Origin of the sequence: Aliarcobacter cibarius (assembly GCF_013372265.1) — a bacterium.
GTDB classification, from domain to species: Bacteria; Campylobacterota; Campylobacteria; order Campylobacterales; family Arcobacteraceae; genus Aliarcobacter; species Aliarcobacter cibarius.
In genome coordinates this window covers 230,686-346,028 of the sequence record NZ_CP054051.1, presented here as the reverse complement: position 1 = coordinate 346,028, position 115,343 = coordinate 230,686, and the positions used below count along the sequence as shown (strand labels likewise).

At 27.5% G+C, this 115,343-nt stretch carries 97 protein-coding genes and 7 pseudogenes (2 of these 104 only partly in view); 74 read left to right on the top strand and 30 right to left on the bottom strand.

Annotated elements, in window-relative coordinates; translation table 11 throughout:
- On the top strand, positions 1 to 3,945 hold the 3' portion of the coding sequence (locus tag ACBT_RS01555; protein ID WP_024774257.1) for a RecQ family ATP-dependent DNA helicase. The gene continues 855 nt to the left of window position 1, outside the view; only the last 3,945 of its 4,800 coding nucleotides appear in the window; its start codon lies off the left edge, out of view; its stop codon occupies positions 3,943 to 3,945.
- 76 nt (positions 3,946 to 4,021) lie between these two features.
- On the opposite strand, the gene ACBT_RS01550 is transcribed toward ACBT_RS01555, so the two are convergent.
- A complete protein-coding gene (locus tag ACBT_RS01550; protein ID WP_024774256.1) occupies positions 4,022 to 4,660 on the bottom strand; it encodes a hypothetical protein in 639 nt (212 codons plus the stop codon).
- Between the two features lie 183 nt (positions 4,661 to 4,843).
- Here ACBT_RS01550 and ACBT_RS01545 point away from each other — a divergent pair, with 183 nt between their 5' ends.
- The 5 genes from ACBT_RS01545 (at position 4,844) to ACBT_RS01525 (ending at position 8,549) form a co-directional block, all read left to right on the top strand.
- On the top strand, positions 4,844 to 6,460 hold the full coding sequence (locus tag ACBT_RS01545) for a type IV secretion system DNA-binding domain-containing protein (protein ID WP_024774255.1): 1,617 nt from the start codon (positions 4,844 to 4,846) through the stop codon (positions 6,458 to 6,460).
- Between the two features lie 84 nt (positions 6,461 to 6,544).
- Positions 6,545 to 6,952: a gamma-glutamylcyclotransferase family protein gene (locus tag ACBT_RS01540; RefSeq protein ID WP_024774254.1), complete on the top strand. Its 408-nt coding sequence runs from the start codon at positions 6,545 to 6,547 to the stop codon at positions 6,950 to 6,952.
- Positions 6,953 to 6,969: 17 nt separating this feature from the next.
- A complete protein-coding gene (locus ACBT_RS01535; protein ID WP_024774253.1) occupies positions 6,970 to 7,431 on the top strand; it encodes a hypothetical protein in 462 nt (153 codons plus the stop codon).
- A 28-nt stretch (positions 7,432 to 7,459) separates the two neighbouring features.
- Positions 7,460 to 7,816 carry a hypothetical protein gene (locus ACBT_RS01530; protein WP_024774252.1) on the top strand — a complete coding sequence of 119 codons (357 nt, stop codon included), beginning with the start codon at positions 7,460 to 7,462 and terminating at the stop codon, positions 7,814 to 7,816.
- A 181-nt stretch (positions 7,817 to 7,997) separates the two neighbouring features.
- Positions 7,998 to 8,549, top strand: coding sequence for a porin family protein (locus ACBT_RS01525; RefSeq protein ID WP_024774251.1), 552 nt, complete (start codon positions 7,998 to 8,000; stop codon positions 8,547 to 8,549).
- 202 nt (positions 8,550 to 8,751) lie between these two features.
- Here the strand turns inward: ACBT_RS01525 and ACBT_RS01520 are convergent, their stop codons facing one another.
- The 4 genes from ACBT_RS01520 to ACBT_RS01505 all read right to left on the bottom strand — a co-directional run bounded on the left by ACBT_RS01520 (position 8,752) and on the right by ACBT_RS01505 (position 10,275).
- Positions 8,752 to 9,021 (bottom strand): hypothetical protein, encoded by a 270-nt coding sequence (locus ACBT_RS01520; protein ID WP_024774250.1) that lies wholly within the window; start codon positions 9,019 to 9,021, stop codon positions 8,752 to 8,754.
- 164 nt (positions 9,022 to 9,185) lie between these two features.
- The gene (locus tag ACBT_RS01515) at positions 9,186 to 9,368 is read right to left on the bottom strand and encodes a hypothetical protein (RefSeq protein WP_024774249.1); all 183 of its coding nucleotides are present in this window, start codon (positions 9,366 to 9,368) and stop codon (positions 9,186 to 9,188) included.
- Positions 9,359 to 9,616 (bottom strand): hypothetical protein, encoded by a 258-nt coding sequence (locus ACBT_RS01510; protein WP_024774248.1) that lies wholly within the window; start codon positions 9,614 to 9,616, stop codon positions 9,359 to 9,361. Before ACBT_RS01510 ends, ACBT_RS01515 begins: the two co-directional genes overlap by 10 nt.
- Positions 9,592 to 10,275 carry a hypothetical protein gene (locus ACBT_RS01505; RefSeq protein WP_157833394.1) on the bottom strand — a complete coding sequence of 228 codons (684 nt, stop codon included), beginning with the start codon at positions 10,273 to 10,275 and terminating at the stop codon, positions 9,592 to 9,594. The genes ACBT_RS01510 and ACBT_RS01505 overlap by 25 nt, the downstream gene beginning before the upstream one ends.
- Before the next feature lie 168 nt (positions 10,276 to 10,443).
- Between ACBT_RS01505 and ACBT_RS01500 the strand changes: the two genes are divergently transcribed.
- The gene (locus ACBT_RS01500; RefSeq protein ID WP_024774246.1) at positions 10,444 to 11,022 is read left to right on the top strand and encodes a transposase; all 579 of its coding nucleotides are present in this window, start codon (positions 10,444 to 10,446) and stop codon (positions 11,020 to 11,022) included.
- A gap of 121 nt (positions 11,023 to 11,143) precedes the next feature.
- On the opposite strand, the gene ACBT_RS01495 is transcribed toward ACBT_RS01500, so the two are convergent.
- Positions 11,144 to 11,560, bottom strand: a complete 417-nt coding sequence (locus tag ACBT_RS01495; protein ID WP_024774245.1) for an Hsp20/alpha crystallin family protein — start codon at positions 11,558 to 11,560, stop codon at positions 11,144 to 11,146.
- 92 nt (positions 11,561 to 11,652) lie between these two features.
- Positions 11,653 to 11,856 (bottom strand): annotated as a pseudogene (locus ACBT_RS01490) (helix-turn-helix domain-containing protein); the annotation flags it as partial.
- 133 nt (positions 11,857 to 11,989) lie between these two features.
- Here ACBT_RS01490 and ACBT_RS01485 point away from each other — a divergent pair.
- On the top strand, positions 11,990 to 13,372 hold the full coding sequence (locus ACBT_RS01485; protein WP_034218578.1) for an IS5 family transposase: 1,383 nt from the start codon (positions 11,990 to 11,992) through the stop codon (positions 13,370 to 13,372).
- 28 nt (positions 13,373 to 13,400) lie between these two features.
- Here ACBT_RS01485 and ACBT_RS01480 read toward each other — a convergent pair whose 3' ends face one another.
- The 6 genes and pseudogenes from ACBT_RS01480 to ACBT_RS11820 all read right to left on the bottom strand — a co-directional run bounded on the left by ACBT_RS01480 (position 13,401) and on the right by ACBT_RS11820 (position 21,053).
- Positions 13,401 to 13,889 (bottom strand): response regulator transcription factor, encoded by a 489-nt coding sequence (locus ACBT_RS01480; protein ID WP_024774244.1) that lies wholly within the window; start codon positions 13,887 to 13,889, stop codon positions 13,401 to 13,403.
- Positions 13,886 to 15,253 (bottom strand): sensor histidine kinase, encoded by a 1,368-nt coding sequence (locus tag ACBT_RS01475; RefSeq protein WP_024774243.1) that lies wholly within the window; start codon positions 15,251 to 15,253, stop codon positions 13,886 to 13,888. Before ACBT_RS01475 ends, ACBT_RS01480 begins: the two co-directional genes overlap by 4 nt.
- Entirely contained in the window at positions 15,250 to 15,786 is a 537-nt protein-coding gene (locus tag ACBT_RS01470; protein ID WP_024774242.1) for a hypothetical protein, read from the bottom strand. Before ACBT_RS01470 ends, ACBT_RS01475 begins: the two co-directional genes overlap by 4 nt.
- On the bottom strand, positions 15,776 to 17,803 hold the full coding sequence (locus ACBT_RS01465; RefSeq protein ID WP_024774241.1) for a TonB-dependent receptor: 2,028 nt from the start codon (positions 17,801 to 17,803) through the stop codon (positions 15,776 to 15,778). The genes ACBT_RS01470 and ACBT_RS01465 overlap by 11 nt, the downstream gene beginning before the upstream one ends.
- A gap of 86 nt (positions 17,804 to 17,889) precedes the next feature.
- On the bottom strand, positions 17,890 to 20,157 hold the full coding sequence (locus ACBT_RS01460) for a diguanylate cyclase (protein ID WP_024774240.1): 2,268 nt from the start codon (positions 20,155 to 20,157) through the stop codon (positions 17,890 to 17,892).
- Between the two features lie 180 nt (positions 20,158 to 20,337).
- Positions 20,338 to 21,053, bottom strand: a pseudogene (locus ACBT_RS11820) (penicillin-binding transpeptidase domain-containing protein).
- A 155-nt stretch (positions 21,054 to 21,208) separates the two neighbouring features.
- Between ACBT_RS11820 and ACBT_RS01450 the strand changes: the two are divergent.
- Positions 21,209 to 34,084, top strand: coding sequence for a beta strand repeat-containing protein (locus ACBT_RS01450; RefSeq protein ID WP_176325384.1), 12,876 nt, complete (start codon positions 21,209 to 21,211; stop codon positions 34,082 to 34,084).
- Between the two features lie 93 nt (positions 34,085 to 34,177).
- On the opposite strand, the gene leuB is transcribed toward ACBT_RS01450, so the two are convergent.
- The 4 genes from leuB to ACBT_RS01430 form a co-directional block, all read right to left on the bottom strand.
- The gene (gene leuB, locus ACBT_RS01445) at positions 34,178 to 35,254 is read right to left on the bottom strand and encodes a 3-isopropylmalate dehydrogenase (protein WP_024774238.1); all 1,077 of its coding nucleotides are present in this window, start codon (positions 35,252 to 35,254) and stop codon (positions 34,178 to 34,180) included.
- 72 nt (positions 35,255 to 35,326) lie between these two features.
- Positions 35,327 to 36,121 carry an SDR family NAD(P)-dependent oxidoreductase gene (locus tag ACBT_RS01440; RefSeq protein ID WP_024774237.1) on the bottom strand — a complete coding sequence of 265 codons (795 nt, stop codon included), beginning with the start codon at positions 36,119 to 36,121 and terminating at the stop codon, positions 35,327 to 35,329.
- A gap of 70 nt (positions 36,122 to 36,191) precedes the next feature.
- Positions 36,192 to 36,953 (bottom strand): response regulator transcription factor, encoded by a 762-nt coding sequence (locus tag ACBT_RS01435; RefSeq protein ID WP_024774236.1) that lies wholly within the window; start codon positions 36,951 to 36,953, stop codon positions 36,192 to 36,194.
- Positions 36,953 to 38,275, bottom strand: coding sequence for a sensor histidine kinase (locus ACBT_RS01430; protein ID WP_024774235.1), 1,323 nt, complete (start codon positions 38,273 to 38,275; stop codon positions 36,953 to 36,955). Before ACBT_RS01430 ends, ACBT_RS01435 begins: the two co-directional genes overlap by 1 nt.
- A 132-nt stretch (positions 38,276 to 38,407) precedes the next feature.
- Here ACBT_RS01430 and ACBT_RS01425 point away from each other — a divergent pair, with 132 nt between their 5' ends.
- From ACBT_RS01425 to ACBT_RS01395, 7 genes are read left to right on the top strand one after another with little or no spacing between them, the layout of a single operon-like run.
- Positions 38,408 to 38,641 carry a phenol hydroxylase subunit gene (locus tag ACBT_RS01425; RefSeq protein ID WP_024774234.1) on the top strand — a complete coding sequence of 78 codons (234 nt, stop codon included), beginning with the start codon at positions 38,408 to 38,410 and terminating at the stop codon, positions 38,639 to 38,641.
- Between the two features lie 14 nt (positions 38,642 to 38,655).
- Positions 38,656 to 39,648: a ferritin family protein gene (locus tag ACBT_RS01420; protein ID WP_024774233.1), complete on the top strand. Its 993-nt coding sequence runs from the start codon at positions 38,656 to 38,658 to the stop codon at positions 39,646 to 39,648.
- Between the two features lie 9 nt (positions 39,649 to 39,657).
- Positions 39,658 to 39,933, top strand: a complete 276-nt coding sequence (locus tag ACBT_RS01415; RefSeq protein WP_024774232.1) for an MmoB/DmpM family protein — start codon at positions 39,658 to 39,660, stop codon at positions 39,931 to 39,933.
- A 14-nt stretch (positions 39,934 to 39,947) separates the two neighbouring features.
- Positions 39,948 to 41,468: a YHS domain-containing protein gene (locus ACBT_RS01410; RefSeq protein WP_024774231.1), complete on the top strand. Its 1,521-nt coding sequence runs from the start codon at positions 39,948 to 39,950 to the stop codon at positions 41,466 to 41,468.
- Between the two features lie 3 nt (positions 41,469 to 41,471).
- Entirely contained in the window at positions 41,472 to 41,831 is a 360-nt protein-coding gene (locus tag ACBT_RS01405; RefSeq protein ID WP_024774230.1) for a phenol hydroxylase subunit P4, read from the top strand.
- Position 41,832: 1 nt separating this feature from the next.
- Positions 41,833 to 42,891, top strand: coding sequence for an NADH:ubiquinone reductase (Na(+)-transporting) subunit F (locus tag ACBT_RS01400; protein ID WP_024774229.1), 1,059 nt, complete (start codon positions 41,833 to 41,835; stop codon positions 42,889 to 42,891).
- A gap of 47 nt (positions 42,892 to 42,938) precedes the next feature.
- Entirely contained in the window at positions 42,939 to 43,745 is an 807-nt protein-coding gene (locus ACBT_RS01395; RefSeq protein WP_024774228.1) for a sulfite exporter TauE/SafE family protein, read from the top strand.
- 24 nt (positions 43,746 to 43,769) lie between these two features.
- Here the strand turns inward: ACBT_RS01395 and ACBT_RS11865 are convergent.
- A pseudogene (locus ACBT_RS11865) lies at positions 43,770 to 43,877 on the bottom strand (IS3 family transposase); the annotation flags it as partial.
- Positions 43,878 to 43,945: 68 nt separating this feature from the next.
- On the opposite strand from ACBT_RS11865, the gene ACBT_RS01390 reads away from it, so the two are divergent.
- The 22 genes and pseudogenes from ACBT_RS01390 to ACBT_RS01285 all read left to right on the top strand — a co-directional run bounded on the left by ACBT_RS01390 (position 43,946) and on the right by ACBT_RS01285 (position 61,507).
- Entirely contained in the window at positions 43,946 to 45,436 is a 1,491-nt protein-coding gene (locus tag ACBT_RS01390) for a ferritin family protein (protein WP_024774227.1), read from the top strand.
- Positions 45,437 to 45,457: 21 nt separating this feature from the next.
- Positions 45,458 to 45,718 carry a toluene-4-monooxygenase system B family protein gene (locus ACBT_RS01385; RefSeq protein ID WP_024774226.1) on the top strand — a complete coding sequence of 87 codons (261 nt, stop codon included), beginning with the start codon at positions 45,458 to 45,460 and terminating at the stop codon, positions 45,716 to 45,718.
- A 14-nt stretch (positions 45,719 to 45,732) separates the two neighbouring features.
- Positions 45,733 to 46,077, top strand: a complete 345-nt coding sequence (locus ACBT_RS01380) for a Rieske 2Fe-2S domain-containing protein (protein WP_024774225.1) — start codon at positions 45,733 to 45,735, stop codon at positions 46,075 to 46,077.
- A gap of 21 nt (positions 46,078 to 46,098) precedes the next feature.
- Positions 46,099 to 46,407 carry an MmoB/DmpM family protein gene (locus ACBT_RS01375; protein WP_024774224.1) on the top strand — a complete coding sequence of 103 codons (309 nt, stop codon included), beginning with the start codon at positions 46,099 to 46,101 and terminating at the stop codon, positions 46,405 to 46,407.
- A 12-nt stretch (positions 46,408 to 46,419) separates the two neighbouring features.
- Positions 46,420 to 47,421 (top strand): aromatic/alkene monooxygenase hydroxylase subunit beta, encoded by a 1,002-nt coding sequence (locus tag ACBT_RS01370; RefSeq protein ID WP_024774223.1) that lies wholly within the window; start codon positions 46,420 to 46,422, stop codon positions 47,419 to 47,421.
- A 107-nt stretch (positions 47,422 to 47,528) separates the two neighbouring features.
- Positions 47,529 to 48,593, top strand: coding sequence for an alcohol dehydrogenase catalytic domain-containing protein (locus ACBT_RS01365; RefSeq protein ID WP_024774222.1), 1,065 nt, complete (start codon positions 47,529 to 47,531; stop codon positions 48,591 to 48,593).
- A gap of 12 nt (positions 48,594 to 48,605) precedes the next feature.
- Positions 48,606 to 49,559, top strand: a complete 954-nt coding sequence (locus tag ACBT_RS01360; protein ID WP_034218380.1) for an NAD(P)-binding domain-containing protein — start codon at positions 48,606 to 48,608, stop codon at positions 49,557 to 49,559.
- 314 nt (positions 49,560 to 49,873) lie between these two features.
- A complete protein-coding gene (locus tag ACBT_RS01355; RefSeq protein ID WP_024774220.1) occupies positions 49,874 to 50,146 on the top strand; it encodes a hypothetical protein in 273 nt (90 codons plus the stop codon).
- 17 nt (positions 50,147 to 50,163) lie between these two features.
- Positions 50,164 to 51,255: pseudogene (locus tag ACBT_RS01350) on the top strand (transposase); the annotation flags it as partial.
- 125 nt (positions 51,256 to 51,380) lie between these two features.
- Positions 51,381 to 51,698 (top strand): 2Fe-2S iron-sulfur cluster binding domain-containing protein, encoded by a 318-nt coding sequence (locus tag ACBT_RS01345; RefSeq protein WP_024774218.1) that lies wholly within the window; start codon positions 51,381 to 51,383, stop codon positions 51,696 to 51,698.
- A gap of 18 nt (positions 51,699 to 51,716) precedes the next feature.
- Complete coding sequence (locus ACBT_RS01340) at positions 51,717 to 52,664, top strand: catechol 2,3-dioxygenase (protein WP_024774217.1); 948 nt, start codon at positions 51,717 to 51,719, stop codon at positions 52,662 to 52,664.
- Positions 52,665 to 52,673: 9 nt separating this feature from the next.
- Positions 52,674 to 53,099, top strand: coding sequence for a GlcG/HbpS family heme-binding protein (locus ACBT_RS01335; protein WP_024774216.1), 426 nt, complete (start codon positions 52,674 to 52,676; stop codon positions 53,097 to 53,099).
- Complete coding sequence (locus tag ACBT_RS01330; protein ID WP_024774215.1) at positions 53,099 to 54,556, top strand: 2-hydroxymuconic semialdehyde dehydrogenase; 1,458 nt, start codon at positions 53,099 to 53,101, stop codon at positions 54,554 to 54,556. The genes ACBT_RS01335 and ACBT_RS01330 overlap by 1 nt, the downstream gene beginning before the upstream one ends.
- A gap of 9 nt (positions 54,557 to 54,565) precedes the next feature.
- Positions 54,566 to 55,354 carry a 2-oxopent-4-enoate hydratase gene (gene dmpE, locus ACBT_RS01325; RefSeq protein WP_024774214.1) on the top strand — a complete coding sequence of 263 codons (789 nt, stop codon included), beginning with the start codon at positions 54,566 to 54,568 and terminating at the stop codon, positions 55,352 to 55,354.
- A 10-nt stretch (positions 55,355 to 55,364) separates the two neighbouring features.
- A complete protein-coding gene (locus ACBT_RS01320) occupies positions 55,365 to 56,249 on the top strand; it encodes an acetaldehyde dehydrogenase (acetylating) (RefSeq protein ID WP_024774213.1) in 885 nt (294 codons plus the stop codon).
- Position 56,250: 1 nt separating this feature from the next.
- Entirely contained in the window at positions 56,251 to 57,279 is a 1,029-nt protein-coding gene (dmpG, locus tag ACBT_RS01315) for a 4-hydroxy-2-oxovalerate aldolase (RefSeq protein ID WP_024774212.1), read from the top strand.
- On the top strand, positions 57,279 to 58,067 hold the full coding sequence (gene dmpH, locus ACBT_RS01310) for a 2-oxo-3-hexenedioate decarboxylase (RefSeq protein WP_176325383.1): 789 nt from the start codon (positions 57,279 to 57,281) through the stop codon (positions 58,065 to 58,067). The genes dmpG and dmpH overlap by 1 nt, the downstream gene beginning before the upstream one ends.
- 136 nt (positions 58,068 to 58,203) lie before the next feature.
- Positions 58,204 to 58,395: a 2-hydroxymuconate tautomerase gene (locus ACBT_RS01305; RefSeq protein ID WP_024774210.1), complete on the top strand. Its 192-nt coding sequence runs from the start codon at positions 58,204 to 58,206 to the stop codon at positions 58,393 to 58,395.
- A gap of 28 nt (positions 58,396 to 58,423) precedes the next feature.
- Positions 58,424 to 59,245, top strand: coding sequence for an alpha/beta fold hydrolase (locus ACBT_RS01300; protein ID WP_024774209.1), 822 nt, complete (start codon positions 58,424 to 58,426; stop codon positions 59,243 to 59,245).
- Positions 59,246 to 59,257: 12 nt separating this feature from the next.
- Positions 59,258 to 59,743, top strand: a complete 486-nt coding sequence (locus ACBT_RS01295) for a ketopantoate reductase family protein (protein ID WP_024774208.1) — start codon at positions 59,258 to 59,260, stop codon at positions 59,741 to 59,743.
- The gene (locus ACBT_RS01290) at positions 59,740 to 60,612 is read left to right on the top strand and encodes an AEC family transporter (protein WP_024774207.1); all 873 of its coding nucleotides are present in this window, start codon (positions 59,740 to 59,742) and stop codon (positions 60,610 to 60,612) included. The genes ACBT_RS01295 and ACBT_RS01290 overlap by 4 nt, the downstream gene beginning before the upstream one ends.
- Before the next feature lie 7 nt (positions 60,613 to 60,619).
- Positions 60,620 to 61,507: a DMT family transporter gene (locus ACBT_RS01285; RefSeq protein WP_024774206.1), complete on the top strand. Its 888-nt coding sequence runs from the start codon at positions 60,620 to 60,622 to the stop codon at positions 61,505 to 61,507.
- 32 nt (positions 61,508 to 61,539) lie between these two features.
- Here ACBT_RS01285 and ACBT_RS01280 read toward each other — a convergent pair whose 3' ends face one another.
- Complete coding sequence (locus ACBT_RS01280) at positions 61,540 to 62,748, bottom strand: hypothetical protein (RefSeq protein ID WP_024774205.1); 1,209 nt, start codon at positions 62,746 to 62,748, stop codon at positions 61,540 to 61,542.
- Between the two features lie 126 nt (positions 62,749 to 62,874).
- Complete coding sequence (locus ACBT_RS01275) at positions 62,875 to 63,858, bottom strand: prephenate dehydratase (RefSeq protein ID WP_024774204.1); 984 nt, start codon at positions 63,856 to 63,858, stop codon at positions 62,875 to 62,877.
- A 663-nt stretch (positions 63,859 to 64,521) separates the two neighbouring features.
- Between ACBT_RS01275 and ACBT_RS01270 the strand changes: the two genes are divergently transcribed.
- The 19 genes and pseudogenes from ACBT_RS01270 to ACBT_RS01180 all read left to right on the top strand — a co-directional run bounded on the left by ACBT_RS01270 (position 64,522) and on the right by ACBT_RS01180 (position 82,307).
- Positions 64,522 to 66,339, top strand: coding sequence for a TolC family outer membrane protein (locus ACBT_RS01270; RefSeq protein WP_024776250.1), 1,818 nt, complete (start codon positions 64,522 to 64,524; stop codon positions 66,337 to 66,339).
- Between the two features lie 236 nt (positions 66,340 to 66,575).
- A pseudogene (locus ACBT_RS01265) lies at positions 66,576 to 67,223 on the top strand (methyl-accepting chemotaxis protein); the annotation flags it as partial.
- A 114-nt stretch (positions 67,224 to 67,337) separates the two neighbouring features.
- Complete coding sequence (locus ACBT_RS01260; protein ID WP_024776249.1) at positions 67,338 to 67,730, top strand: PAS domain-containing protein; 393 nt, start codon at positions 67,338 to 67,340, stop codon at positions 67,728 to 67,730.
- Between the two features lie 96 nt (positions 67,731 to 67,826).
- A complete protein-coding gene (locus ACBT_RS01255; protein WP_024776248.1) occupies positions 67,827 to 68,045 on the top strand; it encodes a hypothetical protein in 219 nt (72 codons plus the stop codon).
- Positions 68,046 to 68,276: 231 nt separating this feature from the next.
- On the top strand, positions 68,277 to 68,741 hold the full coding sequence (locus tag ACBT_RS01250; protein ID WP_024776247.1) for an RrF2 family transcriptional regulator: 465 nt from the start codon (positions 68,277 to 68,279) through the stop codon (positions 68,739 to 68,741).
- Between the two features lie 157 nt (positions 68,742 to 68,898).
- The gene (locus tag ACBT_RS01245; protein ID WP_024776246.1) at positions 68,899 to 69,864 is read left to right on the top strand and encodes a sulfonate ABC transporter substrate-binding protein; all 966 of its coding nucleotides are present in this window, start codon (positions 68,899 to 68,901) and stop codon (positions 69,862 to 69,864) included.
- Positions 69,865 to 69,879: 15 nt separating this feature from the next.
- A complete protein-coding gene (gene ssuD, locus ACBT_RS01240) occupies positions 69,880 to 71,034 on the top strand; it encodes an FMNH2-dependent alkanesulfonate monooxygenase (RefSeq protein WP_024776245.1) in 1,155 nt (384 codons plus the stop codon).
- Positions 71,034 to 71,822, top strand: coding sequence for an ABC transporter permease subunit (locus ACBT_RS01235; protein ID WP_024776244.1), 789 nt, complete (start codon positions 71,034 to 71,036; stop codon positions 71,820 to 71,822). The genes ssuD (ACBT_RS01240) and ACBT_RS01235 overlap by 1 nt, the downstream gene beginning before the upstream one ends.
- Entirely contained in the window at positions 71,819 to 72,574 is a 756-nt protein-coding gene (locus ACBT_RS01230) for an ATP-binding cassette domain-containing protein (protein WP_024776243.1), read from the top strand. The genes ACBT_RS01235 and ACBT_RS01230 overlap by 4 nt, the downstream gene beginning before the upstream one ends.
- 9 nt (positions 72,575 to 72,583) lie before the next feature.
- A complete protein-coding gene (locus tag ACBT_RS01225; protein ID WP_024776242.1) occupies positions 72,584 to 73,441 on the top strand; it encodes an amidohydrolase family protein in 858 nt (285 codons plus the stop codon).
- A gap of 121 nt (positions 73,442 to 73,562) precedes the next feature.
- A complete protein-coding gene (locus ACBT_RS01220; RefSeq protein ID WP_024776241.1) occupies positions 73,563 to 74,534 on the top strand; it encodes a sulfonate ABC transporter substrate-binding protein in 972 nt (323 codons plus the stop codon).
- Positions 74,535 to 74,548: 14 nt separating this feature from the next.
- Positions 74,549 to 75,691 (top strand): FMNH2-dependent alkanesulfonate monooxygenase, encoded by a 1,143-nt coding sequence (ssuD, locus tag ACBT_RS01215; RefSeq protein ID WP_024776240.1) that lies wholly within the window; start codon positions 74,549 to 74,551, stop codon positions 75,689 to 75,691.
- Between the two features lie 130 nt (positions 75,692 to 75,821).
- Positions 75,822 to 76,802, top strand: coding sequence for an ABC transporter substrate-binding protein (locus ACBT_RS01210; RefSeq protein WP_024776239.1), 981 nt, complete (start codon positions 75,822 to 75,824; stop codon positions 76,800 to 76,802).
- Positions 76,786 to 77,547, top strand: a complete 762-nt coding sequence (locus ACBT_RS01205; RefSeq protein ID WP_034218877.1) for an ABC transporter ATP-binding protein — start codon at positions 76,786 to 76,788, stop codon at positions 77,545 to 77,547. Before ACBT_RS01210 ends, ACBT_RS01205 begins: the two co-directional genes overlap by 17 nt.
- Before the next feature lie 8 nt (positions 77,548 to 77,555).
- Positions 77,556 to 78,362: an ABC transporter permease gene (locus ACBT_RS01200; RefSeq protein WP_024776237.1), complete on the top strand. Its 807-nt coding sequence runs from the start codon at positions 77,556 to 77,558 to the stop codon at positions 78,360 to 78,362.
- Positions 78,363 to 78,375: 13 nt separating this feature from the next.
- Positions 78,376 to 79,575 (top strand): threonine synthase, encoded by a 1,200-nt coding sequence (locus ACBT_RS01195; RefSeq protein ID WP_024776236.1) that lies wholly within the window; start codon positions 78,376 to 78,378, stop codon positions 79,573 to 79,575.
- Between the two features lie 105 nt (positions 79,576 to 79,680).
- Positions 79,681 to 80,844 (top strand): ABC transporter substrate-binding protein, encoded by a 1,164-nt coding sequence (locus ACBT_RS01190; RefSeq protein WP_024776235.1) that lies wholly within the window; start codon positions 79,681 to 79,683, stop codon positions 80,842 to 80,844.
- Positions 80,834 to 81,598, top strand: coding sequence for an ABC transporter permease (locus ACBT_RS01185; RefSeq protein WP_024776234.1), 765 nt, complete (start codon positions 80,834 to 80,836; stop codon positions 81,596 to 81,598). Before ACBT_RS01190 ends, ACBT_RS01185 begins: the two co-directional genes overlap by 11 nt.
- A 25-nt stretch (positions 81,599 to 81,623) precedes the next feature.
- Positions 81,624 to 82,307: an ABC transporter ATP-binding protein gene (locus ACBT_RS01180; RefSeq protein ID WP_024776233.1), complete on the top strand. Its 684-nt coding sequence runs from the start codon at positions 81,624 to 81,626 to the stop codon at positions 82,305 to 82,307.
- Positions 82,308 to 82,462: 155 nt separating this feature from the next.
- Here the strand turns inward: ACBT_RS01180 and ACBT_RS01175 are convergent, their stop codons facing one another.
- Entirely contained in the window at positions 82,463 to 83,680 is a 1,218-nt protein-coding gene (locus tag ACBT_RS01175; RefSeq protein WP_024774266.1) for an IS110 family RNA-guided transposase, read from the bottom strand.
- 250 nt (positions 83,681 to 83,930) lie between these two features.
- Here ACBT_RS01175 and ACBT_RS01170 point away from each other — a divergent pair, with 250 nt between their 5' ends.
- The 9 genes and pseudogenes from ACBT_RS01170 (at position 83,931) to ACBT_RS01130 (ending at position 92,024) form a co-directional block, all read left to right on the top strand.
- Positions 83,931 to 84,206, top strand: coding sequence for a MoaD/ThiS family protein (locus ACBT_RS01170; protein ID WP_024776232.1), 276 nt, complete (start codon positions 83,931 to 83,933; stop codon positions 84,204 to 84,206).
- Positions 84,206 to 85,375, top strand: a complete 1,170-nt coding sequence (gene moeB, locus ACBT_RS01165; RefSeq protein WP_024776231.1) for a molybdopterin-synthase adenylyltransferase MoeB — start codon at positions 84,206 to 84,208, stop codon at positions 85,373 to 85,375. Before ACBT_RS01170 ends, moeB begins: the two co-directional genes overlap by 1 nt.
- 21 nt (positions 85,376 to 85,396) lie before the next feature.
- On the top strand, positions 85,397 to 86,341 hold the full coding sequence (locus tag ACBT_RS01160; protein WP_024776230.1) for a family 2A encapsulin nanocompartment shell protein: 945 nt from the start codon (positions 85,397 to 85,399) through the stop codon (positions 86,339 to 86,341).
- Positions 86,325 to 87,833: a family 2A encapsulin nanocompartment cargo protein cysteine desulfurase gene (locus tag ACBT_RS01155; protein WP_024776229.1), complete on the top strand. Its 1,509-nt coding sequence runs from the start codon at positions 86,325 to 86,327 to the stop codon at positions 87,831 to 87,833. Before ACBT_RS01160 ends, ACBT_RS01155 begins: the two co-directional genes overlap by 17 nt.
- Before the next feature lie 158 nt (positions 87,834 to 87,991).
- Entirely contained in the window at positions 87,992 to 88,747 is a 756-nt protein-coding gene (cysE, locus tag ACBT_RS01150; RefSeq protein ID WP_051429974.1) for a serine O-acetyltransferase, read from the top strand.
- 10 nt (positions 88,748 to 88,757) lie between these two features.
- Positions 88,758 to 88,961: a hypothetical protein gene (locus tag ACBT_RS01145; protein WP_024776227.1), complete on the top strand. Its 204-nt coding sequence runs from the start codon at positions 88,758 to 88,760 to the stop codon at positions 88,959 to 88,961.
- Positions 88,962 to 89,005: 44 nt separating this feature from the next.
- Positions 89,006 to 89,935: a cysteine synthase A gene (cysK, locus tag ACBT_RS01140; RefSeq protein ID WP_024776226.1), complete on the top strand. Its 930-nt coding sequence runs from the start codon at positions 89,006 to 89,008 to the stop codon at positions 89,933 to 89,935.
- Between the two features lie 1,083 nt (positions 89,936 to 91,018).
- Positions 91,019 to 91,627 (top strand): annotated as a pseudogene (locus tag ACBT_RS11900) (methyl-accepting chemotaxis protein); the annotation flags it as partial.
- Between the two features lie 13 nt (positions 91,628 to 91,640).
- Positions 91,641 to 92,024 (top strand): PAS domain-containing protein, encoded by a 384-nt coding sequence (locus tag ACBT_RS01130; protein ID WP_024776224.1) that lies wholly within the window; start codon positions 91,641 to 91,643, stop codon positions 92,022 to 92,024.
- Positions 92,025 to 92,157: 133 nt separating this feature from the next.
- On the opposite strand, the pseudogene ACBT_RS01125 reads toward ACBT_RS01130, so the two are convergent.
- A pseudogene (locus tag ACBT_RS01125) lies at positions 92,158 to 92,304 on the bottom strand (methyl-accepting chemotaxis protein); the annotation flags it as partial.
- Positions 92,305 to 92,323: 19 nt separating this feature from the next.
- Positions 92,324 to 93,697, bottom strand: coding sequence for an SEL1-like repeat protein (locus ACBT_RS01120; protein WP_024776223.1), 1,374 nt, complete (start codon positions 93,695 to 93,697; stop codon positions 92,324 to 92,326).
- A 221-nt stretch (positions 93,698 to 93,918) separates the two neighbouring features.
- On the opposite strand from ACBT_RS01120, the gene ACBT_RS01115 reads away from it, so the two are divergent.
- Positions 93,919 to 94,248 (top strand): YnfA family protein, encoded by a 330-nt coding sequence (locus ACBT_RS01115; protein ID WP_024776222.1) that lies wholly within the window; start codon positions 93,919 to 93,921, stop codon positions 94,246 to 94,248.
- Between the two features lie 57 nt (positions 94,249 to 94,305).
- Positions 94,306 to 94,620: a transposase gene (locus ACBT_RS01110; RefSeq protein WP_084031376.1), complete on the top strand. Its 315-nt coding sequence runs from the start codon at positions 94,306 to 94,308 to the stop codon at positions 94,618 to 94,620.
- Between the two features lie 227 nt (positions 94,621 to 94,847).
- Here ACBT_RS01110 and ACBT_RS01105 read toward each other — a convergent pair whose 3' ends face one another.
- The 6 genes from ACBT_RS01105 to ACBT_RS01080 all read right to left on the bottom strand — a co-directional run bounded on the left by ACBT_RS01105 (position 94,848) and on the right by ACBT_RS01080 (position 105,542).
- A complete protein-coding gene (locus ACBT_RS01105) occupies positions 94,848 to 97,910 on the bottom strand; it encodes a Tn3 family transposase (protein WP_024774783.1) in 3,063 nt (1,020 codons plus the stop codon).
- A gap of 154 nt (positions 97,911 to 98,064) precedes the next feature.
- Positions 98,065 to 98,970, bottom strand: coding sequence for a DUF2860 family protein (locus ACBT_RS01100; RefSeq protein WP_024774784.1), 906 nt, complete (start codon positions 98,968 to 98,970; stop codon positions 98,065 to 98,067).
- Positions 98,971 to 99,089: 119 nt separating this feature from the next.
- Positions 99,090 to 102,116 carry an efflux RND transporter permease subunit gene (locus ACBT_RS01095; RefSeq protein WP_024774785.1) on the bottom strand — a complete coding sequence of 1,009 codons (3,027 nt, stop codon included), beginning with the start codon at positions 102,114 to 102,116 and terminating at the stop codon, positions 99,090 to 99,092.
- A gap of 1 nt (position 102,117) precedes the next feature.
- Positions 102,118 to 102,807 carry an efflux RND transporter periplasmic adaptor subunit gene (locus tag ACBT_RS01090; protein WP_024774786.1) on the bottom strand — a complete coding sequence of 230 codons (690 nt, stop codon included), beginning with the start codon at positions 102,805 to 102,807 and terminating at the stop codon, positions 102,118 to 102,120.
- Position 102,808: 1 nt separating this feature from the next.
- A complete protein-coding gene (locus ACBT_RS01085) occupies positions 102,809 to 104,029 on the bottom strand; it encodes a TolC family protein (protein WP_024774787.1) in 1,221 nt (406 codons plus the stop codon).
- A gap of 295 nt (positions 104,030 to 104,324) precedes the next feature.
- A complete protein-coding gene (locus tag ACBT_RS01080; protein WP_024774266.1) occupies positions 104,325 to 105,542 on the bottom strand; it encodes an IS110 family RNA-guided transposase in 1,218 nt (405 codons plus the stop codon).
- A 250-nt stretch (positions 105,543 to 105,792) separates the two neighbouring features.
- Here ACBT_RS01080 and ACBT_RS01075 point away from each other — a divergent pair, with 250 nt between their 5' ends.
- Positions 105,793 to 106,461 carry a response regulator gene (locus ACBT_RS01075; RefSeq protein ID WP_024774788.1) on the top strand — a complete coding sequence of 223 codons (669 nt, stop codon included), beginning with the start codon at positions 105,793 to 105,795 and terminating at the stop codon, positions 106,459 to 106,461.
- Between the two features lie 4 nt (positions 106,462 to 106,465).
- A complete protein-coding gene (locus ACBT_RS01070) occupies positions 106,466 to 108,205 on the top strand; it encodes a sensor histidine kinase (protein ID WP_162147700.1) in 1,740 nt (579 codons plus the stop codon).
- A gap of 87 nt (positions 108,206 to 108,292) precedes the next feature.
- On the opposite strand, the gene ACBT_RS01065 is transcribed toward ACBT_RS01070, so the two are convergent.
- Positions 108,293 to 108,904: a recombinase family protein gene (locus ACBT_RS01065; protein ID WP_024774790.1), complete on the bottom strand. Its 612-nt coding sequence runs from the start codon at positions 108,902 to 108,904 to the stop codon at positions 108,293 to 108,295.
- Between the two features lie 322 nt (positions 108,905 to 109,226).
- Between ACBT_RS01065 and ACBT_RS01060 the strand changes: the two genes are divergently transcribed.
- The 4 genes from ACBT_RS01060 to ACBT_RS01045 all read left to right on the top strand — a co-directional run.
- Positions 109,227 to 109,652, top strand: coding sequence for a leucine-rich repeat domain-containing protein (locus ACBT_RS01060; protein WP_176325382.1), 426 nt, complete (start codon positions 109,227 to 109,229; stop codon positions 109,650 to 109,652).
- 178 nt (positions 109,653 to 109,830) lie between these two features.
- The gene (locus tag ACBT_RS01055) at positions 109,831 to 111,933 is read left to right on the top strand and encodes an ATP-dependent DNA helicase (protein WP_176325381.1); all 2,103 of its coding nucleotides are present in this window, start codon (positions 109,831 to 109,833) and stop codon (positions 111,931 to 111,933) included.
- A 9-nt stretch (positions 111,934 to 111,942) separates the two neighbouring features.
- Complete coding sequence (locus ACBT_RS01050) at positions 111,943 to 114,270, top strand: tetratricopeptide repeat protein (RefSeq protein ID WP_176325380.1); 2,328 nt, start codon at positions 111,943 to 111,945, stop codon at positions 114,268 to 114,270.
- Between the two features lie 769 nt (positions 114,271 to 115,039).
- Positions 115,040 to 115,343: the 5' end (the start) of a tyrosine-type recombinase/integrase gene (locus ACBT_RS01045; RefSeq protein WP_176325379.1), read on the top strand. The gene runs 614 nt beyond the window's last position; the window shows 304 of its 918 coding nt (coding positions 1-304); the start codon lies at positions 115,040 to 115,042; the stop codon falls past the right edge of the window.

The following is a 115,343-nucleotide window of genomic DNA, read 5'->3' as shown; positions in this document are numbered from 1 at the left end:
GAATCTTTTCTAGCAATTTTACCAACAGGTGGTGGAAAAACTTTTACTTTTTGGTTACCTGCAATTTTCAAATCAAATTCTTATAAAGGTTTAACAGTAGTTATTTCTCCACTTCAAGCTTTGATTGAAGATCATATAAAAAGTTTTAATTTGAAAGTTGCAAATTATAAAGCAGTTGCAATTAGTGGATTCATGAGCCCATTAGAAAGAAGTGAAGCAGTTGAACAAGTTGTTAATGGTGAAGCTGATATTTTATATATAGCACCAGAATCTTTACGTTCAAACACAATATTTAATATTTTAAAAAATAGACTTATTGAAAGATTTGTTATTGATGAAGCACATTGTTTATCAACTTGGGGGAATGATTTTAGGCAAGATTACTATTATATATGTGAATTTATAAAAGATTTGTTAGATAAAAAGAATTTTCAAAATCATATTCCAATTTCATGTTTTACTGCAACAGGGAAACCTAGTGTAATAAAAGATATAGAAAATTACTTTTTAGAAGGATTATCGATTAAACTTGATAAATATTTAGCTGTACCTGAAAGAAAAAATTTAAAATATAAATCAATACCATCAAGTGGAAAATATAAGTATTTAGAACTTTTAAAATTAATAAATGAGCATGATGGTGCAACTTTAGTTTATATTCCAACATCTACAAAAAATTGTGATGAAATAGCAAATAAAATAGCAATGGATACAAATAAAATAGTAAAATCTTTTCATTCAAAAATTGAATCTCAAGAAAAGATGCAAATATTAAAAGATTATATTGAAAATAGGGTAGATATAATTGTTGCAACAACTGCTTTTGGAATGGGAGTTGATAAAGCAAATATTACAAATGTTATACATTACGAAATATCTGATTCCTTAGAAAATTATGCACAAGAAGCTGGAAGAGGGGCTAGAGATGAAAATTTTGAAGCATATTGTCCTATTTTATTTGATGAAGATGATTTGGATAAACATTTTGTTTCATTAAATAGATCAAAATTAACTGCAAGTGAAATAAATTCTATATTTTTAGTAATTAAAAGATCAAAAGGTAATGCAATTAATAAAACAGCATTTGAATTAGCAAAAGATGCTGGTTGGGATGTAGAAGATAAATCATCAGACTACAGTACTAAAGTTAAAACAGCATTATTAGAACTAGAAAGAGAAGGTTATATTAGTAGAAAAAGAAATAAAACTAATTTTTTTGCTGATTCTATAGTTTCTAAATCAATGGAAAAATTACATATAAAGCTAAAGGAATCATTTTATTCTGAAGAAGAAAAGCAAAGATTAATACTTGTTTTACAAAATATTATTGGAAGAGGTAAACCTGAAGCAGTGCAGGTTGATGAATTAGCACATATTTTAGGATACACAAAAAATGAAATTTCATTAGCTATTAATCAATTAAAACAATTAGAACTTTTAGGTGACAGTAAAGATTTAAGTTTGGAAATAAGTATTTATAGTTTAAATAAATTTAAAAAAATTAAAGAGATAGAATTAGTACTGTTTAACTATTTAGAGTTATTAAATAGTTCAAGAGTTAGAATTAGAGAATTAAATGAGGAGTTAAATAAAAAAGAGTTAACTACAAAAAATGAATCTGAATTAATTAAATCAATAATTAAAAATTGGAGAAGTAAATCAAATTTTATTTTTAGTAGACAAAATAGAGAACAAGACTTATGGTATTTTAAATTTGAGAACTTACAAAATTTAAAAGATAGAATTCACAAAAACCATATAATTAGTGAAAAAACTTTATCTATTCTAACAAAAGATTTAAATAATAAACAAAAAGAGGAAATTGTTATCTCTTTAAAAATATTACATGACTCAATGAATAAAGAATATGATATTGAAGAAATTGATAAAGCATTATTATATTTACATCATTTAAATATTTTGGAATTATTAAAAGGGCGATTTATAAATTATTCTCCAATGATTATAGAAAAAGAAGAAAAATTTCAAACAAAAAGAAAATATACAAATAATGAGTATAAAAATAGATTAGAACAGCATTATCAAACAAAAATAGAATCTATTCACATAATGGGAGAATATGCGAAAAGGTTGAAGGATGACGATCATAAAGCCATTTTATTTTTAAGAGACTATTTTACTTTATCTTATGAGAATTTTAAAGATAAGTATAAACTTTCAAAAGAGAAAATCTCAAAACCAATTACTCAAAAAAGATATAACAAAATATTTGAAAAAATGTCAGAAGAACAAAAAGAAATTATTAATGATAAAGATACAAAAGCTATGATGATTCTTGCTGGTCCAGGGAGTGGTAAAACTAAAGTTCTTGTCCATAAAATTGCTTCTTTGATTTTAACTGAAGATATAAAGCCAGAGCAATTTATGATGTTAACTTTTTCTAAAAGTGCAAAAATGGAGTTTAAGACAAGACTAAATAGTTTAATTGGTGCTTTGTCTTATGATGTTGAAATTCAAACATTTCACTCATATGCACTAAAATTAATTGCAAGAGTAGCGAATAAAGAAAATAAAATAATTCTTGAAAATGCTATTGAAGAGGCAACAAGACAAATAAATGAAAAAGAGATAACTTTACCACATATTACTATTTTAGTTTTAGATGAATTTCAAGATATTAATGAAAAAAGTTTTGAGTTTGTAAAAGCAATTTATAAAGCAACTAATGAAGATATTAAAATTATTGCTGTTGGAGATGATGATCAATGCATAATGGATTTTAATGGAGCACAAGTTAATTTTATAGATAAATATAAGAAAGAGTTTGGTTATGACGAAGATGGTAATGAAGTATACAAACAATACGAGTTACTTTGTAACTTTAGAAGTAAAAAAGATATTGTAAATTATTCAAATGATTTTATTACAAAAGTAACAAAGCGTTATAAAACTAAGCCTTTATATTCAAATAGTTTAGATTCTGGTTCAATAAATATTTATTCTTTTTTATCAAAAAATATGATAATTCCTCTTATAGAGCTTGTAAAACAAGAGAAAAGTATAAGTAATATTGCAATTTTGGTAAAAACAAATGAAATGGTTTTAGATATTTATTCAATATTACAAGATAATAATATTGATGCTAGATATTTAATTGAACGAGATAAATTTGAATTAAAAAATATAATAGAATTAATTGAATTTGATAAAGTTTTAAATAGCTATTTAGAAGAAGAGATATCTTACAAAGAGATTTATTTTGAAAAAGCATTAAAATTTACAGAGAGTAAATTTAAAAATTCTGTGAATATATCTTTACTTCATAAAATTATTGATAAATTTTTGAATGAAAGTGACAGTTATAAGATTTCAGAGTGGATTAGTTATTTAGAAGAGATAAGATTAGAAGATTTTGAAATTTATAATAAAAATATAATTATTTCAACGATTCATAAATCGAAAGGTTTAGAATTTGATAAAGTCTATCTATTAGTAGATGGAAACCCGATAAATGATGAAGAAAAGAGACTTTTTTATGTTGGAATGACAAGAGCAAAAGATGAATTAAATATATTTAGAAATGGAAGAGATATTAGCAATAAAAAAGATTATATAAAATATTTTTATGACGAACAACAGTATCTCATTGAAAGTAAAACATTTACTCATGTAATGTCTTTAGAAGATCTAAACCTAGGATTTGATTATGAAAAATTTGTTGTGAATAATTCATTGATTTCTGGAGTTAAATTAACTATTGAGAAAAAAGAGAATTTTAAAAATTTATGTTTAATATTTGAAAATAAAATAGTAGCAACATTATCAAGTAGATTTAATTTATTGATACTGGAAAAATTTGAGAAAGGTTATCTATTTAAGGATTGTATTGTAGAATATATTGTTTTATGGGAAGATAAAAATTTAAATAAAGTTTTAAAACATCCTCTTTGTAAAATTATTATGCAAAAGAATATAATCACTTAAATATTATTTTGATAATTTTTCTGATTTTAAATGTATAATTTTATTTACTTTTTTATGAGATAAAATTTAAAATAATTCACTCATCTTTTTCTTTATAGTCTTCCATTTCAAAAGCAAAACGTAATTCAGGGCCATTATCTTCATCTTCATAATTATTTTCTGAATCATCTTGATACATATCATAATCATCATATTCTTGAATTTCAAAAAATTCTCTATGCAGTCTATCAGTGATTTTTTCTATTTCAGTTTTTAAATTATCATAATTTTTACAAATATAATTTAAGATAGATAGATGTTCATTTTTAAATGTATCTACAGTTTTAAAAATCATTTTTGCATTATAATTTTTATCGGCTATTTCAAAAAATATCTTTTTAGAGTAAAGTTTTTCAGCAAATAGTTCTAATGATATAGAATTTGAATTTTCATTGTAATGTTCAATAAATAGCTTAATTATTTTGTTCAAATATTGGTAGTCTGTTTCTTGGGCTAATTTAGTTAAAAAATCTATTGATGAATTCTCTAATATTTCGAAACTTTTTTCCTTATCAACTCTTTTTATTCTATTTGTTGTTAAATATTCCTCTAATTCTTCTAGCGTAAAAGCATAATCAAGTAGATCAAATATCTTTCTTTTTTGATGTTTTGTCCATTTATAATATGTTGGAGATGAGAATTCAAATAAATCAACCATGATTTTTTCACGAGTCATTTTTAGCCTACTTAATATATGAAAGTTTTTCTTATTGTATCTAATAAACACTAAACAATTATCAATCTTGACAAAAGTTTAATATTAATATATAATACTAAATCTGCTTTATATTCGTATATTATATCATATATTAATATATTTAACCATTTTAATTATATAAATCAACACGGAGATTTTGTTATGGAACTAGGTTTTAATAGAAAAGAATCAAGAGTTGTTAATAATTTAGTAATAAATCATGATTTTACTAATGCAATTATCTTTGGAAGAACAGGTAGTGGAAAAACTTCATGTGCAATATTGCCAAATATTGAAGATAGAATAAAAGATGACTTTGGAGTGTTGGTTTATGATTTTAAAGGAAATTTACATACACAAGTTAAATATATTGCAAATAAGTATGATAAGTTAAATAAAGTAATAGAAATAGGTAAACCTTGGGGAGCTAAAATAAATCTTTTTGATTATTTAAATCTTAATTATTTATCACTTATTGCTTCAAACAATAGTGAAAGAGATCCATATTGGGATAATGCTGCTAGAAGTCTATTTGAAACAGTTGCAAAGATTCATAAAGATATTAATTATTTAGTTAAAGAGTTATACCACTCATGGGCAAGAGAGTATTCACATTCTGATATTAGAGAATTAGAATTTTTAAAAGAGTTATCTTTTAAACAAGTTCTTAAATATGTAAATTGTATTGACAGTATGAAAGAGTTTGTTCAAAATGCGTCAAGAGCTATTGATTTTATAGAGAGTCAAATAAATAAAATAAACTTTACAAAAGATTTAAAACAAGAGTATGAACAATATTTAGAATCATATAAATTTAGATGTGTAAAATTAAAAGATTTAGTTGAAACATTAGAATATTATAAAAATATAAAAAAAGATACTGATACTGGTAGAAGTGCAGTTTTAAATCATTTAAACAGTGTTCTTATGGATGTAGCTAGCAAAGATTTTTTAAATAGTTCAAAAATAGATGTGGTTGAAGAACTAAGAGCTGGTAAAATAGTTATTATAGATGTTTCTACACTTAACGAAAATAGTATGAATATATTAAATTTAGCAATATACACTAGACTTCAAAGAGGTTTATTTAGCAGTATGCATCCAGTTACTATATTTATTGATGAAGCACAAAAGATTTTAAATAAGGATTATTTACCTCAAGTTGATGTTTGTAGAGAGAGTAAATTTGAGTACATATTAACTACGCAAGATGAAGTTCTTTTAGAAAATAAATTAGGAGAAAGTAAGTTTGAAGAGCTTTATACAAATATTGTCTCAAAATATAGTTTTGCAACAAATAGTAATGAAATAAAAGGAAAATTTGAATACATAGATTTAAATACAATGAAAAAAGCTACTGCACAACCAATGTTTTTTGAAAGTAAAGATTTAATTAAAGTAGAACATCAATTTCAAAAATCTAATTTGATTTTAGCATTTAGTGATTATGAAGCATATATAGATGAAATATATATTTTAAAGTATGATGAGAAATTAATAGAAGATTATAAAGTATTAGTTCAAACTATTGATAATGATATTTTTGAAACTAAATATATATCTTATCCAGATTTTCAATCATTTAAGAAAAAATATAGTTATAGTGATAATAGCTATAGGCATTACTTTATAGATGATTTTGAATTTAATGAGTATGAAGAGTTAATTGTTGAAAATATAAATGAAGAAGAGATAGAAACAAGTTTAGATGATGATTCTAGTGTTGATGAAATAGTAAAAAGAATTAAGAAGTTAATGTTAGATGATGAAACAGCCTAAGAATATTTTTCTTTTTTAACTATAAATTTTTCTTAAAAAGAGAAAATAAATATTAACAACTAAAAAACATAAAAGGTTAATTAAATGAAAGAGATTTATGTATTTACATATGGAACTTTAAAAAGAGGATTTTCTAATAATCATTTTTTAAATGATGCAATATTTATATCAAATGCTATTACTTGTGATAATTATCAAATGTATCCTTGCAGTAATAAAAATTTCCCTTTTTTAATTAAAAGTGAAAACGTTCAACAAATAAAAGGTGAAGTTTTTAAAACAAATTCTAAAAAAGTACTAGATGATTTAGATTATCTTGAAAATTATCCGAATTTATATCTAAAAGAGTTCATAAAAGTAAAACTTGAAAATAATTCTATAGTTGAAGCTTTAGTATACTTCAAAAATGAAAAGAGTTATTTAAATGCTGTTGATTATTCTATGCCAATTAATGAATGGAATGATAATTATAAAAATAGTTTTTTAATTTAAATTATAAAGGATTTTAAGTGATATTCTCAAAACAAGATTTTTTAAATATATTTAATATTTATGCAATAGATTTAACATGGATTCTTTTAATTGCTTCATTTGTTTCATTTGTTATGTATACATTTTTGAAAAGAAAAATATTGTTTAAAACTTCTATTTTTTCTATTTTGCTATCAGGAGTAATGACAATATCATTTATTTATTTTAATGATATTGATTTATTCTTACCGATGAAAATGGATAAATATAATTATAATAAAATGGCAGAAGATATTAAAAATAGTGAAGATAATCAAAAATATCAAGCTTTTAGGGAATTTATTGATGAATTAATAATAAGTCGAGATTTAACGAAAGCAGATCTTGAAGGATTGACTTTAATGGATAAATCGGAAACTTTTAAAATAAATTTTGAAATAGAGGTTCAATCAGAAAAAGATGTTGGAATGATTTTGAAAGTAATGAATGAAAATCAATAATTATTTATAGAATTTAAAGGATAAATTGATGATTTCGAGTAGACAACAAAAATTTTATTCAAAAATATTAGAAGAAATTTTAAGTGCCAATATTGATTTGAAATATAATGGATATCTTTTAAAATCATTAAAAACAAAAGATTTTTCATTAAAAGAAAAGCTTAAAGCATATAATATTTTTTTTAGATGTTTAATAGGTATCCCAAATAATAAAAATTTATTAGAACTTAACAATTATGAGTTCAATATTTTTTTGGAGAAAATAAGAGTTATATTGGCTGAAAATAATTATATTTTAAAAATAGATGAAGAATCATATCAAAAAGCTATTAATGAAAGCAAAAAAACTATTGATTTTAAATATTTTTTGAAATATAAAAGTTAATTTGTAAATCAATAAATTAATGAGTATTTTGGAAATTAATTAGCTATTCTTCAATAATATTATTATGTAAATTACAATTAATTTACATCAATTTAGTAGAATAATATATAAAAAATAAAGGAAAATAAAAATAAAAAAATCATTAATAATTGCCGGTTCATTAGCTTTAGGAACATCTGTAATGGCAGTTGATGTACAACCCTTTTTAGGAGCTGGAGTTGGAGTTAGCTGGAGTAAAACAGAAGAAAATATTAAAACACCAGGATATGTTTTTATTGATTCTGGAACTACAAAAGATAAAGATAATACTACTGCAACACTTGCAAACTTAAAGGGAGGGGCAGTTTTAGATAAAACACATAGAGTATCTTTATCTTATTCACCGACATTTGATAATGAGGGCAATATTCATAATTTTTTTGTAGGATATGACTATTTAATTCCAGTAAACAATGAAAATAGATTTTATATAGGAGCTCATGCTGGAATTTCTAACTTTGAGGGAAAAAAAGATATGACTGATTATGACATGTCAGGATTTTCGTATGGAGCACAAGCTGGATATATTTATGATATTACAAGAAATATTGAATTTGAATTAGGAGTAATTTATACAAAATATAATTTAGATACTGATGGTAAAAGAAAATCAGTAGATGGTTCGGTTGCAGTAACAAATCTTGAACTAAAATACTCTGTAGGAACATTTGTAGGTATTAACTACAAATTTTAATTTTTAAACTTTTCTAAATAAAAAAGTAGACTTTCTACTTTTTATTTAATAATTTTTTTTAATTAAGCCAAATAATACATAAATTAGTTATGAACACTACCTAGGGGGGGGTGAAAGTAAGGAAAACACTACTTATAAAAATTTGTAGTTTCAAAATTTATATAAGTATCTTATAATTTCAATATTTTAATAAGTCTATAGTTTAGTGTTCATCTTCATGTTCTTCTAACATGTGATTTATTTTATTGTAAATTTCTTCAGCTTCAGCATCTGATAGTAAATTCTTATCAATAGCACTTATTATATCTTGAAGTTCAATTATGAATGATTTCATGTCTACAAGTGCATTTATATCATTTTCAATTTGTTCCTCTTTTTTTAAAACTTCTTTTAGTTCTTTTATAAATTCTTGTGATTCAGGAATCATCACGGTTTGAATAACATCTTTTAATTTTATTTTTATATTTTCCATATTTTCTCTTATTTAATTTTCTGTTTTGAAATACTAGCAAATAAGTTTTAAATGCAACTTAGTTGCATAATATTGTTTAATATATGGAATAGACTTATTTTATTAAAACTCCGACTAAAAAAAGCCGGAGCAAGTTTAATTCCAATAAAGATTGTAAGTTAATATTAAATAGAAGGAAACAATTTTTTCATTTTTGCTTTCATTTTTGGTGTTAGTTTTGGTGTTAGTTTTTTCAAAAGTTTGGCATTATAAGAGGCAATACTTTCATCAATAGGTCTAATAGTTGGGTCAATTCCATCTACATCATATTTTGGATCAGCCAAATTTAATTTTGGATTTAGATCCATTTTTGTAATTGTTGAGCAGCAACTGCATATTTGAATCCTTTATATGCAGGTGTTCCTTCTTTTACAGCTGGTGAGACATTTATTGCATCTATAGAAATTGAATAATCACTATTTAAATTAATATCAAACATACGCATTTGTATAGGAAAATCATGCAATGAGGATGTCTCAACATGCCAAAAACCTCTTTCTGGCTTATCATCAACAAAAGCTTTTACAGTATTTACGTGTCTATGTCCTGCCTCCACATTAAAAAATTTGGATGGCTGTGAAGTTCATCTATTAATCCTTTTAATGTTACTGCATTTTCAATTGTTCCTCCTCGAGTATTCTCATACCAATCCATATATGTATCTTTATCATTGTTATACTCTTTGTATGGCATAACTTCTATTGGAATGTGCCATGCTATAATCATAAGTTGATCATTTTTAGTACCATCTGCAAGCTCTTTTTTTAACCAATTCCATCTATCTTCATCTAAGAATCCTCTTCCGTGAATACTTGGATCATTGTCATCTTCTCTTTGTGTATTATCTAAACAGATAATTTTTATAGGAATATTTGATTTAGGCATGAAACTATAACAACCAAAATCTACTGGTTTATCTTTAGAAACTAAATTAAATCCATGCCCTTTAGGCTCACTTGTTGTATTAAAAAACTCTTTTGTCCACTCTAGTTTAGTTAATGATCTACGTTTTACATCTGGAACTACAGTTGGTGCAGATGTAAAATTTTTAACAGGACCTGCTTTTATAATATCACCATAAGGATCAGAACCATCTATAACACCCATGTAAAAAAGTTCTACATCTCTTTTATAAACATTAGCTGCATAAAGTAAGGAATCAGGCATTGCAACAACTTTATCATCAACATGTCGAGACGCAAAGAATTTAGCCACCGCACGCATTCACACTTGGCCAGCTGACGCATCATGATTTGGCCAGTGTGCGCATCTCAAAGTGAGCCACTAAAACCTTTATGATGCGTCTATAAGTTTGAGTTAAGTTTCGAAGTATTCTTCAATATAATACACCTAAAAAAGGTGTAGATCATCAGGAGAATAGCTATGAGTAAAATCAAAGAACTATTAAGATTAAAATTTCTTAATCAATTGTCAAATAGACAAATACAAACTATTACTGGAGTTTCCAGGAATAGTGTTGCTAATTATGTAAATTCATTTAATGAAATGAATCTCTCTTTGGAAAAAACATTAAATTTAAATGATTTAGAGGTAGAACAACTATTTCATCCTAAAAAACCAGCTGAAAAGAAATCAACAACTGCAGTTATTGAAATAGATTGGAATAATGTACATTATGAACTTTCACAAAAAGGGATGACTAGAAAACTCTTATATGAAGAGATTTCAGTAAATAACCCGAATATCTATAGCTATAGTCAATTTAATCGTTACTACAATAAATTTTTACAAACAGTAAATCCTTCAATGAGACAAATACATTATGGTGGAGATAAACTTTTTATAGACTACAGTGGTCTTACAATGCCAATTGTAAATCAAAGAACAGGTGAAATTACTAATTTTAGAAAATCTCTACGACTTACAATTGTATTATCTTGCAAAATGATTTCTTTATTTTCATGTTTAACTGACAGTATGTTCCCCTTATTGTTTAATTAAATAATAGTAACATAATAATTTTATTATATGTAGTTAGTTGTCAGAAAGAATGAGTGAAATAAATTTTTTTAGTTAGTTAAAACTAGAGATAAATATCTCTAGTTTCTTTTAGAATTTTTTATTATTTAATCTCTATAGATTTTTTAGATACATCATCTTTTAGTTTTGGAATAATAACTTCTAAAACTCCATTATCACTTTTTGCTTCGATATTTTCAATATCTGCATTATCTGGAAGTGTAAAGCTTCTTGAGAATTTTCCAAAGTACGTTTCTATTTTATAGTAGTCTTCTTGTTTTACTTCATCTTTAGTTTTTCTTTCTCCACTAATTGTAAGTACACCTTTGTTTAAATCTACTTTAATATCTTCCTTTTTAACTCCAGGTAAATCAACATCAATATGATATGCAAATTCAGCTTCTCTTGTATTCACTGTTGGTACAAAAGCACTAACCCCCTCATTATTTGTGTTTTGTGAATATAAACTTTTTTCTATTTCTCTTAATTGTTTAAATGGATCGAATTTTGTTATTAACATGATAATCTCCTATTTATTATTTAAACTTGATAGTATATGTATCAAGTTAATGGAATAATATCATATAATTTAGCACTTGTCAAGATTAAGTGCTAATTATTGTTTAAAATATATCCAACTCCATATATATTTGAAATACAATCTTTTGTTAACTTTTTTCTTAATCCACTTACTAATGATTTTACGCTTTCAAAAGATACTTCAGAATTTATATCACTCCAACAATAAGCCATAATATCCTCTATTTTAATAGATTTGTTTATATTCTTACAAAAAAGTTCTAGTAAATCACTCTCTTTTTTACTTAGTCACTCCTGAAGAACACTACAAATACCTTAATTAAGGCATTTGTCACTACTTTTTTGCTATAATTTCGACCAATTATATATGAAATATGACTAAATTATTGGTCGAAATTTGGAGAAATAAGTGCAGAAAAATCTCTTTTATGGTTCATTAATGGATATGTTAGATTCAAAAGATCCTTTAGTTGTTTTAGCAGATACAATTAAGTGGTCGAAATTTGAAGATGAATTTGCACAATATTACTCTAAAGAGGGAAGACCAGCTAAACCAATTCGTTTAATGGTTGGATTACTATTACTAAAACAGTTAGAAAATCTTAGTGATGAAAATGTAGTTATTGCTTGGAAAAGAAATCCATACTTTCAATATTTCTGTGGATTTAGTGATTTCCAAACAGCATTACCATGTCATAGTACTGATTTAGTTTATTTTAGAAATAGAATAGGTAAAAAAGGATTTGAATTTATTTTTAAACATAGTATTGAAATTCATAGTAATGAAAATCTAAATGAATCACAAGTAATAGCTGATACAACTATTCAAGAGAGTAATTTAACCTACCCAACAGATGGTAAACTAGCAATTAAAATAATTAACCATTTGCATAAAATAGTAAAAGTTGAAAATATTAAACTAAGAAGAAGCTATATCAAAGAGATAAAACAACATAGAATAAATTTAAGATTCTTTAGACATCCAAAAAAGATTATAAAAGCAAAAGCTTCTATGAAAAGACTCAGAACAATTGCAAAAACAATTCTTAGAGATATTGATAGAAAATTTGGTGATAATCTTGAACTTCATAATAAATATGCTACTAAATTTTACTTGTACATAAGAGTACTTTTACAAGAGAAAAATACAAAGAATAAAATTTACTCTTTACATGAAATAGATGCATATGCAGTAAATAAAGGTAAAGACCATAAAGGTTATGAATATGGTACAAAAGCTTCTGTTGTAACAACTAAAAATTCAGGAATTATTGTTGGAGTTTCTGCACATAGAGAAAATGAACATGATAGTAAAACTCTAAAGTTAGCATTAGAAAATACAATTTCAAATTTAGGATCTAAAACTATAAATGAAGTTATTTGTGATAGAGGATATAGAGGAAGTAAACAAATAATAATCAATAATGAAACTGTTATTGATATCTCAATACCAAGTAATTTACAAAAGAAAGATACAACTAAACAAATTAATATCAAAAAAGAGAAATTTAGAAGAAGAGCAGCAATAGAACCTATTATTGGACACTTAAAATCTGATCATAGAATGCAAAGAAATTATCTTAAAGGATTTCTTGGCGACCAGATTAATCTTTTACTAGCAGCAACAGCATTTAATCTAAAAAAGTGGATGAATATCTACTTTTATGCATTTTTTACAGGAAATTTATCTTTATTAAAAGAAGCTTATCAACAATTGCAACACCAAAAAGAACTGATTATGTTCTTATTGCAACTAAAAATCACCATGAAATTTTCAAATTTGGATTATTAAAAAAAATTAAACTCCAAAAGTGTGTTTTTCAGGACTGACTACTTAGCTTTATCTCTTCATTATGGTTAAATAATTTTTTACTAGTTATATTAAAAGATAAATTATTTTTAAATTCAACTATTATAGAGGAACTTCTACTTAAATCTAAAGCTATTTTATTTAACATTTCTTTGATATTTTGTAGAGTTACTGGTTTAGTGATATAGTAATTTATATCTAAATTAATGGCTTCTAGTAAGACACTATTTTTTGAAAAGGCTGTTATTAAAACAATTTTTGTTTTATAATCATTTTCTCTTACTATTTTTGTTAATTCTAGGCCACTTATATGAGGCATATAAATATCTAGAATCATAACATCTGGTTTATTTTTTTTGTAAATTTCTAAAGCCTCTCTACCATCATTAGCTACATATACCTCTTTAAAGTAACTAGAAAAATACTCTAGCATTTCAATTTGTATAGATTCATCATCTTCTGCATAAAGTAATGTAAAACTTTTTAGATTTTCTCTCAAAATTCTTTTCCTTTTGGTATTTCTAAGATAAAGATTGCTCTATCATCTTTATTTTGTACTTTTATATCACCTTTAAAACTAGTTTGCATAATAAGTTTTGATATATATAATCCCATTCCAGTACCACCACTTTTATGTTTTGTTGTAAAGTATGGTTCAAAAATTTTATCTATAATCTCATTTTTTATACCACCTGCATTATCTTCAATATTTATTAAATAATTATTATCATTTTCATAAATATTTATATTTATAGATTTTTCTTTTATTTCTCTTTCTTTAAATATTTCTATTGAATTTGATAGAATAGAGATAATAACTTGCATAAACTCACTTTCATAAGCATCTAAATAAATCTCTTTTTCAGTAATATTTATATCTACGTCTTTTAATAAAGTATTTAAAACATTTATACTTTTTTCAATAGTTTGTTTAATTTCAAAAATATGTTTTATTTTTAAAGGATTTAAAAACTCTCTAAATGTATCTATTGTATTTGACATATAAAATACAGCTTGAGATATATCATTTAATCTATCTTGTAAATATTTCTCATCGTATTTTTTTAATTCAATACTTCTGTCTGTATTTAAAACTATCGCATTTATCTTCATTAAAGGTTGTCGCCACTGATGAGCTATATTATCTAGCATTTCACCCATAGAAGCTAAACGATTTTTTTGCATAATCTCTTTTTCATATAAAATTCTTTTTTCTAATTCTTCTTCAATTTTTTTTATCATTTTTATTGCACTGTTATTTATAACTGAAATTTCATTTTTAAAATTATCTTCTTTTAATGTATTATTTTTATGCAAACTATAATTTTTCATACTTTCTTTTAGTTTTATTAGTGGTTTTAAATTTTGTTTGATTAAAAATGATGATATTAATAATGATAGAATAAAAAATATGGCCATAAAAGCTAAAAATTGATAAAACTCACTTAAAAGTTTTGAGTATATAGATGAAAAAGTATAAAATACTTTTAATTCACCTATTTTAGATTTAATGATAGTATCTTCTAAAATAATATTATACATTTTTGCATTTTTTATATCACTATTTATGTTTTTATATATAACTTCATTACCATTATTTATTACTTCTATTCCTATTAATTCTTTATGTAGCTTTATACTTTCATTTACAATTTCTTTTATATTATCTTCTAGTCCCAAAGTTAGATTTATAGATATAATTGGGGTTATAGTTTTTATAATAGAATCTATTTTTTCATTTTGAAGTAAAACTAACTGATTTGAAACAATTGAGTAATTTTTATAGATAAATATTGATATGAATATACTAAAAACTAAAATATTTATAATAGCTATTTGAATTACAATACTTAAATTTCTCATTTTATTTTTATCACACTAAATATGGAATTTTGAAGTTCTATTTTGCTGTTTTTTAGGGCTTCTATATTTAAAAATATATCTATTTTTGATGATATAGTTAATCCAAAAATTAAACCAAATTTCAAATAACTATCATCATAAGCAAAACTAAGCCTATTGTTATTTTCTAAAATCTTTGATATTTCTAAAAGTTTTTCTTTTTTTCCTAACAAGAATAAATAAGCTGTACTTAAATTTTTAACATCGAATTCATTATATTTTAAAATCTCTACTTCAAAGGTATAATCTTTTAAAGAACTATAGTTCTTTTCTATTTTATCTTTTAAAATTTCCGCAATATCATAATCTATATCTTCATATAAGATAGAAAGAATTATCTTATTTTTAACAAGTTTGTTTTCAAAATTGTTATCGGAAATTATAATTTTTGGGAATACTTTTGCTTGGAAATCTAAAAGATTTAAGTTGTAAACACTATTCGCAAAAAGTGAAAATTGTAGAGAGAGTATAAGGAGTATTTTTCTAAAAATCATAGCTAAAACTTGTGAACCAAGTTTTTCCTTCTCTTAGCATATTTTCATCTTTAGTTTGATATCCATAATAATAATAAGTTTGATCAAATAAATTTTTAACTCCAAATGAAAGTTTTGAATGTTTTGAAAATTTATGTATTAAATTTAAATCAGTTAATAAAACATCATTAATTTCTTCTCCATTTAATAGATTTTTACTTCCATAGTATCTCAAAAGAGGGCTAATTGTAAATTTTGAAGTTATAGGATAAATATAACCTAATTTTGTTGTAAATTTTGAAACAATTGGAGTATTTATATCTAAGTTATAAGAACTATTTTTATATTCAAAAACATTATAAGAACTATTCAAAAATATTTTAGATCGATTTTCAAATAGTTTTGAATACTCGGCTTCTAAACCATAGTTATCGAGATTACTACTTTCGTTCATGTAAGTATATTTATTAGTTTCAAATTCTTTTATATCAATACTATTTTCATAAATTGAATAAAATAGATTTAATTTAAGTTTATCTTTATTATCGCTATAAATATATATTAATTCAGCACTTTTTAAATCTTCATTTTTTAAATCTTCATTACCATAAAGGTTTAAATGTCCAACCATTGAATCTTCTGTATTAGAAGGAATTTTACTTGATTTTGAAAGAATAAATTTGTATATATTAGTATTATCGTTTGAATATACAGTTCCTACTTTAAAGCTTTTAGAATTATCAAAATCTTTAAAATCATCAATTTTTGCTAAAAAAGAAAAAGTTAAATTATCAGTATATGAATATGTATCATTTATATAATAAGAGATATTTGTTTTATCATCTATATTTGAAATATTCCCATCATTACCACTAAATTTCGTAAGATTAGGTGAATTTGGATAATACTTCCCAGCTATTAAACTTCCTATTTTATAGTCTTCATCAACATTTGTATAAAAATCATTTTTTACAATAGAGTTTCTTGAAACATTTATTCCAAAATCAATTTCATGATTATTAAATGTTTTGTTTTTGATTAGAAAAGATAAATATTTTTCCCTCTTTGTATAATCAATTCCAAAGTGTGGATTATATAAACCAATATTGTTTGGTTCAAGTTTATAGAAATATGAATTAAAATTATAGTTATTTTCTAAAATACCTATTTTAGATTCAAAAATATTATTTTCTGAAATATCTTTTGTATATTTCAATTCACTTGAAATTGTTTCATATTCTGAATAGCCATCATCATTAAAATCTAATAGATTGAAAAAACCATAATTATTTTGTATATTACTTTTTATATATGTATTAGAGAACTCAAAGTTATCATTTTTAAAAGATAATAAAAATCCAATATCTTCTTTTCCTTCTAATGATTCTTTTTTTCTGTCAAAAGATGTACCAAACTGTTCTGTAGTTAAATTTGCACTAGGAGCATCTACTTTTTTATTATCTTTTAAATAGAAAAATCCTAACCCCATATTATAAGAACCAAGCTTTTCATTTAAAGATAGGGATGAAAATCTTTTATCAAAACTTCCTGTTTGCAAACTAATATTATTTGAATTTTCAATGGAACTTTTAGTAATAATATTAACGTTAGCTATAAAACTGTGAGGATTATTTAAACCTAATGTTGAGCCTTTTGATATCTCTATTCTATCTATTAAGCTAATAGGAAAATTTTGATAATAGTTTGGTCCTATACTAATATTATTTATAAAAAATCCAATTTTTTCATAAATAGTGTTAAAGGGTTGAGTTTGTCCACGAATTGATATATAAGAATTAGATCCTGTTCCTGAATATGTTTGAATTCCAGGAATAAAATCTAAAGCTTCACTTAGTGTATTTATTCCTAAAGATTCTAAATCATTACCATATAAAACAGTCATTGCAGTTGGTTTATAATTAATATTTAAATGAGTTTTATCACTATACTCATTTAAATCATTTAATATATTATCTAGTTCTTGGGAAAACAAAGATAATGGAAAAATTAGAGGGAAAAATAGTTTTTTTATATACATATTTCAACTTTAATAAAATTTTTAAACATTATAATAACCATTTTTCAATAAAGAATTTCTCAGCATTACTTAAAATAAAAAAGAAATTAACTAGTAACTTCTATTTTATTTCTACCTTTTTCTTTTGCAATATATAGGGCCTTGTCAATACTATATAAGGTTTGTTCTATAGTTTTATTTCTTAAAAGTTCTCCTACTCCTAAACTTATAGTTACAGGATCATTTGTTTTTTGAGAAAATATTTTATTTTCAACAGCTACTCTTATATTTTCAGCCACGATTTTAGCTTGTTTTTTTGTTGTAAATGGAAGTATTATCATAAATTCTTCACCTCCCCATCTTCCAATAGCATCTGTTTTTCTAAAATTATTTATAAACAAATTTGATACTTCTTTTAAAATTTCATCTCCTGCTAAATGACCTAATGTATCATTTATTTTTTTAAAATGGTCAACATCAATTAGTATTAAACTACATGAATATTTATTATTTCTATTTACTTTCTCTTTTTCTAAGATTAATTTTTTATCAATTTCGAAACGATTATTAAGCCCTGTTAATTTATCTGTTGAAGATAGTTTCTCCAATTCTTTATTTAATTTTTTTAATTTAATTTGATAAAACATTAGACTAAATAAGAATAGAGTTATTACTATGGAAAAAATAACTATTTCTTTAGAAGTAAATATTCCTACTTGTTCAACAATTTTTGTCCAATTATTTAGAAATAATTGTTTTTTTTCTTCATCCAAATCATTAACTAAATTGTTAAAAATTTCATATAAGATTGGTTCATCGTTTCTTATACCAATACTGATTCGGTCTTCAATATCAAATCTGTATCCAATTTTTAAACTATTTGCGAATTCTTTTTGGATAGTTGATGATAAGACTAATGAATTATCAATAAAACCATAAATTTCATTTCTTTCTACTAATTTAAGTCCAATATTCATTGAAGATACTTCTATCCATTCTATATTTGGAAATTTTTCTTTTAGATAACTTAATGCAAAATGCCCTTTTAAAATACCAACTTTTTCTTTTATTAAGGAGATATCTTGAATAAATGGTTTATCATTTTGAGTTGCCATTAAAATTGGTAGTGAGAGTAAAGGTTGTGTAAAATTTAAGAATTTTTCTCTTTCGAAATCAGCAGATATCCCTGAAATAATATCACATTGTCTATTTTTTGCAGCTTCTAAAGATTCATTCCAATCCTTTGTTAAAACTAAATCTATTTTTGTTTGAATTTGCTCTTGAAATAATTTTACAATATCAGATGTAAACCCATATAATTTCTTATCTTTTACATATTCTATTGGATACCAATCTGGATCTACACAAAGATTAATAATTTTTTTATTTTCTAAATAATTTCTTTGAGATTTTGTTAGAAAAAAATCATTTATATTTCGTTCAAAATCATTATCGAAAAAAATAGGTTCTATTTTTTGATTTTGATCTATTGCACCTGAATAAATAAGTTGTTTTAGCAATCTTTTACCTAAGTCAGAACTTACTTTTCCAATAGGATATAAATCCCTCATCACAAGCTCTTTTATAATTTTTGCTTCATAAAGTAAAGCTTCTTTAGATTTTTCAACTTTATATTTTGAAATTAAAATATCAACTATTTCTTCAGAATTGTTTAAAGCATATTCCCAACCTTTATTAGTTGCTTCTATGAATTTTAATGTTCTATTTTTATTTTCTAATGCTTCTTTTTTTGAAGTATATAAATTTAATGCATTAACAACAAATCCGTAATCAATAGGGTCAATTATATTGTATGAAATTCCTTTTTTATCAAGTTCATATAATTGATTTGATCTAAAAGCTGTTATTGCGTCTACTTTTCCTTCAATAAAATCATTTAAATCATATTTATTACTATTAAAACCACTATTTATATTATTTATTCCAAAATGTGAAAATAAAAGTGCAATAGAACTATATTTTAACTCATCTTTTCCACCCATGATAGTTTTACCTATTAATTGATTAGGATGCTTTATAGATGGTTGCGTCACTAAAACCAGTGGAGATTTTTGTAAATAAGTAGCTAATAAAACTATTGGTGCTATTTTACTTTTGTCTAAAACTACATTTGAATTTGAAATTCCATAAGTAGTTTTTTGATTTAAAACATCATACATAATATCTGTTTGTAAATCATATTCTTTAAATTCAACTTCTAAATTCACATCATTGTAGAAACCTTTTTCTTTTGCAGCTATAAAACCTGCAAACTCGAATTGATATTTCCAGTTAAACTGAATAGAAACCTTGTCTAGAGTTTTTGCATATATAAGATTTGTTAGTAAAATAAATATTAATAAAGTAAATTTCAATTTATATCCTGACTTATAATAATTTTGTAAATATTTTGATTTATAAAGAATTTAGAATTATTATAAACAAAAAGTGTAATGAAGTGTGAAGTTTTTTCAATTAAGTCAAAATTTTAGACTTCATCACACTCTTTTTATATTATTCCTTTAATATAAATTTATTAAAGGAATATGGATTCTTTAATGTATAATTTCTTTTAATTTTAGAGTTTCTAAAGTTATAGCTTTTCTTTTTGGTAAATCATCTTTTGATTTTGTGTCAATATTCATAGCAAAAAACCAAACATCATTTTTAGTTTCTACATAACCAACATACCAACCATATCTTCCTTCCCAAGCAGTTTTTGCTCTTAATGTATAATTCTCATTTTTTTCATCTATCATTATATTTTTTAAAGTATTAATATCTTTTTTCTTAAAAGGTAAATCATTTTTATATAATTTTTTCAAAAATTTTTTATATCATTTCCAATAATTTTATTACCATAATCCATTTGTTTTAAATATTCTTTATATTTTGATAATTCTATTTTTGAAGCAAACTCTCGATAACACCAAATACAAGAATTTTTAAAAGCAGATTTTAGTGTTTGATCATTATTGCAAGACTTAACAGGGCTTATTACTTTATCCCAAGTAATCACAGAATCTTCACTGACAACTCCTTCATTTAAAGCTATTAAAGTATGTGGTATTTTAAAAGACGATGCCGGAGATAAAAAAGTTTCTGCTCTTTGTTTATTATAAATATAACTTTTGTTTTGATTTAAAGATTTGATTACTATTGTTCCTTCAACCTTTTTATTTTTAAAGATTTTTTCAATTTCTAAATCATTTGCAAAAAGATTTATTGAAAAGATTAGTGTTAAAGTTATTTTAATTTTAAATTTAAATATATTTTTATTTTTTATGAAATTTTTTGTAATAATTTTTTTAATGCAAATAGGTAATTTTATATTAATAAAAAATAGATTATTTTGCACTCAAGTACAATAGATTTTACTTTCTAAAAGATATATACTACGTTATATAAAAATTAAAAGGAGAGACTATGGCTAACACAATAGGTACAATAACATCTAAAGATGGATCATTTTTTATTAAACATCCAGATGGAACGGTTGTAATTGCTAAAGTAGGAGATATTCTTAAAGAAGGTGATGTAATAATTGGAAGTTCATCAAATAGTAATTCTAACTCAATCAAAGTAGCTCTTTCTGATAATTCTCAAGAAATACAAATTCTTGGAAATAGTGAGCAATTATTTGATATTACTTTATTAGCAGGAGAACTAATAGAGGATACAGTAGTTGAAGATAAAACAGTTGCTGATTTATTATCTCAAAGTGATAATGGAGTACAAGAAGAAAATCCTGTACAAACAGCAGAAGCAACATTAACACCAGAACAAATCGAAAGTCAAATTAATCAAGAAGCTCCTGCAGCAGGTGGTGATCAAGGAACAGAAGCTATTGGGCTTATTCCTGTAAGACTTGAAGATAGAACAGCAGGTGAAACAAATATTGTTACTGATTTAAGAGATACTGTTATAACAACAACTACTATAGATGAAGTTGTTGATAATAGACCACTTCTAGTTGAAGAGGAAGTATTACCTATAGATGATGTTCCTACAACTGGTATAAATCCGAATGTTTCATTAGATGATGATACTTTAAGTATTGATAGTATTGGAAATCCTCTATCTGTTAATTTTGGTCAAAATGGAGCAGGTAGTGTTATTTTAAGTAGTATTACAGCTGATTCTTCTTTTGGATTTACATCAAGTGTAACTGGTAATATAATGACTGTTATTCAAAATGGTGTACCTGTTATAACTATTACATTAAATAATGTTGGAGGAACATATACTTATGATGTTAACCAAATAGCTGCAATAAATCATCCTGATGGCACAACTGAAGATAATATAAATTTTTCTGTGAATTATGTTGTAACAGATGTTGATGGAGATACAGCTACTGGTACGTTTGATATTGTTGTGAATGATGCTCTGCCAACAGCAGTTGATCATACAAATGCATTAACACCAGCAGAAGATACAGCAGTAACAGTAGATATAAAAGGAGATGTAACAGCTGGTGCAGATGGTGTAGATTGGACAGATACTACAAAAGTTTATGTTTCTACACAACCAACAAACGGAACAGTTGTATACAATAATGATGGAACATTCACATATACTCCAACAGCAGGTCAAGAAGGAACAGATAGCTTTACTTACACAGTTACAGATAAAGATGGAGATATAGATACAGCAACAGTAAATGTTACATTAGCAGCAGATTCAACTCCAACAATTACAACAACTTCTGGAGCAGTTGATGAGGCTGCATTATCAGATGGTTCTACTCCTTTAAGTACAGCTGAGACAACAACAGGAACATTTACAATTACAACAGGAAATGATTCAGTTTCACAAGTATTCGTTGGAACAACAGATGTAACAAATGGTGGAACAGTACAAGGTACATATGGTTTATTAACAGTTACTAATACAAATGGTGCATATAGTTGGTCTTATACTTTAGGTGACAATACACTAAAGCATACAACACAAGGTGCAAACATCGATGGAATCGAAGATACGTTTAGTGTAACTGTAAAAGATTCAGATGGAGATACATCAGCAGCAGATACATTAACTGTTACTATTAAAGATGATGTTGTAACAGCAGTTGATCATACAAATGCATTAACACCAGCAGAAGATACAGCAGTAACAGTAGATATAAAAGGAGATGTAACAGCTGGTGCAGATGGTGTAGATTGGACAGATACTACAAAAGTTTATGTTTCTACACAACCAACAAACGGAACAGTTGTATACAATAATGATGGAACATTCACATATACTCCAACAGCAGGTCAAGAAGGAACAGATAGCTTTACTTACACAGTTACAGATAAAGATGGAGATATAGATACAGCAACAGTAAATGTTACATTAGCAGCAGATTCAACTCCAACAATTACAACAACTTCTGGAGCAGTTGATGAGGCTGCATTATCAGATGGTTCTACTCCTTTAAGTACAGCTGAGACAACAACAGGAACATTTACAATTACAACAGGAAATGATTCAGTTTCACAAGTATTCGTTGGAACAACAGATGTAACAAATGGTGGAACAGTACAAGGTACATATGGTTTATTAACAGTTACTAATACAAATGGTGCATATAGTTGGTCTTATACTTTAGGTGACAATACACTAAAGCATACAACACAAGGTGCAAACATCGATGGAATCGAAGATACGTTTAGTGTAACTGTAAAAGATTCAGATGGAGATACATCAGCAGCAGATACATTAACTGTTACTATTAAAGATGATGTTGTAACAGCAGTTGATCATACAAATGCATTAACACCAGCAGAAGATACAGCAGTAACAGTAGATATAAAAGGAGATGTAACAGCTGGTGCAGATGGTGTAGATTGGACAGATACTACAAAAGTTTATGTTTCTACACAACCAACAAACGGAACAGTTGTATACAATAATGATGGAACATTCACATATACTCCAACAGCAGGTCAAGAAGGAACAGATAGCTTTACTTACACAGTTACAGATAAAGATGGAGATATAGATACAGCAACAGTAAATGTTACATTAGCAGCAGATTCAACTCCAACAATTACAACAACTTCTGGAGCAGTTGATGAGGCTGCATTATCAGATGGTTCTACTCCTTTAAGTACAGCTGAGACAACAACAGGAACATTTACAATTACAACAGGAAATGATTCAGTTTCACAAGTATTCGTTGGAACAACAGATGTAACAAATGGTGGAACAGTACAAGGTACATATGGTTTATTAACAGTTACTAATACAAATGGTGCATATAGTTGGTCTTATACTTTAGGTGACAATACACTAAAGCATACAACACAAGGTGCAAACATCGATGGAATCGAAGATACGTTTAGTGTAACTGTAAAAGATTCAGATGGAGATACATCAGCAGCAGATACATTAACTGTTACTATTAAAGATGATGTTGTAACAGCAGTTGATCATACAAATGCATTAACACCAGCAGAAGATACAGCAGTAACAGTAGATATAAAAGGAGATGTAACAGCTGGTGCAGATGGTGTAGATTGGACAGATACTACAAAAGTTTATGTTTCTACACAACCAACAAACGGAACAGTTGTATACAATAATGATGGAACATTCACATATACTCCAACAGCAGGTCAAGAAGGAACAGATAGCTTTACTTACACAGTTACAGATAAAGATGGAGATATAGATACAGCAACAGTAAATGTTACATTAGCAGCAGATTCAACTCCAACAATTACAACAACTTCTGGAGCAGTTGATGAGGCTGCATTATCAGATGGTTCTACTCCTTTAAGTACAGCTGAGACAACAACAGGAACATTTACAATTACAACAGGAAATGATTCAGTTTCACAAGTATTCGTTGGAACAACAGATGTAACAAATGGTGGAACAGTACAAGGTACATATGGTTTATTAACAGTTACTAATACAAATGGTGCATATAGTTGGTCTTATACTTTAGGTGACAATACACTAAAGCATACAACACAAGGTGCAAACATCGATGGAATCGAAGATACGTTTAGTGTAACTGTAAAAGATTCAGATGGAGATACATCAGCAGCAGATACATTAACTGTTACTATTAAAGATGATGTTGTAACAGCAGTTGATCATACAAATGCATTAACACCAGCAGAAGATACAGCAGTAACAGTAGATATAAAAGGAGATGTAACAGCTGGTGCAGATGGTGTAGATTGGACAGATACTACAAAAGTTTATGTTTCTACACAACCAACAAACGGAACAGTTGTATACAATAATGATGGAACATTCACATATACTCCAACAGCAGGTCAAGAAGGAACAGATAGCTTTACTTACACAGTTACAGATAAAGATGGAGATATAGATACAGCAACAGTAAATGTTACATTAGCAGCAGATTCAACTCCAACAATTACAACAACTTCTGGAGCAGTTGATGAGGCTGCATTATCAGATGGTTCTACTCCTTTAAGTACAGCTGAGACAACAACAGGAACATTTACAATTACAACAGGAAATGATTCAGTTTCACAAGTATTCGTTGGAACAACAGATGTAACAAATGGTGGAACAGTACAAGGTACATATGGTTTATTAACAGTTACTAATACAAATGGTGCATATAGTTGGTCTTATACTTTAGGTGACAATACACTAAAGCATACAACACAAGGTGCAAACATCGATGGAATCGAAGATACGTTTAGTGTAACTGTAAAAGATTCAGATGGAGATACATCAGCAGCAGATACATTAACTGTTACTATTAAAGATGATGTTGTAACAGCAGTTGATCATACAAATGCATTAACACCAGCAGAAGATACAGCAGTAACAGTAGATATAAAAGGAGATGTAACAGCTGGTGCAGATGGTGTAGATTGGACAGATACTACAAAAGTTTATGTTTCTACACAACCAACAAACGGAACAGTTGTATACAATAATGATGGAACATTCACATATACTCCAACAGCAGGTCAAGAAGGAACAGATAGCTTTACTTACACAGTTACAGATAAAGATGGAGATATAGATACAGCAACAGTAAATGTTACATTAGCAGCAGATTCAACTCCAACAATTACAACAACTTCTGGAGCAGTTGATGAGGCTGCATTATCAGATGGTTCTACTCCTTTAAGTACAGCTGAGACAACAACAGGAACATTTACAATTACAACAGGAAATGATTCAGTTTCACAAGTATTCGTTGGAACAACAGATGTAACAAATGGTGGAACAGTACAAGGTACATATGGTTTATTAACAGTTACTAATACAAATGGTGCATATAGTTGGTCTTATACTTTAGGTGACAATACACTAAAGCATACAACACAAGGTGCAAACATCGATGGAATCGAAGATACGTTTAGTGTAACTGTAAAAGATTCAGATGGAGATACATCAGCAGCAGATACATTAACTGTTACTATTAAAGATGATGTTGTAACAGCAGTTGATCATACAAATGCATTAACACCAGCAGAAGATACAGCAGTAACAGTAGATATAAAAGGAGATGTAACAGCTGGTGCAGATGGTGTAGATTGGACAGATACTACAAAAGTTTATGTTTCTACACAACCAACAAACGGAACAGTTGTATACAATAATGATGGAACATTCACATATACTCCAACAGCAGGTCAAGAAGGAACAGATAGCTTTACTTACACAGTTACAGATAAAGATGGAGATATAGATACAGCAACAGTAAATGTTACATTAGCAGCAGATTCAACTCCAACAATTACAACAACTTCTGGAGCAGTTGATGAGGCTGCATTATCAGATGGTTCTACTCCTTTAAGTACAGCTGAGACAACAACAGGAACATTTACAATTACAACAGGAAATGATTCAGTTTCACAAGTATTCGTTGGAACAACAGATGTAACAAATGGTGGAACAGTACAAGGTACATATGGTTTATTAACAGTTACTAATACAAATGGTGCATATAGTTGGTCTTATACTTTAGGTGACAATACACTAAAGCATACAACACAAGGTGCAAACATCGATGGAATCGAAGATACGTTTAGTGTAACTGTAAAAGATTCAGATGGAGATACATCAGCAGCAGATACATTAACTGTTACTATTAAAGATGATGTTGTAACAGCAGTTGATCATACAAATGCATTAACACCAGCAGAAGATACAGCAGTAACAGTAGATATAAAAGGAGATGTAACAGCTGGTGCAGATGGTGTAGATTGGACAGATACTACAAAAGTTTATGTTTCTACACAACCAACAAACGGAACAGTTGTATACAATAATGATGGAACATTCACATATACTCCAACAGCAGGTCAAGAAGGAACAGATAGCTTTACTTACACAGTTACAGATAAAGATGGAGATATAGATACAGCAACAGTAAATGTTACATTAGCAGCAGATTCAACTCCAACAATTACAACAACTTCTGGAGCAGTTGATGAGGCTGCATTATCAGATGGTTCTACTCCTTTAAGTACAGCTGAGACAACAACAGGAACATTTACAATTACAACAGGAAATGATTCAGTTTCACAAGTATTCGTTGGAACAACAGATGTAACAAATGGTGGAACAGTACAAGGTACATATGGTTTATTAACAGTTACTAATACAAATGGTGCATATAGTTGGTCTTATACTTTAGGTGACAATACACTAAAGCATACAACACAAGGTGCAAACATCGATGGAATCGAAGATACGTTTAGTGTAACTGTAAAAGATTCAGATGGAGATACATCAGCAGCAGATACATTAACTGTTACTATTAAAGATGATGTTGTAACAGCAGTTGATCATACAAATGCATTAACACCAGCAGAAGATACAGCAGTAACAGTAGATATAAAAGGAGATGTAACAGCTGGTGCAGATGGTGTAGATTGGACAGATACTACAAAAGTTTATGTTTCTACACAACCAACAAACGGAACAGTTGTATACAATAATGATGGAACATTCACATATACTCCAACAGCAGGTCAAGAAGGAACAGATAGCTTTACTTACACAGTTACAGATAAAGATGGAGATATAGATACAGCAACAGTAAATGTTACATTAGCAGCAGATTCAACTCCAACAATTACAACAACTTCTGGAGCAGTTGATGAGGCTGCATTATCAGATGGTTCTACTCCTTTAAGTACAGCTGAGACAACAACAGGAACATTTACAATTACAACAGGAAATGATTCAGTTTCACAAGTATTCGTTGGAACAACAGATGTAACAAATGGTGGAACAGTACAAGGTACATATGGTTTATTAACAGTTACTAATACAAATGGTGCATATAGTTGGTCTTATACTTTAGGTGACAATACACTAAAGCATACAACACAAGGTGCAAACATCGATGGAATCGAAGATACGTTTAGTGTAACTGTAAAAGATTCAGATGGAGATACATCAGCAGCAGATACATTAACTGTTACTATTAAAGATGATGTTGTAACAGCAGTTGATCATACAAATGCATTAACACCAGCAGAAGATACAGCAGTAACAGTAGATATAAAAGGAGATGTAACAGCTGGTGCAGATGGTGTAGATTGGACAGATACTACAAAAGTTTATGTTTCTACACAACCAACAAACGGAACAGTTGTATACAATAATGATGGAACATTCACATATACTCCAACAGCAGGTCAAGAAGGAACAGATAGCTTTACTTACACAGTTACAGATAAAGATGGAGATATAGATACAGCAACAGTAAATGTTACATTAGCAGCAGATTCAACTCCAACAATTACAACAACTTCTGGAGCAGTTGATGAGGCTGCATTATCAGATGGTTCTACTCCTTTAAGTACAGCTGAGACAACAACAGGAACATTTACAATTACAACAGGAAATGATTCAGTTTCACAAGTATTCGTTGGAACAACAGATGTAACAAATGGTGGAACAGTACAAGGTACATATGGTTTATTAACAGTTACTAATACAAATGGTGCATATAGTTGGTCTTATACTTTAGGTGACAATACACTAAAGCATACAACACAAGGTGCAAACATCGATGGAATCGAAGATACGTTTAGTGTAACTGTAAAAGATTCAGATGGAGATACATCAGCAGCAGATACATTAACTGTTACTATTAAAGATGATGTTGTAACAGCAGTTGATCATACAAATGCATTAACACCAGCAGAAGATACAGCAGTAACAGTAGATATAAAAGGAGATGTAACAGCTGGTGCAGATGGTGTAGATTGGACAGATACTACAAAAGTTTATGTTTCTACACAACCAACAAACGGAACAGTTGTATACAATAATGATGGAACATTCACATATACTCCAACAGCAGGTCAAGAAGGAACAGATAGCTTTACTTACACAGTTACAGATAAAGATGGAGATATAGATACAGCAACAGTAAATGTTACATTAGCAGCAGATTCAACTCCAACAATTACAACAACTTCTGGAGCAGTTGATGAGGCTGCATTATCAGATGGTTCTACTCCTTTAAGTACAGCTGAGACAACAACAGGAACATTTACAATTACAACAGGAAATGATTCAGTTTCACAAGTATTCGTTGGAACAACAGATGTAACAAATGGTGGAACAGTACAAGGTACATATGGTTTATTAACAGTTACTAATACAAATGGTGCATATAGTTGGTCTTATACTTTAGGTGACAATACACTAAAGCATACAACACAAGGTGCAAACATCGATGGAATCGAAGATACGTTTAGTGTAACTGTAAAAGATTCAGATGGAGATACATCAGCAGCAGATACATTAACTGTTACTATTAAAGATGATGTTGTAACAGCAGTTGATCATACAAATGCATTAACACCAGCAGAAGATACAGCAGTAACAGTAGATATAAAAGGAGATGTAACAGCTGGTGCAGATGGTGTAGATTGGACAGATACTACAAAAGTTTATGTTTCTACACAACCAACAAACGGAACAGTTGTATACAATAATGATGGAACATTCACATATACTCCAACAGCAGGTCAAGAAGGAACAGATAGCTTTACTTACACAGTTACAGATAAAGATGGAGATATAGATACAGCAACAGTAAATGTTACATTAGCAGCAGATTCAACTCCAACAATTACAACAACTTCTGGAGCAGTTGATGAGGCTGCATTATCAGATGGTTCTACTCCTTTAAGTACAGCTGAGACAACAACAGGAACATTTACAATTACAACAGGAAATGATTCAGTTTCACAAGTATTCGTTGGAACAACAGATGTAACAAATGGTGGAACAGTACAAGGTACATATGGTTTATTAACAGTTACTAATACAAATGGTGCATATAGTTGGTCTTATACTTTAGGTGACAATACACTAAAGCATACAACACAAGGTGCAAACATCGATGGAATCGAAGATACGTTTAGTGTAACTGTAAAAGATTCAGATGGAGATACATCAGCAGCAGATACATTAACTGTTACTATTAAAGATGATGTTGTAACAGCAGTTGATCATACAAATGCATTAACACCAGCAGAAGATACAGCAGTAACAGTAGATATAAAAGGAGATGTAACAGCTGGTGCAGATGGTGTAGATTGGACAGATACTACAAAAGTTTATGTTTCTACACAACCAACAAACGGAACAGTTGTATACAATAATGATGGAACATTCACATATACTCCAACAGCAGGTCAAGAAGGAACAGATAGCTTTACTTACACAGTTACAGATAAAGATGGAGATATAGATACAGCAACAGTAAATGTTACATTAGCAGCAGATTCAACTCCAACAATTACAACAACTTCTGGAGCAGTTGATGAGGCTGCATTATCAGATGGTTCTACTCCTTTAAGTACAGCTGAGACAACAACAGGAACATTTACAATTACAACAGGAAATGATTCAGTTTCACAAGTATTCGTTGGAACAACAGATGTAACAAATGGTGGAACAGTACAAGGTACATATGGTTTATTAACAGTTACTAATACAAATGGTGCATATAGTTGGTCTTATACTTTAGGTGACAATACACTAAAGCATACAACACAAGGTGCAAACATCGATGGAATCGAAGATACGTTTAGTGTAACTGTAAAAGATTCAGATGGAGATACATCAGCAGCAGATACATTAACTGTTACTATTAAAGATGATGTACCAACAGTAAACTTCACAGATGCAATAAATAATACAACAACTCCAACTATTGCAATAGGAACTTGGTCAGAGACTATAGGTGCAGATAATAATTCAATGACATTAGGTGCAGATGTTGAGTTAAATTGGGTTAAAGTTAATAATGTTTTAATTCCAACAACAACTTTTACTTTTGATAATAGTTCAAATACTGGAAGTGGAACTTTTGTCTACAATGGAACGACATATAATTTTGATTTGACACTTAATGATAATGGTACTTATAAAGTGGTTGCAGCTTCTTTACCTCAAACTGTAGAGATTAGTTATAATGAATTTTCAAGTAGTATCAAAGCATCAGGTCCAACTGATACTTATATTGTTGAATATCAAGATGCAGTTACAAAAGATATATATAGTGCAAAAATTTACGCAGAAGTTGAAGGTAATAGTTTAACATTAGTTAATTATGTTAATTCAACAACAACTAATATTATTTCATCAACAACAGTTGGTAGTACAATAAATGTTTCAGGAACAGGTATTGGATTGAGTAATAATTTGTTAGAGAGTTATTACAAAAATGGAGTATATACAAGTGAGTCTTTATATTTTAATCCTGATAATGAAACAAATTTAATAACATTAAATTTTACAGGAACAGGTGAAAACTCATTTAATACGGGAGATGTTATTTATATAGAGTTAACAGGAGTTGATGGAACAACAAAACAAACTATATTATTAGATAGTGTTCATGGTGATTTTATTGTAAATAGTGACAAGAGCCTTACTCCTATTTCAAACACTTATACAGGTGGAAATTTATCGTCTTATTCTGTTTCTTTATCAAATGGGGAAGCGATTGATTATGTTAGAGTAACAACTGGATTTAATGGTACAAATACAACAAGTGTAAAAGTAGCTTTTAGTTATTCTGTAAGCGAAACTGTAATATTTAATGAAGATTTGTCAATGAATTTTACAGCAACAATAACTGATGCAGATAATGATCAAAATAGTACAGATTTTGATGTGCAATTTAATAAAGTTGATTTAATTCCTGAAAGTACAGATAAAGTATTTGATATGACTTTAGGCGATACTAGAGAGACAGTAAATGTTGTAATAACATTAGATCTTTCAGGTAGTATGGATGATGATATTAATGATACAAAAAGATTAGCTTTAGCAAAAGATGCAATTAAAAATATGTTAAATGCATATGCTGATAATTATATTGTTAATGTAAAACTTGTAACATTTAGTGATAGTGGAACTTCATATGATTGGATTCTAAATGATGTAAATAGTGCAATAGCTACTGTAAATAGTTTAAATACTGGAAATTCTACAAATTATGAGGCAGGTGTTTCTGCAACATATAGTAATTATACAGAGCCTACAGCAGATAAAACTGTTGCATATTTTATTTCTGATGGTGCGCCAACATCTGAAAATAATGAAGGAAGGGATGTATGGTTTAATGTTGGTACAGATTCTGAATCTGGTTGGTTAGATACAAGTTATAAAACAGCATGGAATACTTTTGTTGATACATATGTAGATGAATTAAATGTAATTGCAGTAAATAGTGGAAGATTTAGTACTACTTATTTAGATGCTCTTGCTTCTGCTGAACAAGGAAATACTACAATAGTAATTACAGATGAGTATCAATTAAGTAATATTTTAGTTAACCTTGCAAGTGAACAAATAAGTGGAAATGCATATAGTACTATTAGTGGAGGAAATGGCGTAATTTCTATTGATGCAATAGAAGTAAATGGTACAACATATAATGCAAGTGATTATACTTCATCAAATAATACAGTAACAATAAATAACTGGAATGGAACTTTGACATTTAATTTCTCAAATGGTGCATATACATATGTAACAAGTGCAGATAAATTTATACAAGATTTAGAAAAATCTTTCAAAGTTTTTGCTTCTGATGAAGATGGAGATACAACAAGTTTTGATGTAAAAATAAATGTTGATATTGATGATACAGCATCAACTCCAACGCTTGATATGAATATATCAGATGTTGAAGTAGTTTCTACTTTAAATCCAATTCCAGTTGCAACATATGAAAATACAACTATTGCAGATGGAAATACTTATAGTAAAGTTATTTCTCTTGGTAGTGCATATGCAAATAAAACTGTTACAGTTAGTTTTGATGCACGTTCAAATAGTAGGTGGGAAGGTGATGATACATTTAGAGTTTATAATGGAACAGTAAATAGTAATAATTTAGTTAAAAGTTATAATGATGATTTTAATGTAGATAATTATACTTTTACTGTAGTTCTAAATTCAAATGGTGAAGCTACAATAAATTTTGTTTCAGGTTCAACTGCAGATGCTGAAACAGTATCTCTTAGTGATTTTAAAGTTTTAAGTAGTGTAGAAAGTTATCATTATACAATTGCATTAGATGCAGGATTGACTGATAATGGAGAAACATTATCTGATATAACTCTTGATAATTTACCAGTAGGTGTAACAATTGATGGATTAACTGCAAATGTGGATGGAAGTTATACAATAGATATTAATTCTTCTGGAGATGCAACTGTTACATTGATTAGTTCAACTCAATTAGATTTATCAAGTTTAAATAGCATTACTGCAAGTGTAACTTCTAAAGATGGTACAGATTCATCAACAATTACAGTAAATAAAGATTTTATAGTATCAATTGAAGCTGGGGCTGGAGATGATACTATAGATTATAACGGAACTGAAAAATTAATTGATGGTGGAGCAGGAAATGATGTATTAAAATTAATGAATGGGGATGATATAGATTTCTCTAATTTAGATAATTCAATAATAAAAAATATTGAAAAAATTGATTTATCAAGTGATACAAGTGCAAATTTATTAACTAAATTAACTTTATCAGATGTTATGGATATGACTCCTCAAGAAGCAGGAATTACTCATGTGGACACTGGAATTAAGTCAACAGATCATATCTTAAAAATTACTGCAGGATCTAACGATATGGTTAATTTAATAGATAAAGGTTTAGTAGATAATACAAGTGATAACTGGGTTAAATCAAATAATACATTTACGGATACTGATAATACGGTATATAATGTATTTACAAGTAATGAAGATTCATCGTATAAAGTGCTTATTCAAAATACAATTGAAACTACAATCACAAATTCTTAAATCGAAAGGAAGTAGAAATTTCTACTCCCTTTTTTATTTTCAAAATAATTTTATGATTATTAATAAGTTTTAATTTTAGATTTATTCAAAAATTTAGAATTTATATTTATTGATATACTCAACTATTTTATCACCCATAGCAACACAATTTAATACTTCTTTTGCATCAAATGCTGCTAAATCTTTTGTTCTATATCCATCTTTTAATGCATCTTTTATTGCTTGTTCTATTAAATCTGATGCTTTCTCTTCATTTAGTGTATATTTTAACATCATAGCAGCACTTAAAATAGTTGCAATTGGATTTGTAATTCCTAGTCCTGCAATATCTGGTGCTGATCCATGTATTGGTTCATAAATTGCAGTTTTATCACCTGTTGAAGCTGAAGGAAGTAATCCAATTGAACCAACCACCATTGAAGCTGTATCAGACAAAATATCTCCAAATATATTTCCAGTTACAATTACATCAAATTGTTTTGGATTTCTTACAAGTTGCATTGCTGCGTTATCTACATACATATGAGTTAATTCAACATCTGGATAATCTTTACTTAATTCATTCATAGTATCTCTCCAAAGTTGAGATACTTCAAGAACATTAGCTTTATCAACAGAGCAAACTCTTTTATCTCTTTTTTTTGCAAGTTCAAATGCTGTTTTACCAATTCTAATTATTTCTGGTTTTGTATAAACCATTGTATTAAATGCTTTAAATCCATCATTCTCTCTTGGTTGTCCAAAGTATATACCACCAATAAGTTCTCTTACAACCATAATATCACAACCAGAAATAACTTCAGGTTTTAGTGTAGATGCATTTACAAGTTCATCATAAACAATTGCAGGTCTTAAATTAGCATAAACACCCATTTTTTCTCTAAATTTTAAAAGTCCTGTTTCAGGTCTTAAATCTCTTGGTAAAGAATCCCATTTAGCACCACCAATAGCACCAAACAAACAAGCATCAGAATTTAAAACACCATCAACAGTTTCATCTGGAAGTGGAACACCTGTTGTATCAATAGCAATACCACCCATTAGGTACTCTTTATAACTAAGAGTAAAATCACATTTTTTAGCAACTGCATTTAGAACTTTTATAGTCTCATCAACTATCTCTGGTCCTATCCCATCACCTTTTATTATTGATATTTTATAGTTTTTCATTAGTTTTTACTCCTTTATTTAATAATGTATAAAATTGATATCATGTAAATTATTAGTAAGATGAACAGACATCTAAAATGCAGATTGAACGACTCCACCATCGACCCTTAATATTGCTCCATTTGTTGCGCTTGATAAACTACTTGCTGTATATACAATCATATTAGCATCCTCTTCAACTTCAGCAAATCTTTGAATTAATGAAGTAGGGCGTATATTTTTAAAAAACTCTTTTTCCACCTCTTTAAAACTTTGATTATTTTGTTTTGCAAAATCTTCCATGAACTGTACAACACCTTCAGATTTACTAGGACCTACAACAATTGCATTTGAAGTTACATTTGTTCCACGAGTAAGTTCAGCTATTCCTCTTGAAACAGAGATTTGAGCAGTTTTTGTCATACCATAGTGAATCATCTCTTTTGGTATTTGAATAGCAGATTCGCTAGTTATAAAAATTATTCTTCCCCAATTTTGGTCAATCATTCTGTCTAAATAGTGTTGAGCTAGTCTTACTCCACTCATAACATTTACATTAAACATATGAAGCCACTCATTTTCAGTAATATCTTTAAACTCTTTAGGTTCGAAAATACCTAAATTATTTATCAAAATATCAATATGGCCAACTTTAGAAATTAGCTCATTACAGCCATCGTTGTCTTTTAAATCTGCTGTTATTCCAACTATATTTACATTACTATAAAGTGCTTTTAATTTTTTAACAGCAATATCTACTTTATGTTCATTTCTTCCATTTATTATTACATTAACACCTTCTTCACAAAGTTTTTTTGCTGTTGCAAATCCTATGCCTTGAGTTGAACCTGTTATTAAAGCTATTTTACCTGCAATTTTTAAATCCATAAAATCTTCCTTCTAATTTTTATTATATTAGAAGAAAAGAATCGTAATTTTATCGCGTTAGTTTACATGATTAGAAGAGTTCGATTTTGTAGCCAGTGTTATTTTGATTAGTTATTAAATCTTTATGAATTTTATTTCTAAGTCTAAATAAAACAGATCTAAAGGCTGCATAACCAGCTGGTTCATCTTGCCATATTGCATATTCGAGTTGTTCTTGTGATACGTTATGTCCAGGACTTTCACATAGATATTTTATGATTTTTAACTCTTTTGTTGTAAGTTTAACAGGTTCATCTCCATAATATAAAATCTCTTTTTCTTTGTCATATAAATAACCATATTTTAGTTTTACTGTACGAGATTTTTGTTCACTACTTAGTTCTAATTGGTGAGTAAGGGTTTTATTTACATTTTCTATGGCATCTAATTTTTTTATTCTTTGGTTATCTTCATTTGATTTTTGTAGAGCTATCTCTATTGCAGCGTGTAAATTCTCTTTTTTATATGGCTTTAAGAGATAGCCATAAGCAAAAGTTTCTGAAGCTTTTTTAATTGTAGAAATTTCTGAATTTGCTGTTAGAAATATTACAGGTATTTGGGGTTTAGTTATTTTTAACTCTTTTGCAAATTCAATTCCTGTTGTTGGTCCTTTTAAATAAATATCCATCAAAATTAAATCAGGGACAACACCATTTTCTAATATTTTCATAGCCTTAAATTTATTTGGTGCAATACCACATGGTTCGTATCCCAAATCAATTAAATTCTCTTTTAAATTTAAAGCAATTATAGATTCATCTTCAACTATAAGTATTTTAGTTTTATTTTTCATTAGTAGTTCTCCTCTTTTTTTGAAAATATAATATTACACTCTAAACCATTATTGTTTATGAATTCAATAGTTCCATCTAACTGATCTTCAACTATTGAGTGAATTAGTTGCATTCCAATAGACTCACTTTTATATAAAGAGTTTATATCTTTGATACCATCTCCATTGTCTCTTATTTTTACATGAATATTTTCTTCTAAATCTTTTATATGAATACATAATAAATTTTCTCTATCTTCTTTAAATGCGTATTTAAGGGCATTTACACAAAGTTCATGTAAAATCATACCAATTTGAATACATCTATTTGTTGAAAAAATCAGTTTGTCTATGTGTAAATCTACTGTTAAATCAGTATTTTGAGATATGTAAAGCTCTTTTATATCTTGAACTAATCTTATAATATAATCTCGTAAGTTTATGTAAGCTAAATTTTCTCCTAAATATAAAAATTCATGAACCAAAGCCATTGTATTGATTCTGCTCATACTTTGTTTTAATATATATTTAATTTCATCATCTTTCGCACGTCTTAGTTGCATAGCAAGAAGTGATGATATGATTTCCATATTATTTTTTACTCTATGATGAACCTCTTTTAATAATATTTCTTTTTCATCTAAAGATTTTTGAAGCTCTAAATTCATATTTGTAATTTTTTTGTTTATTTCTTGTCTTTGAGAAATATCTTTACTAAAAGTACAGGTGTATTCTTGCCCTCTATGAATAAAACCATGACCAGAAACTTCTGCAGAAAAGATCTCTCCATTTTTCTTTTTTTGAGTTGTCTCAAGTATGAAATTTGGAGTATTTCTAATCTTGTACATTATATCAATTGCTTTTTGTCTATCAAAATTAGGATCTACTACTTCAAGATATTTTCCTAATAACTCTTCTTTTTTATAACCTAACATATTACAAGCAGCATCATTTAAATAGACTATTTTGGCATCAGTTGTGAACCAAAAAATTTGATCAAAAGAGTTGTTTAATGCAAATTCATAAGGCATTAATCTCTCTTCTTCTTTATTTTTCAAATCTTTATAAGATTTATCAATTTTTGTTATTACATTTTGTAGATAGTTTAAAATTAAGAATAAAACAATTACAGTAAAAAATAGAAACAAAAAGATAAAATTGAAACTTATAACGTTTCCATTGTTAATATCACTTTCAGGATCAAAAAATAGCTTATTTATAAATATTGTTGCAACTAGTGCAATTATTAAATAAAAAAGTGAAAATTTTATTGCTATATATTTATTATTTAAAAAATACTTCTTAATTAATTTTTCTGAGTAATGTCTTTTCATCGAACTCATTCTCTCTCCTTTTGTTTTTTGTATTTTAGCAGAAACCTATTTTTTATAGTTATTCTGCGAATAATTTGCGATTTTATTTACATAGTATTCAATTGATCTAACATCAGATAAGTAATTTAATTAGGAGATTACATGTATGAACTTATGCCAAGCGAAAGAAAATTTGTGCAAATCATAGAAATAAAAAACAATGGATTTGTAGAATTTAATTTTGCAGTAGGTGAAGCAGTAATGAATGTAGAATTACTATTGCCATACAAAGCTTTTATTGAATTTTGTCAAAACAACAGAGTATCTTTTTTTACAAAGGATCAAGATAAAGAGTTATTAATTGACAATGAAAATTGGAAATATGGGTTAAATTAAACTAAGGAGAAATTATGGAATTAAATATAGCAAGTGTTGAAATTGAACCAAAAAGACATACTTTTGGACACATCGCAAGAAGATTTGGAGAAGATAGACCAGCTTCAAGATATGAAGAAGGTATCTATGATGCACAAGAGACAGAAAATTTTCACTATAGACCTATGTACGAACCAGAGTTTGAAATCTATGATAAAAATAGAACAAAAATCAAAATGAATGACTGGTATGATTTATTAGATCCTAGAAAATTTCATTATATGACTTATGTATCAACTAGATCAAAAGAGAATAGTGCAAATCAACAAAGTTTTGACTTTATCGAAAATAATGGTTTGATTTACAGATATACACCAGAGATGAAAGAGGAAATTTATAAATACTTAGCTCCATTAAGACATTATGAATATGCCGCAAATTTAAATAATTTAAATATTGTTGCTAGAGGTTATGGAACAGCTTTAAATGCAGCAGCTCTATTTTATGCAACAGATAGTTTAGGAATGGCTCAACACATTACTAAAGCTATATTAACAATTTCAGATAATGACACTAAAGTATTAGATGAAGCTAAAGATGCTTGGATGAGTTGTGAGAATTGGCAACCATTAAGAAAATTAATAGAAGAGACTTTAGTGATAAGGGATCCTATTCAAATTTTAGTTGCACAAAATCTTGTATTAGATGGTTTAGTAATTCCTTCTTTAGTAAAAGATTTTTCAGCAAATATTTCAAGTAAATATAATGATTTTACACTTCAAATGATGCTAGAGTTTATATATAACTGGCAAGAAGAGACTACAAAATGGCTAGATAGTATTCTAAATATTATGGCTAAGGAGTCTGATGATAATAATACAATATTGTCAAACTGGGCGAATGAATATATTGAAAAAGCAGTTGAGGCATTAACTCCTTTAACAAATTACTCAAATAATAAAGAGATATTAGAAAATAATGTAAACAATCTAAAAAATAGATTGTCAAAAATCGGTTTAAAAATATAAGGAAATAAGATGTCAAAAAGTATAGCATTATTATGTATTCAAGCAACAGATGAAGGTAGAGTAATTGCCGAGGCAATCAAAAAAGATAATGAAGGAATTATTGTATCAAATAAACCAGCGATGATTCAGTTTGAAAGAGAAGGAAGTATCGTTGTAAAAGCTCAAAGTGTATCAGAAGCACTAGGTAGAGATTGGGAAACAGATGAATTGCAGTTGGTTTTAATATCAACTGGTGGTCAAATTGATGAAGATGATGATCAATTTGTAGTTTATTGGAACAACTAATTAAGGAGAATATTATGAGTGCAAATCAAAGAAAAAGAAGATTAGGTAAAAAAGAAAGTTATGAATATATGACAAGACTTGGTTGGGATGTTAGTTACCAAAAAGAAGAAGATGTTTATCCATTTATGAAATATGAAGGAATAAAAATCAACGATTGGAATGCTTGGGATGACCCTTTTAGAATGACTATGGAATCTTATTGGAAGTTACAAGCCGAAAAAGATAAAAAGCTTTACTCTATTATAGATGCTTTTGCACAAAATAATGGGCAAAAAAATATTTCTGATGGAAGATATGTAAATGCACTAAAAATATTTTTACAAGCTGTTACTCCAGTTGAACATAAAGTTGTAAGTGGATTTTCAAACGTTGCTAGAAACTTTAAAGGTGAGGGTGCAACAGTTGCTTGTCAAATGCAAGCTATTGATGAATTAAGACATTATCAAACTCAAGTTCATACAATTAGTCACTATAACAAATATTTTGATGGTTTTAGTGAATATACAACATTAGCAAGTAGAATGTGGTATTTATCAGTTCCAAAATCATTTAGCGATGATGTTGCAACAGCTGGTCCATTTGAGTTTATGGTTGCTGTTGGATTCTCTTTCGAATTTGTTTTAACAAGTTTACTATTTGTTCCATTTATGAGTGGAGCTGCTTATAATGGTGATATGGCAACAGTAACATTTGGATTCTCTGCTCAAAGTGATGAATCAAGACATATGACACTTGGACTTCAGGCTGTTAAATTTATGTTAGAACAAGATCCAGCAAATGTGCCAATTGTTCAAGAGTGGATGGATAAATGGTTATGGAGAGGATATAGATTATTATCAATAGTATCTGCTATGATGGATTATATGTTACCAAATTCTCCAACATCTTGGAGTGAAGCAGTAGGTTTATATATTGAGCAAAATGCTATGGCACTATACTCTGATTTAGAGAGATATGGTATTGAAAAACCAATGAAAATGCTTAACAAAATAATTGCTGAGAAAGAGCACTATTCTCACCAAGTTTGGAAAACACTTTATGTTCATGGTAATGCTGAAGCTTTCCATACTTGGATGCCAGATGAAGAAAAAATGAATTGGTTAAGTGAAAAATATCCAAATACATTTGATAAATATTACAGACCAGTATTTGAAGAGTACAAAAGAAGAGAGCAAAAAGGTGAAAGATATTACTCTGCAACATTGCCAGCTTTATGTCAAACTTGTCAACTACCAATTTTGTTTACAGATGTACAAAATGGAAATGAAACTATTTATTCTCATGCAGTAACTGAATTTGAAGGAGATAAATATCATTTTTGTTCAGATGAATGTAAAGGTATATTTCAAAGAGAACCTCAAAAATATGTTCAATCTTGGCTACCTGTATATCAAATTTTTCAAGGAAATTGTGGTGGGGCAACTATACCAGAAATTCTGAAATGGTATAGAGTAGAAGATGGTGTTGATAATATGGATTATGTAGGTTCACCAGATGAAGCTATGTGGAATAAATTAAAAAATATTAAAGGATAAACAATGGCAATGAGAACAATAGGAGAATATCCAACAATAATAAAAGATGCTGTAGAAAATTTTCATGGTAATCAGTTAGTACTTATTTATTGGCAAGGAAGATTTTTAGAAGGTTCTATAAAATGTTTTCCATTACCTCCTGAAATGCCTTTTGGAGCAATTGCATCTGATATTATTCCTGCAATTTATAAAATTGAACCAGATTTTGAACTACTAGATTTTGATAAAACTGAAGTTATTTGGGAAATAGATGGAAAAGTTGTTACTCCTGATTTTAGTAAATCACTAAAAGAAAATGGAGTAGGACACAAATCGTTTATTAAACTTATAACACCTACATTGACAGGAAAGATAGGAGCATAAAATGGCTTGTAGACTAGAAATTGAACCAACAGGCAATGTTGTAGAAGTTCAAGAAGGGCAAACCCTTCTTGATGCAGCTTTAAGACAAGGTATATATCTTCCTCATGCTTGTAATCATGGACTTTGTGGAACTTGTAAGGTTGAAGTTTTAGAGGGTGAAGTAGATTTGGGAAATGCTTCTTATTTTGCTTTAATGGAAAGTGAAAGAGAAGATGGATATTGTCTAGCTTGTACTGCAACTGCAAAAGAAGACGTAGTAATTGAAGCTGATATTGAAGTTGATGTTGATGCTAGAAATATTCCTGTAAAAGATGTTTGGGGAACAGTTATAAAAAGAGAGATGTTAACTCCAAGAATTTTGGGATTATGGATTGAACTTGATGATGATTTAGATTTTCAAGCTGGACAATATATAAACTATCATATTCCTGTATTTCCTGAACCAAGAGCATTTTCATTAGCAAATCAGCCAAGCACAGGAAGAGTAATAGAACTAAACATAGGAATAATTCCAGATGGTGAAGCAACTCCATGGATACATAAAAACGTAAAAGTTGGAGATAAAAGAAAAATAACTGGTCCTTTTGGAAGATTTTTTGTAAAAAAATCAGCTAATAAACCGATGATTTTCTTTGCTGGTGGTTCAGGTCTTTCTAGTCCAAAATCTATGATATTAGATGAATTGGAAAATGGTTGTACTCTTCCAATAACTCTATTTCACGGAGCAAGAAATCAAGAAGAGCTATATTATGCAGATTTATTTTGGGGTTTAGAGAAAAAATATCCAAATTTCAGATATGTTCCTGTTTTATCAAATAATGAAGATTCTTCATGGAAAGGTGAAGTAGGTTTTACAAATGATGTAGCAAAAAGGATGTATGATGGAAAATTCGAGGGAAATAAAGCTTATTTGTGCGGACCTCCAATGATGACTGAAGCTTGTATTAAAGTTTTAATGCAAGGAAGATTGTTTGAAAAAGATATTCATACTGAAAAATTCTTTTCAAAAGCAGATTTACACTCAAATAATACTAAAAGTCCTCTTTTCAAATCTATTTAAAGATACAACTTTTTTAAGTTGTATCTTCTTTTTTTAAAGGTTTTATAATGTTAGATTTACAAACAATTTTATATTTTTTAGCTTTGGGCTCTTTTGTCGGAGTTGTTTCAGGGCTTTTTGGAATAGGTGGTGGAGGAGTTATAGTTCCTGTTTTAACATCTATGTTTTTACTAAATAATACAATTGATGAAAATAATGTTGTTCATTTGGCTTTAGGAACTTCTATGGCAATTATAATTGTTACTTCAATTTCAAGTATTAAAGCTCAACAAAAGAAAAAAGCTATTGTTTGGGATGTTGTAAAGATGATGGTTCCTGGAATATTTATAGGCACATTTTTAGCAACTTTTATAGCTTCTAAGCTTGATTCATTTTATTTATCTATAATTTTTTCTTTGTTTATGTTTTATTCTGCTGTAATAATGTTTGTAGGTAAAAAACCAAAACCTGAGAATAAGATTTTTACAGCAAAAACTCATATACTTTCAGGTGGTGCTATTGGAGCATTATCATCTTTAGTGTCTATTGGAGGTGGAATTATGAGTGTTCCTTATTTATTGCATCAAAATATAGATATTAAAAAAGCAATTGCAACATCTTCAGCAATTGGTTTACCAATAGCAATTTCAGGAACTTTGGGATACATCATAAATGGTTGGAGTCACACTTCTATTGAAACTTTAACTTTAGGATTTGTATCAATTCCTGCACTTATTTGTGTAGCATTTGCTAGTTTTTTAACAGCTCCAATTGGTGTTATGTTAGTGCATAAAATAAATGTTGATTTGATGAAAAAATTATTTTCATTAATTCCTTTAATTCTTAGTTTAAAGATGATTGGAGTGGTAACTTAAATTAAGACATATTTATTTCATTTTCTATACTGCTGTTACTGAGTGTAACCTTTCTATCTTTTCTTCAAATTCAACAGGAGATAATCCATTTAAATAACTATGAGATCTAATTCTATTATAAAACAGTTCAATAGATAATGCGATTAAATTGCGATAACTATTTATTAGAATGCGTTTACAAATATAATAAGGAGTAGAATATGTCTTTAATGAAAAGAGAAGAATGGTATGATTTAACTCGAACAACAAATTGGACACCCAAATATGTTACAGAGGATGAACTCTTTCCTGAAGAAATGAGTGGAGCTAGAGGAATTTCACTTGAGAAATGGGAAAATTATGATGAACCGTATAAAGTTACATTTCCAGAGTATGTTGAAACACAAAGAGAAAAAGATGCAGGGATTTACTCTATAAAAGCTGCTTTATCTAGATCTAAATTTATGGATAATGTAGATCCAGGTTGGGAAGCTACAATGCAGTTACACTATGGAGCAGTTGCAACCGCTGAATATGCTGCTAGTATTGCTGAAACAAGAATGGCTAGATTTGCAAAAGCTCCAGGTAATAGAAACATGGCAACTTTTGGTATGCTTGATGAAAATAGACACGGTCAACATCAATTATATTTTCCACATACTTACACAGAAAGAAGTAGACAATGGGATTGGGCTTGGAAAGCAAATCATACAAATGAGTGGGCTGCGGTTGCCGGTAGAAACTTCTTTGATGATATTATGTTAACTAGAGATGCAGTTGCAACTTCTATTATGCTTACTTTCTCTTTTGAGACAGGATTTACAAATATGCAATTTTTAGGTCTAGCTGCAGATGCTGCAGAAACAGGAGATCATACTTTTGCGAGTTTAATTTCAAGTATTCAAACAGATGAGTCAAGACATGCACAACAAGGAGGACCATCTTTAAAAATTCTTGTTGAAAATGGTAAAAAAGAAGAAGCACAAAAAATGGTTGATTTGTCAATTTGGAAAGCATGGAGATTATTTTCTGTTTTAACAGGACCAATTATGGATTATTATACTCCTATATCACATAGAAAGCAATCATTTAAAGAATTTATGGAAGAGTGGATTGTTGCACAATTTGAAAGACAATTACTCGATATTGGATTAGACCTACCATGGTACTGGAATGAATTTATTGCTGATATTTCAGATAGACATCATAGTATGCATTTAGGTGTTTGGTATTGGAGAGCAACTGCTTGGTGGAATCCAGCAGCAGGTGTTGGAAAAGATGAAAGGGCATGGCTAGAAGAGAAATATCCAGGATGGACTGATACATATGGAAAAACTTGGGATGTTATAACGAATAATTTACTTGAAGGTAGAGAAAATTTAGTATCACCTGAAACACTTCCTATTATTTGTCATACAGGTTTTATTCCATTAGTTACACCACCTCATACAAAAAGATCAGAAGGACAATTGGTAGATTATCAACTTGAACATGAAGGTAGGTTATATCATTTTAATTCAGTTGTTGATAAATGGGTATTTGAAACTGATCCTGAGAGATATAAAGGTGTTATGACAGCTGTTGATCATTTCTTGGCTGGGCATATTAATCCACCAGATTTAGCTGGAGCTTTAGCTTGGATGGATTTAAGCCCTGGTGAACTTGGTAAAGATGCACATGATTTTGCATGGGTAGAAGATTTTAGAAAATAAATAATATAGAAAGGATAATTAATGGCATTATTTCCACTATCTTCATTATTTGAAGATGATTTTGTAGCACAGTTAGTACCAGTTGATACTGAGGATAATATGGATGAAGTAGCACAAAAATGTGCTTATCATTCTGTAAATAGAAGAGTACTTCCTGTTGAAGGTAAAGTTATGAGAGTAAAAAGACATAGCAATGGTGAAGTGTTTCCAAGAAATATGAAGGTACAAGATGCAAATCTTTTACCAACAGAAACTATAGAAGTTTTCTATAGCAATGACTGAAGGGAGAGTTTAAAATGGCTTTTGAAAAAATATGTACATTAGATGACGTTTGGGAAGGTGAAATGAAGGCATTTACAACTAAAGATGGTACAGAAGTTTTAGTTGTAGCACATGAAGATGACAAGATAGTTATTTTTCAAAATATGTGCCCTCATCAAGAAATAACATTAGGTCAAAAAGGTATATTAAATGAGAATGGGGTACTAGTATGTACAGCTCATTTGTGGGAGTTTGATTCTTGTACAGGAAAAGGTTTGAATCCTACTGATTGTAAACTTGCTGTTTATCCATCTAAAGTAGAGGGTGATGATATTTATGTTGATACAGAGGGAATTACTCCTGAAAAATCACATAGTTAATAAAATTAGGAAGGTAATAATATGTCATATAATAAAGATATAGTTAATAATAATAATGTAGGACCAATCATGAGAGCTGGTGATGTTGCATTAGCTGTAGCTGAAGCAGCTGAAATAGATAATCCAGATAAAGATATTAAAGTTTCTGATCAAACTGCTTATCTTAGAATTTCTTGTGAACAAGAAATGATAATCAGAAGAGATACGATAGAAGAGTGTTTAGGTAAACATTTTGAAATGAGAGAACTTGAAATAAATATGGCATCTTTTGCTGGTCAAATTCAATCAACAACTGATTCGGTAAGATTTTACTTTGATAAACAACAATAAAAAGGAAATATTATGAGTGAAAAAGTTAAAACACAAAATTTTGCGCATCCACTAAAAACGTGGTCGCATCTTTCTGGTGGAAGAAAAAAACCTAGTGAATATGAAATAGTTTCAAAAAATTTACATTTTCATATGAATAATCAAGCACAACCATTCCATTTTCCAGATGTTGAAATGAGCAAATGGTATATAAAAAATAGAAATAATAGTCCATTAAAACATAGTGATTGGGATGCATTTAATGATCCTGATAAATTAGTGTATAGAACCTATAATATTTTACAAGATGGTCAAGAGATATATATTAAAGGTCTTTTTGATCAAATGAATGAAAGAGGTCATGATGAAATGCTTCAAGAAAGTTATGCAAAAGTTTTAGCTAGATTATATACACCTGCGAGATATGTATATCATACTTTACAGTTAGGCTCAGCATATTTACAACAAATGGCACCTTCAAGTACTATTACAAATTGTGCAACATATCAAACGGCAGATGAATTAAGAGCTTTAACGCATACTGCATACAGAACAAAAGAACTTTCTAATACATTTAAAAGTATAGGTTTTGCTGAAAATGAAAGAGAAATTTGGGAAAATGATATTGCATGGCAAGGTATTAGAGAATTAATGGAAAATGCTCTAGTTGCCTGGGATTGGGCAGAAACATTTATTGTTTTAAATTTACTTGCAAAACCAGCGATTGAAGAATCAATTCAAGTTCAATTTGGAAATTATGCGAAAGATAATAATGATACTTTATTAGGACTACTTAGTCAATCCCAATTTAACGATAGTTTGAGACATAGAAAATGGGCAACTGCATTAGTTAAAATGGCTCTAGAAGTTGAGGGAAATAAAGAATATATTCAATCAATTGTAGCAAAATGGCTACCTTTAACGTATAAAGCAATTGAAGCTTATTGCAATGAAATTCCAGATGTGCAAGATGCTGCTCAAGACGCTAAAAATTCTTTAAAAGACTTTTTAAAGACACTTGATCTATCTGTATAATTTCAACAAAATTATTTGAGAAGATGATATTTATGTCGTCTTCTCAATATCTTCTAAATTAGTTTTCATTAGAAGATTTGATAAATTAATCCATATAAAGGTTAACTATGAAAACAGCAATATATTATGGACCAAAAGATATAAGATGTGGAGAAAAAGAAACGCCAATAATTTCTAATAAATTTGATATCAAAGTAAAAGTTTTAGCTACTTCTATTTGTGGTTCAGATCTCCATTTATATAGAGGTTCATTGGACTTAATTATGGAAAGAGGAGTTTCTCAAACTGGTCATGAACTTTGTGGAGAGGTTTTAGAAATTGGTACTAACGTATCAAAATTTAAAGTAGGTGATAGAATCTCGATGGCATATTCATGTTCTTGTGGTCATTGCTATATGTGTGAATGTGGACAGACAGCTCATTGTGAAACAACAAACAAATCTGTTTATGGATTTGGAATTCCTTTTGGTAATTTAAATGGTACACATACTGAAGAAATGATTATTTCTCATGCAGAAGCTCATTCAATAATTATTCCAGAAGAAATATCTGATGTTGCGGCATTAACATTATCATGTAATATGCCAAGCGCAATTATCGCAAATGAATTAGCAAATATTAAAGTTGGGGAAAAAGTTGCAATAATTGGTGCTGGACCTACTGGGTTAATGTCATTAGATATAGCACTTACTAAAACTGCAGCAAAAAATATACTTGTCGTTGAACCAATTAAATATAGGAGAGAATTTGCACTTAAAAAAGGTGTAAATACTATAGATCCAAATTCTGATAATTTTAAAGAGGATGCATTGAAAATTTCAGGAATTAGAGGTTTTGATAAAATAATTGAAATGGTTGGACATAAAGAAACTTTACAAATGGCATTTGATTTAATAAGAGCAGGTGGAACAATATCTGCTCTTGGAGTGTTTACAGATCAAGAATTTAATTTAATTTTGAATGATGTATTTTTAAGAGATATTAGTTTACATATGAATGGTTTTGCAAACGTTCAACCATATATGAAACTTGCACTTAAATATATTCAAGATGGAATTGTTAATCCTGATGAGTATTTTTCTCATGAGTTTAACTTAGATGATATTGATCAAGCATTTAAATTATTTAATAATAAAGAAGATAATGTTATGAAAATATTAATAAAACCCTAAAAAGGACAGAATATGATTGATGAGATATATGATATAGTAATACTAGGTGCTGGTCCTGCAGGAATTGCAACTGCATATGAGGCTGAAATTTTAGGTCTTAAAAAAATACTTATTTTGGAAAAAACAACTTCACATTCTTCAACTATAAAGAACTTTTATGAAGAAGGTAAACCAATTGATCGAGACTGGGGAGGGCATGTTGTTGAACTTCTCGGAAATATTGATTTCCAATATATAAAAGAGAAAAAGATAGATATTTTTGATTCAATTTTGAGTAAATCAGAAATTATTAAAACAGTTTTTAATAGTGAAGCATATTTGGTTGAAAAAAGGGATGAATTATTTACTATTCAAGCAACATCAGGTAAATATTATTCAAAAAATGTGGTAATTGCAATTGGAAGAATGGCAAAACCACAAAAACCAGATTATAAGTTACCTAGAAAGTTGGCAAAAAGGATTAATTTTGATTTATCATCAGCTTCAACTGGAGAAAAAATTTTAGTAGTTGGAGGGGGAGATAGTGCTTCAGAATATGCATGTTCTCTGAGTAAAAATAATGATGTAACAATTACATATAGAAAAGAAAAATTTACAAGACCAAATCCCTTAAATCAAAAAAAACTTCAAGATTATTTTGAAAATGGAACATTAAAATACAAATTAGGTGTAGATATAAAAGAAATTATAGATGAAAATGGTCTTATAAAAATATTGTATTCTGACGATAGTAGCGATATTTATGAAAGAATGATATTTGCATTGGGAGGAACGACTCCAATTGATTTTATTATGAACTGCGGTATAACTATTGATGAATTTTCTCAACCAATCTATAATGAAAATAATGAAACCGTTATAAAAGGATTATTTGTAACAGGTGATATAGTGTTTAAAAATGGCGGAAGCATTTCATTAGCCTTTAATCAAGGTTACAAAATTGCAAAGTTTATAACAAAATCTTAAACAAAGGATTCATTTAAGATTAATATACTCAAAGTTAGTATTTAAAAAAATAACAAAATATAAAATTTAGAGAAATAAAGTCCAACCAGCTATTTATTTACATTCTAATAATTTATTAGGATTAAATCAAATATAAAATATTTATTTAATCCTACAATTTAAATCTTAATTACTTTATTTATATATTATTTAACTCAACTTTCGCACATAAAAAATCATCAATTTCTTATATATAAAAGCTTTGCTAAATCCCATAAATAGACACTTTTGGATATAATTTCATTACCACAATCAACTATATTAAAGGTAAATCTATGGGACTTGACAATTTTATCCAAACTGCTATGAATAGTGTGTTAAAGAATCCAATATTATTAGTTTTAATAGATATAAATTTTAGTTCTATTTTAAAACAGAGTAATTTTATAAAAAGAGATATTGGTAAATCTCCATATCTAGTTATTTTACATTTTTTGTATATGTTTGTAATAAATAGAAAAATTTCTAGTTTTATGAAATATAGTAATGATAGTTATCTCAAAGAGAGTGCAAGCACAAGAAAAAAGATGTATATTACAGACTTTTAAAAGATAATCGATATAACTGGAGAAAATTACTATTACTGACATCTGTAAAACTAATTTGTAAATTACATAAACTTCAAAAAACAACTGATACAAAAGTATTGATTATAGATGATACTGTTGAAATTAAAAGAGGTAAATTTATAGAAGGTAGTTGTAAAAATCTTTGGAGTAATAAAGAAAAAAGAGTAGTAAAAGGTTTGAATATTGTATCACTTAATTATAGTGATTGTTATACTGATATGATGTTAGATTTTTCTATTAACTACAACAAAAATCAAATTGTAAATGTTAATGAAAACTATTTTCATCATAAAAGTAATGCTTATAAAAGAAGAGTTGAAGGTAATGATGGTAAAAATATTTTAGCTCTACATATGATTCAAAGAGTTTTAAAATCTGGAATATATGTAGATTATTTACTAGTTGATAGTTGGTATGCTAAACCAAATTTTATAAATGAAGTAAAAGAAAATGGTATTGATGTAATTGCAAGATTATCAAAATCAAATAGAATTTGGCAATTTACAGGTAAATTTAAAACACTTGAGTCTATTTATAATCAAGTAAATAATCAAAAAACATCTAAACTTAGTAACTATAACTCTATTAAATACACTTATGTTTCAACTACAACTACACATAAAACACTTGGAAGAATAAAAATTGTATTTATTAAAACCAAAGATAATCTTATTCCAATAATATCAACAAATACAAATTTATCTGATATTGAAATTATCAATACTTATAAAAAAAGATGGAACATAGAACAAGGATATAAAGATTTAAGAGAGTATTTTCAATTTGGAAAAGAAGAAAATAGAATCTATGAAGCAATTATTGCTAGAATAACTCTATCATTTTTAGCTTATAATCTCACAAGTTATATAAATCGCATAAATAATGAACCCCAAACATTAGGTAATCTTTTTAGAGATTTAGAATGCCAGCTTGAAACTCTAGCAATATCTATGGAATTATTTGTAAAAATCCTAGAACAAATAATAGAATCTCAAGAAATTGTCAAGAGAAATAAAGATTTAGAACAAATCATTCATATGCTCAGAGTTTACACTAAAAAACAATTAGGTTTTATGTGCGAAAGTTGAGTTATTTAAAAATATAAAATCTTTATAAAAAAGAAAAAGCGAATTTTATGCGAATTATTTAAAGTAAAGTTCACATAGTTAAAAAGCTTAAAAAACTTTTTAAATTTATAACTAAGGATAGAATTTTGAAATATGATGTACTTGTTAAAGACAAAGACAGAAGTCAAAAATGCCTTGAAGATAAAAATTTAATGGATAGTTTGTATGTATATACGGACTTAGTTCCAAAGGGTTGTCATAATGGAGCTTGTGGCGTATGTAAAATCAAAGTCCATGATGGCGAATTTCACAAAGATAAAATGAACAGAAAACATGTATCACAAGAGGAAGAGAATAACAATATTCTTTTAGCTTGTAAGGTTTTCCCAAAAGCTGATATGAAAATTGAATTTATAGCTAGAGAAAAAAATGAATCTAAACAACAATATAGATTTGGATCTTAAATAAACTAAGGAGATAAAATGAGCGGAGTTATGAGAATTGGACATCTTGATTTAAATGTTTTAGACATTAATATATCAAGAAATTTTTATGTAAATATTATGGGAATGGAAGTTACAAAAGAAGATTCTGATGGAACACTTTATCTTAAATGTTGGGATGAGTGGGATAAATATAGTTTAATCTTAAGACCTAGTGATGAAGCTACATTTAACAGAGTTGCTTATAAAGTTGAAAAAGATAGTGATATTGATGATTTAAAAGCAAAAATAGAAGCCTATGGAATTTCTACAGAAATTTTACCTGAAGGATCTGTTCCTGAGTGTGGAAGAGTTCTTAAATTTGATGCTCCTAGTGGACATGAATTTAATCTTTATGCTAAAAAAACTTTTGTTGGAAAAGATGTAGGTTCAACAAATCCAAGACCTTGGCCATTTGAAGGAAGAGGTATAAAAGTTCACTGGATTGACCATGTTTTATTAATGTGTCAAGGTCCAGAAAAAGTTATGGCTGCAACTAAATTCTTCCAAGAAGTTTTAGAGTTTAATCTAGCAGAACAAGTATGTGTTGGACCAAATGGTTCACTTCAAGCTGCTACTTGGTTAGCTAGAACTTCAACACCTCATGATTTAGCATTTGTTGCAGGTCCTGAAACTGGTATGCATCACTTTGCATTTTTCCTAGATGGATGGAATGATATATTAAGAGCAGCAGATGTTATGGGAATGCATAATGTTAAAATAGATGTTACTCCTCAAAGACATGGTATTACTAGAGGTGAAACAATTTATTTCTTTGATCCATCAGGACATAGACTTGAAACTTTTGCAGGATTAGGATATTTAATGCAACCTGATATGCCAACAGTTACTTGGACAGAAGATGAGCTATGGAGAGGAATTTTCTACCACACAGGACAAGAAAATGGTGCATTTACAACAGCTTATACTCTTTCAGCATATAAATAGTAGCAAGTTATGAATAACACTTTGATTGAAAAAACTATATCAAGACAAGCATCGGTTAAAGCTTGCATTTGTGCTATTGAAAAAGCCGAAGAGTTAAATATATCTATTAATGTTTCTGTAGTAGATAACAAAGGTTTAGAAATGGCATTTATTAGAATGAATAACTCTTTTATTCATTCTATTGATATTGCAAAAGACAAAGCTTATACAAGTGCTAGTTTTGGATTTCCTACAGAACAATGGACAACAATTTTTAAAAATATGCCTCATCTTGAGCAAGGATTTTCAAATAGAAATAGATTAATCCCCTTTGGTGGGGGTTTACCTATTTTTGAAGATGGAGTAAAAGTTGGAGCAATTGGAGTTTCGGGTGGAACAGAAGAAGAAGATATTATTTGTGCAAAATATGCAATTGAAAAAATAGGATTAAAATAATGAAAAAAGTACAACACTATATTAACGGAAAATTTATGGATTCACAATGTGGTGAATTTTTTGATAACTTTAACCCAGCAACAGCTGAAATTATTTCAAAAGTAGCTCTTGGAAGAGAACCTGAAGTAAATGCAGCAGTAGCAGCAGCTAAAGCCGCACTTACTGGTGAATGGGGACAAATGAAACTAAACGATAGAGTTGCATTAATGTATGAAGTTGCAAATGAAATAAATAGAAGATTTGATGATTTTTTAGAAGCTGAAAGTTTAGATACAGGAAAACCTTACTCTATTGCTAGACATATTGATATTCCAAGAGGTGGAGCAAACTTTAAAGTTTTTGCAGATACTATGAAATCTTATGCAGATGAGGCATATAGATCGGATACACCTGATGGAAAAACTATGCTTAATTACTCTATGAGAAAACCAAAAGGAGTAATTGCAGTAATTTCACCTTGGAATTTACCGCTTTTACTTATGACTTGGAAAGTAGGACCTGCAATGGCTTGTGGAAACTCTGTTGTTGTAAAACCATCTCAAGTAACTCCAACAACAACTTCACTTTTAGGAGAAGTTATGAGTAAAGTTGGAGTTCCAGCAGGTGCATATAATGTTGTTCAAGGAAAAGGAAGTATTACTGGAAATCTTTTAACTGCTCATCCTGATATTGATGCTATTACATTTACAGGAGAGACAAAAACAGGTGAAATGATAATGAATGCTTGCTCTGTTGGAGTAAGAGATGTATCACTAGAACTTGGAGGAAAAAATCCTGCAATTATTTTTGCTGATTGTGACATGCAAAAAGCAGTATTTGAAACAACTAGATCTTGTTTTGCAAATTCAGGACAGGTATGTTTAGGAACAGAGAGAGTTTATGTTCAAAGACCTATTTTTGATGAATTTGTTGCAAAATTAAAAGAGTCTGCTTCTAAATTAAAACTTGGAGTTCAACATGATGAGAGTGTTGATATGGGGCCTCTTGTTAGTAAATCACATCAAGAAAAAGTTTTAGAGTATTATGAACTAGCTAAAAAAGAGGGTGCAAATATTGTTTTAGGAGGAGGAGTTCCTAAAATGGAAGGAAATCTAGCAAATGGATTTTGGATTGAACCTACAATTTGGACAGGACTTCCTGAAACTGCAACGGTTGTAAAACAAGAAGTATTTGGACCTTGTTGTCATATTGCACCATTTGACACAGAAGAAGAGGCTATAAAAATGGCAAATGACACAAAATATGGGCTTGCTTCAACTATTTTCACTCAAGATTTAGACAAAGCTCACAGAGTTGCATCTAAAATTGATTCAGGTATAGTTTGGGTAAACTCATGGTTCTTAAGAGATTTAAGAACTGCATTTGGTGGGATGAAAGCTTCAGGAATTGGAAGAGAAGGTGGACATCATTCACTTGAATTCTATACAGAATTAAAAAATATTTGTATCAAAATGTAAGGTTTATTTATGGAAAAAGCAAAAATAGAAAAATATGGAAATGAGCTATATGAAGCACTAAAAAATCAACAAACAATTGAGCCTATCTCATCAAGAGAGGCTGATTGTACGATTGAAGATGCATATGCTATTCAACACCACTTCTTAGCAAGAAGACTAAGTGATGATAAAACAAGAATCATTGGTAAGAAAATTGGAGTAACTTCAAAAGTAGTTATGAATATGTTAGGAGTTCATCAACCTGATTTTGGATATCTTTTATCAGATATGATTTATAACGATGGTGATGTTATTGATGTAACTAATAAAATGATTCAACCAAAAGCAGAAGGTGAAATTGCTTTTGTTTTAAAAGAAGATTTAATGGGACCTGGTGTTACAACAGCAGATGTGTTAAGAGCTACAAAATTTGTAATGCCTTGTTTTGAAATAGTTGATTCAAGAATAAAAGATTGGAAAATAAAAATTCAAGATACTGTAGCAGATAATGCTTCTTGTGGATACATAGTATTTGGAGGCAAAGGAGTGGATCCAAGAGATGTTGATTTAACAACTTGTGGAATTACTTTAGAGTGTAATGGTGAGTTATTGCATACAGGAGCTGGAGCTGCAGCTTTAGGAAGTCCTGTTAATGCAGTTGCTTGGCTTGCAAATACACTTGGCTCATTTGGAGTTGGTTTAAAAGCTGGTGAAGTAATTCTTTCAGGAGCACTTTGTGCAATGGTTACTATTAAATCAGGCGATAACATGACTATAAATATTGGTGGAATTGGTTCTGCTTCTTGTAGATTTATATAAAGGAAAATAGATGAGTAAAATTAATTGTGCATTAATTGGATCTGGAAATATTGGAACAGATCTAATGTATAAACTTCAAAGAAGTGAAATATTAAATCCTTTATGGATGGTTGGAATTGATCCTGATTCAGATGGACTTGCAAAAGCAAGAGAAGCTGGTATGAAAACAACTCACGAGGGAGTTGATGGTTTACTTCCTTTTATAAAAGAAGATGGTGTAAAAATTGCATTTGATGCAACTTCAGCTTATGTTCATGGTGAAAACAATAGAAAATTAGCAGAACTTGGAGTTATGGTTATTGATTTAACACCTGCTGCTATTGGACCATTTTGTGTACCATCTGTAAATATTGATGAGTTATTAGCACAAAATACACAAAATGTGAACATGGTAACTTGTGGTGGACAAGCAACTATTCCTATGGTTGCAGCTGTTTCAAGTGTTCAAGCGGTTGATTATGCAGAAATTATTGCAACAGTTGCTTCAAAATCAGCAGGTCCTGGAACTAGAGCAAATATAGATGAGTTTACAGAGACAACAAAACTTGGGATTGAAAGAGTTGGAAATGTAAAAAAAGGTAAAGCTATTATTATTTTAAATCCAGCAGAGCCACCACTTATGATGAGAGATACTGTTCATTGTCAAACAGTTGCCGAGCCAAATAAAGAAGCAATTACTAAATCAGTTCATGAAATGGTAAAAAAAGTACAACAATTTGTACCAGGATATAAACTGAAAAATGGACCAGTTTTTGATGGTAAAAAAGTTTCTATTTTCCTTGAAGTTGAAGGATTAGGAGATTACCTACCAAAATATGCAGGTAACTTAGACATTATTACAGCAGCTGCAACAAACATTGCAGAAAAAATGGCTGAAAAAATTAAAGGAGAATAACATGAATTTAAAAGGTAAAAAAGTAACAATTCATGATATGTCTTTAAGAGATGGAATGCACTCTATTAGACATCAATTTACATTAGATCAAATGGCTGCTATGTCAAAAGCTATGGATGAAGCTGGTGTTCCTATGATTGAGGTAACTCATGGTGATGGTTTAGGTGGAAGTTCACTTAACTATGGATATGGATTACATACTGATGAAGAGTGGATTGAGTGCGCAGTTTCAAATGTAAAAAATGCAAAAATCTCTGCTCTTTTACTTCCTGGAATTGGGATTGTAAAAGATTTAGAAAGAGCTGTAAAAAAAGGTATCTCAACTGTTAGAGTTGCAACTCATTGTACAGAAGCCGACTGTTCAGCTCAACATATAAAAGCAGCTGTTTCTATGGGACTTGATACAGTTGGTTTTTTAATGATGGCTCATATGGTGACTCCTGAAAAATTACTAGAAGAGGCAGCAAAAATGGTCTCTTATGGAGCAAAAACTATCTATGCAACTGATTCAGCTGGATATATGCTACCAGATGATGTAAGTGCAAGAATTGCAATTCTTAAAAAAGAGTTTGGAAATGATATAGAGTTAGGATTCCATGGACATAACAATATGTCAATGGGAGTTGCAAACTCTTTAGCTGCTATTGAAGCTGGAGCTACAAGAATTGATGCAAGTCTTGCTGGATTTGGAGCAGGTTCTGGAAATACTGCAACTGAAGTTTTAGTTGCTGTTTTAAATAGAATGGGTGTAGAAACAGGAATTGATTTACATAAAATTGAAGATGCAGCAGAAGATATAGCACTTCCTATTATGGGAAAACCTACAAGAATTTCAAGAGATTCTATTACTTTGGGATATGCTGGGGTTTATTCATCTTTTCTTTTATTTGCAAGACGTGCAGAAGAAAAATATGGAATTGATGCAAGAACACTTTTACTAGAACTAGGGCGAAGAGGAATGGTAGGTGGTCAAGAAGATATGATTGAAGACTTAGCACTTGATATGGCAAAAGCGAAAGGATTAATATAATGAGTTTAGATAGAGCAACAATTGAAAAATTAGCAAAGCATTGTGAGGATGCTGAGTTAGAAGCTTATGAAATCACTAAAATAACTGAAGATTATCCAGAAATGACATATAAAGATGCCTATGATATTCAATGGACTGCAAGAGCTGCGAAAGAGGCAAGAGGGCACAAAATTGTAGGTATGAAAATGGGACTTACATCTCAAGCTAAAATGAAACAAATGGGTGTTTCTGATCCTTGTTATGGATATTTAGCTGATTATTTTAGTTTTGGTGATGGATCTTGTATAAAAATTGATGAGTTAATTCATCCAAAAGTTGAAGCAGAAATTGCTTTTGTTTTAAAAAGTGATTTAAGTGGACCTGGTTGTCATATTGGTGATGTTTTAGCTGCAACAGATTTTGTAATGCCTGCTGTTGAAATTATTGACTCAAGATATAAAGATTTCAAATTTGACTTAAAATCTGTTATTGCTGATAATTCATCAAGTTCAAGATATGTAACTGGTGGAAGAATGAGAGATGTTAAAGATTTAGATTTAAAAACTCTTGGTGTTGTAATGGAAATAAATGGTGAAGTAGTAGAAGTAGGGGCTGGAGCTGCTGTTCTTGGGCATCCTGCAACTGCAATAGCTATGCTTGCTAATATGTTAGCTGAGAGGGGAGAGGTTTTAAAAGCAGGAACATTTATTCTTTCAGGTGCAATTACAGCTGCTGTTAGTGTAAAAAAAGGTGATAATGTAACAGTTAAGTTTCAAGATTTAGGAACTTTATCATTTAAATTTATATAAAAATAGGGACTATTTTAAGAACAACTCGTTGTTCTCTTTAGAGTTTGCTTCTTTAAAGATGGCTTTGCCATCTTGTTAAAAGAAGTTAGATATGAAATAGGTCCCTTAAAAATTGGATAATTTTTAAGGAGAATTCATGCCAATAGCTACAATAAATATTGTTGAGGGAAGAAGTGATGAGAAAAAAGAGAAACTTATAGAAAAAGTATCTTTAGCAATTGCGGAATCTTTAGATGCACCACTTGAAACTGTAAGAGTTATAATAAATGAAATGCCAAAACAGCATTTTGGTATAGGTGGAAAAAGCGCTAAAAAGTTAGGAAAATAAGAATTTATTAAAAATAAAGGAAAAAAAGATGTCAAATCCAGAGATAGCGAAGAATATAAGAACAGGTAAGTTTAATACAAATTATCATGAATTAGGACAAGGTGAACCTGTAATGTTTATTCATGGTTCAGGACCTGGAGTATCAGCTTATGCAAACTGGAGAGGATCAATGCCAGTTTTAGCAGAGAAATTTAGAGTAATAGCTCCAGATATGGTAGGATTTGGTTATACAGATAGACCAGAAGGTATTACTTATAATATGGATGTTTGGGTACAACAAATTATTGATTTAATGGATGCTTTAGGAATTGAAAAAACAAACCTAGTTGGAAACTCTTTTGGAGGTGGTTTAGCAATTGCTTTAACTATAAAATATCCGCAAAGATTTAATAAAGTTGTTTTAATGGGTGCTGTTGGAGTATATTTTGATTTAACATACGGACTTGATAAAGCATGGGGATATAATCCAAGTATTGAAAATATGAAAGAGTTGCTTGATATTTTTGCTTATGATAGAAGTATTGTAACAGATGATTTGGCAAAACTAAGATATGAAGCAAGTATTAGACCTGGTTTTCATGAATCATTTTCTTCAATGTTTCCAGCTCCAAGACAAAATGGAATAGATATGATGACTAGCTGTGAACAAGATATTAAAAAGATAGATAAAGATGTTTTAATTATTCATGGAAGAGAAGATAAAGTAATACCTGTACAAAATTCTATAAGATTAAATCAACTTATTTTAAAATCACAATTGCATATATTTGGACAATGTGGACATTGGACACAAATAGAGCATAAAGATAGATTTAATAATCTATTGTTAAATTTCTTTTCGGAGAAATAATAAAGGCAGAATATGAGATTTTTTATTTTGGGTGCTGGTGGTGTAAACTCTTATTTTGGCATAAAGTTGATCAGTTTAGGTCCTGATTTAAATTTTGTAGCAAGAGGAAAGTACTTAGAGTCTTTACAGCAAAACAAGTTGAAGTTGCAGCACCCTGATTTCTTTTTTGAAGAAAAAATTTTCTCCTATTCAAATGACGAAATCAAAAGATTTAACACACTATTCTTTAATGCTGTTTCATTGACCACTAAATCAACTTCAACTAAATCTTTAGTAAATAACTTCAACGACCTTTTTACTAAAGTAAAAAACCATATTTATATTATCTCTTTTCAAAATGAAGTTGATAGTAAAAAAAACCTTTCTAGCGAATTAGACGAAAACCCCTTTTTGGTAAGGCTTATAATAAAAATCAGCAATAATATTATAAGTCTTGCTTTTTTTAAGCTAAAATTTAATCTCAAAATAATTTTTAATAAATTTAAGGCTATATTTTGATATACAAAATAATTGAAATACTTTTTCCAGTTTTTATTATAGTTTTAATAGGAATATTTTATGCAAAGAGAGTAAAAATTGACATAGATTCAATAAATAAAATCAATTTAGATATTTTTATCCCTTTTTTAATTTTCTACTCAATTTCTTCAAAACTTCCCAATATCTCTGTGTTAGGATATTTTTCTTTGGGAGCAGTTATTATAGTTTTCGGTTCAGGTTTAATTTTGTATCCATTTATTAAATTAATGAAAATAGATATTAATAGTTTTTTACCAGCTATGATGTTTAATAACTCAATAAATTTAGGGCTACCTCTTGCTCTACTATCTTTTGGACAAGAAGCTATGGCTTTGTTTATTGCTTTATCTTTAGTTCAAGTTATTGGTCAATTTACAGTTGCTGAAATGATGTATGGAGGGAAAATAGATATAAAAGCTATGTTCAAAAATCCAGTAATAATTGCAACATGTTTTGGATTAATTTTTAATTATTTTAATATATCTTTTCCTTCAACAATTAATGTAACTTTTGAACTATTATCACAAGTTGCTATTCCTTTAATTTTATTTGCTCTTGGAGTTAGACTATCAACAGTAAAACTCGAAAATATAAAAATAGGAATTATAGGTGCTATTTTATGTCCTCTTTCTGGATTAATTATGGCATTTTTAGCTATATATCTTTTTGAATATAGTGAACTTCAACAAAAACTTTTAATTTTGTTTGGATTACTTCCAACTGCTGTTTTAAATGCAATTTTGGCAGAAAAATATAACAAAGATTCTAGTATGGTAGCTTCAATAGTTGCTATTGGAAATCTGTTTACAATTATTTATATGCCATTAGCTTTATATTTTTTACTTTAGGTTTTTTATGAAATATTATATTTTACTTCTTCTAGGAGTAGCTTTTTGGTCTGGTAATTATGTTTTAGGAAGATTTATATCTTCAGATATAGAACCTTTACAATTAGCATTTTATAGATGGATTATCGTTTGTTTGATTTTATCTCCTATATTAATTTTAAAATATAAAAAACTGTATTTAGCATTTAAAAATAGCCCTAAAATGTTAATTTCTCAATCAGTATTAGGTATTACAGCATTTAATACTTTTCTATATTATGGAGTACAAACAACAACCGCAACAAATGCTCTACTTATAAACTCAAGTACTCCTATGATAATCGTACTTATCTCTTTTCTTATTTTAAATACATCAATTTCTAAAACTCAGCTACTAGGAATTATTTTATCAACTATAGGAGTTTTGTTTTTGGTTTTAAAAGGCGATTTTGTAAATATTTTAGAATTTAAGACTACAAGTGGAGATTTATGGATAATTTTAGCTGGTTTTGTATGGGCATTGTATACAGTATTATTGAAATTTAAAACAGATGATTTAAGACCTTTTGAATTTTTCACATTAACAACTTTTATAGGAACTACTATTTTATCTATTCCATTTTTTATATTCTCTTCAGATTTCTCTTTATCATTTATAGAAAAAAGTGAAGTACTTTATTCTTTATTGTATATTGTAATTTTTCCATCAATATTGTCATTTTATTTTTGGAATATCTCAACTTTAAAATTAACAGCAAACATAACAGGACAATTTACTCACTTTATGCCAATATTTGGTGCAATTTTTGCTTATTTTTTACTAGGTGAAAGATTAGAAACATATCATCTTATTGGATTTTCATTAATAATTTTAGGAATTTATATATCAGTTTTGTTTAAGAAGTTAAAAAGCTAAAAATCTCTCTTTTTTAAAGAGAGATTTAAATACTAAAAGTTATACGATAAATAAACTCTTATTACATCTGTATTCCCCTCAACAATACCAGCAGCTGCAATAGTATTTTCAGTTTCAACATGTTCATAATTTGCTTTTAACAAAAAGTTTTTATAGAATGGATATATTGCCATTGCTCCAGCTGCTGAAACATCTCCTAATCCGCCATTAGACCATGAATATCCCCCATAAGCCACTGTTGTAATATCAAAAATAGGTAGAATAATTCCTCCAATTAGTGTATCTGTATTCCCTCTTCTATGTACAGCAGAACCATTTACTGGCATTGACTCAAATACTATATCATCTGTTCCTGAACCAATTCCTGAATTTACATCACCATCTTTTGTACTAGAACTAAATGCAACAACATATCCAAGTTTATCAATACCAAGAGGTCCCTTTGCTTTAACTCCAAATAATTGACCATCTTCTTTAGCTGAACCTTTTGATTCATCTTTTGATAATAAATATTGAGCAGAAAGAGTGTGAGCAGCAATTTTATAGTCAGCTTGTAAATAAACATTATCTCTGTCACTATTTGCTTTTTTTGCATCTACATTTAAATACTGAGCTTGTAATTCTAAATTTTCAATAGAATTATTTTTTACATATAACGTGTAAGCACCATCTTCAAAATCTTCAAATTTACCAATATTTGTCTTTCCATCTGTTTTATCTTGATATTTATCTACATACCCAGCAGTAATTGTAGTATTTGGTATATCAGTATTAGTTATTAAATAAGCTTCAAAAGAGTCTTTTACTAAGCTTTCAGATGATCTACCATTAATTGCACTACTTACAAGAGGTGTATAGATGAATTGTCTTCCAGCTTTCACGCTTGTATTTGATAATTTATAATTTAAATATGCTTCAGACAAAACTGCTCCTGAAGCATCTAAATCATTTTTAAAAACGTTATTTTTATTTCTATCATCAATTACATGTGAAGCTTGAAAAGTTGCTCCTGCAGAAAAACCATAAAAATCACTTGTTATATAACCTAGGCTACCACCTACAGTTGATATATTATCTGTGTTAGATTTACCTAAAAAATTTGAACTTGAATAAATTGACTTAATTTCTCCTTTTATTTTACCATTTGTAAAAGCATCAGATAAATTATCAGCAGACATACTTGTAACTAAAGATGTTAGTGATAGCGCAGTAATAAGGCTTGTTCTTGTAATTCTTTTCATATAAATCCTTTTTGTTAATATATTTTAATCTTAATAGATAAGTTTAAAACTATGAAGGAGTAGCTTATAGAAATTCAATCGCATAATTATCGCAGTTTTGTATTATTGAAGATATTTGATTTTTTACTAAATATCTTCAATTTCTTTTTTATATGAGCCTAAAACTTTTATATTATTGTTGTGTTTTGTTAAAATCTTTTTAACATTAGAATCATCTTTATGTCCATCAAATTCGATAAAAAATGTTGAAATTCCTTTAACTATATGTGATTTAATTTTATTCAGATTTATTTTATTTTCTTTAAAATCATTTAAAAAATCTATTAAACACCCATATTTATTTGGTAGTTGAACTATTATTGATGTTTTATCATTTTTTGTTTTTTTTGTAGTTTTTTTACTAATTATAAAAAATCTAGTTTTATTATCTTTATTGTCTTCTATATTATTAAATAAAATTGGAATATTACTTGTTTTAGCTGCAAGTTCAGAACAAATAGCAGCGCTATTTGGTGTTAGAGAAGCTAATTTTGCAGCTTTTGTTGTAGAGTCAACATATTCATATTTTATTTCATTTAAATGATAATTTTCTAGAAAGATTGAACATTGATCAAATGCTATATCTTTTGAATATATAATCTTTATATCTTCAATTTTATTGCAGTTACTAACAAGTGTATGATGAATATCTAAAATAGTCTCACCAATAATATTTAAATCATAAGAATTAAAACAATTAATAGTATCTCCAACTATTCCATTAGAGCTATTTTCAATTGGAACAACTCCATAAGTTGCTCTATTTTCATCTATTTCATAAAAAATATTTTTTATTGAATTTACTGAATAGTAAAGATTATCTATACCAAAATTATTTATAGCTGCCTCTTGAGTATAGCTACCTTCAGGTCCTAAGTAGACGATTTTTTCATTGTCATACTCTATTTTTACAATTGAAAATATCTCTTCTTCTATAGATTTTATAAACTCTTTGTTGTATGAATAAAATTCTACATTTTTAGAGTTATTTAATAATATTTTTCTTTCTTTGAAAAGTTCTAATATATTTTTATCAATCTCTTTAACTTGGGTAATAATATCTTTAATCATATTTAAATTAGCTCCTTTTACATATTCTAGACTTGATTATACAACAAAATAATCTTAAGAAAATCGCTTTTTTCAATTATTTGATAAAATGTAAATGTACTTTGATAAATAGAATTAGGTGCTTTATATGTATTTTTTAATTGTTCTCTATAATGACTATAAAATTGAATTAGTATACAAATATTTCTTAATCATTAAATTTTAGTCCTTAAAAATTACATTATATTAAATAAAAATATTAATTTTTATTATTAGACTATTTAAAATAAAATAATTATTCTAAGTCCTTATTTTTTGATTATCAATAATTAAATAATTTTTATAGCTTTTCAATTTAAATAATCTACTAATTTTCTAATTTTAAATATTACAAAAATTTTATATTTTTATATTAAAATGTTGTAATTTATTGTTTAATTTATAGATAATTTCTTTGAAATTTAGATAAAATTGGGATAAGATAGTTAACAAAAAGATTATGTTAACGGGCTCTATACTTATATGATTTTGTTTAAGTTTTTATCTTTAAAGATTTTTATTTAATTTAAAATTTTTAAAGATGAAAATTAAAAGATTTGTCAAATATGGTTAAGTAGACTTATGTTGAATTTATCATCAGTGATGAATAAATTGGTTGTATAAAATTGTAAGGAGAGCACAATTATGAAAAAAGTATATTTATCACTTTTAACTTCATGTTTTATTTTGGTTACATCATCTTTATCTGCTGAGTTAGATAGAGTTTTAGATGATGTATTAACTACAAATCCATTAATAAAACAAAAAATGAGTAATTATGAACAAACAGTTTATGATTTAAAAATTGCTAAATCTGAATATCTACCTAAGTTAGATTATATTGGTAGATTAGGTTATGAAAAAACTTTAGAACAAGTTGGTGGAGCAAATGATGATAGAGGTTTCAATACTTATAGAAACTCTTTAGTATTAACTCAAAATCTATTTAATGGTTTAAAAACTGTTAATAGAGTTAATTATGAAGAAGCTAGAGTAATGGCAGCTGCATATAACTATGTTGAACAAACAAATGATGTTGCATTTAATGTTATTAGACAATATATTAATGTTTTGAAATTTAAAGATTTGTATAACTTAGAAAAAGAAAATGTTGGTTTGACAAGAGCAATACTAGAAAAAACACAAAGTTTGTCTGATGCTGGTTCTGGTTCTATTTCTGATGTAGAAAAAGTTGGCGCTAGTTTACAATTAGCAGAGTTTAATCTGTTAACTCAAGAGAATAATCTAATGGATTCTCAATTTAATTTGGCTAGATTAACAGGTAAAAGAATAGATAAAGATGAATTAATTCTTCCTAAATTTACATTTGATCTTCCAAAAACAAAAGATGAAGCTGTTAGTCACGCAATTAAATTTAACCCTTCAATAATTGTAGCAAATCATAATATTGAAACTGCAAAAGCTCAATTGGCTCAAAATAAAGGTAAATTTGCACCAACAATAGATTTTGAATTGGCTTATAACCTAGATAAAAATACTGGTGGAGATGAAGGTCATGAAAGAAATTATAGTGCCTTAATCGTTTATAGACAAAACTTATATAACGGTCAAGCAGATTATAATTCAGTTAAAAAAAGTAAAGTTGCTATTAATCAAGAATATGAAATTCAAGGTGATATTAAAAGACAAATTATTGAAGGTTTAGAACTCTCTTGGAGTGCATATACTATGCTTCAAAAACAAATCGTATTCCTAACTTCATACCAAGAACAAAGTAGAATAACTTTAGAACTATATAAAGAAGAGTTTGAAACAGGAACAAGAAGTCTTATTGACCTTTTAACTGCAGAAGATGATTATATCTCAGCTAGAAATAAATTGATTACTGCAAATTATGATTTGTTGTTTGCTAAATATAGAGTTTTAGATGCAATGGGAGAATTAGTAAATAGTATTTATAAAGATAGTAGCCTAAATTACTATAAACCAGTTTTTGCAAATTATGAAAATGTAACAGATGGTAAAGTAATAGATAGAACAGATTTAGATAAAGATGGAGTAAAAGATCAACAAGATTTGTGTGATAATACTTCATTAGGAATTAAAGTTGATATGTTTGGTTGTGAAAGAGAACAAAAAGAACAAATTACTGAAACTGTACCTGTACCTGTAACGAACTCAATTAATAATCCTCAAAATAGTACTAGTGTAGATTCTGATATAAATAAAAAAAGTGGATTTGTAATAAATTTAGCAACTTTTTCTTCAAAAGAAGAGGTTGATAAATTCATAAAAGATGCAGATTTATCTCAAAATTCAAAAGTTTTAGATTATGTAACACAAGAGCATAAAAGGCAACTATATAAAGTTGTATCAAATTTTTATGAAAGTAAAAAAAGTGCTTATGAAGCTTTATCAAAAATGTCTGTAGTAGTTAAGGAGAATAAACCTTATATAGAAAGCGTAGAGAAATTACGAAGTTCATTTAAAAATTATAATTAGAAAAAAGATTTATCTTTTTTAATTAATAAAGAAATAACATGAGAATTATAGTTTATAGTAAAGATTTAAGTCTAATATCTAGATGTAAAATTATTGCATTACTATAACTTTCTTGTTATAAATAACTGTCAAGAGTTGTATGAAGAGTCAAAAAAATAACCTACAATAGTTATTATGAATCTTTAATGGAAAGTATTAATGTTCTTGGAAAAGTATTAAACGATAATGCTAGAAATAACTATAATAATGGAGAAGTACTAGAAAAAAACTCTTTTGTTATGACTTCATCAATGAATAATCTTGCCTCAAAAACAAACGAACAAGCAGCATCACTAGAACAAACATCAGCGGCTATAGAAGAGATCACAAATATTACTAGAAATAATACTCAAAATGCAACTAAAATGGCTAGCCTTGGGCATATAGTTAAAAAATCTGTACTAGAAGGTGAAAATTTAGCAAGTAAAACTGCAAAATCTATGGATGAAATAAACGACAAAGTAAAAGCTATTAATGAATCAATATCAATTATTGACCAAATTGCTTTTCAAACAAATATTCTTTCACTAAATGCTGCCGTTGAGGCAGCAACTGCAGGAGAAGCTGGAAAAGGATTTGCAGTAGTTGCTCAAGAAGTGCGAAATCTTGCAAGTAGAAGTGCAGAAGCAGCACATGAAATTAAAAATCTTGTAGAAGAAGCGACACTAAAAGCTAATGATGGGAAAAAAGTATCTTCGGATATGATTAATGGATATGAAGAATTAAATAATAATATTACTCAAACTATACAAATTATTGAAGATGTTTCAAATGCCTCTAAAGAACAAATTACACGAATAGAACAGATAAATCAAGCTGTTGATATGCTAGATAGATTTACTCAATAAAATGTAGCTGAATCTAATCAAGTAAAAGCTATTGCTCAAAATGTATCAAAATTGGCTCATCAACTACTAATAGATGCACAAAGTAAAAAGTTTAATTAAAAGGAATTAAAAATGTCAAAAGAAACAGTACTAGATAAAAATGCATTTTTAGTAAGTGAAACGGATGAAAAAGGAATAATAAGATTTGCAAATGAAGACTTTTGTAAGATAGCAGGTTATTCTTTATCTGAATTACTAGGAAAACCACATAATATGGTAAGACATAAAGATATGCCTAAAGCTGCATTTAAATCATTATGGGAAACTGTACAAAGAGGTGATATTTGGACAGGTTATGTAAAAAATGCAACAAAAGATGGAGGATATTATTGGGTATTTGCAACAGTATATCCATTTGAGAGTTGTGATGGTTCAAAAGGTTATTTATCTTGTAGAAAAAAAGCATTTCATGATGAAATAATTAAGGCTGAAAAATTGTATGAAGAATTAAAAAAAATTGAATAACATTAAATAATTTATCTTAATTAAACTTTAAATAAAAGTATTTCTTAATAGAGCTTTTGGGATAATTACCTGGAACCCATTTTCAAGGATATTTGAATGAACTTTATTCCTAATACACAAGAAGAACTACAACTAATTAATATTATAGATGGAAATGAATATTTAATAGAGTATAAAAATAAAGACTATTTTAATGGTGAAGAGACAATTGAAAAAACTAAAGCAAAAGCTTTAATCAATAATGGTCAAATACTGTTTATAGTTCCAGATCCATATGGAATGGATAGGTTTATATCTGAAGTAAAAGTACTTTAGATTTAATTAAATTTACAGAAAAAAATATTTAAATCTGTGAATATACTTATTTTTTCACGAGTTAAATTATTGATTATTTATAAAATATTTAAAATGTTAAATATCGATTTTGTGGTATCAAATTAAATGTTTAATTGATATTTAAATCAAAAAATTAATAATCTATTTTCTCAATACTTGACAAAATAAAAATAATATATTATTATTTCACCAATTTAGTAGGTGATAAATATGAAGATATCAAAAAAAACAGATTATGCACTTAGGGCTTTGTTTGCAATAGCTGAACCTTCTAGAAAAGGAACTATCTCTATTCGAGAATTATCTGAAAATGTAGATATTCCAAGAAGATTTTTAGAAAATATTATGCTAGAAATGAATAAAGCGGGGTGGGTTAAAAGTATTACAGGTAGAAATGGCGGGTATGAGTTAGCAAGGAATGCTAATAGTATTACTTTAGGTGAAGTCATTAGACATTTTGAAGGTATGGTTGCCATGATTTCATGTGTTTCAGTTTATAACTATGAACCATGTAGTCAAGAGGGCAAGTGTTATTTTAGAAGAGTTTTTTTAAATATTAGAAATTTAACTGTACAAATTCTTGATAAAACAACAATTGCTTCATGTTTTTCTTTTCAACCAATATCAAAAGATGATATTTTCAAAGAAGAGTTTATTGGTGGGCTTGGAATTTAAAATATAAAGTTATACATTAGGAATAAAGGATTTAAAATGATGTGCGACATGTGTAGAGAGATAAAATAATTTATGTAATAAACAATGGTGAGATTTTTTTAAAATCTTTTATAGTTCATACACTTAGTGTATATTATTTTAAGAAAGAGAAAAACAGATGAAAAATATAATAAAAAAAATAAGAAATGTAGCTTTAATATCTTTATTAATACCAGCAATTAGTTTTGGAAAAGATGTAAATAAAAAAGTAGAAGATGAAGTACGAATAGGTTATCAAAAATATGGAACTTTGATATTGTTAAAAGCTAGTGGAGAGTTAGAAAAAAAGTTAGCTCCTCTTGGTGTTAAAGTAACTTGGAGTGAGTTTCCAGCTGGCCCTCAACTATTAGAAGGCTTAAATGTAGGTGGAGTTGATTTTGGAACAACTGGTGAGACACCTCCTATATTTGCACAAGCTGCAAATGCAAAAATAAAATATATTGGATATGAGCCACCAGCTCCAAGAGGTGAAGCAATTGTTGTACCTGCTAATTCAAACATAAAAAGTGTTGCTGATTTAAAGGGTAAAAAGGTTGTACTAAATAAAGGTTCTAATGTACATTATTTACTTGTAAAAGCATTAGAGAACGCAGGGTTAAAATATAGTGATGTTGAAACAGTATTTTTGGCACCTGCAGATGCAAGAGCAGCATTTGAAAGAGGTAGTGTAGATGCTTGGGTAATTTGGGATCCATTTTTAGCAGCTGCTGAAACATCAATAGGTGCAAAAGTAATTCAAGATGGAACAAATACTGTTAATAATCATCAATTCTATTTAGCAGAAGAGAATTATGCAGCAAAAAGACCTGATGTAGTAGCAGTTATTTTTGATGAATTAAAAAAAGTAAATGATTGGGCTGTAACAAAACCAAAAGAAATTGCAAATGCTTTAGCACCATTGACTGGACTTGACTCAATAACTCTTGAAAAAGCATTATCAAGAGGAGGATATGGAATTAACTATTTAAATGAAAAAGTAATAGCTGAACAACAAAAAATAGCTGATACATTTTATGATTTAAAACTTATTCCAAAAAGACTTGATATTAAAAGTGTAGTTTGGCTACCTGAACAAAAAAAATAATTTAAGGAAACAAAAATGTCGCTAAATATATTTTGGTTTATCCCAACTTTTGGAGATAGTAGATACTTAGGTTCAAAAATTGAATCTAGGGTATCAGATTTCGATTATGTAAAACAAGTTGCAATAGCTGCTGATACATTAGGTTTTGATGGAGTGTTAGTTCCAACTGGAAGATCTTGTGAAGATCCATTCGTTGTTGCATCAAGTTTAATAGGAGTTACTCAAAGGCTTAAATTTTTAGTTGCGCTTAGACCAGGATTATTACAACCTGCATTAGCTGCGAGAATTTCTTCAACATTAGATAGATTTTCAAATGGAAGAGTTGCTTTTAATTTAGTTGCTGGTGGTGATAAAGAAGAGTTAGAGGGTGATGGATTATTTCAAGATTCTGAAGATAGATATGAAGCTGCAGCTGAATTTATTGATTTGTGGAAAGATATTTTAAAAGCAAGTTATGAAAAAAATGTTGTAAATTTTGAAGGTAAACATTATAAAACAGTTAATTCAAAACTTTTATATCCACCAGTTCAAAGACCACACCCTCCATTATTTTTTGGAGGAAGTTCACAAAAAGCACATGAGTTAGCAGCGCAAAAGGTTGATTTATATATTACTTGGGGAGAAACACCAAACGCTGTAAAAGCAAAAATTGAAGATGTAAAAGCAAAAGCTGCTAAATATGGAAGAACTGTAAGATTTGGTATTAGGTTACATATTATTGTTAGAGAAACTGAAGCAGAAGCTTGGGAAGCTGCAGAAAAATTAATCAGCAAATTAGATGATGAAAAGATAAATGCTTCACAAAAAGCATTAACAAAACTTGATTCTGAAGGTCAAAGATTAATGAGTGCATTGACAAATAATGGAAAAGCTAGAACTAGAGAAGAATTAGAAATTAGTCCAAATTTATGGGCAGGTATTGGTCTTGTAAGAGGAGGGTGCGCAACTGCTTTAGTTGGTGATCCACAAACAATTTTAAAAAGAATAAATGAATACGCAGATTTAGGAATAGATACATTTGTATTTTCAGGATATCCTCATTTAGAAGAGTCATTTAGAGTTGCTGAATTGTTATTCCCATTATTACCAGGAAAAGCAAAAGATAAGTTACTAGGGCATGTACAATCAGGTCCATTTGGAAGTGTTGAAACTGAAAATGGTGAGAATTGATGATTAAAAATTTTTATAAAGCTAAAAATTTTAGTAAGGAAGTAGCAATTACTTGGCTTATACCAGTATTAATAATTTTACTTTGGCAACTGGCAGTTCAAAGTGGATGGCTTTCAACTAGAATTATGCCAGCACCTTTAGATGTTGTAAATGCAGGCATAGATTTAGCCAAAAGTGGTGAATTAACTCATCATTTTTTAGCCAGTTTAGAAAGAGCTGTTTTAGGATTATTAATTGGTGGAAGTATAGGATTTTTTCTTGGATTTATTACAGGATTATCAAAAGTTGCACAAAGTTTACTTGATTCAACTATTCAAATGATTAGAAACATTCCATTATTAGCTCTTGTTCCTTTAGTTGTTTTGTGGTTTGGAATCGGAGAAGTTAGTAAAATATTTATATTGTCTATGGCTGTATTTTTTCCAATATATTTAAATACTTTTCATGGATTAAGATCTGTTGATAAAGACTTAATTGAGATGGGGAAAGTTTATGGGCTTAGTAGATTTGGATTATTTAAGGAAGTTATTTTACCAGGAGCTATGCCTTCAATATTAGTAGGACTTAGAATGTCTTTGGGATATATGTGGTTATTTTTAGTTGTTGCTGAAACAATTGCCGCAAATGTGGGAATTGGTTATATGACAATGAATGCAAGAGAGTTTTTACAAACAGATATTATGGTTTTAGGTATTTTACTTTACGCATTTTTAGGAAAAAGTTCAGATGTTTTAGCAGGATTTTTAGAAAGATATACTTTAAAATGGCATAAAGGATATCAAAAATGAGTAAGAATTTATTTGCTAATAACTCTAATGGAATTTTTATTGAAAGCAAAAATGTTATTAAAAAATTTGAAAATACACAAGTTTTAAAAGAGTTAAATTTAACTATTAATTCAGGAGAATTTGTCTGCGTTGTTGGACGTAGTGGTTGCGGAAAAAGTACATTTTTAAGATTACTTGCAGGATTAGAAAAAGTAAGTCAAGGTGAGATTACTTTAGATGGAGTAAAAATAAATGGTGTTCACCCAGATATTAGAATTATGTTTCAAGATTCTAGATTATTACCATGGCGTACAGTTATAGAAAATGTTGCATTAGGTTTACCAAAAGAGTCTTATGATTTAGCAATTGATGCATTAAAAGAAGTAGGTTTAGAAAATAAAGCAAATGAGTGGCCCGCAAATCTTTCTGGTGGACAAAAACAAAGAGTAGCACTTGCTCGTGCATTAGTTCATAAGCCAAGATTACTTTTATTAGATGAGCCTTTGGGAGCTTTGGATGCATTAACTAGAATAGAGATGCAAACTTTAATAGAAAGAATTTGGCAAGAACATAAGTTTACTGTTTTGCTTGTGACTCATGATGTTTCAGAAGCAGTAATTTTAGGAGATAGAGTGGTATTAATTGAAGAAGGAAAAATCACTTTAGATTTAGAGATTAATCTTTCTAGACAAAGAGAAAGAGGAAGTGCAGAATTTGCACAACTTGAAGCAAATATTCTTTCTAGAGTTATGGGAACAATGTATTATATTTAAGGGATAAAAATGAGTTACAAAAAAGAGATTATTGATTTAAGAAGTAGACCTGCATTTTTAGGAGAATTTTATGGTTCAACTCCTGGAACTGCTGGATATGAAGCAGCAAAATGGCTTAATAGAAGAGTTGGATCAAAAAATGATGAACACTTTACACGTTCATTTACATTAGATGGTTTTGTTGATGATATTAAAGAAAGTGGAATTACAAAAGCTGTGGTAGTAGGACGTGATACTCCATCACTTACTGTTTCAAATGATGTTATTTATGATGTTGTAAAGAATCATAAAGAGTTAGTAGGAATTGCATCGGTTGATCCACAAACAAATGGATTTAAAACTACTTTAGATGAGATTGAAAGATCAACAAAACAATTAGGATTAATAGGAGTTAATGTAGAACCAGGATTTGGAAATCCACCAGTTCATGCTGATGATAGAGATTTTTTAGAGGTTTATGATGCTTGTGAAAAGTTAGGTTTACCAATATTTATCATGTCAGGTCCAACAACTCCAAATTTAGAACATACAAATCCAGCAGCTATTGGCAGAATTGCAAGAGATTTTCCAAATTTAAAAATAGTGGTTTATCATGGAAGTTATCCATTTGTAAATGAAATTATTGGTGTTGCTTTTAGATATGAAAATGTAAATATTGTACCAGATATGTATTTGTTTCAACCTGGAAGTAAACTTTTTGTAGAAGCTGCAAATAGTTTTTTAAATGAACAACTTTTATTTGCAACATCATATCCATTTAGACCAATGAAGCAAACAATTGATGATTTTTTTAATTTAGGGTTTAAAGAAGAAATTTTAGATAATTTATTTCATAGAAATGCTAAAAGAGTTTTAAAATTAAGTTAAAGGGGAAAATAATGTGTAATATGTGTAGATTTATAAAAAATATTAGTTTAAACAGTTTAGTTGAGATTTTTTAATCTTTAATTATCATACATTTAATGTATATTATATAGGAATAATTTTAATGAAAAAAATATTTAATAAAATAAGAAATATTGTTGCAATATCGTTACTTGCACCAATTATTGGATTTTCAAATGAAGGTTCAAAAAAATCAGATAATGAGTTAAGAATAGGTTATCAAAAATCAGATCCAGTTTTTATAATTATAAAACAAAATGGAACTTTAGAGAAAAAATTAGAATCTTTAGGAATTAAAGTTTCATGGTATGAATTTCCTGCAGGACCACAAATGTTAGAAGGATTAAATGTTGGTAGTATTGATTTTGGAACAGTTGGTGAAACGCCTCCAATATTTGCACAAGCTGCAAATGCTAAAATAAAATATATTGGATATAAACCAGCATCACCAAAAGCTGAAGCTATTGTAGTTCAAGAAAACTCTTCAATTAAATCAGTTTCAGATTTAAAAGGTAAAAAAGTGGCTTTAAATAAAGGTTCAAATGTACATTATTTATTAGTTAAAGCTTTAGAAGATGCAGGATTAAAATATAGTGATATTCAACCAGTATTTCTAGCACCATCAGATGCAAGAGCTGCATTTCAACAAGGAAGTGTTGATGCATGGGTAATTTGGGATCCTTTTTTATCAGCAGCGGAAACTACTATTAAAGCAAAAGTAATAAAAAATGGTGAGAATATAGTAAATAATTATCAATTTTATTTAGCAGAAGAAAATTATGCAGCTAAAAATCCAAAAGTTATAGATGAAATTTTTAAAGAGTTAAAAAATGTAGATAAATGGGTAGTTGAAAATCCAAAAGAAGCAGCAAAAGTTTTATCATCAGTTAATGGATTAGATATTAATGCACTCGAAATAGCACTACAAAGAGCTGTTTTTGATACAGATTATTTAAATAGTAAAGTTATTGCTGATCAACAAAAAATTGCAGATACATTTTCAGATTTAAAACTTATTCCAAAAAAACTTGATATAAAAAGTGTAGTTTGGATTCCTGAACAAAAAAATAAATAGGGAGATAAAAATAGATGTCACTTAACATATATTGGTTTATTCCAACTTTTGGAGATAGTAGATACATTGGTAGTAGAGAAGGTTCTAGGGTTACTGATTTGGATTATATAAAACAGCTTGGAGTTGCAACTGATACTTTAGGATATGATGGAGTATTAATTCCAACAGGAAGATTATGCGAGGATCCTTGGATTGTAGCAACTAGCTTATTGTCAATTACTCAAAAACTTAAATTTTTAGTAGCTTTAAGACCTGGTTTATTACAACCTTCTTTGGCTGCAAGAATGACATCGTCATTTGATAGATTATCAAATGGAAGATTAGCAATAAATCTTGTAGTAGGTGGAGATTCAACAGAATTAAAAGGAGATGGTATCTATCATACATCAGAAGAGAGATATGAAGCAGCTGGTGAATTTGTTGATTTGTGGAAAGATATATTAAATACAGGATTTAAAAAAAATTTTGTGAATTTTGAAGGTAAGCACTATAAAGTAACTGATTCAAAATTACTTTTTCCTTCAGTTCAAAATCCACATCCACCATTGTTTTTTGGTGGTTCATCTGAGGAAGCAAGAGATTTAGCTGCTCAGAAAGTTGATTTATATATAACTTGGGGAGAAAAACCAGCTGATGTAAAAGAAAAAATTGAAGATTTAAGAAAAAGAGCAGCGAATTATGGAAGAGAATTAAAATTTGGAGTAAGGCTTCACGTAATTGTGAGAGAAACTGAAGAAAAAGCTTGGGAAGCTGCTGAAGAGTTAATAAGTAAGTTAGACGATGAGACAATTGAACAAGCTCATAAAGTTTTAAATAATAGAGAATCTGTTGGTCAAAAACGAATGACAGCTTTAACAAATGGTGGAAAAGCAAGAAGAAGAGAAGAGTTAGAAATAAGTCCAAATCTTTGGGCTGGAATTGGTCTTGCAAGAGAAGGTTGTGCAACAGCTTTAGTTGGTGATCCAAAAATTGTAGTTGAGAGAATAAAAGAGTATGCAGATATGGGAGTTGATACATTTGTATTTTCAGGTTATCCACATTTAGAAGAAGCATATAGGTTTGCAGAATTGGTATTTCCATTATTACCAGGAAAAGTAAAAGAAAATTTAATTCAATCTGGTCCATTTGGTGGAGTTCTTGGTAAAGGGACACATTAAATATTATACATTTAATGTATATTAATTTATAGAGTAGATATTTATTGAAACTAGAGGAGTTAGCAGTTTTAGTTAAAGGAAAGTTTGATACTAAAAAAGCTGATAAGAAATAAAAATAAAGGATAAAAAAATGATAAAAAATTTAAAAAAAATAATAGTTTTAAGTTCATTACTAATTACTTCAACTTTGTTGGCAGAAGTTAAAGAAATTGTAGTAAGTAAGCAATATGGTATATCATATTTATCATTAATTGTTTTGGAAGAACAAAAATTAATAGAGAAGTATGCTAAGGAACATGGTTTAGGCGATATTAAAGTAAATTGGGCAACATTTGGTGGAGGTTCAATAGCAAATGATGCTTTATTATCAGGAAATGCTCATATAGTTGGTGGTGGAAATGGACCATTTATTAGACTTTGGGATAAAACAGAAGGAAAAGTAAAAGCATTAGCAGCATTAAATGAATCTCCAATTGTTTTTGTGTCAAATAATCCAAATGTTAAAAGTCTAAAAGATTTAACTGAAAAAGATAAAATTGCAGTTCCATCTGTAAAAGTATCTGTTCAGTCACTTTTACTGCAAATAGCAGCAGCAAAAGAGTTCGGAATTAAATCTTATGATAAATTTGATAATTTGACTGTTTCATTAAAAAATCCAGATGCTTATGCTGCAATCACTAGTGGTAATTCACCAGTTACAGGACACATTAGTTTAGACCCATATCCTACATTAGAATTAGAAAAACCAAACATTCATAAAGTTTTTGATTCTTTCACACTTTTGGGTAGTGCTCATACGACAAATCTAATTTGGGCAACAGAAAATTTTTATAAAGAAAATCCAAAGTTATCTAAAGCTGTTGTAAAAGCCTTAGATGAAGCAAATAATTGGATAGTTAATAATCATGATGAAGCTGTAAAACTTTATTTAGCTTCTTATAAATCTGATGAATCACCAGAATTAATATCAAAGGTATTAAAAAACTCAATAACTTTTAACACAAAACCAAAAGAGAATATAACTCAATTTTCTGATTTTCTCTATGATGTAGGTGCAATTAAGAAAAAGCCAACAAGTTGGGAGGAGTTATTTTTTGATTCAATTAAATGAAAATAAAAATTCATTTCTAGATATAAAAAATTTGTCTTTAGAATATATTGTAAATAAAAATAAATTTACACCTGTTAAAAATATTAGTTTTAGAGCAAAAGAGTATGAAAGATTAGTTTTGTTAGGGCCTTCAGGTTGTGGGAAATCAACTATATTGAAAGCAGTTGGTGGTTTTATAAAACCAGCTAATGGGAAGATAGTTTTAGAAGGTGAAGAGATTACAAAACCATCAATTGATAGAGCATTTGTTTTCCAAGAATTTGATCAATTATTGGCTTGGAAAACAGTTCTACAAAATGTTGTTTTTGCAATAACTGTTACAAAAAAATTTAAAAAAAATGATGCAGAAGATCTTGCAAGAGTATTTTTAAAAAAAGTTAATTTAAGTGCATTTGAAAATAGTTATCCACATCAACTTTCTGGTGGAATGAAAATGAGAGTAGCAATAGCTAGATGCTTAGCATTAGGATCAAAAATGATATTAATGGATGAACCTTTTGCTTCACTAGATGCAATAACAAGAAAAAAAATGCAAGATGATTTATTGTCACTTTGGGAAGATTCAAAGTTTACAATGCTTTTTGTAACACATTCTATTGATGAAGCAATTAAACTAGGTACTAAAATAATTATTTTGTCTTCAAATGGTGGACAAATTAAAAAAGAGATAACTGTGAATTCTTTTACGACAAAAGAAGAAATCTCTAGCATTATGTATAAAAATATTCCAGAATATTTTATTTAGGAGATAAAATGAAAATATCTGAAATATTTAATAAATTTGATGTAAAAAAATATGAGTCATTTATAGTTAAAACTATCATATTAATTCTTTTGATTATTTCTTGGGAATTTTATGCTGTAAAACTTGATAATAGTCTAATGTTTCCAACATTTAGTGAAACAATTAGTGGTTTTCTAGAAGTCTTAAAAAGTAATGAATTACCTGAAAGAATACTAGCTTCATTAAAAGTACAAATGACAGGATATTTTATAGGAATATTTATAGCTTCCATTTTAACAATACTAGCTATTTCAACAAGATTTGGAACTTACTTTTTAGAGTTATTAACAGCTATTTTTAATTCATTGCCACCTATTGCTTTATTACCATTGGCTTTATTGTGGTTTGGATTAGGATATGGAAGCATTATTTTTGTAATTGTTCATGCTGTTGTTTGGCCAATATCTATAAATATTTATAGTGGATTTACAGGAGTTAGCAATACTTTAAGAATGTTATCTAAAAACTATGAATTATCTGTTTGGTCTTATATATTTAAAATTGCTATACCAGCTGCTTTTCCTAGCATTTTAACAGGATTAAAAGTTGGATGGGCATTTTCATGGAGAACACTAATTGCTTCAGAGTTAGTTTTTGGAGTAAGCTCAGGAAATGGTGGAATAGGATGGTTTATTTATGAAAAAAAGAATCAGTTAGATATTAATTTAGTTTTTGCTGGATTATTAACAATAATATTAATAGGTATTTTAACTGATTTATTATTTTCTTATATTGAAAAAAGAACTGTTGTTAAATGGGGAATGAAAACAAAATGAAAAGGGGAAAAGTATGTATGTAACACATTTAGAATGTCCAAAATGTAAAACAAAATTTAATCATAGAGAATTAAATCAATTGTGTACTTCATGCCAAGCCCCTTTGTTGGTTAGATATGATTTAAATACTATAAAAGAGGATTTTAAAAAAGAGTATTTAAAAACTAGATGTTGTAATTTATGGAGATACAGAGAGCTATTACCAATAGAAAAACATTCAAATGTCGTATCTTTAGGTGAAGTTATGACACCTATATTAAAAATTGACAAAGTAGGTAATAGTATAGGTTTAAAAAACTTATATTTAAAAGATGAAGGATTTAATCCAGGTGGAAGTTTTAAATCTAGAGGTGCTGCTATAGGTATTTCTAGAGCAAAAGAGTTAGGTGTAAAAGCATTTGCAATGCCAACAAATGGAAATGCAGGTGCTGCTTGGGCAACATATGCAGCTAAAGCTGATATAAAAGCTTTTATTGTAATGCCAAAAGATGCTCCAACAATTACAAGAAATGAGTGTCAAATTTCAGGTGCAAAATTATTTTTAGTTGATGGCCTTATAAGTGATGCTGGAAAAATTGTAGCAAAAGCAGTAAAAAAATATCGATTTATGGATGCATCAACTCTAAAAGAGCCTTATAGAATTGAAGGCAAAAAAACTATGGGATTTGAAATTGCTGAACAGTTTGGTTGGAAAGTCCCTGATGTGATTTTGTATCCAACAGGTGGTGGAGTAGGTTTAATTGGAATTTATAAAGCACTATTAGAGTTAAAAGAGATAGGTTTTATTGAAGGAAAATTACCAAGATTGGTTGCTGTTCAAGCAACGAATTGTGCTCCAATAGTAAAAGCATTTAAAGAAAATAAAAAAGAGTCAGAGTTTTGGGAAGACGCACAAACAATTGCATTTGGTATTACCGTGCCAAAAGCGATAGGGGATTTTTTAGTCCTTGAAGCAATTTATGAGACAAATGGTTCTGCGATAGCTATTGATGATAAAGATATTTTGAAATATCAAGAGTTAATTGCAAAACATGAGGGGTTATTTATATGCCCTGAAGGTGCTGCAACGTTAGCTGCAGCTGATGAATTATATAAAAATGGTTGGATAAAAGATAATGAAAAAGTATTGTTGTTAAATACTGGAAGTGGCTTAAAATATCCAGATACAGTTATATCGAATCCACCAATTTTAAAAATTGATGAGGAGATATAAATGAAAATAATGTGAATGATATTTAAAAAAATGTTTTGAAAATTTTGGTGAGATTTTAAATCTTTAAATATTATATATTTAGTGTATATTATAAAGGAAAGAAAAATGGATAGAAGAAGTTTTATAAAAAATACTTCCTTATTATCACTTACAGCAGCTTTACATTCTGGTTTGAATTTAAGGGCAGATACTGAGAAATATTTTGATGAAACTGTAAAAATTGGTTATTTACCTATTACAGATGCAAATGCATTACTAATAGCTCATCAAATAGGTTTATTTAAAGAAGAAGGTTTAAAATCTGATAAACCAACTTTAATGAGAGGATGGTCTCCTTTAGTAGAAGCGTTTACAGCAAAGAAATTTAATGTAGTACACTTACTTAAACCAATACCAATTTGGATGAAATTTGCAAATAATATACCTGTAAAAATTCCTGCTTGTGCACATACAAATGGTTCGGCTTTAGTAGTTGGAAATCATAAAAATGTTACTAGTGTAAAAGATTTAGGTGGTTCAAATTTAGCTGTTCCATATTGGTATTCTATGCATAATATTATTTTGCAAAAATTGTTAAAAGAAAATGGTCTAACTTCAGTTATTCAAGATAAAGAAATTCCACTTAAGCCAAATGAAGTAAATCTTCAAATATTACCACCACCTGAAATGCCTTTAGCTCTTGTTGCTAAAAAAATTGATGGTTATATTGTTGCAGAACCTTTTAATTCATTTGGGGAATTAAAAGCGAATGCAACAGTCCTTAGATTTACAGGTGATATATGGAAAAATCATCCTTGTTGTGTTGTAACTATGCATGAAGATGTATTAAATCAGCAGCAAGAATGGAGTCAAAAAGTTATTAATGCAATTGTAAAGGCAGGACTATTTATTTCTGAAAATAGAGTAGAGACAGCTAAAATATTATCTAATGAAAAATCAGGTTTATTACCATTTGATTTTAAAGTTGTTGATAGAGCAATGAATTTTTATGATAATCCAGTTTATGCACAAATTGGTGCTAATAGAAATAAAGATATATGGAAAAATAATAGAATAGATTTTGATCCATATCCATATCCTACGGCAACAGAATTTATAATAGAAGCAATGAAGGATACATTAGTAGAAGGCAATTTAAAATTCTTAGATAACATAGATCCGAAAAAAGCAGTTAATGAGATTATAGACTACAGATATGTAACAAATGCTGTAAATAAATTTTATAAAACACCTTCAACATTTTCAAGAGAAGAGAAGTTTGATTTTTAATATGAGAGCAAATATAAAGTATAGCATATTTGGAATTATTACTTTATTGGTTTTTTGGCAATTATTAGTAGTAATAGGTATTACATTAAATGATAATTATGTATATACGCAAATTGCACCAATAAATTCACTAGAAGCATTATGGCACTTGTTTTTTGAGGAAAAATTTTATAATCATATTTTTGCAAGTTTTTATAGAATTTTTTGTGCTCTGTTTTTAGCTTTATTAATTGGTATACCTATAGGATTAATTTATTCTACTAATGAAAAAATAAAAAATGTGTTTTATTTACCATTTCAAATATTAAGAATGATATCTCCATTATCATGGATGCCTATAGCAGTATTAATATATGATAGTTGGGATGGAGCAATAATTTTTTTAATAGTTATGGCAGCAATATGGCCAATTATATTCAACTTGACACAAGGTATGACAAAAATTGATATAGGATGGATATATGTTGCTAAAAGTTTTAAAGCTAATGTAATTGATCAATTAAGATATGCAATTATTCCAGCTATTGCACAAGATGTAATAACAGGATTAAGATTAGCGTTAGGTGTATCTTGGATTATTATTGTTCCAGCAGAATATTTGGGAGTAACTTCAGGTTTAGGTTATGCAATAAATGATGCAAGAGATACATTAGATTATTCAAAATTGGCAGCATTAATACTTGCTATTGGAATAATTGGTTTTACTATAGATTCTTTATTACAAAGTTTAAACAGTAAATTCAAATGGAACTAATATAAATTTAAATAGGAATAAATAAATGTTAGAAAAACAAGTTATTTTAGGTTCAAAAGAACTGTATTATCAATATAAAAATTCTAAAGAACCTATTATTCATAATCTGAATTTTGAATTATATGCAGGCAGTAAAAGTGCAATAATAGGTAAGAGTGGTTGTGGAAAATCTACATTGTTAAAATTATTAGCTCCTCTTATTCAACCAAAATCTGGTGAAATTTTTAATAATTCAAAAACAATGGGATATATGTTTCAAGATGCTTATCTTTATCCTTGGTTGAATGTCTATCAAAATGTAACTATTGGTCTTAAAATATTAAAAAAACCAATTATAAAAGAAGAAATAATTAAATTACTTGATTGGTTAGGTTTAAAAGATCATATAAATAAAAAAATTATTGAGTTATCAGGCGGTCAAAGACAAAGAGTATCTCTTGCTAGAACATTGGCAATTTCTCCAGAAGTATTATTACTAGATGAACCATTCTCTAGTTTAGATCCTGAAACTACGAGAATACTGTGTGATGATATAAACGTATATTGTGAAAAAAATAAAGTAACTTTATTAATAGTAACTCACAATTATGAAGAGGCAAAGATTCTAGCTAATGATATTTATAGATTTAAAAGTACTCATTTGGGAGAAACACATTTAGAATCTGTAGCTAAAGAGTCTTTAATATACGAACCATCCTATAAAGAATAGCTTAAACGACTAGGCTATTTTTTAAGGCGTGCTTTATGGTTTGATTTTTTGAGCATTTTTTGAAATGTTCAAATGATCAAATTTAAAAATAATAATACATTTTGGTCAAAGTTCTATGAAAACTCATTGTTCTCACAAGTGTTAAACTAACAAGTTTACTTTTTATGTTGGATTAGTACTCTATATGGATTATATGCTTGGTTATATTTAAAAAGAGAATAGATAATAGATGCTAATTTTTTAGCAATAATTATCAATGCTTCTTTTTTGGATTTACCAGATGATACTTTGTCTCTAAAAAGTTTATGAAGTTCGTTATTATGTCTAACAGCTGATACTGCTGCCATATAAAGAGCATGTTTAGCTATGGGTATTCCTCTTTTAGCTAAAGTTCCAGTTGATAAAGATTTACCTGATTGATATAAAGTTGGATATAGACCTAAAAAACCTATGAAAGCTTTAGCTGATTCAAATCTTCTAAGGTCTCCACATTCTCCTAATATTGCTGTAACAGTTTTATTAGATACTCCAGGAATTGATTTAAGATTTTCAATATTACTTGAATCATCATCAAGTTGATTGTCTATAAGAATTTGAATTTGTTCTTCAACTTCATCTCTTTCTTGAATATAAAGCTCTAATATCTTAATATTAGTCTTGATCATTAAAGCTCTAGATTCATTTGCACGACCTGTATAAATAGAAGATTTAGCAAGTTCTATAAGATATTTTGCTTTTTCAAGATTAAAGCTATTACCTTTGATATGTCGAAAAATCTTAGTTAGCTTTTCTGGCGTAGCTTTTGAAATATCCATTGCGGTTGGGTAAGATTTAATGATCGCTATTGCAGTTTTGGTAAAGATATTTGGAAATACTTTTTCAATCTCTGGATTAACAGTAGCAACAACAGTTGTTATCTCTCTTTTAATAGTTTTTATTTTATCATCTAATGATTTTTTTAATCGATTTAAAACTTTTAAATTGTGATAATCTTCATTGCTAATATAACTAGCTTTGTATTTACCACTAGCAAGTAATTCAGCAATAACATAAGCATCTATTGAATCATTTTTAATCTTTTTAAGAGTAGAGAAATCTCTATACTTAGAAGTTTGATAAGAATTTAAAAGTATTACTTTATAATCTGCATCAGTAATATAACTATAGAAATTTTCACTAAATGCTCCAGTTGATTCTATACCAATAATAAAGTCATTCATATCTAATGATAGTTCAGCTAATCGTTTGAGTAGTTCTCTTAATCCTAATATATCACTATAAATCCAAAAAGGTTTGCAAGCTAACTCTTTTGCATCATCTAAAATACAAACATAGTGTTTGTCTTTAGCAATATCAACTCCAACATAATACATAATAATCCTCCATAATGTGATAGTTTAAAATCTCATAGCTTCGTGTTATAACAGGTAGAAAATATTTTTCTCCCGAGCATCCTATAGATGATTTAATAAAGCTAACACAAGACGTTTTATATGTAGGTATTTAAATCCTAAAAGGAAAAAAACTTGTTTATTATTAGCCTTTGTGAGAGCTATGAGTTTCATAGAACTTCAATCAATATTTTAAACTTTGATTGATAAATGTATTATACGAAGGATAAAAATGGCAATAGTTTATATTCCAACAGCATTAAGATTATTTACAGATGGAACATCAGAAATAAATTTAAAAGGTGAAAGTGTAGCAGAAGTTATTACTTCATTAGTTGATACTTATAGTGATTTAAAAACACATTTATTTACAAATGATGGAAAATTAAGAAGTTTTGTAAATATATATTTAAATGAAGAAGACATTAGACATCTTGATAATTTAAATACAAAAACAAGTGAAAATGACAAAATCTTATTAGTACCATCAATTGCAGGAGGTATTTAATGGGAAAAGATGGCAAGCAAGAAAATGTAGACAAGCTTTCTCAAGAAGAGATAAGTAGATATAGTAGGCATTTAATTTTACCTGAGGTTGGACTAGAGGGACAACTTAAAATAAAAAATTCAAAAGTTTTAGTTGTAGGAACTGGGGGGTTAGGTGCACCTGTTATTTTATATTTAGCAGCTGCAGGTGTTGGAACAATTGGATTGATTGATTTTGATATTGTTGATGAATCAAATTTACAAAGACAAATTATTCATACAACAAGAGATATAGGACGTCCTAAGATTTCTTCTGCAACAGATAGAATTAAAGGTATTAATCCTCATGTAAAAGTAGTCTCATATAACGATAAATTAACAAGTAAAAATTCTATTGAAATAATTAAAGAGTTTGATATTGTTGTGGATGGAACAGATAATTTTCAAACAAGATATCTAATAAATGATTCTTGTGTTCTTTTAAATAAACCTTTTGTTTATGGATCAATATTTAGATTTGAAGGTCAAGTTAGTGTGTTTAATGCCTACGATGGACCATGTTACAGATGTTTATATCCAGAGCCACCACCAGTTGGATTGGTTCCATCTTGCGCAGAAGGAGGAGTTATAGGGGTACTACCTGGGATTATAGGAACAATACAAGCAAATGAAACAATAAAATTAATTCTTGGAATTGGTGAGATTTTAAGTGGAAGGTTATTAACTTTTGATGCTTTAAGGATGAAGTTTAAAGAGTTAAATATAAGAAAAGATAAAGAGTGTCCCGTTTGTGGTGATCATCCAACTGTTACTGAACTTATTGATTATGAAGAGTTTTGTGGGTTAAAAAGACCAGATGAAAAGACAGTTGTTGAAGAGATTAGTGCTATTGATTTAAAAAATATAATTAATGAAAAAAGACCTATTCAAGTAGTTGATATTAGACAACCTCATGAATTACAAATTGGAAAAATAGATGGTAGCAAAGCTATACCATTTGGACAATTAGTTAGAAGAAAAGATGAATTGGATTCTTCAAGAAAAGTTGTAGTTGTTTGTAAAATTGGACTTTTAAGTGCTGAAGTTATAAGACAACTAAAAGATGCAGGTTATACAGGCGAAATTTACAGCTTAAAAGGTGGGATTACATCTTGGGCAAATGATATAGATTACACAATGGCTCGATATTAAATTTAAAAAAAAGGAAACAAAATGGCAGAAGGAAATAAAGTAGTAAGTTTAAGTGCTAAAGCAGCTTATAATTTAGCAGATGTTACAAAAACATCTCCAGTATTCGATTCACTAACTCCTAGATGGGTTACAAGATTATTAGATTGGAAAGGTCTAGATACAGGTATTTTTAGATTAAATAAGGTAAAAGAAGGTGATACTCCTCTTGATACTTTATGTTCTCAAAAAATACATACAAAAATTCCAGAAGGTTTTGTTGATTATGAACAAAATCCAAGAGAGTATAATTTAAACTCAATTTCAACAATTATAAATGTAAATACAAAAGTATCTGATTTATATAGTTCTCCAACAGAGCAAATTCAAGAGCAATTAAGACTTGCAATTGAAAGTTTAAAAGAGAGACAAGAGAGTGAATTATTTAATAATGACGATTATGGATTATTAAATAATATTGATGATTCTCAAAGAGTTCAAAGTAGAACAGGAAGTCCAACTCCAGATGATTTAGATGAATTAATCTCAAAAGTTTGGAAAGAACCATCATTTTTCTTAGCACATCCAAAAGCAATTGCAGCGTTTGGAAGAGAGTGTACTAGAAGAGGAGTTCCACCTGCAACTATAAATTTATTTGGAAGTTCATTTTTAAGTTGGAGAGGAATTCCAATAATTCCTACAAATAAACTTTTTGTAGATGGATTAAAAGAACCAAAATCAAAATCTGGAAAAACAAATATTTTACTAGTAAGAACAGGATTTGAAAAGCAAGGTGTTGTTGGACTTTTCCAAAATAATCTTCCAGGTGAGCAATCAAAAGGTTTATCTGTAAGATTTAGAGGAATTGATAATAATGGAGTTGGTTCATATTTATTATCACTATATTGTTCAGCAGTTATATTATCAAAAGATGCAATAGCAGTATTAGAAGACGTAGATGTAGGAAACTACTATGATTACGCACAATAATTCATCAAACTTTGATTCAGAGTTTTATAAAAATCAAATTGAAATACTTTCAAATGGTTATTTTCCAGAGTTTGATCAGCCAACTAGAGGAAAAATTGAAAATAGCTTTGATTATGAAAAGGTTTTACAAACAAAATTTTATAAAGATAGACTTGATACAAAAGAGTTTGATAATGTAGAAAATAATTTTGTAAATAGTAGTTTACTAGAAAATCAAAATAGTATCTCTAATTTTCAAATTGTTCCACAATCGAATAGATCTATAGAGATTTTTAATGTGGAATCAATAAGAAAAGATTTTCCAATATTGAGTGAAAAAGTTGACGGAAAAAATTTTTTAATTTGGCTTGATAATGCAGCAACTACTCAAAAACCAAAGAGTGTTATTGATAGACTTAATTATTTTTATGAACATGAAAATTCAAATGTTCATAGAGGTGCACATGCTTTGGCTGCACGTGCAACAGATGCATATGAAAGTGCAAGAGATAAAGTTGCAAGGTTTTTAAATGCACCATCTTTAAATGATATTATTTTTGTAAGAGGTGCTACAGAAGCTATAAATTTAATATCTCAAAGTTTTGGAAAATTTAATATTCAAAAAGATGATGAAATTATAGTTTCAAATTTAGAACATCATGCAAATATTGTTCCATGGCAACTTTTAGCATCTGAAGTAGGAGCAAAAATTAAAGTTATACCAGTTGATGATAGTGGTCAAATTTTATTAAGTGAGTTTGAAAGACTTATAACTCCTAGAACAAAAATTGTTTCTGTTGCACATGTTTCAAATGCTTTAGGAACAATAGTTCCTATAAAAGAAGTTACAAAAATTGCTCATAGATATGGTGTTAAAGTTTTAATTGATGGAGCCCAAGCAATATCGCATATAAAAGTTGATGTTCAAGATATTGATTGTGATTTTTATGTTTTTTCTGGACATAAAGTTTTTGGACCAACAGGAATTGGTGCAATTTATGGAAAAAAAGAAGTTTTAGCAACAATGTATCCATATCAAGGTGGTGGAAACATGATAGCTGATGTTACGTTTGAAAAAACTGTTTACCAAGAAGCTCCAAATAAATTTGAAGCTGGAACAGGAAATATAGCAGATGCAGTAGGATTAGGTGCTGCAATTGATTATGTAAGTAAAATTGGAATTGATAATATTTATAGATATGAGCATGAATTGTTAGAGTATGCAATTTCTAAAATGACTCAAATTTCAGGATTACGATTAATAGGAACAGCAAAAGAAAAAACAAGTGTTTTATCTTTTGTTTTAGATGGGTTTGATACTCAAAAAGTAGGGGAATATCTTACAAGTAAAGGAATTGCTCTAAGATTTGGGCATCATTGTGCACAACCAATTTTAAGAAGATTTGGTGTGGAAGCAACAGTTAGACCATCAATCGCTTTTTATAATACAAAAGAAGAGATAGATTTCTTGGTTGAAAAAATAAAAGAATTTAAAAATAGTCATTTTAGATAATTTTATAAAATGAGAAGAATTTTAAAAAGATTCTACTCATTTTATTTTTTTAACTTTTATATTTCACCATTAAAATAGATGAAATATAAAGATAATTTAATCTCAAATTTGAAAGTAGATTGTTGGGTACTAAAATAAGGATTAAAAGGATTTGTTTAATGCAAAGTAGACATTCAAGATTGGGACTTTTTACTCAAATAAAAGAAGATTTTAATGTTCCAAAATATAACGATCCAGCACTTGAATCAAATTTAGAGATTATATTTAATTATCCAGGTGTTTGGGCGATAATACATTATCGAATAGCAAATAGATTGTATTTAAAAGGTTTAAAAAAATTATCAAGAATATATAGTGGAATTAGTCAATTTTTAACAAATGTTGATATTCATCCAGGAGCAACTATTGGAAGAAGAGTTTTTATTGACCACGGAATAGGAGTTGTAATTGGAGAAACTACAATAGTTGAAGATGATGTACTAATTTACCAAGGTGTAACATTAGGTGGAGTTAGTCTTAACAAGGGTAAAAGGCATCCAACAGTTAAAGCTAATAGTGTAATTGGAAGTGGAGCAAAAGTTTTAGGAAATATTACAATTGGTAGAAGTTCTAAAATTGGAGCTAATTCAGTTGTTATTTCTGATGTTCCAGACTATACAACAGCAGTTGGAATTCCTGCAAAAGTTATTAAAAGGTATGACAAATCAGGAAAATTTATTCATAGTGATTTACCTGATATTGAAAAAGAGGCATTCAAGTATTTAAATAAAAGAATTGAATTATTAGAAAAATTACTTGAAGAAAAACATCTTGTTAGTAGTGAAAACTTAGATGAGATTCATAAAAAGCGAAATAAAAAAGAAATTAATTTTGACCTATTAGATGACTATTTTATTGATGGTGCTGGAATATAGGTGATAAATAATGATTTTAACTATTTTAAATAAAATATTTTTGATTTTATTTTCATTAATTACTTTGATATTTGTTGAAACAACTAAAAATATAGATTTGAATGAATTAAATATAATTCTTGGATTAGCTCTTATTTTAGGATTGTTATTTAGAATTTTTATTGATTTTACTAAGAAATATATATTCACCATTCATAAAAAGTTTAAAGCATAAACAATGCTTTAGAATAGATTTAAAATTTAAAATAAGGAAAAAATATGAAATATGCAAATGATGTAACAGAATTAATAGGAAATACACCTCTTGTAAAACTTAAAGATGCAAGTTCAAGTGGAGCAACTGTTTTGGGTAAATGTGAATTTTTAAATCCAACTCATTCTGTTAAAGATAGAATTGGTTTTAATATGATTAATGAGGCTTTAATCGATGGATTAATAAATAAAAATACAACAATTATTGAACCAACAAGTGGAAATACTGGAATAGCACTAGCATCAGTTTGTGCAGCAAAAGGTATAAAACTAATTCTTACAATGCCTAGTTCAATGAGTTTAGAAAGAAGAAGACTTTTAAAAGCTTTAGGTGCTAAGCTTGTGTTAACTGAGCCTGAAAAAGGTATGAAAGGAGCTGTAGAAAAAGCTTTAGAATTGAGTAAAACAATAGATAACTCATTTATTCCTCAGCAATTTCAAAATAAAGCTAATCCAGCAGTTCATAGAGTTACAACAGCTCAAGAAATATTAAATGATACTGGTGGAAATATTGATTTTCTTGTTGCTGCAATTGGAACAGGAGGTTCAATTACTGGGATTGGAGAAGTACTAAAACAATATAACTCAAATATAAAAGTTATTGCTGTTGAACCTATAGCCTCACCAGTGTTAAGTGGTGGAAATCCTGGAGCACATAAAATTCAAGGAATAGGAGCAGGGTTTATTCCTGATGTATTGAATACAAAAATATACGATGAAATCGTTACAGTTTCAAATGAAGATGCAATCGAAACAGCAAGAAATTTAGCAAAAGAAGAAGGACTACTAGTTGGAATTTCAGCTGGTGCAAATGTTCATGTAGCTTCTCAAATAGCTAAACGTCCTGAAAATAAAGATAAAACAATAGTAACAATTTTATGTGATACAGGAGAAAGATATCTTAGTACGGTTTTATATGAATATGATGAGGAATAAATCAAATATAAATTTTCTCTATGAAATAAAAATCATAGAGAAAAATTTTAAATTTATTTATACTAACTAAAACGTTTTTAATTACGATATATAGCTATTTTGATGCTATTTTTTAAGATTAAAATTCTCAACTCAATATTTAAATCTAATAAAAAATAAAAGGATTATTTTTTTGAAATCATTATGAAATAAATAATGTGTATTATAAACTATGAAAAGTTATTTATCTACTTTAATCTTTAAAAATTTGTAGGAGAATATTTTAAAGATTATTAAAAAAAGGGAAAAAGGATGGTTATAAATATTTCAACGAAATATAGAATCACTTTAATAATGGTTATTAGCCAAATTGGTTTTATTACAATTAGTGCTTTTGCTTTATTTAGTGATAAAAAAACTTGGGGAATTATTGCATTGAATGTATTTTTTGCAATACTTGTTGCTTATCTTAGTTATAAATCAATACAAAGAGTTGTTGGAGGAATAGCAAGACTTGAAGAATATTTGCAGAATTTAATGGAATTTGTATTTTTTAAAACTAATTACATAAGAGTTGCTGAATATATTAAAAATGATGAAATAGGGTATATTTTAAAAGAATTAAATCAATATGTACAGCAATTTGATAAAACTAGAAAAGATGATATGCATATTATGGGTGAAATTGTAATTGCTCTTGATAAAGTATCTCAAGGTATCTATACAGCTAGAATAAGTGCAACAACTACAAATCCAATGATTCACACTTTAAAAACTATTGTAAATAATATGTTAGAAAGAACTAATAAAAATATAGAAGATTTAGGACAAATAGTTGGTCTTTATACTGAACAAGATTATACTAAACAAATACAAATAGATCCAATTATAAAAGGTAGAATGCTTTTTACAATGGAAAGAATCAATCAACTTGGTACTGAATTAAATTCTAATGCAAAACAAAATCTAGAAAATGGTAATTTACTTGAAAGTACTTCGATCCAAATGAGTAAAAGTGTAGATAATCTAGCACATAGGGCAAATGAGCAAGCTGCTTCTTTAGAAGAAACAGCAGCAGCATTAGAAGAGATTACTAGTATTACAAAGAATAATACAGAAAATGCATTAAAAATGGCAAGCTTAAGCAAAGATGTAAGGGATTCAGTTACTTTAGGTGAAGATTTAGCAAATAAGACGGCTTCGTCTATGGATGAAATTAATTCTGAAGTTAAAGCTATAAATGAAGCAATAAGTGTAATTGATAATATAGCTTTTCAGACAAATATTCTTTCACTTAACGCAGCAGTTGAGGCAGCGACTGCAGGTGAAGCTGGAAAAGGATTTGCAGTCGTTGCTGGCGAAGTAAGAAATTTAGCAAGTAGAAGTGCACAAGCTGCTAAAGAAATAAAAGATTTAGTTGAAAAAGCTTCTCATAAAACGGATGAAGGTAAAAAGATATCAGATGAGATGATAAAAGGCTACAAAAATTTAAATTCTCAAATAATTGAAACTTTAGAAATTATTCAAAATGTAAGTGTAGCTTCAAATGAACAATTAAAAGGAATCGAACAAATAAATAGAGCAATAAGTACACTTGATAAAGCTACTCAAGAAAATGCTGCTGAAGCAAGTAATGTGTCTTTAATTTCAGAACAAACTTTAAAAATGGCTCAAATTTTAGTTCAAGACGCTAAAACAAAAAAAGTAAGCTAAGAGAGGATTAAATATGTCAAAAGAGATAATTTTAGATGAATTTGCTTTTTTAGTAAGTGAAACAGATGAAAAAGGAATAATTACATTTGCAAGTGATCATTTTTGTAAAATTGCTGGTTATCATGTGAATGAATTAATAGGACAACCTCACAATATAGTAAGACATCCTGATATGCCAAAAGCAGCATTTAAAAGTTTGTGGGATACTGTAAAAAGTGGAAAAGTTTGGACTGGACATGTAAAAAATGCTACGAAAAATGGAGACTATTATTGGGTTTATGCAACAGTTTATCCAACAATCACAACTGAGGGAACAAAAGGATATCTATCTTGTAGAAGAAAGGCTACAATAAAAGAGATAGAGAGAGTTATAGAACTTTATAAAACATTGGACTAATGTTTAACCTTTAGGAATTTGTTTAAATAAATTTTAAATTTTATTTTAGAATAAATCTTTTTTAGGTGAACTAAAATAGTAACCTTGTGAAAAGTCAATACCTAAATCATTGATTGTTTTGTGTATTATGTATTTTTGAGTTTAGGCTTATATCTCTTCTTTTTACTTCTTTTTTACCTCTAAACTCTTTCTCATCTGCATGTTGCACAATAAGTTTTGCTATATCATCTGTTAGAACTGCAACATCATGTGTTTGGCTTGCTATCATCGCATTTTGTTGAATTTATGACAAAATGAGTTTATATTTCAATATTATTCTTTTTACTTAATATCTCCTCAATTTTAATTACTCCATTTAGTATGGGTGTATTAAGATTAATATCATTTTTATCTTCATTGTTAATTGTATAAATAATATTCATTAATATTTCATTTTTTTCACTATTTGAAATTAAATCCTCTGTATAAAATATATTTAAATAATTTTGTTCTTTAGCTAAAGATAATAGAATATATTTTTCTGAAGAATTAATACTTGATTTTATATAATTGTAATATTTGTTTAAAGCTTCTAATTTTTGGGATTCAGATAAATCATTTGATATTCCATTATCTAAAGAAGCGACGATATATAAATTAATATCTAACTTTTCTTTTAGTTTATCTGTTATCTCAAAAATTTTATCTTGAGTATTTTTATTAATTAGAAGAAGAGTATCTTCTAAAAAAATAGATTCGATTTTTCTTGCGTATTGTAAATTCTTTTCCATCATAGAATCATATTCTAAAGCTTTATTTTTAAATAAATTTGCCTTTTCAAAATCTTGTTCTACACCTTTTCCATAATAGTATAAATAACCAAGACTATTAAAAGCTATAGAATATCCTTGATTAGCAGCTTTAGTAAACCATTCAAATGCTTTTTCATAATTTTGTTGTACGCCTTCTCCATCTTCATACATGCATCCTAAATTGTATTGAGCTTCAGGTAAACCTTGTTTTGCAGCTTCTTCAAACCATTTAAATGCTTTTTCATAATTTTGAATTACTCCTTCGCCTTCATCATACATAAGTCCAAGATTAAATTGTGCCTTTGGATCACCTTTAAGAGCAGCTTTTTCATACCAAAACACAGCTTTTTCAAAGTTCTGTTCAGTTTCATATCCATTATAATAAATATTACCCAATATAAATTCTGATATTGTATGTCCCTGTAAGGCAGCTTTCTCAAAATATTCTTTAGCTTTTTTTAAATTTCTTTCTACTCTTATTCCATTAAGATATATATCTCCAAGGATAAATTGAGCCATAGCATCATTGTTATTTGCAGCTTTTTCAAACCATTCAAATGCTTTTAAATAATTTTTTTTACCTAAACTACCATTGTAGTATATTGCTCCTAGATTAAATTGAGCAGGTGCGAAACCTTGATTAGCTGCTTTTTCATATAAAGTAAAAGCTTTTTGTATATCTTCTTTTACTATTTCACCTATTTTATATTTTTCTGCTAGGAAGAACTGTGCTTGAACATTATCATTCATTGATAAATCTTCTAATATTTTAAAAGCTTTCTCAAAATCAAAATTATTGTAAGCTAATATACCTTCTTCATATGTTTGTGCAAAAGTAAAATTAACTAATATTGTTGTACTTAGTACAAATTTTTTTAACATTATATACCTATAAATTTTTTCATAAAACTATCCAAATAAAAATATTAATTTGATTAAAAATAGCTTTTAAAGAGTCTAATTTAATAATTTATGATGAAGAGTAATTATTCAATATACTTTGTGAAATAGTAGAAAAAATTAATTTTTAAAAAAAGGTGATTCTAATATAATTAAAGCTTAGAATTTATATTTATTTTAAAAATTTATATTTAGGATATCTTTTGATTAAAGAATTTAGTTTATATTTTTTAGCAGCATTTTTTGAAATACTCGGTTGCTATAGCTTTTGGGTCTATTTTAGACTTGATAAAAGTTATTGGTTTTTAGCTTTAGGTTTAATATCTTTAATATTGTTTGCATATTTACTTACTAAAGTAAATATGCAATTTGCTGGAAGGGGATACGCAGTTTACGGAGGAATTTATGTAATCTCTTCTTTATCTTGGTTATATTTTGTTGAAAAACAAGATTTTAATAGATGGGACTTAATTGGTTCTAGTCTTTGTATTTTCGGAGCTTTTGTTATTTTATTTGGAAATCAAAAAGTTTGAATAATCGAAGTATTAGTATATTTTTATTATTATAGCTAAAAATTTTGTAAAAAAGTTATCGATTCAAATAGTGGTAAAAAAGTATTTTTAATTGTAGATAACCTAAGAGTTCATCATGCAAAGATAGTAAAAGCTTGGGAAGAAGAGAATAAAGATAAAATAAAACTATTTTATCTTCCAGCTTATTCACCTGATTATAATCCAGATGAATATCTAAATCAAGATTATAAACAAAGTGCTAATAAATATGAATTGCCAACAACACAAAAAGAACTAAGAAATAATACTGAAAAATATATGCTGTCAATTCAAAATAATCCACAAAAAGTAGCTAACTTTTTTAAACATCCAAAGGTTCAGTATGCTGGTTGATTTTTGGGTATTTAGTTAGGGGAGTAATAAATACAATTTTTACTCTTCCAAGTGTTTTATGTGTAGTTGTAGTTGAAACATAAGTGTATTTAATAGAGTTATAGTTACCAAGTTTTAAAGTTTTAGTTTTATGGGTATAGACCTACAAAGGGATTTTTTTTCCAACAATATTTAAACTAAACTTAAAATGATAAGGAAATCCCTATATAATGGCTTTTCTATCTTTTTTACTTATCTTCTACTTTTAGATTTATTATTTTCTCTAAATTAAATTCAAATTCTTTTTTATTTGTTTCTATTCCAGTAAAATCATATTCACCATAAAAATTAATATGTTGCCAATGAACAATAGAACCATTTTGAATTGATTGAATTATTAATGATTTTTCATTTTCATCAGTTTCTTTTGCTAATTTATCAGAGAAATATAAATAATTCCAACAAATAATAGCATTTTGAATTAATCTTAGGGAATTACTTGCTATATCTTGTTCTTCTTTTGTAGCATACATGTATTCTCCATTATTTCCAAAAAATATTGCTTTAGAAAATTTATTTGCATTTTCTATTTTATTTAATTGCTTTTCAATTTGTTGACGAAGCGTAACATCATCAATATATTCAAGGAGAAATTTTGTTTTTATTATTCTTCCAAACTCTCTTAATGCTAAATATGTTTTATGTTGTTTTGGATAGGAAGTAAGTCTTTTAAGAAGTTGTGATGCTGTAGTTTCTCTCTCTTTTATTGTAAGAACAAATCTTAAAATATTTTCCCATTGTTCTTCTATTAGTTCTATATTGATTTGTTTTATTGGTAAAACTTTATATCCTAATTTGTGATACTCTTTTTTTGCTTCAAATGCATATAGTTGCTGTTCTTTAAAATTTTTAATTCTTGGTGCAAATGAAAAACCTAATAGATGTGTTAGAGCAAATACAACTTCACTATAGCCAAAAGTGTCTGTCGAATGAATATCACTCTGAATTGTGTCATTATGCATTAAACCATCAATTACATAAGCAGCTTCTCTTTCATTTGCATTGATTACAGTTGAATAAAATAGTCTATGTGATTCATCAATAAACATATATCTACTAACACCTCTTCCTAATCCAAAATATTTAAATGAATATCCAGCATTTAAAGAATCAACTGAAATATTAAACTTTTGACCATCACTTGCTGTATGATTTTTGTCTTTATCATTTTTAAAAAGTTTTACTATGTCTAACTGTTCTGTAAAAGCTATGATTTTATCATTTGCTTCAATTAAATTTTCATTTGATAAATACCAATTACTTGCATGTTCTATATCATGTTCAAAAATACCTTTTGAAATTTTAGCCATTCTTGAAATGTTGATATTACAACCATATCCAATAATAGATGCAAATAATGCTTCTATCTTTATGTTACTTCTATTCCTTCCTAAAGAGTAATGTGTAAATACTTTTGTAAAACTAATATAGCTATTAATCTCTTCCAAAATTGATATTAATGGAATAAATTTGTCTTTTGGAAGCCATTTTGTTAATGGATCTAATGATATATCTTTTTCAACTTTTGGAGTAGTTATTGTAAAACTATTTTCACCTTTTAGATGAAAATATAGATTTAATTCCTTTGAAATTTTTTCATTAACATCTTTAAAAGATGAGTTTAGTTGCTCTTTTAAATAGGTTGTAGTTTTTTTGCAATTAGCAAAATGTAAAAGATTGTATTGTTCCAATAAATCCATCTTTTCTTTTTTGAATTTATTAATATCCAATAAATATGATTCAAATGCTCTATATCTATAAGAGTTTAGAAGGTTTAATTTTCCTGATTTAATAGCTTGTGATATTTCAATAAAAAATAGTATTTTATATAATGAAATTCTAAAATGTTTAGTATTATTTTCATCTTTTTGAAATAGTAAACTTTGAATATTTTTCTCTAAAAAATCTTTTGGAGTTGATGAATTCAATTTCCCATTATTGTTTTTATAATGTTCTATTGCTTTTATAAAAGATTTTTGTGAATTGTTTGTATCAAAATCAACATTTTGGATAATCTTAGCTATTCTTATTTGTAATTTAGAAGAGTTATTCTCTAGCATATCATAAAAAGAAGTCTCTTCATTTAATGAATTAAAATCTATTGATTTTATTTTTTGAAACTCTTCATTTTTTGTTAATTCTGTAATTATATTCTCTATAAAAGATATTTTATCTTCACTTGAGAAATCATTTTTAATAATTGATTCTAAATTTAATATATTTGGAATAATTTCTGTTTGTAAGAATTGTGTTAAGTCTTTAAAATTCTTTGTTCTGCTATGTTTTTGATCATAATAAATTGTTTGGTGTTCTCTTAATGTGGTTTGTTTTATTGATTGCATCACTTGTACGAAAATATCAATTAAATAGTCACTTCTTATTTTTACTTGATGTAGCACAAAACATATCAAATCAAAATATTGTTTATGTTTTACTTTTCTACTAATTTGATGCATATCAGATTTTTCAACCCATTTTGCATAGTGAATAATAGTGTTATCATCTAATGAAAGCTCTTTTAAAATAGGTTCAAGTTGTTTTGATAAATCATTTAAATATCTAAAATCAATATTAGATTGTCTAACTTTAGTAGCATTTACAGAGTGTAAAACTCTTTTATATTTACCAAGAACATATTTAGTAGGGTTTGAAACATCTTCTTTTAAAAGATAATCAAGATTTTTTAAGGCTTCATGATTTTCATATTTTTTGATTTTTTTATAATCTAAGGTGTTTTGTGCATTTATTGATGATGAAATGATAGTTGTTATTTGAGTATAGCTAGGAACTTCTATTCTTAATTCCATTGATTTTTCTACTAACAAATAAAAAATATCTTGTGTTTTTAATAGCTTTTTTACTAATAAATCTGATTCTTTTTGAAGAATATCATATATATGTGAAGTAAATTTAACACAAGAAAAATGTTTTTTTATTGTATTTTTATATGTAGCTAATGAACTATGTCCAATATCAGTGGAATATGAATTATCATCAAATTTAAATTTAGAAGCTATGTATTTTATATCTTCATCATAATATGAAGTTGGATTAAAAAATCTATGTGTTATTTTAAAATATCCAAACATCAATATAAAATGAATTTGATTACTACTGTTGTTGAATGAATAAACTTGTTGTTCTAATTCAATTGGCAGTTTAAAAATTTCATTTTTTAGCTCTTGATTTAGAATTGGTGGTTCTTCAAACTCTTTTTTTTGGATAGATGTTAAAATCTTAATAAGTGGCATGAAGAACCTTTAAATTATAGGAAATTGTATACATATGTCTGTATTTACATATTTGAACTAAATTTAGCAAAGAAATTGATTTAATAATAGTTTCTATAAATTATTTTATATGGTTTTAAATAATCTATAATTCTACTTTTAAAAGCTTTTATTTTTAGAATTTATACCCAATTGATAGTATTGAATAAGTATTCTCTTTATTATAAAAACTATGATTAGCATCTTCTTTTTCAAATCCAGTTTTAATATTTAAATATATATTTTCATAAGAAAAAGGTTTATCCCATCTAAATATAGTATTAATACCAAAAATATCAGCATTTATCTTTTTATTTACTTCAAGATTAATTTCTTCATAATCTTTTTTTCCAATATTAGAAAAAATAGAGAATAAAAAATTTTCTGTTAAATTTATAGTTGTTCCTACTAGTAATTCATATTTATTATATGAACTTGATTTCCCTTTAGCATCATATATTTCATAAGATAAATTAGTTATATAACTTAAATCATTATCGAAAATTTTTGAATTAAATTTGTTTTCAAAAAGAAAAAGATGCCTATTCCCTTCTCTTTTTAAATCATTATTTATAGTTTCCTTGCTGTATTCAATTGTGCTAAGTTCATATTTAATCATTCCTTCATGATTATCAAAAAGTGATAAACCATAGCCAGTGTAAAAACCAATTTCTGTTACATCTGTTTTTTCTCTATCAACTTCTTTTAAAAATGGATTTTTCCACTCTTTAGATAAATTAAACTTTAATCCAAAATCAAATACTCCAAAATCTGAATTAATTAATGAACCTATATGAGCTCCATTTATATCTGAGGATACATATAAATTTAAAGTATCATTTAGATTATGTCCATAGTACATTTCAAAATAAGGAAAACTTTCATTTTCATCTTGTGCTTCATTTAATTGAATAATAGTTTTTCTTGATTCTGGTGAAAAATTATTTTTTAATTTTTCACTACCACCACCTATTTCTATATAATTTTGTTCATTAGCAAATAAAATAGTTGCTAATAAAATATATAAGAATATTTTTTTCATTTTTCCTCCAATTTTTTAATAAAAAGATTTTAAAAAAAATTAGTGTGGAAGTTATGTGAAACTAAAAAGATTTTAAAATATAATTTTAAATATTTCCAAGCTAAATGCTTGGAAAATATCTATTTGTGAGTATAAAGTTTTCTGATTTTATCATCAAGTGGAGCTATTAATTTGTATAAAGCTGGAACTACAAATAGACTTAACATTGTAGATATTATTAAACCACTTATAACACTAATAGCCATAGGAGCTTTTATACTTGATCCCTCACCAATAGAAAGGGCAAGGGGAAGCATACCTAAACACATAGATATAGTTGTCATTAAGATTGGTCGTAGTCTTGATATCCCTGCTTGAATAATTGCTTCATCTAAAGTTGTATTATTCTCTCTATTCCTATTTGCAGCATCAACTATTAAAGTTGAGTTTTTACCAACTAAACCAAGAAGTAAAAATAATCCCATCATACTAAATAAACTCATATTCATATTTGCTAAATAAAGTCCTAAAAATGCCCCTGTAAAACTAAGTGGCATTGCACTCATGATGATAATTGGTTGGAGTGGAGATTCATATAATGAAGCAAGAATTAAATATATCATTATAAGAGCAGCAACAATAGCAACACCAAAGGCATCAGAAGTATCTTGCATATCTTTAGCATCTCCTTCAAAAGTATAAGTTACTCCATCTAAAAGCCATTTATCTTTATTTTCAACTACAAGATTGATTAGAGTATCTAAAGCTAAACCATCTTTCATATCAGTTCCAACAGTAACTTGTTTTTGTCTATTATATCTTTTTATTACAGAAGCTAACTGTTTTGTATTTATATTAATTAAACTTGATAAAGGAATAAGTTCTTCTTTATCATTTTTTACATTTAATTGATTTATCACATCTATATTTGTTCTTAAATCATCTGATAATCTCATAACAATATCATATTCTTTACCATTTTTATTAAAATTACTTATTGTAATTTCTCCTGAATAAGCCATTGCAATTACATTTGCAATATCACTACTTTTTACTCCAAATTTTGAAGAGTTTTGTTTTAATATCTCAATAGAAAGTTCATCTTTTTTAGGCTGAATATTATTTTGAATATTTGTTGTTCCGTTTATTGTTTTTAAATAATCAATCAATTTATTAGCTGATTCTTCAGCAAGTTTTGAATCATTTGCTTTTAATATAAGTTGAAATGGTGTCATAATTTCTGCACCTGAATTCATATCATCTGTTTCATTTACATTTATCTCTATATTTTCAAATGTTTTCGATTTATGTCTAATCTCTTCCATAATTTGACGTTGAGTTTTTGCTCTTTTATCTATTGGAACTAATCTAACATAAATTGAACTTTCATAAATATTTCCATTTAATCCAATAGTCAAAGAAGAGTAATCAACTTCACTTATTGAAAGTAACTCTTTTTGAATATTTATTGTAGTTTTTTTCATCTCTTCCATTGAAATATTTGCATTTGCTTTGATTATTACTTCAAACTGACTTCTATCTTCTTTTGGCATAAATACCATTCCTAGATTTGAAGATAAAATTATAGATATTGCAAATATAGAAAAGCCACTTATTAAAGTTACAAATTTAAACTTTATTGCTTTTGTTAAAAGATTTTTATATATTCTATCCATCGATAAAAATATTGATTCAGTCATCAAATAAAATTTCGAATGTTTTGGATTTACCAAAAGTGAACTAATCATAGGAATAACTGTAATTGCTACAATATAAGAAATTATTACCGAAGCAACAATAGTTATACCAAAACTTTTAAAGAATTTTCCTACTATTCCACTCATATTTGCAATAGGTATAAAAATCGCTAAAAGCATAGCTGAAATAGCTAAAACAGAAAAAGATATCTCCCTTACTCCCTCTAACGCTGCCTCATATCTACTTTTTCCTAGTTCAAGTTTTTTATAAATATTTTCTATTACAACAATTGCATCATCAATAATAATTCCTATTGATAATGTTAAAGCTGTAAGTGTTAAAATATTTAGTGTTTGCCCACTCCAACCCATTATTGCTAGAACACCTAAGATTGAAATAGGTAAAGAGATAGCTGCAATGATTGTAAAAGTAAAATTTCTTAAAAATACAAATACAATTAAAGAAGCCAAGAAACAACCCAAAATCAAGTCAAATTGAACACTTTTGTAAGTTGATTCAATAAAATTTGTTGTATCAAATAATAAATTTATATCAAAATCATTTGATAATCCTTTGATATATGGAATTTTTTCCCTTACTGATTTTGCAATATTTACCTCATTAGCACCTGAGATTTTTTTTACTTGTAATAATACACCTTTTTGTTCATTATAGTTTGCAAATGTTCTTTCATCTTCTATTGTTTCTTCAACTTTTGCAACATCTTTTAATCTAACACCATCTTTTATTTTTATATTTTCTAGTTGTTCAACATTTATTGCATCTGAATCAATTGAGATATTTAATTCTTCTTTTTCTTGAACAACTCTTCCTCCATCTTTTTTGATATTTTCTTCATCAATTTTTGAAGATAAGTCATTTAAATCAAGATTATATTTACTTAAAAGAGTAGTATCTGGATATATTTTTAGTACTTTATCCCTAAAACCTGCAATTTCTACTTTTCCAACACCTTCAATACTTTGTAAAACAGGTTTTACTACTTCATTTGCATGAAGCATTAATTTATCAAGATTATCAAGTTTTGTTGATAAAAAAAGAGTTATTATAGGTGCAGAACTACTTGAAAATTTTTCAATTATAGGTTTATTAGCTTCTTTTGGTAAATCAACAGTTGAAACCTTATCTCTAACATCATTTGCAGCTTCTTCAACAGGTTTACTTAACTCAAATTGAGCAATAACAACTGATTGATTTTTTGAAGTATCTGATCTTATTATATCAATTCCAGAAATACCACTTATCGCTTCTTCTATTTTATCAGTTATTTTACTTTCAATAATTTCAGTTGAACCTTGGTCATAATTAGTTATAACACTAACAACGGGATAATCAACATTTGGTAAGAATGCAATTGGCATTTTTTGGATTTGAGTATATCCAAAGAATACCAAAGCAAATACAAACATAAAAGTTGTAATTGGTCTTGAAATAGCAAATTTGTACATATTAGTTTCCTTTTATTAATCCATCACCAAAATTACCAATTTTTAAATCTACACCATAAGCTTCTGCATTTAATTTTTTGTCACTATTTAATGTAGGATAAATTTTGTAAATTTCAACACAATTTTTATAATCATCTTTTTTTGAGTTTAAACAAAATTCATCTCCAACTTTCACATCTTGAGCGAATTTTGAATCAAATGCTAATAAAAGTTTTTTTTCATTTGAAACAAGTTTTAATAAAGCTTTTTCAGTATTACTTGACATATCACCAACTTCTATATTTTTTTCAGAAATTACACCAGAAAATGGAGCAATGATTTTCATTTTTGATAGTTTTGCTTCATTTAAAGTTATTAAATCTTTTGCACTTTTTAACTCTGATTCCAATTTATCTAAACTATTTTTATCAAAAACTTCTGCACTTTTTTTATATCTTTCATATTGAGTTAATAAAAATTTATATTCATTCTTTGATATTTCAAGATTCGCTTTTTCTTCTGAATCATTTAGTGAAAGTAAAACTTCACCTTTTTTTACTTTGTTTCCTACATCTGTATTTATTTTAGAAACAATACCAGATGTAGAAACATTTAAAGAGGCTTCATTTAATGCTTTTACTTCATAAGTTGCATAAACATCAGCAAATAAAATATTTGTTAGAAGTATTATCATAATTTGTATTTTTTTCATTTTATTCCTTTATAAGTGTTAATAAATCAATTCCAAGTGCGAAAGCAAGATTGGCTTTTTTTAGTTCAATATCATTTTTTGCTAAGATTACTCGATAGTTTGCATCTTGTTTTTTTGTAAGTTCAGTTAAATATTCAGTGTAACTTATCAAATTTGCATCAAATCTTTTTTTACTAAATTCATAAGTTGTATTTGTAGCTTCAAGCCCTGATGTTGCACTATCTAATTTAACTTTTGAAGATTCTAGTGATTTTAAAGCTAGTTTTCTTTCAATTTGAATAGATTTTTCTTTATAAGCAATCTCTTTATTTAAAGCTAAAGCCTCTAATTGACTAGCTTCTTTATCTTTTGAGATTTTTCCAAAATCTAAAATAGGAAAGCTGATTTGAAATATTATTTGATTATTCAATTTATCATTATATGTTTCATCATAATGCAAATATTCTTGTTTTTTTAAAGAATCTGTTATTGATATTGTAGGTAAATAATTAAAACTATCAGATGTATATTTTACACTTTTAGCTTCAAGTTTTTTTGCTTCAATATCATATCTATCATTTTCTTCATAACTTGGCTCAATCAATCTTTCTTCATCATGTAGTGAAATTTCACGACCTGTCAAAAGAGATAGTTGTAATATTGAATTTTCTAAATCTATTTTTAAATTTTCAATATCATATAAAGCCTCTTTTTTTGATGCAATTAAAGCTTGAAGTTTATCTTTTGTTTCAAGGTCATTTTTTACTAAAATTTCAAATTTTTTTATTTGACCATTTAATTCATTTATTTTGTAATTTATAACATCAATAGCAGATTTTGTATTTTGATATGAAAAATATTGTTTTATTACCTCTAACATAATCTCTTGCTTTAAATATTGAGTTTTTAGTTTTTGTGATTCATGTAAATTTTTTTTAGATAATTCATTATTTAGTATTTTGTTTCCATCATATAAAATATATGAAGCTTTTAATTCTCCATAAGCTATATCCTCAGGTTCATTACTTAAAACTTTTGAATTATTTTCATAAGCCCCAATTAGATTAAATGTTGGATAATTATCTTTTGTTGCTGATTCATACTGTTTTTTAGCCATCTCTTGTAAAGCTTGTTGTGCTTGATAATTTTCATTTGTTACTTCAATATTACTTAAAAGTTCTTTTAAAGAATTTGCATATAGTGAAGTTGCAATAAAAATTAATACAATGATTTTTTTTAACATTAATGTTTCTCTCTTTATTTTTTATTACAAAAAGAATAGAATAAATTTATGGGAAAAATATGGGAAAAATTTAATAAGGACATTTTTTCTACATTTATTCAAAATACAATATATAAATAAAACCATCCTATAAAGAATAGCTTAAACGACTAGGCTATTTTTTAAGGCGTGCTTTATGGTTTGATTTTTTGAGCATTTTTTGAAATGTTCAAATGATCAAATTTAAAAATAATAATACATTTTGGTCAAAGTTCTATGAAAACTCATTGTTCTCACAAGTGTTAAACTAACAAGTTTACTTTTTATGTTGGATTAGTACTCTATATGGATTATATGCTTGGTTATATTTAAAAAGAGAATAGATAATAGATGCTAATTTTTTAGCAATAATTATCAATGCTTCTTTTTTGGATTTACCAGATGATACTTTGTCTCTAAAAAGTTTATGAAGTTCGTTATTATGTCTAACAGCTGATACTGCTGCCATATAAAGAGCATGTTTAGCTATGGGTATTCCTCTTTTAGCTAAAGTTCCAGTTGATAAAGATTTACCTGATTGATATAAAGTTGGATATAGACCTAAAAAACCTATGAAAGCTTTAGCTGATTCAAATCTTCTAAGGTCTCCACATTCTCCTAATATTGCTGTAACAGTTTTATTAGATACTCCAGGAATTGATTTAAGATTTTCAATATTACTTGAATCATCATCAAGTTGATTGTCTATAAGAATTTGAATTTGTTCTTCAACTTCATCTCTTTCTTGAATATAAAGCTCTAATATCTTAATATTAGTCTTGATCATTAAAGCTCTAGATTCATTTGCACGACCTGTATAAATAGAAGATTTAGCAAGTTCTATAAGATATTTTGCTTTTTCAAGATTAAAGCTATTACCTTTGATATGTCGAAAAATCTTAGTTAGCTTTTCTGGCGTAGCTTTTGAAATATCCATTGCGGTTGGGTAAGATTTAATGATCGCTATTGCAGTTTTGGTAAAGATATTTGGAAATACTTTTTCAATCTCTGGATTAACAGTAGCAACAACAGTTGTTATCTCTCTTTTAATAGTTTTTATTTTATCATCTAATGATTTTTTTAATCGATTTAAAACTTTTAAATTGTGATAATCTTCATTGCTAATATAACTAGCTTTGTATTTACCACTAGCAAGTAATTCAGCAATAACATAAGCATCTATTGAATCATTTTTAATCTTTTTAAGAGTAGAGAAATCTCTATACTTAGAAGTTTGATAAGAATTTAAAAGTATTACTTTATAATCTGCATCAGTAATATAACTATAGAAATTTTCACTAAATGCTCCAGTTGATTCTATACCAATAATAAAGTCATTCATATCTAATGATAGTTCAGCTAATCGTTTGAGTAGTTCTCTTAATCCTAATATATCACTATAAATCCAAAAAGGTTTGCAAGCTAACTCTTTTGCATCATCTAAAATACAAACATAGTGTTTGTCTTTAGCAATATCAACTCCAACATAATACATAATAATCCTCCATAATGTGATAGTTTAAAATCTCATAGCTTCGTGTTATAACAGGTAGAAAATATTTTTCTCCCGAGCATCCTATAGATGATTTAATAAAGCTAACACAAGACGTTTTATATGTAGGTATTTAAATCCTAAAAGGAAAAAAACTTGTTTATTATTAGCCTTTGTGAGAGCTATGAGTTTCATAGAACTTCAATCAATATTTTAAACTTTGATTGATAAATGTATTATACGAAGGTTAAAGATGAATGAGTTTAAAAGTTTAAAGATTTTATATATTGATGATGAAAATTCTATAAGAGAAAATGCTGTTGAATATCTTGAGTTTTATTGTAATAATGTTTATGAAGCAGATAATGGAATAAGTGGCTTTGAAGCTTATGAAAGATTTCAACCTGATATTATAATCAGTGATATAAAAATGCCTAAGCTAAATGGTATTGAAATGGTTAAAAAAATTAGACAAAAAGATAAAAAAACTAAAATTATTCTCGCTACTGCATTTTTAGAAACATCTTATTTATTGGATGCAATAGAATTAGGTCTTATAAAATATTTATTAAAACCAATTACAGCTGATAAACTTTTACCTGTTCTTAAATCTTGTATTGAAGATATTATTGAAGATAAAAGTATATTTTATTTAAATGAGGAGTTCACTTTTGATACTTTAAATAAAACTCTATTTTTAAAAGAGGAACAAATAATTTTAACAAAAAAAGAATTACTATTTTTAGAACTTTTGATTAAAAATAGTAAGAGAGCCGTTAAGTATTGTGAATTTAATAACTACGTATGGCATGGAGATATGACAGAAGATTCGATGCGTTCTATTGTAAAAGATATTAGAAAAAAAACGTTTAAAAATATAGTTAAAAATATTTCTGGAATTGGTTATCAAATAAATGTTTAATCTAATGATAAGAATTCTTATTTTAAATCTCTTTTTTTTTATAAATTTACATGCACAGAATCTTAAAGAACAGATGTTAGAAAAAACTTTTATCTCATTTGATGGGAAAAATTTTATTAAATTTAAACAATTAGATAAAAAAAACTATGAACAAAAATATACTAACTTAGTATTAAAAATAGAAATTGATGAAAAACTTTTAAAAAATGATGTTTATTATATAAAGATATTAAGTACAAAAGATAGTTTTAAAAATAGTAATTACTCTTATGAATTTATAAACAAAGTACCTATTATTAAACTTGAAAATATAAAAAATGATTTAATAATAAATTTTGATTTAGAAAATCAACATCTTTTTTTTGATTTGGAGCTCTTTAATGAGTTTGAATATAAAAATATTTTAAATGAAGAAAAACTTTTATTTGGAATTACTTATGGGATAATATTATGTGCTTTTTTATATAACTTTGTCTTTTTTCTTTATAATAAAGAAAAGATTTTTCTTTATTATTCATTATTACAAGTATCTCTTTTATTTCTTTTAGTACTATGTTCAAAAAATTCTTACATTATTAATTTACTTGATAACAATGGAAATAATATAGATATTTCATTAACTCTTTTATTAAATTTATCAATATTATTATCAATTTTATTTAATATGGAATTTTTAAATACTAAAAAATATACACCAAAAATACATACTTCTTTATGGCTTTTAATTTTTTTAGATTTATTAGATATTTTTTCATTATTAATTACAAATAAATCATTTATTATTGATTATATTCCACCCTATATATTAATCTTTCTTTTGCTTATCTTTGCTTTTTTTGTTTTAAAGCAAGGCTATAAACCAGCATTATTTTATATTATTGGATGGTTTTCTCTATTTATTTTTGTATTTTTATCTCAAAGTAGTTTTTCTGATTATAATGAAAATTATATGTTGCATATTGGCATTCCTTTGGAGTCTTTACTATTTTCATTTGCAATTGGATTCAAAATGAGACAAACCGAATTAGAAAAACAGCAAAATGAAACTATTTTAATAAATAAAAGTAAATTAGCCTCAATGGGAGAAATGATTGGGAATATAGCCCATCAATGGAGACAACCTTTAACACATCTTTCATATATAATTATGAATTTAAAAGCTGCTTATGAAAATGATAAACTTGATAAAAAATATTTAGAAAAAAAAACCGATGAAGCTAATAAGCAGATAGAATTTATGTCTCATACAATAGATGATTTTAGAAACTTTTTTAAGATTTCTAAACAAAAAGAGGAATTTAGTTTAATAGAATGTATAAATGAAAGCATAAATCTTTTAAATGAAAGTTTTAAATCTTTAGATATAAAATTAAATTTTAATTACACTGAAAATTTTAGAATCAGAACTTATAAAGGTGAGTTCGCTCAAGTAATTTTTAATCTTTTAAATAACGCAAAAGATGAATTTATAAAACAAGAGATAAAAGATGCAAAAATTATAATAAATATAATTAAAAAAGAAGAAAATATACTTATAGAAATTATTGATAATGCAGGTGGAATAAGTGAAAAAATAATCAAAAAGATTTTTGAACCTTATTTTACAACAAAAGAAAAAGGCTTAGGTATTGGACTTTATATGAGCAAGGTTATAATTGAAAAAAATATTGGTGGTAAATTAGAAGTTGAAAATACAATAAATGGTGCAAAATTTATAATTTATTTAATAAATTCACAAATTTAAATTATGATATTAAATTATTCTAATAAAAAATCCTTCTACCATTTAAACAATCTACTAAAATAGCTTATATAAACTTTAATTGAAATATTATTTTTCAAGCACTCTTTTTGCATAATCTCTTAATTCACCATTTGGTGAAATATATTTGTATAAAGTTGCTCTTGTGATTTTTAACTCCTTACAAAGTTCAGTAACACTTGTATCTCTATTTTTCATACTAGCTTCTGCAAGTCTTACTTGAGCTTTTGTAAGATTGAATTTTCTTCCACCCATTCTTCCTCTTGCACGAGCTGCAGTAATACCTGCTATTGTTCTTTCTCGAATAAGTTCTCTTTCAAATTCAGCTAATGCTCCAAATATAGAAAATATCATTTTACCTGCAGGTGTTGTTGTATCTATATTTACACCTTGACCACTTAAAACTTTAAATCCTATTTTTCTTTTTGTTAAATCTTCAACAGTTTGAATAAGATGTTTTAAATTTCTTCCAAGCCTATCAAGTTTATATACAACTAATATGTCATCTTCTCTTAAAGCTTTTAGACAATTTTCTAGTCCTGGTCTTGCATCTTTACTTCCAGAAATTTTATCACTATAAATATTTTCTTCTTTTACTCCTGAATTTGTAAGAGCATCAATTTGTAAATCTAAAACTTGTGAATTATCTGATTTTGAAACACGAGCATAACCTATTAACATTTTAAAAATTCCTTTTTGAAAAAATATGTAAATTAAATGAACGTTTAATTTACATTATAAAAACCATACCAAATTATATTGTAAAAATGTAAATTAACTAATATATTATTCAAAGTATATTAAATATATCATAGAATTTAAATAAAATACACTAAAAAGGAGTTTTTTGTACTTTTAGAAATTTTTACAAAAAATTAAGAGAAAATAGTTAATGATTTTATATTAGAATTAGATTTAAGCTATTTTTAAATATTGTTGGAAAAAAAATCCCTTTGTAGGTCTATACCCATCTTTAGATAAAATCTTTAAATGGTTTTCCATGATGGAAAATGAAGAGTATACTTTCCCAAAAACAAAAGAAGAACTATTTAAATTAAAAAGATTAGATCTATGTTGCCTTTGCCATAGAGTTCCAAAAGAGATATCTCAAGTAAAAAATATTAAAAAATTAGTTGTTAATGTCAAAGGAATAGATGGACCTTTACCAAAAGAAATTAAATATTTCAAACACCTTGAAGAACTAATCTTAGGATTATCATATATAAATAAAATACACCCTAATTTGTATAAACTAAAGAAACTAAAAAAGTTAGATTTATCAGGTAATTTTTTTAATGAAATTCCAAAAGGTATTTCAGCTTTAAAAAACCTAGAAGAATTAAATTTAAATTTATACTTTGGAAATTTACCAAATGATATAGTTAAATTAAAAAAATTAAATAGTATGAAATTGGGATTTAACAGTTAGATTTAATTCATTAAATCTTAAATAAAGCAAGTAAAGACAAATCATGAAGCCAAACACTAAATCTTTAATACTATATTAAATAGCCAAACAAATTTTGATAGAAGAACTATAAATATTATATAATATAGACAAAATATGTCGATTTTTTCTAGTATTATTAAAATAAAAAAGGAATACAATGTCAGCAATAAAACTGTCACAATTTTTTCAAAAATATAATTTGACTAATTCTCAAAGTGAACTTGTAAGTAAATTAGAAGCTTTTATAGATGCTCCTAATTCTTCACAAAATATTTTTCTTTTAAAAGGGTATGCAGGTACTGGTAAGACATTTATTACAAAAGGCTTAACTGAATATTTAAAAGAAATACGAAGAACGTTTATTCTTGCAGCTCCTACTGGAAAAGCGGCAAAAGTTATTGCAAATAAAACACAAAATGAAGCATACACTATTCATAAAACTATCTATTCCACAAATGACATAAAGGAATATAAAGAAAATGAAAATGATAAAACTTATAAATTCTATTTCGATCTTAGAGTGAATGAAGATTCCAATAATACTATTTACATTATAGATGAAGCATCAATGATATCTAATATTTATAGTGAACCTGAATTTTTTAGATTTGGTAGTGGGTTTTTATTACAAGATTTATTAAAATATATCAATATAGATTGTAATGACCATAATAAAAAAATCATATTTATAGGAGATAATGCTCAGCTACCTCCTATTGGAATGAATTTTTCTCCTGCATTGGATGCTCAGTATTTAAAACAAACTTTTAATCTATTAGTTAATGATTATGAACTTACAGAAGTAGTTAGACAAAAATCTGATAGTGGTATTTTAAAAAATACTGTGCCCATCAGAAAATCACTTGACAATCAAACATTCAATCAATTAGATATCGATACAAATTATAATGATGTAGCTCATATAGCTCACGAGGATTTTTTAAATACTTATTTAATGCAATGCAATAATAGAATTGATCAAGATACAATTGTTATTGCTTTTTCAAATGCATCAGTTAAAGAGTATAACGATAAAATCAGAGAATATTTTTTTCCAGGCAATACAAATAATATTACAGTAAATGATAAAGTATTGGTTGTTTCAAATAATGCAAACTATGAAATCTTTATTTCTAACGGTGACTTTGGAATTATTCAAGAAGTATCTTATAAACCTGAAGTAAAACATATTGTTACAAAAAATGGAATAATTAATGAAACCTTATATTTTAGGGATGTTACAATTCTATTTCATGATATCAATGGAGTACCACACTCTATAAAATCTAAAATTATAGAAAACCTTCTTTACTCAGACAAATCAAACCTTAGTTCAAACCAACATAAAGCATTGTATGTTGATTTTGTGATGAGAAATCCACATTTAAAATCAAATACTAAAGAATGGAAAGATGCATTAAAAAAAGATCCTTATTTTAATGCTTTAAAAATAAAGTTTGGATATGCAATTACTTGTCATAAAGCCCAAGGTAGTGAATGGAAAAATGTATTTTTAAATTGCAAAACTCATCAAAGTGTATTAAGTCAAAGCTATTTTAGATGGATATATACAGCAATAACAAGAAGTTCTGAAAAACTGTTTACACTTGATGAACCTCATTTTTCACCATTTACTAAAATGCAACAATATAATTCTCCTGTACTACAACCTATTGAAACAAAAGAAATAAATGATAGCACTAATAATGAATTCTCAGCACAAATTACTTTACCAGAATTTATAGAAGATGCAATTTATTCTGAAACCAAAAAATTATTAGATCAAAGTGATATAAAAATTACAGATACAATTCATAATCAATATTGTGAACAGTACACACTTGAATACAACAATGAAATATGTAGAATTAAATTTATCTATAATAGTAAAAATAAAATTACTAAAGTATCTGCAATTGAAACAAATACTCTTGCAAAACTTGCTGAGATTTTACTAAAGTCTCTAGAAAATAAAACACTATTTTTGGCTAATATGGCAGAGGATAAAAAACATTTTGTATTTGCTGAAAATTTTTTAGAAGAATATTATAATGCTATTTTAAATACAATCAGCAATTATGATATTGAAATCATACAAATAGAGCATTTTAATTATTTAGAAAGATATACATTTAAACAAAATAATGAAGTTTCCATTATAGATTTTTACTACAACGGTAAAAAACAATTTACTCGTTCACAACCACAAAGTAATTCATCAATTGAATTAAGTAAATTGATATTATCTCTTTTAAATTAGTTGGTTAAAATGTCTGAAATTGAAGAATATACAACTAAAAAAGTTTTTGAACTTAGAAAAAATAAACAGTTAAGCGATGCATATAAAATAGCTTCGCATCTCTTTAAGAATGATCCAAATGATGAATGGACTCAAAAAGCTTATGCTTGGGTACTAATTGATATTATTAAAATTGAATCAACTAAAAACTTGGAGTTAGCAAAAAACTTTTTTAATCAATTGAATTCTATAAACTTTGTAACGCATGATGATATTTTGACTAAGCAAATTGAACTATTAAAGCCAAAACTAGACTCTGCCTATTCACATATACAACAAGCTGAACAACTAAGTAAAAATGGAAAACACCAAGAAGCATTAAATATATTTCAAAATATTAAGCAATCAGGTAATTTAAGTATTAATCATCATGAGTCATACGGATGGATTTTGTACAGGTATGTTAAAGCATTTGAAAATACTCTAACTATTGATGCTCTTAAAAAAATATTATTTGAATATTTAAATCTAAAAAATGAAAGACCCTCTTTATTACATTCAATGATATTGCAAATTGCAGTTCATTATGCATCTACACATAAAGATTTTGATATTTTCAAATTTTTTCAAATTTGGAATCCTAAATATTTACAAAAAGACGATATTAGAAAGCAATATAATGAAGGTAAAGAGTTTCCATCTTTACTAAGTAGGCTTCTCAAAGTAATTATTAACAATCAGACACCGTATGATATTAACTATTTAATCCATGAAATTAAAAATGAAAATCTTATTATAGAGAGTATTAGAGAAACATTTTTTTGGAAGATATTTCAAGCTCACAAAGATAATCAGATAAATTTTATGTGGAGTGTTTTAAATTATTATGTAAATACATATTCTAATTATGGACCATCTCACTGGCACTCTGAAATTTTAAAGCTTGCAGAAAGATATATGATAGAGGATAACCAATGGAGATTTTATGAGTTTATTAAAAATTGGAATATTCAAAACTTTACGAATGAAGACTGGAGGGAGGAAATTAATGGAGAATATACCAACAAGTCACTTGCATTAAAATCTCTAAAAAAACTATTTGATATTGTCAGATCATCAAATAAAGATCAAGAAGATATTGGTTGGATAATTAATTTATATCAATATGCTCTAAAAAAACTAGAAAATGACATTTGGTTACTAAGGGAATATGCAATATTACTTAATAAAACAAATAAAATAGATGAAGCTATTCAAATTTACAAAAGTATTATTTTAGAATTGAGTGATCAAGCATACGCATGGCATGAATTTTCAAATATTATCAAAAATAGAAATAAATACCTATCTATTTCTATGTTATGCAAAGCTATTACTATTCAACCCAATGAGGATTTTTTGGGAGAGATTAGACTCGATTTAGCAGAATTATTATTAGATAGTGGACAATTAAATGAAGGACTTGTTGAATTAACTAAATACAGAAATCATAGAGAAGAAAAAGGATGGAAAATTACAGAAAAATTTCATATACTATTTTCTAAAGTTTCAAATATCGAATCTTCTTCATTAGACAATAAAACTTTTTATGAATCTTCTAAATCAGAAGCAGAAGAATATATCTTATCTAATATTCCTTCGACTTATGTAGTTTTATATGAAACTTTTAAAAATAAGGAAGGAAAAGAGAGATTAATTTTTACAGATTTTAAAAATGTTGAATTTGTTACTAATAGAAAAAAATCTAAATCTCTTGTTAATGCAATAAAGAATGATGTTTTCGAAGTTAAATTGCATTATGACAATGCAAATAAAAGATATTTAGTTTTAAAAATAGAAAAGTCACTTCATAAAATAGATGAAATAATTAATAGTGCACAAGAAGAAATAGCCATAGTTGACCATATAAATACTCAAAAGAAATTATTTCATTATGTTATAAATTCTAGGCAAGATGGAGTTATTCACTTTGATCAAACTGACTTGAGGCCTAATATTGGTGATTTCATAAAAATAAAGTATTACTCATCTAATGATAAAAATAGCAGTAAAACAAAAATTAATATCTTAAAAGTAGAGCTTACAGATAAAATCGATAATTCTTTGTTAAAAGATGTTTCGGGAGAATTACAAGTAAAACATAATTCTAATGGTTTTTTTGGATTTATAAAGGACTATTACATTCCAGAAAATTTATTAATTTTAAATAATATTGATAAGGTTTGCTCTGCAAAAGCAAATGCTAAAATTTTATTTAATGGAAAAAAATGGGTTGCTTATGAATTAAATAATGTAACTTTAGTGGAAAATAACCAAACTCTTGAAGAAGAAGAGTTTGATTATTTGGATGATATTTAAAATTAACGATTATTTAAAAGTTAAAATAACCTCTAAGTCTTAAATATATTAGTAAAGAACTAAAATCAAATTATAATGTTATTAGTTACACTTAAAGTTAAAAACGATTTTATTTCTAGATCTTGAATAAAAGTATTTATCATATATGAGTTAAATTCTTATATTTAATTACTAAAATTAATAATATTATCTAAATAAGAAATAATTATTTAATCATAATGATAATATAAATTATATATTAATATAAAATTTATTCAGATTAGCAACATTGAAAATTTTGTTATTTATGTTTAGATATCAAATATTTACTATTTCAATTAAGAAAGAGTAGAAGTAAAATAAGAAAACTAAAAGTAAAGTGTTTGATTATAAATCAAAATTTTTCAATAAATAAGTCCTTATTGATGTAACACCTCAAGAGAAAATATAACTTAACCAACAGATAGAGAATCTGAATTAAATTAAAATTGAAATAAATTGGTATTTAGGAATACTTTAGCTTAATTCCTAGATGGTCTATTTGTTTAAATTTGATTCTAAAAGTGCAATGCGTGGAATGAAAAAGATTCTGGAGATTTACATAAGCAATCATAATAGCTAAAAAATATATTTAGTCAAAAGACTCATTTTTAATAATAGAAAGGCTTTATTAAAATCAATTCCATAGTATTCGAATTAAATTAAAACTATAAAATCTTTTTTATTTATACACTATTATTACTATAATAGTGTATAATATGAAAAAATATGTAGTTTTTAGGAGGTTTTTGTGAAAAATGAAACTTTTGCTTTAGAAATAGAACGATTTTTCGGGCATTTTGTAAATGAGTTAAAACTTACTAATAAATCAAAATATACAATCATCTCTTACAACACTACAATAAAAAGTTTTATTGCATTTATTAGAGAGTATGAAAAATCTATTTCATTTGAAAATTTAAAGAAAATAGACATTATGAATTTTTTAGAGTATAAAAATCAGATGTTAGAAAAACATAGTGAATTAGAAATGAGTAGTAAAAAATTATACATTACTCATTTAAAAACATTTTTTACATTTATAAATGAAAATC

What these genes read in the sequence shown, in the direction of transcription:
- ACBT_RS01550 (WP_024774256.1), bottom strand. Translation starts at nt 4,660, where the DNA reads ATGACTCGTGAAAAAATCATGGTTGATTTATTTGAATTCTCATCTCCA.
- ACBT_RS01545 (WP_024774255.1), top strand. Translation starts at nt 4,844, where the DNA reads ATGGAACTAGGTTTTAATAGAAAAGAATCAAGAGTTGTTAATAATTTA.
- ACBT_RS01540 (WP_024774254.1), top strand. Translation starts at nt 6,545, where the DNA reads ATGAAAGAGATTTATGTATTTACATATGGAACTTTAAAAAGAGGATTT.
- ACBT_RS01530 (WP_024774252.1), top strand. Translation starts at nt 7,460, where the DNA reads ATGATTTCGAGTAGACAACAAAAATTTTATTCAAAAATATTAGAAGAA.
- ACBT_RS01525 (WP_024774251.1), top strand. Translation starts at nt 7,998, where the DNA reads ATGGCAGTTGATGTACAACCCTTTTTAGGAGCTGGAGTTGGAGTTAGC.
- ACBT_RS01520 (WP_024774250.1), bottom strand. Translation starts at nt 9,021, where the DNA reads ATGGAAAATATAAAAATAAAATTAAAAGATGTTATTCAAACCGTGATG.
- ACBT_RS01515 (WP_024774249.1), bottom strand. Translation starts at nt 9,368, where the DNA reads ATGGATCTAAATCCAAAATTAAATTTGGCTGATCCAAAATATGATGTA.
- ACBT_RS01500 (WP_024774246.1), top strand. Translation starts at nt 10,444, where the DNA reads ATGAGTAAAATCAAAGAACTATTAAGATTAAAATTTCTTAATCAATTG.
- ACBT_RS01495 (WP_024774245.1), bottom strand. Translation starts at nt 11,560, where the DNA reads ATGTTAATAACAAAATTCGATCCATTTAAACAATTAAGAGAAATAGAA.
- ACBT_RS01475 (WP_024774243.1), bottom strand. Translation starts at nt 15,253, where the DNA reads ATGAGAAATTTAAGTATTGTAATTCAAATAGCTATTATAAATATTTTA.
- ACBT_RS01470 (WP_024774242.1), bottom strand. Translation starts at nt 15,786, where the DNA reads ATGATTTTTAGAAAAATACTCCTTATACTCTCTCTACAATTTTCACTT.
- ACBT_RS01465 (WP_024774241.1), bottom strand. Translation starts at nt 17,803, where the DNA reads ATGTATATAAAAAAACTATTTTTCCCTCTAATTTTTCCATTATCTTTG.
- ACBT_RS01450 (WP_176325384.1), top strand. Translation starts at nt 21,209, where the DNA reads ATGGCTAACACAATAGGTACAATAACATCTAAAGATGGATCATTTTTT.
- leuB (WP_024774238.1), bottom strand. Translation starts at nt 35,254, where the DNA reads ATGAAAAACTATAAAATATCAATAATAAAAGGTGATGGGATAGGACCA.
- ACBT_RS01440 (WP_024774237.1), bottom strand. Translation starts at nt 36,121, where the DNA reads ATGGATTTAAAAATTGCAGGTAAAATAGCTTTAATAACAGGTTCAACT.
- ACBT_RS01435 (WP_024774236.1), bottom strand. Translation starts at nt 36,953, where the DNA reads ATGAAAAATAAAACTAAAATACTTATAGTTGAAGATGAATCTATAATT.
- ACBT_RS01430 (WP_024774235.1), bottom strand. Translation starts at nt 38,275, where the DNA reads ATGAGTTCGATGAAAAGACATTACTCAGAAAAATTAATTAAGAAGTAT.
- ACBT_RS01425 (WP_024774234.1), top strand. Translation starts at nt 38,408, where the DNA reads ATGTATGAACTTATGCCAAGCGAAAGAAAATTTGTGCAAATCATAGAA.
- ACBT_RS01420 (WP_024774233.1), top strand. Translation starts at nt 38,656, where the DNA reads ATGGAATTAAATATAGCAAGTGTTGAAATTGAACCAAAAAGACATACT.
- ACBT_RS01415 (WP_024774232.1), top strand. Translation starts at nt 39,658, where the DNA reads ATGTCAAAAAGTATAGCATTATTATGTATTCAAGCAACAGATGAAGGT.
- ACBT_RS01410 (WP_024774231.1), top strand. Translation starts at nt 39,948, where the DNA reads ATGAGTGCAAATCAAAGAAAAAGAAGATTAGGTAAAAAAGAAAGTTAT.
- ACBT_RS01405 (WP_024774230.1), top strand. Translation starts at nt 41,472, where the DNA reads ATGGCAATGAGAACAATAGGAGAATATCCAACAATAATAAAAGATGCT.
- ACBT_RS01400 (WP_024774229.1), top strand. Translation starts at nt 41,833, where the DNA reads ATGGCTTGTAGACTAGAAATTGAACCAACAGGCAATGTTGTAGAAGTT.
- ACBT_RS01395 (WP_024774228.1), top strand. Translation starts at nt 42,939, where the DNA reads ATGTTAGATTTACAAACAATTTTATATTTTTTAGCTTTGGGCTCTTTT.
- ACBT_RS01390 (WP_024774227.1), top strand. Translation starts at nt 43,946, where the DNA reads ATGTCTTTAATGAAAAGAGAAGAATGGTATGATTTAACTCGAACAACA.
- ACBT_RS01385 (WP_024774226.1), top strand. Translation starts at nt 45,458, where the DNA reads ATGGCATTATTTCCACTATCTTCATTATTTGAAGATGATTTTGTAGCA.
- ACBT_RS01380 (WP_024774225.1), top strand. Translation starts at nt 45,733, where the DNA reads ATGGCTTTTGAAAAAATATGTACATTAGATGACGTTTGGGAAGGTGAA.
- ACBT_RS01375 (WP_024774224.1), top strand. Translation starts at nt 46,099, where the DNA reads ATGTCATATAATAAAGATATAGTTAATAATAATAATGTAGGACCAATC.
- ACBT_RS01370 (WP_024774223.1), top strand. Translation starts at nt 46,420, where the DNA reads ATGAGTGAAAAAGTTAAAACACAAAATTTTGCGCATCCACTAAAAACG.
- ACBT_RS01365 (WP_024774222.1), top strand. Translation starts at nt 47,529, where the DNA reads ATGAAAACAGCAATATATTATGGACCAAAAGATATAAGATGTGGAGAA.
- ACBT_RS01360 (WP_034218380.1), top strand. Translation starts at nt 48,606, where the DNA reads ATGATTGATGAGATATATGATATAGTAATACTAGGTGCTGGTCCTGCA.
- ACBT_RS01355 (WP_024774220.1), top strand. Translation starts at nt 49,874, where the DNA reads ATGGGACTTGACAATTTTATCCAAACTGCTATGAATAGTGTGTTAAAG.
- ACBT_RS01340 (WP_024774217.1), top strand. Translation starts at nt 51,717, where the DNA reads ATGAGCGGAGTTATGAGAATTGGACATCTTGATTTAAATGTTTTAGAC.
- ACBT_RS01335 (WP_024774216.1), top strand. Translation starts at nt 52,674, where the DNA reads ATGAATAACACTTTGATTGAAAAAACTATATCAAGACAAGCATCGGTT.
- ACBT_RS01330 (WP_024774215.1), top strand. Translation starts at nt 53,099, where the DNA reads ATGAAAAAAGTACAACACTATATTAACGGAAAATTTATGGATTCACAA.
- dmpE (WP_024774214.1), top strand. Translation starts at nt 54,566, where the DNA reads ATGGAAAAAGCAAAAATAGAAAAATATGGAAATGAGCTATATGAAGCA.
- ACBT_RS01320 (WP_024774213.1), top strand. Translation starts at nt 55,365, where the DNA reads ATGAGTAAAATTAATTGTGCATTAATTGGATCTGGAAATATTGGAACA.
- dmpG (WP_024774212.1), top strand. Translation starts at nt 56,251, where the DNA reads ATGAATTTAAAAGGTAAAAAAGTAACAATTCATGATATGTCTTTAAGA.
- dmpH (WP_176325383.1), top strand. Translation starts at nt 57,279, where the DNA reads ATGAGTTTAGATAGAGCAACAATTGAAAAATTAGCAAAGCATTGTGAG.
- ACBT_RS01305 (WP_024774210.1), top strand. Translation starts at nt 58,204, where the DNA reads ATGCCAATAGCTACAATAAATATTGTTGAGGGAAGAAGTGATGAGAAA.
- ACBT_RS01300 (WP_024774209.1), top strand. Translation starts at nt 58,424, where the DNA reads ATGTCAAATCCAGAGATAGCGAAGAATATAAGAACAGGTAAGTTTAAT.
- ACBT_RS01295 (WP_024774208.1), top strand. Translation starts at nt 59,258, where the DNA reads ATGAGATTTTTTATTTTGGGTGCTGGTGGTGTAAACTCTTATTTTGGC.
- ACBT_RS01285 (WP_024774206.1), top strand. Translation starts at nt 60,620, where the DNA reads ATGAAATATTATATTTTACTTCTTCTAGGAGTAGCTTTTTGGTCTGGT.
- ACBT_RS01280 (WP_024774205.1), bottom strand. Translation starts at nt 62,748, where the DNA reads ATGAAAAGAATTACAAGAACAAGCCTTATTACTGCGCTATCACTAACA.
- ACBT_RS01275 (WP_024774204.1), bottom strand. Translation starts at nt 63,858, where the DNA reads ATGATTAAAGATATTATTACCCAAGTTAAAGAGATTGATAAAAATATA.
- ACBT_RS01270 (WP_024776250.1), top strand. Translation starts at nt 64,522, where the DNA reads ATGAAAAAAGTATATTTATCACTTTTAACTTCATGTTTTATTTTGGTT.
- ACBT_RS01260 (WP_024776249.1), top strand. Translation starts at nt 67,338, where the DNA reads ATGTCAAAAGAAACAGTACTAGATAAAAATGCATTTTTAGTAAGTGAA.
- ACBT_RS01255 (WP_024776248.1), top strand. Translation starts at nt 67,827, where the DNA reads ATGAACTTTATTCCTAATACACAAGAAGAACTACAACTAATTAATATT.
- ACBT_RS01250 (WP_024776247.1), top strand. Translation starts at nt 68,277, where the DNA reads ATGAAGATATCAAAAAAAACAGATTATGCACTTAGGGCTTTGTTTGCA.
- ACBT_RS01245 (WP_024776246.1), top strand. Translation starts at nt 68,899, where the DNA reads ATGAAAAATATAATAAAAAAAATAAGAAATGTAGCTTTAATATCTTTA.
- ssuD (WP_024776245.1), top strand. Translation starts at nt 69,880, where the DNA reads ATGTCGCTAAATATATTTTGGTTTATCCCAACTTTTGGAGATAGTAGA.
- ACBT_RS01235 (WP_024776244.1), top strand. Translation starts at nt 71,034, where the DNA reads ATGATTAAAAATTTTTATAAAGCTAAAAATTTTAGTAAGGAAGTAGCA.
- ACBT_RS01230 (WP_024776243.1), top strand. Translation starts at nt 71,819, where the DNA reads ATGAGTAAGAATTTATTTGCTAATAACTCTAATGGAATTTTTATTGAA.
- ACBT_RS01225 (WP_024776242.1), top strand. Translation starts at nt 72,584, where the DNA reads ATGAGTTACAAAAAAGAGATTATTGATTTAAGAAGTAGACCTGCATTT.
- ACBT_RS01220 (WP_024776241.1), top strand. Translation starts at nt 73,563, where the DNA reads ATGAAAAAAATATTTAATAAAATAAGAAATATTGTTGCAATATCGTTA.
- ssuD (WP_024776240.1), top strand. Translation starts at nt 74,549, where the DNA reads ATGTCACTTAACATATATTGGTTTATTCCAACTTTTGGAGATAGTAGA.
- ACBT_RS01210 (WP_024776239.1), top strand. Translation starts at nt 75,822, where the DNA reads ATGATAAAAAATTTAAAAAAAATAATAGTTTTAAGTTCATTACTAATT.
- ACBT_RS01200 (WP_024776237.1), top strand. Translation starts at nt 77,556, where the DNA reads ATGAAAATATCTGAAATATTTAATAAATTTGATGTAAAAAAATATGAG.
- ACBT_RS01195 (WP_024776236.1), top strand. Translation starts at nt 78,376, where the DNA reads ATGTATGTAACACATTTAGAATGTCCAAAATGTAAAACAAAATTTAAT.
- ACBT_RS01190 (WP_024776235.1), top strand. Translation starts at nt 79,681, where the DNA reads ATGGATAGAAGAAGTTTTATAAAAAATACTTCCTTATTATCACTTACA.
- ACBT_RS01180 (WP_024776233.1), top strand. Translation starts at nt 81,624, where the DNA reads ATGTTAGAAAAACAAGTTATTTTAGGTTCAAAAGAACTGTATTATCAA.
- ACBT_RS01175 (WP_024774266.1), bottom strand. Translation starts at nt 83,680, where the DNA reads ATGTATTATGTTGGAGTTGATATTGCTAAAGACAAACACTATGTTTGT.
- ACBT_RS01170 (WP_024776232.1), top strand. Translation starts at nt 83,931, where the DNA reads ATGGCAATAGTTTATATTCCAACAGCATTAAGATTATTTACAGATGGA.
- moeB (WP_024776231.1), top strand. Translation starts at nt 84,206, where the DNA reads ATGGGAAAAGATGGCAAGCAAGAAAATGTAGACAAGCTTTCTCAAGAA.
- ACBT_RS01160 (WP_024776230.1), top strand. Translation starts at nt 85,397, where the DNA reads ATGGCAGAAGGAAATAAAGTAGTAAGTTTAAGTGCTAAAGCAGCTTAT.
- ACBT_RS01155 (WP_024776229.1), top strand. Translation starts at nt 86,325, where the DNA reads ATGATTACGCACAATAATTCATCAAACTTTGATTCAGAGTTTTATAAA.
- cysE (WP_051429974.1), top strand. Translation starts at nt 87,992, where the DNA reads ATGCAAAGTAGACATTCAAGATTGGGACTTTTTACTCAAATAAAAGAA.
- ACBT_RS01145 (WP_024776227.1), top strand. Translation starts at nt 88,758, where the DNA reads ATGATTTTAACTATTTTAAATAAAATATTTTTGATTTTATTTTCATTA.
- cysK (WP_024776226.1), top strand. Translation starts at nt 89,006, where the DNA reads ATGAAATATGCAAATGATGTAACAGAATTAATAGGAAATACACCTCTT.
- ACBT_RS01130 (WP_024776224.1), top strand. Translation starts at nt 91,641, where the DNA reads ATGTCAAAAGAGATAATTTTAGATGAATTTGCTTTTTTAGTAAGTGAA.
- ACBT_RS01120 (WP_024776223.1), bottom strand. Translation starts at nt 93,697, where the DNA reads ATGTTAAAAAAATTTGTACTAAGTACAACAATATTAGTTAATTTTACT.
- ACBT_RS01105 (WP_024774783.1), bottom strand. Translation starts at nt 97,910, where the DNA reads ATGCCACTTATTAAGATTTTAACATCTATCCAAAAAAAAGAGTTTGAA.
- ACBT_RS01100 (WP_024774784.1), bottom strand. Translation starts at nt 98,970, where the DNA reads ATGAAAAAAATATTCTTATATATTTTATTAGCAACTATTTTATTTGCT.
- ACBT_RS01095 (WP_024774785.1), bottom strand. Translation starts at nt 102,116, where the DNA reads ATGTACAAATTTGCTATTTCAAGACCAATTACAACTTTTATGTTTGTA.
- ACBT_RS01090 (WP_024774786.1), bottom strand. Translation starts at nt 102,807, where the DNA reads ATGAAAAAAATACAAATTATGATAATACTTCTAACAAATATTTTATTT.
- ACBT_RS01085 (WP_024774787.1), bottom strand. Translation starts at nt 104,029, where the DNA reads ATGTTAAAAAAAATCATTGTATTAATTTTTATTGCAACTTCACTATAT.
- ACBT_RS01080 (WP_024774266.1), bottom strand. Translation starts at nt 105,542, where the DNA reads ATGTATTATGTTGGAGTTGATATTGCTAAAGACAAACACTATGTTTGT.
- ACBT_RS01075 (WP_024774788.1), top strand. Translation starts at nt 105,793, where the DNA reads ATGAATGAGTTTAAAAGTTTAAAGATTTTATATATTGATGATGAAAAT.
- ACBT_RS01070 (WP_162147700.1), top strand. Translation starts at nt 106,466, where the DNA reads ATGATAAGAATTCTTATTTTAAATCTCTTTTTTTTTATAAATTTACAT.
- ACBT_RS01065 (WP_024774790.1), bottom strand. Translation starts at nt 108,904, where the DNA reads ATGTTAATAGGTTATGCTCGTGTTTCAAAATCAGATAATTCACAAGTT.
- ACBT_RS01060 (WP_176325382.1), top strand. Translation starts at nt 109,227, where the DNA reads ATGGAAAATGAAGAGTATACTTTCCCAAAAACAAAAGAAGAACTATTT.
- ACBT_RS01055 (WP_176325381.1), top strand. Translation starts at nt 109,831, where the DNA reads ATGTCAGCAATAAAACTGTCACAATTTTTTCAAAAATATAATTTGACT.
- ACBT_RS01050 (WP_176325380.1), top strand. Translation starts at nt 111,943, where the DNA reads ATGTCTGAAATTGAAGAATATACAACTAAAAAAGTTTTTGAACTTAGA.